Source organism: Pseudomonas gingeri (genome assembly GCF_013385425.1).
Taxonomy (GTDB): domain Bacteria; phylum Pseudomonadota; class Gammaproteobacteria; order Pseudomonadales; family Pseudomonadaceae; genus Aquipseudomonas; species Aquipseudomonas gingeri_D.
The window spans coordinates 115,214-230,556 of the sequence record NZ_JACAQA010000005.1 but is presented as its reverse complement, the minus strand read 5'-3'; the positions used below and the strand labels follow the sequence as shown (position 1 = coordinate 230,556).

At 62.0% G+C, this 115,343-nt stretch carries 106 protein-coding genes (2 of these 106 running past the window's edge); 37 read left to right on the top strand and 69 right to left on the bottom strand.

Annotation, left to right across the window (positions count from 1 at the left end; genetic code table 11):
- A protein-coding gene (locus tag HX830_RS08750) for a PLP-dependent cysteine synthase family protein (RefSeq protein WP_177100213.1) crosses the window boundary here: on the bottom strand, positions 1-547 show its 5' end (the start). The gene continues 551 nt to the left of window position 1, outside the view; the window shows 547 of its 1,098 coding nt (coding positions 1-547); the start codon lies at positions 545-547; its stop codon lies beyond the left edge, outside the window.
- Between the two features lie 316 nt (positions 548-863).
- On the opposite strand from HX830_RS08750, the gene nhaA reads away from it, so the two are divergent.
- Positions 864-2,048 carry a Na+/H+ antiporter NhaA gene (gene nhaA, locus HX830_RS08745; RefSeq protein ID WP_103496414.1) on the top strand — a complete coding sequence of 395 codons (1,185 nt, stop codon included), beginning with the start codon at positions 864-866 and terminating at the stop codon, positions 2,046-2,048.
- A 153-nt stretch (positions 2,049-2,201) separates the two neighbouring features.
- Here the strand turns inward: nhaA and HX830_RS08740 are convergent, their stop codons facing one another.
- The 6 genes from HX830_RS08740 to dinG form a co-directional block, all read right to left on the bottom strand.
- Positions 2,202-2,666 carry a glycine zipper 2TM domain-containing protein gene (locus HX830_RS08740; RefSeq protein ID WP_103496413.1) on the bottom strand — a complete coding sequence of 155 codons (465 nt, stop codon included), beginning with the start codon at positions 2,664-2,666 and terminating at the stop codon, positions 2,202-2,204.
- A gap of 292 nt (positions 2,667-2,958) precedes the next feature.
- Positions 2,959-3,606 carry a pyridoxamine 5'-phosphate oxidase gene (gene pdxH / locus HX830_RS08735; RefSeq protein WP_152740241.1) on the bottom strand — a complete coding sequence of 216 codons (648 nt, stop codon included), beginning with the start codon at positions 3,604-3,606 and terminating at the stop codon, positions 2,959-2,961.
- 25 nt (positions 3,607-3,631) lie between these two features.
- Complete coding sequence (locus tag HX830_RS08730) at positions 3,632-4,864, bottom strand: OmpA family protein (protein WP_152740240.1); 1,233 nt, start codon at positions 4,862-4,864, stop codon at positions 3,632-3,634.
- Between the two features lie 111 nt (positions 4,865-4,975).
- Entirely contained in the window at positions 4,976-6,121 is a 1,146-nt protein-coding gene (locus HX830_RS08725; RefSeq protein ID WP_177100211.1) for a serine hydrolase domain-containing protein, read from the bottom strand.
- A 138-nt stretch (positions 6,122-6,259) separates the two neighbouring features.
- Complete coding sequence (locus tag HX830_RS08720; protein WP_177099798.1) at positions 6,260-8,623, bottom strand: beta-galactosidase; 2,364 nt, start codon at positions 8,621-8,623, stop codon at positions 6,260-6,262.
- A gap of 97 nt (positions 8,624-8,720) precedes the next feature.
- Positions 8,721-10,865, bottom strand: a complete 2,145-nt coding sequence (dinG, locus tag HX830_RS08715; RefSeq protein ID WP_103496409.1) for an ATP-dependent DNA helicase DinG — start codon at positions 10,863-10,865, stop codon at positions 8,721-8,723.
- 99 nt (positions 10,866-10,964) lie between these two features.
- On the opposite strand from dinG, the gene HX830_RS08710 reads away from it, so the two are divergent.
- Entirely contained in the window at positions 10,965-11,429 is a 465-nt protein-coding gene (locus tag HX830_RS08710) for a CopD family protein (RefSeq protein ID WP_103496408.1), read from the top strand.
- Positions 11,430-11,579: 150 nt separating this feature from the next.
- Here HX830_RS08710 and HX830_RS08705 read toward each other — a convergent pair whose 3' ends face one another.
- Both HX830_RS08705 and HX830_RS08700 read right to left on the bottom strand, forming a co-directional pair.
- Complete coding sequence (locus tag HX830_RS08705) at positions 11,580-12,338, bottom strand: collagen-like protein (protein WP_152740237.1); 759 nt, start codon at positions 12,336-12,338, stop codon at positions 11,580-11,582.
- Positions 12,331-12,609, bottom strand: a complete 279-nt coding sequence (locus HX830_RS08700; protein WP_177099796.1) for a DUF1145 domain-containing protein — start codon at positions 12,607-12,609, stop codon at positions 12,331-12,333. Before HX830_RS08700 ends, HX830_RS08705 begins: the two co-directional genes overlap by 8 nt.
- A 109-nt stretch (positions 12,610-12,718) precedes the next feature.
- Between HX830_RS08700 and HX830_RS08695 the strand changes: the two genes are divergently transcribed.
- A complete protein-coding gene (locus HX830_RS08695; RefSeq protein ID WP_103496405.1) occupies positions 12,719-13,216 on the top strand; it encodes a DUF6231 family protein in 498 nt (165 codons plus the stop codon).
- Positions 13,217-13,221: 5 nt separating this feature from the next.
- Positions 13,222-13,698, top strand: coding sequence for a YchJ family protein (locus HX830_RS08690; RefSeq protein WP_103496426.1), 477 nt, complete (start codon positions 13,222-13,224; stop codon positions 13,696-13,698).
- Here HX830_RS08690 and HX830_RS08685 read toward each other — a convergent pair.
- On the bottom strand, positions 13,691-14,194 hold the full coding sequence (locus HX830_RS08685) for a hypothetical protein (RefSeq protein ID WP_103496404.1): 504 nt from the start codon (positions 14,192-14,194) through the stop codon (positions 13,691-13,693). The genes HX830_RS08690 and HX830_RS08685 overlap by 8 nt on opposite strands.
- A 133-nt stretch (positions 14,195-14,327) precedes the next feature.
- On the opposite strand from HX830_RS08685, the gene HX830_RS08680 reads away from it, so the two are divergent.
- Both HX830_RS08680 and HX830_RS08675 read left to right on the top strand, forming a co-directional pair.
- A complete protein-coding gene (locus tag HX830_RS08680) occupies positions 14,328-14,810 on the top strand; it encodes an LEA type 2 family protein (RefSeq protein WP_177099794.1) in 483 nt (160 codons plus the stop codon).
- A gap of 7 nt (positions 14,811-14,817) precedes the next feature.
- The gene (locus tag HX830_RS08675) at positions 14,818-15,024 is read left to right on the top strand and encodes an SEC-C metal-binding domain-containing protein (RefSeq protein ID WP_103496402.1); all 207 of its coding nucleotides are present in this window, start codon (positions 14,818-14,820) and stop codon (positions 15,022-15,024) included.
- Positions 15,025-15,129: 105 nt separating this feature from the next.
- On the opposite strand, the gene rpoS is transcribed toward HX830_RS08675, so the two are convergent.
- The 8 genes from rpoS to HX830_RS08635 form a co-directional block, all read right to left on the bottom strand.
- Entirely contained in the window at positions 15,130-16,053 is a 924-nt protein-coding gene (gene rpoS / locus HX830_RS08670; RefSeq protein ID WP_370868291.1) for an RNA polymerase sigma factor RpoS, read from the bottom strand.
- A gap of 189 nt (positions 16,054-16,242) precedes the next feature.
- Positions 16,243-17,121: a peptidoglycan DD-metalloendopeptidase family protein gene (locus HX830_RS08665; protein ID WP_103496400.1), complete on the bottom strand. Its 879-nt coding sequence runs from the start codon at positions 17,119-17,121 to the stop codon at positions 16,243-16,245.
- Between the two features lie 196 nt (positions 17,122-17,317).
- Positions 17,318-17,953, bottom strand: a complete 636-nt coding sequence (locus tag HX830_RS08660; RefSeq protein ID WP_177100209.1) for a protein-L-isoaspartate(D-aspartate) O-methyltransferase — start codon at positions 17,951-17,953, stop codon at positions 17,318-17,320.
- Between the two features lie 41 nt (positions 17,954-17,994).
- Positions 17,995-18,744, bottom strand: a complete 750-nt coding sequence (surE, locus tag HX830_RS08655; RefSeq protein ID WP_177099792.1) for a 5'/3'-nucleotidase SurE — start codon at positions 18,742-18,744, stop codon at positions 17,995-17,997.
- A complete protein-coding gene (truD, locus tag HX830_RS08650) occupies positions 18,732-19,790 on the bottom strand; it encodes a tRNA pseudouridine(13) synthase TruD (protein WP_152740230.1) in 1,059 nt (352 codons plus the stop codon). Before truD ends, surE begins: the two co-directional genes overlap by 13 nt.
- A complete protein-coding gene (gene ispF, locus HX830_RS08645; RefSeq protein ID WP_103496396.1) occupies positions 19,787-20,260 on the bottom strand; it encodes a 2-C-methyl-D-erythritol 2,4-cyclodiphosphate synthase in 474 nt (157 codons plus the stop codon). The genes truD and ispF overlap by 4 nt, the downstream gene beginning before the upstream one ends.
- A gap of 53 nt (positions 20,261-20,313) precedes the next feature.
- Positions 20,314-21,159 carry an S-formylglutathione hydrolase gene (gene fghA, locus HX830_RS08640; RefSeq protein ID WP_103496395.1) on the bottom strand — a complete coding sequence of 282 codons (846 nt, stop codon included), beginning with the start codon at positions 21,157-21,159 and terminating at the stop codon, positions 20,314-20,316.
- An 8-nt stretch (positions 21,160-21,167) separates the two neighbouring features.
- Complete coding sequence (locus HX830_RS08635; RefSeq protein WP_103496394.1) at positions 21,168-22,280, bottom strand: S-(hydroxymethyl)glutathione dehydrogenase/class III alcohol dehydrogenase; 1,113 nt, start codon at positions 22,278-22,280, stop codon at positions 21,168-21,170.
- Positions 22,281-22,387: 107 nt separating this feature from the next.
- Between HX830_RS08635 and HX830_RS08630 the strand changes: the two genes are divergently transcribed.
- Positions 22,388-23,284 (top strand): LysR substrate-binding domain-containing protein, encoded by an 897-nt coding sequence (locus HX830_RS08630; RefSeq protein WP_103496393.1) that lies wholly within the window; start codon positions 22,388-22,390, stop codon positions 23,282-23,284.
- Between the two features lie 9 nt (positions 23,285-23,293).
- Here the strand turns inward: HX830_RS08630 and ispD are convergent, their stop codons facing one another.
- The 23 genes from ispD to rpsB all read right to left on the bottom strand — a co-directional run bounded on the left by ispD (position 23,294) and on the right by rpsB (position 49,361).
- Positions 23,294-24,004 (bottom strand): 2-C-methyl-D-erythritol 4-phosphate cytidylyltransferase, encoded by a 711-nt coding sequence (ispD, locus tag HX830_RS08625; RefSeq protein WP_177099790.1) that lies wholly within the window; start codon positions 24,002-24,004, stop codon positions 23,294-23,296.
- The gene (ftsB, locus tag HX830_RS08620) at positions 24,001-24,279 is read right to left on the bottom strand and encodes a cell division protein FtsB (RefSeq protein WP_017906255.1); all 279 of its coding nucleotides are present in this window, start codon (positions 24,277-24,279) and stop codon (positions 24,001-24,003) included. Before ftsB ends, ispD begins: the two co-directional genes overlap by 4 nt.
- A gap of 171 nt (positions 24,280-24,450) precedes the next feature.
- A complete protein-coding gene (gene eno / locus HX830_RS08615; protein WP_103496391.1) occupies positions 24,451-25,740 on the bottom strand; it encodes a phosphopyruvate hydratase in 1,290 nt (429 codons plus the stop codon).
- A 157-nt stretch (positions 25,741-25,897) separates the two neighbouring features.
- Entirely contained in the window at positions 25,898-26,743 is an 846-nt protein-coding gene (gene kdsA, locus HX830_RS08610) for a 3-deoxy-8-phosphooctulonate synthase (protein WP_100938597.1), read from the bottom strand.
- Between the two features lie 18 nt (positions 26,744-26,761).
- Positions 26,762-28,393 carry a CTP synthase gene (locus HX830_RS08605; protein ID WP_103496390.1) on the bottom strand — a complete coding sequence of 544 codons (1,632 nt, stop codon included), beginning with the start codon at positions 28,391-28,393 and terminating at the stop codon, positions 26,762-26,764.
- A 274-nt stretch (positions 28,394-28,667) separates the two neighbouring features.
- Entirely contained in the window at positions 28,668-29,996 is a 1,329-nt protein-coding gene (tilS, locus tag HX830_RS08600; RefSeq protein ID WP_177099789.1) for a tRNA lysidine(34) synthetase TilS, read from the bottom strand.
- Positions 29,997-30,038: 42 nt separating this feature from the next.
- Positions 30,039-30,986 carry an acetyl-CoA carboxylase carboxyltransferase subunit alpha gene (locus tag HX830_RS08595; protein WP_103496388.1) on the bottom strand — a complete coding sequence of 316 codons (948 nt, stop codon included), beginning with the start codon at positions 30,984-30,986 and terminating at the stop codon, positions 30,039-30,041.
- Positions 30,987-31,135: 149 nt separating this feature from the next.
- Complete coding sequence (gene dnaE / locus HX830_RS08590; RefSeq protein ID WP_152740227.1) at positions 31,136-34,657, bottom strand: DNA polymerase III subunit alpha; 3,522 nt, start codon at positions 34,655-34,657, stop codon at positions 31,136-31,138.
- Between the two features lie 72 nt (positions 34,658-34,729).
- Positions 34,730-35,356 (bottom strand): ribonuclease HII, encoded by a 627-nt coding sequence (rnhB, locus tag HX830_RS08585; RefSeq protein WP_256350450.1) that lies wholly within the window; start codon positions 35,354-35,356, stop codon positions 34,730-34,732.
- Positions 35,357-35,367: 11 nt separating this feature from the next.
- Entirely contained in the window at positions 35,368-36,498 is a 1,131-nt protein-coding gene (lpxB, locus tag HX830_RS08580; RefSeq protein WP_103496385.1) for a lipid-A-disaccharide synthase, read from the bottom strand.
- Between the two features lie 2 nt (positions 36,499-36,500).
- Complete coding sequence (gene lpxA / locus HX830_RS08575) at positions 36,501-37,277, bottom strand: acyl-ACP--UDP-N-acetylglucosamine O-acyltransferase (RefSeq protein WP_103496384.1); 777 nt, start codon at positions 37,275-37,277, stop codon at positions 36,501-36,503.
- Positions 37,274-37,714 (bottom strand): 3-hydroxyacyl-ACP dehydratase FabZ, encoded by a 441-nt coding sequence (fabZ, locus tag HX830_RS08570; protein WP_040064770.1) that lies wholly within the window; start codon positions 37,712-37,714, stop codon positions 37,274-37,276. Before fabZ ends, lpxA begins: the two co-directional genes overlap by 4 nt.
- A gap of 114 nt (positions 37,715-37,828) precedes the next feature.
- Entirely contained in the window at positions 37,829-38,884 is a 1,056-nt protein-coding gene (gene lpxD, locus HX830_RS08565) for a UDP-3-O-(3-hydroxymyristoyl)glucosamine N-acyltransferase (protein ID WP_103496383.1), read from the bottom strand.
- Positions 38,885-38,887: 3 nt separating this feature from the next.
- A complete protein-coding gene (locus tag HX830_RS08560) occupies positions 38,888-39,391 on the bottom strand; it encodes an OmpH family outer membrane protein (protein WP_103496382.1) in 504 nt (167 codons plus the stop codon).
- 45 nt (positions 39,392-39,436) lie between these two features.
- Positions 39,437-41,824, bottom strand: coding sequence for an outer membrane protein assembly factor BamA (bamA, locus tag HX830_RS08555; protein WP_177099785.1), 2,388 nt, complete (start codon positions 41,822-41,824; stop codon positions 39,437-39,439).
- 75 nt (positions 41,825-41,899) lie between these two features.
- Positions 41,900-43,252 carry a sigma E protease regulator RseP gene (gene rseP / locus HX830_RS08550; RefSeq protein ID WP_103496380.1) on the bottom strand — a complete coding sequence of 451 codons (1,353 nt, stop codon included), beginning with the start codon at positions 43,250-43,252 and terminating at the stop codon, positions 41,900-41,902.
- A gap of 51 nt (positions 43,253-43,303) precedes the next feature.
- A complete protein-coding gene (ispC, locus tag HX830_RS08545) occupies positions 43,304-44,494 on the bottom strand; it encodes a 1-deoxy-D-xylulose-5-phosphate reductoisomerase (protein ID WP_103496379.1) in 1,191 nt (396 codons plus the stop codon).
- The gene (locus tag HX830_RS08540; RefSeq protein WP_103496378.1) at positions 44,491-45,297 is read right to left on the bottom strand and encodes a phosphatidate cytidylyltransferase; all 807 of its coding nucleotides are present in this window, start codon (positions 45,295-45,297) and stop codon (positions 44,491-44,493) included. Before HX830_RS08540 ends, ispC begins: the two co-directional genes overlap by 4 nt.
- Positions 45,297-46,052, bottom strand: coding sequence for a polyprenyl diphosphate synthase (gene uppS / locus HX830_RS08535; RefSeq protein ID WP_177099783.1), 756 nt, complete (start codon positions 46,050-46,052; stop codon positions 45,297-45,299). Before uppS ends, HX830_RS08540 begins: the two co-directional genes overlap by 1 nt.
- Positions 46,053-46,068: 16 nt before the next feature.
- A complete protein-coding gene (gene frr, locus HX830_RS08530; protein ID WP_100938582.1) occupies positions 46,069-46,626 on the bottom strand; it encodes a ribosome recycling factor in 558 nt (185 codons plus the stop codon).
- Entirely contained in the window at positions 46,623-47,366 is a 744-nt protein-coding gene (gene pyrH / locus HX830_RS08525; protein ID WP_003172271.1) for a UMP kinase, read from the bottom strand. Before pyrH ends, frr begins: the two co-directional genes overlap by 4 nt.
- Before the next feature lie 204 nt (positions 47,367-47,570).
- The gene (tsf, locus tag HX830_RS08520; RefSeq protein WP_177099781.1) at positions 47,571-48,431 is read right to left on the bottom strand and encodes a translation elongation factor Ts; all 861 of its coding nucleotides are present in this window, start codon (positions 48,429-48,431) and stop codon (positions 47,571-47,573) included.
- 189 nt (positions 48,432-48,620) lie between these two features.
- Complete coding sequence (gene rpsB / locus HX830_RS08515) at positions 48,621-49,361, bottom strand: 30S ribosomal protein S2 (RefSeq protein WP_100938580.1); 741 nt, start codon at positions 49,359-49,361, stop codon at positions 48,621-48,623.
- A 395-nt stretch (positions 49,362-49,756) separates the two neighbouring features.
- On the opposite strand from rpsB, the gene map reads away from it, so the two are divergent.
- From map to dapC, 3 genes are read left to right on the top strand one after another with little or no spacing between them, the layout of a single operon-like run.
- Positions 49,757-50,539, top strand: a complete 783-nt coding sequence (gene map / locus HX830_RS08510; RefSeq protein WP_103496376.1) for a type I methionyl aminopeptidase — start codon at positions 49,757-49,759, stop codon at positions 50,537-50,539.
- Positions 50,540-50,597: 58 nt separating this feature from the next.
- Positions 50,598-53,300 carry a [protein-PII] uridylyltransferase gene (locus HX830_RS08505; RefSeq protein WP_177099779.1) on the top strand — a complete coding sequence of 901 codons (2,703 nt, stop codon included), beginning with the start codon at positions 50,598-50,600 and terminating at the stop codon, positions 53,298-53,300.
- Between the two features lie 36 nt (positions 53,301-53,336).
- Positions 53,337-54,536 carry a succinyldiaminopimelate transaminase gene (dapC, locus tag HX830_RS08500; RefSeq protein ID WP_177099777.1) on the top strand — a complete coding sequence of 400 codons (1,200 nt, stop codon included), beginning with the start codon at positions 53,337-53,339 and terminating at the stop codon, positions 54,534-54,536.
- Positions 54,537-54,542: 6 nt separating this feature from the next.
- Here the strand turns inward: dapC and HX830_RS08495 are convergent, their stop codons facing one another.
- On the bottom strand, positions 54,543-56,192 hold the full coding sequence (locus tag HX830_RS08495) for a Na+/H+ antiporter (protein WP_177100207.1): 1,650 nt from the start codon (positions 56,190-56,192) through the stop codon (positions 54,543-54,545).
- Between the two features lie 268 nt (positions 56,193-56,460).
- Between HX830_RS08495 and HX830_RS08490 the strand changes: the two genes are divergently transcribed.
- The 4 genes from HX830_RS08490 (at position 56,461) to HX830_RS08475 (ending at position 59,688) form a co-directional block, all read left to right on the top strand.
- Positions 56,461-56,769, top strand: coding sequence for an arsenate reductase (locus HX830_RS08490; protein WP_247263339.1), 309 nt, complete (start codon positions 56,461-56,463; stop codon positions 56,767-56,769).
- Positions 56,770-56,814: 45 nt separating this feature from the next.
- Complete coding sequence (gene dapD / locus HX830_RS08485; RefSeq protein ID WP_177099775.1) at positions 56,815-57,849, top strand: 2,3,4,5-tetrahydropyridine-2,6-dicarboxylate N-succinyltransferase; 1,035 nt, start codon at positions 56,815-56,817, stop codon at positions 57,847-57,849.
- Between the two features lie 232 nt (positions 57,850-58,081).
- The gene (locus HX830_RS08480; RefSeq protein WP_177099773.1) at positions 58,082-59,287 is read left to right on the top strand and encodes an aminotransferase class V-fold PLP-dependent enzyme; all 1,206 of its coding nucleotides are present in this window, start codon (positions 58,082-58,084) and stop codon (positions 59,285-59,287) included.
- Positions 59,284-59,688: a SufE family protein gene (locus HX830_RS08475; RefSeq protein ID WP_177099771.1), complete on the top strand. Its 405-nt coding sequence runs from the start codon at positions 59,284-59,286 to the stop codon at positions 59,686-59,688. Before HX830_RS08480 ends, HX830_RS08475 begins: the two co-directional genes overlap by 4 nt.
- 3 nt (positions 59,689-59,691) lie before the next feature.
- Here the strand turns inward: HX830_RS08475 and tcdA are convergent, their stop codons facing one another.
- Positions 59,692-60,504, bottom strand: a complete 813-nt coding sequence (gene tcdA, locus HX830_RS08470; protein WP_371317484.1) for a tRNA cyclic N6-threonylcarbamoyladenosine(37) synthase TcdA — start codon at positions 60,502-60,504, stop codon at positions 59,692-59,694.
- Between the two features lie 264 nt (positions 60,505-60,768).
- Here tcdA and HX830_RS08465 point away from each other — a divergent pair, with 264 nt between their 5' ends.
- From HX830_RS08465 to HX830_RS08450, 4 genes are all read left to right on the top strand, one after another.
- Entirely contained in the window at positions 60,769-63,360 is a 2,592-nt protein-coding gene (locus HX830_RS08465) for a glycosyltransferase (protein ID WP_177099769.1), read from the top strand.
- A 203-nt stretch (positions 63,361-63,563) separates the two neighbouring features.
- On the top strand, positions 63,564-64,715 hold the full coding sequence (gene dapE / locus HX830_RS08460) for a succinyl-diaminopimelate desuccinylase (RefSeq protein WP_103497400.1): 1,152 nt from the start codon (positions 63,564-63,566) through the stop codon (positions 64,713-64,715).
- Complete coding sequence (locus tag HX830_RS08455) at positions 64,715-65,524, top strand: putative RNA methyltransferase (RefSeq protein ID WP_177099767.1); 810 nt, start codon at positions 64,715-64,717, stop codon at positions 65,522-65,524. Before dapE ends, HX830_RS08455 begins: the two co-directional genes overlap by 1 nt.
- An 85-nt stretch (positions 65,525-65,609) precedes the next feature.
- Positions 65,610-65,987 carry a hypothetical protein gene (locus tag HX830_RS08450; protein WP_100942407.1) on the top strand — a complete coding sequence of 126 codons (378 nt, stop codon included), beginning with the start codon at positions 65,610-65,612 and terminating at the stop codon, positions 65,985-65,987.
- A gap of 48 nt (positions 65,988-66,035) precedes the next feature.
- Here the strand turns inward: HX830_RS08450 and HX830_RS08445 are convergent, their stop codons facing one another.
- On the bottom strand, positions 66,036-66,245 hold the full coding sequence (locus tag HX830_RS08445; RefSeq protein ID WP_100942406.1) for a cold shock domain-containing protein: 210 nt from the start codon (positions 66,243-66,245) through the stop codon (positions 66,036-66,038).
- A 246-nt stretch (positions 66,246-66,491) separates the two neighbouring features.
- Between HX830_RS08445 and plsB the strand changes: the two genes are divergently transcribed.
- The 3 genes from plsB (at position 66,492) to HX830_RS08430 (ending at position 70,558) form a co-directional block, all read left to right on the top strand.
- Positions 66,492-68,999 carry a glycerol-3-phosphate 1-O-acyltransferase PlsB gene (gene plsB, locus HX830_RS08440; RefSeq protein WP_103497402.1) on the top strand — a complete coding sequence of 836 codons (2,508 nt, stop codon included), beginning with the start codon at positions 66,492-66,494 and terminating at the stop codon, positions 68,997-68,999.
- Positions 69,000-69,125: 126 nt separating this feature from the next.
- Positions 69,126-69,746, top strand: coding sequence for a hypothetical protein (locus HX830_RS08435; RefSeq protein ID WP_177099765.1), 621 nt, complete (start codon positions 69,126-69,128; stop codon positions 69,744-69,746).
- Positions 69,747-69,868: 122 nt separating this feature from the next.
- Positions 69,869-70,558: a DUF4197 domain-containing protein gene (locus tag HX830_RS08430; protein WP_103497404.1), complete on the top strand. Its 690-nt coding sequence runs from the start codon at positions 69,869-69,871 to the stop codon at positions 70,556-70,558.
- Positions 70,559-70,764: 206 nt separating this feature from the next.
- Here HX830_RS08430 and HX830_RS08425 read toward each other — a convergent pair whose 3' ends face one another.
- Together HX830_RS08425 and HX830_RS08420 are read right to left on the bottom strand one after the other, a co-directional pair.
- Positions 70,765-73,830: an efflux RND transporter permease subunit gene (locus HX830_RS08425; protein ID WP_177099763.1), complete on the bottom strand. Its 3,066-nt coding sequence runs from the start codon at positions 73,828-73,830 to the stop codon at positions 70,765-70,767.
- Between the two features lie 6 nt (positions 73,831-73,836).
- A complete protein-coding gene (locus HX830_RS08420) occupies positions 73,837-74,937 on the bottom strand; it encodes an efflux RND transporter periplasmic adaptor subunit (RefSeq protein WP_177099761.1) in 1,101 nt (366 codons plus the stop codon).
- Positions 74,938-75,030: 93 nt separating this feature from the next.
- Here HX830_RS08420 and HX830_RS08415 point away from each other — a divergent pair, with 93 nt between their 5' ends.
- Positions 75,031-75,666 carry a TetR/AcrR family transcriptional regulator gene (locus HX830_RS08415; protein ID WP_152740213.1) on the top strand — a complete coding sequence of 212 codons (636 nt, stop codon included), beginning with the start codon at positions 75,031-75,033 and terminating at the stop codon, positions 75,664-75,666.
- 156 nt (positions 75,667-75,822) lie between these two features.
- Here the strand turns inward: HX830_RS08415 and HX830_RS08410 are convergent, their stop codons facing one another.
- Positions 75,823-76,605, bottom strand: a complete 783-nt coding sequence (locus HX830_RS08410) for a class I SAM-dependent methyltransferase (RefSeq protein ID WP_103497420.1) — start codon at positions 76,603-76,605, stop codon at positions 75,823-75,825.
- Between the two features lie 92 nt (positions 76,606-76,697).
- Here HX830_RS08410 and HX830_RS08405 point away from each other — a divergent pair, with 92 nt between their 5' ends.
- Positions 76,698-77,312, top strand: coding sequence for an energy transducer TonB (locus tag HX830_RS08405; protein WP_103497409.1), 615 nt, complete (start codon positions 76,698-76,700; stop codon positions 77,310-77,312).
- An 8-nt stretch (positions 77,313-77,320) separates the two neighbouring features.
- Here HX830_RS08405 and HX830_RS08400 read toward each other — a convergent pair whose 3' ends face one another.
- The 6 genes from HX830_RS08400 to ppc form a co-directional block, all read right to left on the bottom strand.
- Positions 77,321-78,148, bottom strand: coding sequence for an isocitrate lyase/PEP mutase family protein (locus HX830_RS08400; RefSeq protein ID WP_103497410.1), 828 nt, complete (start codon positions 78,146-78,148; stop codon positions 77,321-77,323).
- Between the two features lie 33 nt (positions 78,149-78,181).
- Positions 78,182-79,054, bottom strand: coding sequence for a DUF72 domain-containing protein (locus HX830_RS08395; protein WP_177099759.1), 873 nt, complete (start codon positions 79,052-79,054; stop codon positions 78,182-78,184).
- Positions 79,055-79,067: 13 nt separating this feature from the next.
- Positions 79,068-79,367 carry a hypothetical protein gene (locus HX830_RS08390; protein WP_103497412.1) on the bottom strand — a complete coding sequence of 100 codons (300 nt, stop codon included), beginning with the start codon at positions 79,365-79,367 and terminating at the stop codon, positions 79,068-79,070.
- Between the two features lie 222 nt (positions 79,368-79,589).
- Positions 79,590-80,264 carry a tRNA (adenosine(37)-N6)-threonylcarbamoyltransferase complex dimerization subunit type 1 TsaB gene (tsaB, locus tag HX830_RS08385; protein ID WP_177099756.1) on the bottom strand — a complete coding sequence of 225 codons (675 nt, stop codon included), beginning with the start codon at positions 80,262-80,264 and terminating at the stop codon, positions 79,590-79,592.
- Between the two features lie 93 nt (positions 80,265-80,357).
- On the bottom strand, positions 80,358-81,005 hold the full coding sequence (adk, locus tag HX830_RS08380) for an adenylate kinase (RefSeq protein WP_100942394.1): 648 nt from the start codon (positions 81,003-81,005) through the stop codon (positions 80,358-80,360).
- A gap of 284 nt (positions 81,006-81,289) precedes the next feature.
- Positions 81,290-83,920 (bottom strand): phosphoenolpyruvate carboxylase, encoded by a 2,631-nt coding sequence (gene ppc / locus HX830_RS08375; RefSeq protein WP_103497415.1) that lies wholly within the window; start codon positions 83,918-83,920, stop codon positions 81,290-81,292.
- Between the two features lie 204 nt (positions 83,921-84,124).
- On the opposite strand from ppc, the gene HX830_RS08370 reads away from it, so the two are divergent.
- The 3 genes from HX830_RS08370 to HX830_RS08360 all read left to right on the top strand — a co-directional run bounded on the left by HX830_RS08370 (position 84,125) and on the right by HX830_RS08360 (position 86,165).
- Positions 84,125-84,466 (top strand): pilin assembly protein, encoded by a 342-nt coding sequence (locus tag HX830_RS08370; protein ID WP_177099754.1) that lies wholly within the window; start codon positions 84,125-84,127, stop codon positions 84,464-84,466.
- A 422-nt stretch (positions 84,467-84,888) separates the two neighbouring features.
- Positions 84,889-85,311, top strand: a complete 423-nt coding sequence (locus tag HX830_RS08365; RefSeq protein ID WP_103497416.1) for a DUF4398 domain-containing protein — start codon at positions 84,889-84,891, stop codon at positions 85,309-85,311.
- A gap of 62 nt (positions 85,312-85,373) precedes the next feature.
- Complete coding sequence (locus HX830_RS08360; RefSeq protein WP_103497417.1) at positions 85,374-86,165, top strand: OmpA family protein; 792 nt, start codon at positions 85,374-85,376, stop codon at positions 86,163-86,165.
- Positions 86,166-86,230: 65 nt separating this feature from the next.
- Here the strand turns inward: HX830_RS08360 and HX830_RS08355 are convergent, their stop codons facing one another.
- The 8 genes from HX830_RS08355 to HX830_RS08320 form a co-directional block, all read right to left on the bottom strand.
- Entirely contained in the window at positions 86,231-86,557 is a 327-nt protein-coding gene (locus HX830_RS08355) for a hypothetical protein (protein WP_100942390.1), read from the bottom strand.
- Complete coding sequence (locus HX830_RS08350; RefSeq protein ID WP_103497419.1) at positions 86,554-87,468, bottom strand: alpha/beta hydrolase; 915 nt, start codon at positions 87,466-87,468, stop codon at positions 86,554-86,556. Before HX830_RS08350 ends, HX830_RS08355 begins: the two co-directional genes overlap by 4 nt.
- Positions 87,469-87,625: 157 nt before the next feature.
- Positions 87,626-88,939: a flavohemoglobin expression-modulating QEGLA motif protein gene (locus HX830_RS08345; protein ID WP_177099752.1), complete on the bottom strand. Its 1,314-nt coding sequence runs from the start codon at positions 88,937-88,939 to the stop codon at positions 87,626-87,628.
- A gap of 9 nt (positions 88,940-88,948) precedes the next feature.
- Positions 88,949-89,653, bottom strand: coding sequence for a TetR/AcrR family transcriptional regulator (locus tag HX830_RS08340; RefSeq protein WP_103498376.1), 705 nt, complete (start codon positions 89,651-89,653; stop codon positions 88,949-88,951).
- A 105-nt stretch (positions 89,654-89,758) separates the two neighbouring features.
- Positions 89,759-91,261, bottom strand: coding sequence for a lysine--tRNA ligase (gene lysS / locus HX830_RS08335; protein WP_103498377.1), 1,503 nt, complete (start codon positions 91,259-91,261; stop codon positions 89,759-89,761).
- Between the two features lie 96 nt (positions 91,262-91,357).
- Positions 91,358-92,453, bottom strand: a protein-coding gene (prfB, locus tag HX830_RS08330; RefSeq protein WP_177099750.1) for a peptide chain release factor 2 whose coding sequence is annotated in 2 segments (ribosomal slippage) — positions 91,358-92,380 and positions 92,382-92,453 — 1,095 coding nt in all. Because the reading frame shifts where the segments join, the coding sequence is not laid out codon by codon here.
- 88 nt (positions 92,454-92,541) lie between these two features.
- Positions 92,542-92,979 (bottom strand): type II toxin-antitoxin system YafO family toxin, encoded by a 438-nt coding sequence (locus HX830_RS08325; RefSeq protein WP_177099748.1) that lies wholly within the window; start codon positions 92,977-92,979, stop codon positions 92,542-92,544.
- The gene (locus HX830_RS08320; protein WP_103498380.1) at positions 92,979-93,527 is read right to left on the bottom strand and encodes a hypothetical protein; all 549 of its coding nucleotides are present in this window, start codon (positions 93,525-93,527) and stop codon (positions 92,979-92,981) included. Before HX830_RS08320 ends, HX830_RS08325 begins: the two co-directional genes overlap by 1 nt.
- A 273-nt stretch (positions 93,528-93,800) precedes the next feature.
- Between HX830_RS08320 and HX830_RS08315 the strand changes: the two genes are divergently transcribed.
- Genes HX830_RS08315 through HX830_RS08300 form a run of 4 tightly spaced genes read left to right on the top strand, consistent with a single transcriptional unit; the run spans position 93,801 to position 98,108 of the window.
- Positions 93,801-96,008 (top strand): type VI secretion system Vgr family protein, encoded by a 2,208-nt coding sequence (locus HX830_RS08315; protein WP_177099747.1) that lies wholly within the window; start codon positions 93,801-93,803, stop codon positions 96,006-96,008.
- Positions 96,005-97,006, top strand: a complete 1,002-nt coding sequence (locus tag HX830_RS08310) for a DUF2515 family protein (RefSeq protein ID WP_256350435.1) — start codon at positions 96,005-96,007, stop codon at positions 97,004-97,006. Before HX830_RS08315 ends, HX830_RS08310 begins: the two co-directional genes overlap by 4 nt.
- Positions 97,003-97,893, top strand: coding sequence for a hypothetical protein (locus HX830_RS08305; RefSeq protein WP_177099745.1), 891 nt, complete (start codon positions 97,003-97,005; stop codon positions 97,891-97,893). The genes HX830_RS08310 and HX830_RS08305 overlap by 4 nt, the downstream gene beginning before the upstream one ends.
- Complete coding sequence (locus tag HX830_RS08300; protein ID WP_177099743.1) at positions 97,890-98,108, top strand: hypothetical protein; 219 nt, start codon at positions 97,890-97,892, stop codon at positions 98,106-98,108. Before HX830_RS08305 ends, HX830_RS08300 begins: the two co-directional genes overlap by 4 nt.
- A gap of 258 nt (positions 98,109-98,366) precedes the next feature.
- Here the strand turns inward: HX830_RS08300 and HX830_RS08295 are convergent, their stop codons facing one another.
- The 8 genes from HX830_RS08295 to HX830_RS08260 all read right to left on the bottom strand — a co-directional run bounded on the left by HX830_RS08295 (position 98,367) and on the right by HX830_RS08260 (position 107,452).
- Positions 98,367-98,651: a hypothetical protein gene (locus HX830_RS08295; protein ID WP_103495189.1), complete on the bottom strand. Its 285-nt coding sequence runs from the start codon at positions 98,649-98,651 to the stop codon at positions 98,367-98,369.
- 346 nt (positions 98,652-98,997) lie between these two features.
- On the bottom strand, positions 98,998-100,002 hold the full coding sequence (locus HX830_RS08290) for a response regulator (RefSeq protein ID WP_177099741.1): 1,005 nt from the start codon (positions 100,000-100,002) through the stop codon (positions 98,998-99,000).
- 51 nt (positions 100,003-100,053) lie between these two features.
- Complete coding sequence (locus HX830_RS08285) at positions 100,054-101,064, bottom strand: chemotaxis response regulator protein-glutamate methylesterase (protein WP_177099739.1); 1,011 nt, start codon at positions 101,062-101,064, stop codon at positions 100,054-100,056.
- Positions 101,061-103,361, bottom strand: coding sequence for a hybrid sensor histidine kinase/response regulator (locus tag HX830_RS08280; protein ID WP_177099737.1), 2,301 nt, complete (start codon positions 103,359-103,361; stop codon positions 101,061-101,063). Before HX830_RS08280 ends, HX830_RS08285 begins: the two co-directional genes overlap by 4 nt.
- A complete protein-coding gene (locus HX830_RS08275) occupies positions 103,358-104,044 on the bottom strand; it encodes a chemotaxis protein CheW (RefSeq protein WP_177099735.1) in 687 nt (228 codons plus the stop codon). The genes HX830_RS08280 and HX830_RS08275 overlap by 4 nt, the downstream gene beginning before the upstream one ends.
- Positions 104,041-105,315 (bottom strand): CheR family methyltransferase, encoded by a 1,275-nt coding sequence (locus HX830_RS08270; protein ID WP_177099733.1) that lies wholly within the window; start codon positions 105,313-105,315, stop codon positions 104,041-104,043. The genes HX830_RS08275 and HX830_RS08270 overlap by 4 nt, the downstream gene beginning before the upstream one ends.
- Complete coding sequence (locus HX830_RS08265) at positions 105,312-105,830, bottom strand: chemotaxis protein CheW (RefSeq protein ID WP_177099731.1); 519 nt, start codon at positions 105,828-105,830, stop codon at positions 105,312-105,314. Before HX830_RS08265 ends, HX830_RS08270 begins: the two co-directional genes overlap by 4 nt.
- Positions 105,830-107,452, bottom strand: coding sequence for a methyl-accepting chemotaxis protein (locus tag HX830_RS08260; protein WP_177099729.1), 1,623 nt, complete (start codon positions 107,450-107,452; stop codon positions 105,830-105,832). The genes HX830_RS08265 and HX830_RS08260 overlap by 1 nt, the downstream gene beginning before the upstream one ends.
- A gap of 86 nt (positions 107,453-107,538) precedes the next feature.
- Between HX830_RS08260 and HX830_RS08255 the strand changes: the two genes are divergently transcribed.
- The 7 genes from HX830_RS08255 to HX830_RS08225 form a co-directional block, all read left to right on the top strand.
- Positions 107,539-109,206, top strand: coding sequence for a diguanylate cyclase domain-containing protein (locus tag HX830_RS08255; protein ID WP_152740192.1), 1,668 nt, complete (start codon positions 107,539-107,541; stop codon positions 109,204-109,206).
- Between the two features lie 97 nt (positions 109,207-109,303).
- Positions 109,304-110,218 (top strand): LysR family transcriptional regulator, encoded by a 915-nt coding sequence (locus tag HX830_RS08250; protein ID WP_100942371.1) that lies wholly within the window; start codon positions 109,304-109,306, stop codon positions 110,216-110,218.
- Positions 110,219-110,324: 106 nt separating this feature from the next.
- Entirely contained in the window at positions 110,325-111,815 is a 1,491-nt protein-coding gene (locus HX830_RS08245; RefSeq protein ID WP_177099727.1) for a gamma-aminobutyraldehyde dehydrogenase, read from the top strand.
- Between the two features lie 87 nt (positions 111,816-111,902).
- A complete protein-coding gene (gene ydcS, locus HX830_RS08240; protein ID WP_103495179.1) occupies positions 111,903-113,054 on the top strand; it encodes a putative ABC transporter substrate-binding protein YdcS in 1,152 nt (383 codons plus the stop codon).
- A gap of 301 nt (positions 113,055-113,355) precedes the next feature.
- Positions 113,356-114,381: an ABC transporter ATP-binding protein gene (locus tag HX830_RS08235; protein ID WP_152740190.1), complete on the top strand. Its 1,026-nt coding sequence runs from the start codon at positions 113,356-113,358 to the stop codon at positions 114,379-114,381.
- Between the two features lies 1 nt (position 114,382).
- The gene (locus HX830_RS08230; protein ID WP_152740189.1) at positions 114,383-115,330 is read left to right on the top strand and encodes an ABC transporter permease; all 948 of its coding nucleotides are present in this window, start codon (positions 114,383-114,385) and stop codon (positions 115,328-115,330) included.
- Positions 115,320-115,343: the beginning of an ABC transporter permease gene (locus tag HX830_RS08225; RefSeq protein WP_152740188.1), read on the top strand. It continues 801 nt past the right edge of the window; the window shows 24 of its 825 coding nt (coding positions 1-24); its start codon is at positions 115,320-115,322; the stop codon falls past the right edge of the window. The genes HX830_RS08230 and HX830_RS08225 overlap by 11 nt, the downstream gene beginning before the upstream one ends.

Sequence of the window (115,343 nt, the reverse complement as noted above, 5' to 3'; positions counted from 1 at the left end):
GCTCCGGATGCCGCTCGAAACGCAGCTGCTGGAAAATCGACTCGGCGATATTGTTGTTCGCCCGCCAGTCAGTGGCCCGTTCGGCGTAGGTGAACTGATCCATGAAATGGCCGCCGCTCTCCCGGGCCAGGCGCTCGGACTCGGCATAGATCTGCGTCGGGTCCTGCACCAGGTGGCTCTTGCCACCGTAGAAGGCAATCTGCGCGATCTTTTCCTGGGACGTGGTGGCCGGCATTACCGCGATAAACGGCAGGCCCAGCAGGCGCGCGAAATAGGCTTCGGAGATTGCCGTCGAACCGCTGGACGCCTCGATCACCGGCGCGCCCGGACGCAGCCAGCCATTACACAGCGCATAGAGGAACAGCGAACGCGCCAGGCGATGCTTCAGGCTGCCGGTCGGATGGCTGGACTCGTCCTTGAAGTACAGCTCGATGCCCGGCAGGCCCGGCAGCGGCAAAGGGATCAGGTGGGTGTCGGCACTGCGCTGGAAGTCGGCTTCAATGATCCGGATCGCTTCCCGGGCCCACTGTCGGTTGTCGCTCATGATGGGTACTCGTCTTGGAACGGAGGTGCTCGAAAGCACTGACGGCTGGCTGCGCCACTGGCCCAGGGCCAAACCGCTGAAGGATAAACAGAGATCGGAGCCCTGACAGGCTCCACGGCAATAATCCGTTAACTATAGGAAGTTTCCTACCGACCGCACAGATACAGTGAAGACGCAATTAGACACACAACTGCTAGGCTTTTGCGGTCAGCCCCTCAATCACCCGCTTATAACAAAAAAGAATATAACTTTTGTTTTAACAACTAACAGTACGGGTTAGGGTGTCCTACCTTTTTGAATTCATCGATGGAGAGCGACCTTGCCTCTGCGTAGCACTTTCACCCGTTTCTTTCAGCTGGAAGCTGCCAGCGGCCTGCTATTGATTGCCGCCGCAGCCCTGGCCCTGATCATCAACAACTCGCCGTTGTCGCACCTCTACGCCGGTCTGCTGGACGTGCCGGTGGTGGCCCAGGTCGGCGCCCTGCAAATCGCCAAACCCCTGCTGCTGTGGATCAACGACGGCCTGATGGCATTGTTCTTCCTGCTGATCGGCCTGGAGGTCAAGCGCGAACTCCTCGAGGGCCATCTGTCCAAGCCGTCGCAGGTGGTGCTGCCTGGTGCGGCAGCGATCGGCGGCATGGTGGTGCCGGCGCTGATCTACTGGTTCCTCAACCGTGACAATCCGGCGGCGCTCGACGGCTGGGCGATCCCCATGGCCACCGACATCGCCTTCGCCCTCGGGGTGCTGGCCTTGCTCGGCAAGCGGGTGCCGGTGTCGCTGAAGCTGTTCCTGATGACCCTGGCGATCATCGACGACCTGGGCGCGATCATCGTCATTGCAATCTTCTATTCCCATGAACTGTCGACATTGTCGCTGGCGCTGGCCGGGGCCTGCCTGGTGGCGCTGATCGCGATGAATCGCCTGGGGGTGGTCAAGCTCGGGCCCTATATGGTGATCGGCCTGATCCTCTGGGTCTGCGTGCTCAAGAGCGGCGTGCATGCGACGCTGGCCGGCGTGACCCTGGCGTTCTGCATTCCGCTGCGCACCCACAACGCCGAAGCCTCGCCATTGCTGAGCCTGGAGCATGCGCTGCATCCCTGGGTGGCGTTCGGCATCCTGCCGCTGTTCGCCTTTGCCAACGCCGGCGTGTCCCTGGCAGGCGTGAACCTGGAAAGCTTCACCCACCCTGTGCCGATGGGCATCGCCGCCGGCCTGCTGATCGGCAAGACGGTGGGCGTCTTCGGCCTGACCTGGCTGGCGGTCCGCGCGGGCCTCGCGGCGCTGCCCCACGGCGCCAACTGGGGGCAGGTGTTCGGCGTGGCGATCCTCTGCGGCATCGGTTTCACCATGAGCCTGTTTGTCGGCTCCCTGGCCTTTATACCGGGCAGCAGCGACTACGCCGGCATGGACCGCATGGGGATTCTCACCGGTTCGATCCTGGCGGCGGTGATCGGCTATGCCGTGATGGCGGGGGCCAGTCGCAAGCCCAAGGCGTCCGTGTAGCGTTCCGACAAAAGTTTTGGCGGTCTCACGGACCTCTTCGCGAGCAAGCTCTGCTCTACAGGTTCGTGGTGATCGCCTAATCAGCGAACACCAGAAAAAGAAAACCCCGACCAGTTACCTGGCCGGGGTTTCTTTTTAAGGCTGATTGCGAAATCAGTGGGAAACGCGGCTGGTGCCACCCACGGTGGAAATACGCACGCGCTCACCAACCCGGAAGATTTCGTTCGGCTGAACTTCCTGCACATAGGCACGCATGCTGCCGTCGTCTTCACGTACGGTGATTTCAACACCCTGGGCGCTGGTCAGGCCTTTTTCAGCCATGTTGCCCAGCACGCCACCAGCGACCGCACCAATCACCGCCGTCACGATACTGCCACGACCACCGCCGATGGCACTGCCGCCGACGCCACCGACAATAGCACCGGCACCGGCACCGATAGGCGAGTTGCTGCCTTCGATTTTCACTGGACGCAGCGACTCGATGGTGCCCATGCGAATGGTCTGCACGCGACGCGCTTCGTCACGGGAATAGGAATCGCCGGTCAGGCTGTTGGTGCAACCACCCAGCAACATCGCCATCGTGGAGAAGGAAGCAATCAACAAAACAGACTTACGCATAGGATCAACTCCAAAAGATATGACTTTAATTAAACTCCGCAGCTTGATCCCTGTCACGGCACCGCACGGATAAAATGATGTTCATTCAGCGCCAGTACAGCCTCGGCGCCCGGGAATTCGGAGCACATCAGACACTCGATGGAACGTGATCTGGCGCTACGGCTACCGGGAGACAGTGCAATACACAAAAAGTTCATATCTGAACTTCTGCGCAAATTCTGGGGGAAGCTTATCAAGCATCTGGCTTGGCGGCAGTGGTTTGAAACCACTGCCCCGGGAAATCCAGGTCAGATCAAGGTGCCAGGCGCCGACGTGTCCAGTCCGCGCCAAGCAGGCGGTAGTCGAGCCGGTCATGCAGGCGACTGGCGCGACCTTGCCAGAATTCGATGCGCTCCGGTAGCAAACGATAACCGCCCCAATGCTCAGGGCAGTCGGGCCGGGTATCGCTGAAACGCGCTTCGGTGTTCTGGAGCAAGCCCTCGAGTTCCCCGCGATCGGCAATCACTCGGCTTTGCGGTGAAGCCCAGGCCCCCAACCGACTGCCCAACGGGCGCACCTGGAAGTAGGCATCCGACTCCTGCGCCGAGACCTTGACCACCCGCCCCTCGATCCGCACCTGGCGTTCCAGGGTCGGCCAGAAGAAGGTCATCGCGGCAAAGGGACGGGCCGCCAGTTGCCGGCCCTTGTCGCTCTCATAGTTGGTGAAGAAGGTAAAACCCGCCTCGTCCAGGCCCTTGAGCAACAGGATGCGGCAATGCGGGCGCCCTTCCTCGTCCACCGTTGCCAGGGTCATGGCATTGGCCTCGACAGGCGCCTGCTCGGTTTTCACCGCCTCGGCGAACCACTGGTGGAACAGCGCAAACGGCTCGGCCGGGGCCAGGGCCTCGGTGAGACCGTCACGGGTGTAGTCTCGGCGCATATCCGCCAGGGCTTGAGTCATGGCGCGTTCCCTCTCGATCGTCAGGTCAGTTCTTGGTCGAGCTGTCGGTGCTGGCGTCTTTCTTCGCCGGCGCTGCAGCCTTGTCCGCCGCGGGCTTGGCCGCCGCTTTCTTGACCGGGGCCTTCTTGTGCACCGGGGCTTTCTTGGCCACGGCCTTGCCCTTGGCAGCCGCTTTCTTCGCCACAGGCGCAGCCACTGCCGGCTTGACGTCAGCAGCCGCCACCTGGGTGACCGGAAGCGGAGCCGGCATCGGAATGCTGTATTTGCTCAACAGCGCAACCATGGTGTTCTGCGGCGTCAGGATGATTTCCACACGACGGTTCAGGGCACGGCCTTCGCTGCTGTCGTTGGCGGCACGCGGCATGTCCGCGCCCATGCCACGCAGCATCAGGCGATCACGATGCAGGCCGCTGAGACCGAAGATCGCGGCAACGGACTGAGCCCGTTGCTGGCTCAAGGCCTGGGTCGACTCGGCGCTGGTGCTGTTGTCACCATGGCCGAGGATCAGCACGGCGGTCTTGGGATCGCCCTCGACGGTCTTGGCGATTCGGCTGAAAGGACCGAGGGTGACCGGCAGCAACATTTCCGGGCGTTTGGGGTTGTAGAAACCGTCCACGGGGGCAATGACCACCAGCACGTTTTCACGCCGCTCCAGCTTCAGGGAGCTGTCCTGGATGGCGACACGCAGGCGCGGCTCATAGTCGTCGAGCCAGGCCTGGGTGATTTTCGGATCGGGCATCGGCACGGCCTTGACCGGCGGCGGGGCGGTTTCCTTGGCCTTGTCCGAGCTGCCGAACGGCCACCACCAGTGGGTAGCAGGATCGGTCTGCGGTGCTGGCGTCGTTGCGGCGGCAACCGCCGTGGCCAGTGGCACGGGCTTGTCCTGTGGCTTGGCGGCCGGCGCAGCAGCCTGGGCCGGGTCTTTCACGGCAGCCTTGTCGGACGAACCGAACGGCCACCACCAGCTGCTGCCGGTATCCGCGCTGGCTGTCGGCGCGACTGCAACGCTTGGAGCTGCGGGTGCCACGACAGGCGCTACCGGAGCACCGGCCTTGGCGGCGGGCGCGGGTGCAGCAGGTTTGGCCGGGAGCTTGGCAGCATCCTTGGACGTGGCTACGGCTGCCGCAGGAGCGGCGGGTGTACCCGCGTTAGCTGTCGCCGGGGCTTGAGCAATGTCCTTGTCCGCACTTTGTGGAAGTTGCGCACAACCGGTCACGGTCAGGCAGAGGGCCAGGGCGAGAGACTTGTTCGATGACATTGGATATCCACAAAATGAGATAGAGAAACGAGGGCCTTCAGGCCCCATGAAACAGTGTATTAGAAAGCAAAAAAGTCACAGGGTTCCGGCCTACGACTTTATCCGAGCATTCTACAGACAGCCGGCAAGAATCCGTACTAGCTTCTGTGCCCGTGGGTCCATCAAGACATAAGGGCCGAGGGTATTGGTAACGAAGCCAAACGCGACATCGTATTCGGGGTCGGCAAAGCCGACGGAACCGCCGGCACCCGGGTGGCCGAAGGCCTTGGCCCCGAGGCCGAACGTGGCGTTGGGAACCTCCGGCTGATCGAGCATGCAGCCCAGGCCGAAACGGGTCTGGGTCAGCAGGGTCTTGTCCATGCCCAGGCTGTGCTGGCGGGTCAGTTCCTCGAGCATGTCGGCTTCCAGCAGACGGCCATCCAGCAGGCCGCTGTAGAAGCCAGCCAGGCTGCGGGCGTTGCCATGCCCGTTGGCGGCCGGCTGCTGCATGCGCCGCCATTCCGGCTTGTTGGTGCTGGTCATGATCGACGGAGGGTTGGTGAACGCCCGGGTACTCATCGCCTCGGGTTCACGCATGGTCACGTGCAGCAGTCGCTGGGCCGCCGCATCACCGACATTGCCCTTGCCCCGGGCGATATGGGCGACGCGATGGAATTCCTCGTCCGCCAGGCCGACATGAAAGTCCAGGCCCAGCGGCCGGGCAATCCGCGCCACGATGGACTCGCCCGGCCCACGGCCATCGGCGCGTCGCAACAACTCGCCGACCAGCCAGCCATAGGTGATCGCGGCGTAGCCATGGCCCTCGCCGGGCGTCCACCAGGGGGCTTCGGCCGCCAGGGCGTCGACCATGGTCTGCCAGTTGTAGAGCGCCTCGGGAGGCAGCAACTGGCGCAAGGCCGGCAAGCCGGCCTGATGGCAGAGCAGCTGGCGCAGGGTGATACCGGACTTGCCGGCGGCGGCGAACTCGGGCCAATACTGGGCAACCGGAACATCCAGTTGCAGCTTACCCTCGGCCACCAGTTGCAGCGCGGTGACAGCGGTAAAGGTCTTGGTGCAGGAAAACAGGTTGGCGATGGTGTCGCTGTGCCAGGCCTCGGCGCCATCCTTGTCGGAGGAGCCGGCCCAGAGATCGACCACGGTTTCACCGCCGATCTGGATACAGAGCGCGGCGCCGCGCTCCTGGGGATCGTCGAAAAGGGCCGCGAAGGCTTCGCGCACCGCCTCGAATTGAAGTTCGAAATGACCCTGAATCTGCACCCGTGACTCTCCCGCCGCAACACCTTCCAAAGTGGCCTGCATTGTTCCAGCGATTGGCAGGTTTGGGAACAGACCTGAATCAGACAATTCGTAACACCTTGCAAGAATTGTCAGACGTTGCGCGAAACACTGTAGGAATCAGTGGCCATTGCCGGAGTGACCGCCGGAATGTCCGGCACCCTCCCCGCCAGCGCTACCCGAACGACCGTTGCCACCATTGTCATCCTGGCCGATGCCCTTCGCGGCCTTCTGCTGCGCCTCCACCTTGGCTTTCTCGGCTTCCTTGTTGAGCAAAGCCAGGGCCTGCTGGTTGCTCTTGCGCACGCTCTCGACAAAGCCCTGGAATGGCACATCGGTAATGCCCACCAGGCCGAAATGGCCGTTTTCACCGTCCAGCAGACGACCGCTGACCGGCTGGTCGAGGTACTGGAACCAGTGCACGCCGACGATCGACGGCTGGGCCACCGCCTGCTTGAGGAACGCGGCATAGGCCGGGCCCCGATCTTCTTCCCGGGCCAGTTCCGTCACGCCGCCCCAGAATGGGCCACGGTCCTTCGAGCCGAAGTTGAACTCGGTGATCAGCACCGGTTTGTTCAATGCCTCCAGTTGATCGAAGTCGTATCCGTCCTGGGGCTTGAGGGTGTAGAAGTTGAAGCTCAACACATCGCAGTACTGGGCACAGGACGCCACGGCCTCGGGCGTGCTGACGGCAAAACGACCGCCCAGCAGCAGGTGATTCGGCGCATGCCATTTCAGCGAGTCGGAAATGGTCTTGAAGTAGGTATCGGCAAACACCTTCTGGAAATACTTCAGGTCCGCTTCGATCTGCGGGTGGGCGGGATTGGGCAGCGGCGCCTCGAAACCCGGGTCTTCCATCTGCTCCCAGGTCGGAATCTCCACGCCCCAGGCCTTGGAAAGGCCCTGCTGGTTGCGGTACTTGTCGCGCAACTGCTTGAGGAAGGCGCGCTTGGCCGGTACGTCGGTGGTCATGCGCAACGTGCCGTAGGCCAGGGCGTAACGGGATTTCGGATCGTCGCCGGGACCGGCCCAGGCCAGTTCGTTGTCGGCGAAGTAACCCACCAGCCAAGGATCGTCGCGATGATCACGTGTGGCAATCGCCACCGCGCGCTCGGTGGCCATGGCAAAACGCGGGTCGAACGGGTCGGGCATGCCGCCCCACCAGTCGCTGCCAGTGCTGATGCTCGCATAATCGCCGACGATGGACAGTGGCAAGGTGTAAGGCACACGGTCATTCAGGCCCAGGGCCGGATCGCTCCAGTTGCCGATGGTGTTGAAGCCCCAGGCCTGCAAGCGGTCCAGGGTGTGTTTCTGCCAGCGTTGCTCGTCCAGACCCGGGGCGCAGGGCACCTTGGGTTCAGCCGGCGCGGCGGTCGCGCACGGCGAACCGTAGGTGCGTTCCAGGTTGGCGCCATAGAAATCGAACCAGCGCCCGGACTTGAACGCCCGGCCCTGGGAAGCCCCGGTGATGATGCTGTTGTCGGCCTTGCCATAGTAGGCGGCCAGGGGCTCACCGTCCTTGGGCAAGTCGCTGAACATGCCTTCACGACCTTCGACATAGGTCTGCTGGTCGTGAGCGCTGACGGTATTCACACCCAGTGAGTAGAACGGATGCCCCTGCGGCGTCACCAGGTACCAGCGGCCGTCGTGTTTTTCGGTGCGGAAGAAACCCGTGGCGTCGAAGAGCGGGCCCTTGAGCGAACCGCCGAACTTGTCCCGGGCACTGCGCTCGCGCTCGGTCAGCCAGGTCTTCAGTTGCTGGCTTTCCTTGCTCGCGGCGGCCTTGAGCTGATCGTCGCTGCTGATTTTTTCCGGCCACTTGGCACGGGTCGACTGGCCGTAGCCATCCACCAGCGAGCTATAGACGGCCTTGACCACATCGTCACCGGCCTGCACGCCGAAACGTTCCAGAAGGATGTTCTGAGCCACTTTGGGGGCGTCCATCGACAGGGTCACCGACACCACCTGCTGGCGATTCAATTCACCCTGGCTGCTGGCCAGCAACACCCGCTGGCCATCCACCGTGGTCGGCATCGGCGGACCGGCACGCATGCCCTGGCTCAACGGCGAACTGGCCTGCAGTGGCACCAGCAAGGTCTGCGCGGGACCGGCCGGCAGGTCGACGCGACTGGTGAGGGTCTTGCCGTCGCTGCTCTGGATCGTCACGTTGAGGGTCAGCGCCCAATCCATCGCACTCTGGATCCGCAGGCTCATGGCCCCCGCTTGCGACCAGTCCCAGGCACCGGTCTGCGGCGTGAGACGCAGGCTCGGCTGCGCTGCAGGGTTGAAGGTGACCCGCCGCAGCACTTCGCCTTCGGCCGTCTGCTCCGCGTTGTATTGCGGCAGGCTCGCATCCACGGTGACCACCTGCACCACATCGGCGGGACGAACGAAGTTGAACAGCGTCTGTTGCCCCGCAGGCGCGGCCCAGAGCGGCGCGGCGAACAACAAGGCGAAAACGGCGGGCAGCGTACGGCCAATCATATGAATCAAACTCTCCCTTACGGCCAGTCAGAGGCCAGTGTGGCGCCAAGCGGCGCCATCCGTAGACAACGAAGTTGGTAATTCAACCTACATCACATCAAGAAATTTCCCGCCGGAACGGCGGCAAGGCATTGAGGATAGCTTTACCGTAGCGCTGGGTGACCAGACGCCGGTCGAGCAAGGTGATGATGCCGCGGTCTTCCTCGGTGCGCAGCAGCCGCCCGCAGGCCTGGACCAGCTTGAGGGAAGCGTCCGGCACGGAGATTTCCATGAACGGGTTGCCGCCACGGGCTTCGATCCATTCGGCCAGTGCCGCCTCGACCGGATCGTCCGGGACCGAGAAGGGAATCTTGGCGATCACCACGTGCTCGCAATAGGCGCCTGGCAAGTCCACCCCTTCGGCAAAGCTCGCCAGGCCGAACAACACGCTGGAATCACCGCCATCGACCCGGGCCTTGTGTTTGTTGAGGGTTTCCTGCTTCGACAGGTTGCCCTGGATGAATACCTGCTTGCGCCAGTCGCGGTCCAGGCCGTCGAACACGTCCTGCATCTGCTTGCGCGAGGAAAACAGCACCAGGGTGCCCTTGGAGCCTTCCACCAGTTCCGGCAGGTCGCGAATGATCGCGGCGGTATGCGCCACTGCATCGCGAGGGTCGGCGTTGAGATTCGGCACCCGCAGCACACCGGCATCGGCGTGATGGAAGGGGCTCGGCACCACTGCGGTCACGGCTTTTTTCGGCAGGCCGGCACGCATGCGGAAACGGTCGAAGGTCCCCAGCGCGGTGAGGGTTGCCGAGGTCACCAGGGCGCCGTAGGCCACGTTCCACAGATTGCGCCGGAGCATTTCAGCGGCGAGGATCGGACTGGCGTTGACCTCGATGTCAAACAACACACCGCTCTCGGCCAGGCTCAACCAGCGGGCCATGGGCGGATTATCTTCCGGGTCTTCGGCGGTAAAAGCGGTCCACAGCTCCCAGTTGCCCTGGGCGCGGGAAAGCAGGCTACCGAACAGCGGATACCACTCCTCGGCCTGGTGGCTGGCGATGCCGATATTGACCTCGCCATCCATGCCTTCCTTGAGCAACTCGGTCAGGCGGGTGAAGAGGTCGTTGAGGCGGGCGAAGCCTTTCTTCAGCTCGATGCCCATCTCGCGGATATGCTCGGGGATCACCCCGCCGACAAAACGATGGCGCGGCCGCTCGCGGCCCTCGGTGTCTTCACCGGTCTTGAAGTCGGCCAGTTGCTCGCAGGCGCTGAACATGAACTGCTGGTGGGTCTTGATCTCCCGAGCCAGCTCCGGCACCTGCTCGATCAGCTTGCCCAGGTCACCGGGCAGCGGATGCTGGGCCAGCAGCTTGGTCAGGTTCTTGGCGGTCTGCTCCAGCCAATCGGCGGTGGAGCGCAGCCGCGTGTAGTGTGCGAAGTGACCGATGGCCTTGTCCGGCAGGTGGTGGCCTTCGTCGAACACATAGAGGGTGTCACGTGGGTCGGGGAGCACCGCGCCCCCCCCCAGGGCCAGGTCGGCGAGCACCATGTCATGGTTGGTGACGATCACGTCGACCTTGCCCATGCCCTCGCGAGCCTTGTAGAAGGCGCACTGGCCGAAGTTCGGGCAATGGCGGTTGGTGCACTGGCTGTGATCGGTGGTCAGGCGCGCCCAATCGGCGTCTTCCAGGGCGTTGGGCCAGCTGTCGCGGTCGCCGTCCCATTTGTTCCCGGCGAGCTTCTCGATCATGCTGGTGAACAGCTTCTGGCTGGCCTCGTCGACCTCGATGCGGAAACCTTCCTCTTCGAACAACTGCGCGGTGGCGGTCTGCGCATGGCCCTCCTGCAACAGCATGTCGAGCTTGGACAGGCACATATAGCGCCCGCGGCCCTTGGCCAGGGCGAAGCTGAAGTTCAAACCGCTGTTGCGCATCAGGTCGGGCAGGTCCTTGTAGACGATCTGCTCCTGCAGCGCGACGGTGGCGGTGGCGATCACCAGACGCTTGCCGGCGGCCTTGGCGGTGGGAATCGCCGCCAGGCTGTAGGCCACGGTCTTGCCGGTACCGGTACCCGCCTCCACGGCGACCACGGCCGGATCGCCACTGCGCCGGCCTTCGTCATCGGTGTCGATATCGCCGAGGACCTTGGCCACTTCGGCGATCATCAGGCGCTGGCCGTAACGCGGCTTGAGGCTCTTGGCTTCGAGAAAACGCGAGTAGGCGCCCTGGATCGTGGTTTTGAGTTCGGTGCTGATCATGAGTCTTCAGGCGCAAGAAACGCTGGATAAATTTTCAGTGGTTCGAATGGACGGCTATCATACCCCGCTAAACCCTCGCGCGCCGCACGGAGTACCCGAATGACCGTTTTTGCCCTTGTCTACACCCTCCACGTCCTGGCCGCGCTGGTCTGGGTCGGCGGTATGTTCTTCGCCTGGATGATCCTCCGTCCGGCGGCCATGGCCGCGTTGGAAGGCCCGGCCCGGCTGAAGCTGTGGCTTCAGGTGTTCCAGCGCTTCTTCGTCTGGGTCTGGGTCGCGGTGGTGCTCCTGCCGATCAGCGGCGTGGGGCTGATCCAGTTGCGCTTCAGCGGATTCGAGACCGCACCGCGTTATGTACAGGTCATGATGGGCCTGTACATCGTCATGGTTGCAGTCTTTATTCGTATCCAGTCGTTGCAATTGCCGGATCTGCGCCAGGCGGTAGAGGCCCAGGACTGGCCTGCGGGTGCGGCGACGCTGGGACGGATTCGGCGGCTGGTGGGGATCAATCTGCTGATCGGACTGGTGCTGGTGGCCGTTGCGGCGGCACGTCCGATGTTTTGAATGCGGAGGCTGGCTGGACGCAGGAGCCGGGCCTGCCACGGACCGTGTAGGAGCCGGCTTGCCGGCGATGAGGTCAGCAAGCCTGGCATGATCGGTCGCTATCGCCGGCAAGCCAGCTCCTACAGGGTTTGTAGCGTTTTCACGATATTGTTACAGCCGCTGAACCGTCACGCTGCCCGCGGGACCAACCGGCCCCGGCTTGCCCGCCAGACCCGGACGACCGGACTTGCCACCGTCTGTGTCGTAGACAAAACAACCCTTGGACTTGCCGCCCGCGCCCGGACGCCCCGCCGCGCCGGCAATACCGCCGTTACCGCCATCGACCAGCACCTGGATCTGCGCCGCAGGATAATCCCGTGGCAACTGCAACCGAACCTGTGCCCCCGCCGCGCCCGGATGGCCATCGCCGCCATTGTCGCCGTCCGCGCCTTGACCGGCCGCGCCCCAGGTACAACCCGGCTCATCGCCATTGGCCCCATCAAGCCCGACAAACCCCGGCACACCCGCGCCACCCCGGGCATCGATCGACAGCAATGGACCGCTGAGCGCATCGATGCGCAGATCCAGGTTCCGTCCCGGCGAAGGGGCTCGCTGATAGGTGCCCGGTGCTCCAACCGCACTGATCTGGCTACCGCTACCCAGCTCGGCACGCGTGGCCTTGAGTGCGAACCCCTGCTCGCTCGGTACAATGGCGATACGCGCCGACTTGCCCAGGTGCAGTTCACCGATATTCAGTTGCGTGACGCTGGCAGGCACCAGCAAGGTACCAAAGTCGGCCACATCCAGACGTTCCAGTTGCAGCACCGAAGTGCTGGCGGGCAGGCGCAGCATGGAATTGGTTTCGACGGTCACGACCTGGGCAAACGCCAGGGGGCTGCACAGGGCAGCCAGCAGACACAGGCTACGCATGCTGGTGTTCCTCACGGGTGGGCAAAGGCAGGATTTGCAGATGGAACATGCCGAACAGCAGGATCTGCGCCCGGTCGCGCCAGGGATGGGCGCGGCCCCGCAGGCTGCCATTGAACAGCATGATCTCCAACAAATGTGTCAACAGCAGCATGCTCCCGGCCAGATCCACCAGGACCCGGAACGGACTGATCAGCGGATGCACCAGATTGACCAGCACCACCAGCCAGAACATCAGCGTCAACACCTTCCCCAGCCCCCAAAGCACCTTCATACGCCCCCCTGATGAGTTATTCTTTGGCGCACAGTAAGGCGAGTCAGGGCAGTTTGCCAGAGGCCGTTGAAAATTCGCCCGTGTTTGCCGCTCCGACCGAGGAATCCCGATGCCTGAAAGCCTTTCCGCCCGCACGCCCCAGCAAGCACTGGCGGCCCTGCTGGACCGTTACGCCCCGCAAAACCTGCTGCTCGTCGGGGCCGGCAGCTTTCCGGCACTGGAGGCGTTCCAGGCCGCCCATCCCGAAACCCAGGTGGCCTTCGCCGAACCTGGCCCGCTGTCGGCCGCACTGGCCGCCCGGCGTTTCGACCTGGCGCTGGTGGTCGACTGTCTGGAGCACCTGCCCAAGCGTGACGGCCGGCAGCTGCTCGGTGGCATTCGCAACCTCAACGCCAGCCGCATCGCGGTGCTGGTGGACATGGCCGCCAGCGGCTGGCAGGACAGCGACTTCTTCGCCCTGGCCCTGCAAAACAGCGAACGCTTTGCCCGCGACGAGCAGGTACTGACGTTGTTCACCTATGATCTGAAGGAATACAAACAGGTGCCGGACTGGCTGAACGCCAAGTTCTGGGCCAATCCGGAAAATTTCGGCAAGTACTGGTGGTGATTCCCGTGAGCACATCCATCTGTCCCTGTGGTAGCGGCAACCTGCTGGAGGCCTGCTGCGGCCATTATCACGCGGGCCATCCGGCCCCCTGCGCCGAAGCCCTGATGCGCTCGCGCTACTGCGCCTATGTATTGGGGCTGGTCGACTACCTGGTGAACACCACGCTGCCCATTCAACAACCGGGGCTGGACCGCCAGGCCATCGGCGAATGGAGCGCGCAAAGCACCTGGCTGGGCTTGGAGGTGGAAAGCTCGGAAGTCTTTGGCGGCCAGCCCGAGCATGCCTTCGTGACCTTTACCGCGCGTTGGCACGACAGCAACGGCGAACACAGCCACCGGGAAAAGTCGTCCTTCGTACAAACCGATGGGCGCTGGTATTTCATCGACCCCACCGTGCCCCTCAAGGCCGGGCGCAATGACGCCTGTCCTTGCGGCAGCGGGCAGAAATACAAGAAGTGCTGTTCCGGCTACCTGCTCAGCTGAGGCGCAGGTGTGAGATATCCGGCACCGTGACGACGGTTGCCACCGACAGTTGGCCCATGTCGGCACCGACCGGCGCCACGCTGAAGGCCGACAGATCCAGGGCCAACGCGACGGGCTCGGGCTTGGCATCCTGCATATCGCTGCCGACCTCGGCGATGCCGAAGTCCGGCGCATCGACCTCGCTGAACGCGGCCATATAGGCATCCCGCGGCGCCACCTGGGCACGGCCCGGCGCTGGGACCGGGGCCGTCATCTCGATCTCTTCGACGGCCATCTCGACCACCGCGACCAGCGCCCCGGCACGCTCGAGGGTGACCCGATACTTTTCCGCCGCCGCGGCATCGAGATTGCTCTTGAGCACCAGGCGCCGTCCGGAGAACAGCAGTTCGATGCGCTGGGCATCGGCCTGGAACAGCCGGGCCAGGTTGCTTTTGACCTGATCGGGCGCAGCACCGGGTAGCGATTCGCCACTAAAGACAATCTCGTAAAGCGTCATGATCACACTCCTGTGCGCCGACCTGATCCGTTGCGCGAATGCTCGGCAGTATCACCCAGTGGATTTACCGCCACAACCATGAGCTTTTTCTGTCGCAGGCTTGCTATGCTGGGGCCTCGGCGGGAGGAACCCCATGCACTCACGGACACTTGGCACGCTCGGCCTGCTTATGCTGTTGACGCTTTCCGGCTGTGCGTCCTGGTTCGATGGCGGTACCCGCGAGCCCGAGGTTCGCCTGGTGCGGGTCGAACTGATCAAGGCGCGCCTGGTACAACAGAAATTTCGCCTGCACTTTCGTGTCGACAACCCCAACGACGACAGCCTGACCGTACGCAGCCTGCATTATCGTCTCTACCTCGACGGCTGGCTACTGAGCGAAGGCGAGTCCGACACCGGCTGGTTCACCGTGGAAGCCAACAGCCACGCCTCCCTGGTCATTCCAGTCAGGACCAACCTCTGGGAACACCTGCGCGACCTGACCAAGCGCCTGAAACACCCCCATGATCCGATCCCCTACCGACTGGAGGGCGAACTGGAAACCGGACTATTCCTCAGCCATGACGTGCACCTGGAGCGTAAAGGCGAGATAATTCCCGCCGAAATTATTCCGGAGTGACACCAGCATGACCCAGCAACCCCATGTCCACGGCCCTGATTGCAACCACGATCACGAGCATGAGCAGCACGATCACGACCATGGCCATGTCCACGGCCCGAACTGCGGTCACGCTCACCAGGAGCCGGTACGCAACGCGCTGAAGGACGTGGGTCGCAACGATCCGTGCCCGTGCGGCAGCAGCAAGAAATTCAAGAAGTGCCACGGGGCCTGAGGCTTTCTGCCAGTAACGCCTCCGCAGGAACGCATTGAACCCATTTCAATGCAAAAAAATCCCCGACCAGATCGGGGATTTTTTATGGGCAGGTGCAGGAGCGCGCTACTGGAACAGCGCCTCGCTGGACAGGCCATTCTTCTCGAGGATCTCGCGCAGGCGCTTGAGTCCCTCGACCTGGATCTGCCGAACGCGCTCGCGGGTCAGGCCGATCTCCAGGCCGACATCCTCCAGGGTACTGCTCTCATGCCCGCGCAGGCCAAATCGCCGTACAACCACCTCACGCTGCTTGTCGGTCAATTCCGACAACCACTGGTCGATACTCTGGGACAGGTCGTCGTCCTGAAGCAACTCGCAGGGATCGGTAGGTCGATCATCGGTGAGGGTATCGAGCAACGTCTTGTCGGAATCCGGCCCCAGGGACACGTCCACCGAAGACACCCGCTCATTCAGGCCGAGCATGCGCTTGACCTCACCCACCGGTTTTTCCAGCAGGTTGGCGATTTCTTCCGGGGAAGGCTCATGATCGAGTTTCTGGGTCAGCTCCCGTGCCGCCCGCAGATAGACGTTCAGTTCCTTGACCACGTGAATAGGCAGGCGAATGGTCCGGGTCTGATTCATGATCGCCCGTTCAATCGTCTGGCGGATCCACCAGGTGGCATAGGTTGAGAAGCGAAAGCCACGTTCCGGATCGAATTTCTCCACCGCCCGGATCAAGCCGAGGTTGCCCTCTTCGATCAGGTCCAGCAGGGAAAGACCGCGGTTGACATAACGTCGGGCGATTTTCACCACCAGGCGCAGGTTGCTTTCGATCATGCGCTTGCGGCCCGCGGGATCGCCACTTTGCGACAGGCGCGCAAAATGAACTTCTTCTTCCGGGGACAACAAGGGGGAAAAACCGATTTCATTGAGATACAACTGGGTCGCATCCAGCGCCCGCGTGTAGTCAATGTACTTGTGCTGCTTGAGCGCAGCAGCATTCTTGGTCTTGGCACGAACTGGGGGTGGAGAACTGTCGTCCTCCGGCATCATATCCATGACGATGTCGGAGTCCATAAGGAGCACCTCATCATCGATGTCAAACCCCGGCGCTTCTTTACTGAGAGCCATTGTTATAGTCCTTTGGTGAGTTCGACCTCAAGCTCGAGCGGCGCCTTTATCCTTGGCAACGCTGGAACCTGTTCCCACTACAGTCAGGAGAACAGGCTGGAAAACGGATCAACGACGTGGCAGGAATTGCAGTGGGTCTACGGGTTTCCCCTGGCGGCGAATCTCAAAATGCAGTTTCACCCGGTCCGTACCAGTTGATCCCATCTCGGCAATTGTCTGTCCGACCTTGACCTGCTGACCCTCCCGAACCAACAGCCTACGGTTGTGACCGTAAGCACTGACGTAGGTATCACTGTGTTTGATGATGACCAGCTCGCCGTAGCCCCGCAACCCACTCCCGGCGTAAACCACTGACCCATCAGATGCAGCTAAAACAGGCTGTCCCAAATCTCCGGCGATATCAATACCTTTATTCAAACTACCGTTTGAAGAGAATTTTCCAATCAGAATACCGTTTGAAGGCCACGCCCAACCCTTCGGCGCGGGACCGGCCGGCGGCATCGGCGCCGCTGCCGCAGGTGCCTGGGCCGCGGGTTGCGAGGTGGTTGCAGTGCCAGATGCGCCGTTGGCCGGACGCCGGGTGATAGTGAACTTGCTCGAAGGCGAAGCGCTCGACGACGTCGAGGCGACAGCCGTCGGCGTTGAATTTGAACGGCTGTCGAAGCGAATCGCCTGACCCACGTGGATGGTGTAAGGCTCGGGAATATTGTTACGCGCGGCCAGGGCTTTCCAGTCCCAACCGTAGCGGAAGGCGATCGAAAACAGGGTATCGCCACGGGTGACCACATGCTGGCCGGTGGTGGTCATCGGTTTCTGTGGCGTCGCGCTGGCGGCTGTCGTTGTAGCGTTGCCGTTACGATCAACGACGCGCACGCCGTTCTTTGGAGCACTGGAGCAACCAGCCAGTAAAGCACTGAGGGCAAGGCCGATCATCAGGCGCTGAACGCTTGCTTTACCCATACGCTGCCGAATGACTGTGAGACTCACCCGCCGCTCCCTTTGTGGTGGCTGAAATAAGAGTGCCTGTACAGGCGGTAATGTGACGTAAGTATAACTGGCTGTTGGAATTTCACTGACAACAAAGCCAAGTCGAAAACCCGACACATTTTAAACATGGGTGCCGTACCAGTCCCGCTCTAAGACCTACGACCTTAAACAGAATTCATTGCCGTTCAACAAATGTTCAGGCCAACGGTCCGTTAAGCAGCGGAACGAAACGTACCGCGCCTAATACATGACGGGAAAAACCCTGCTCTTCGCGCACGATCAGCATCAACTGCTGGACTTCACCGGCACCCACCGGAATCACCAGGCGACCGCCCGGGGCCAATTGATCGAGCAAGGCCTGGGGCACATCCGTGGCGACGGCGGTGACAATAATGCCGTTGTACGGCGCCAGTGCCGGCCAGCCCTCCCAGCCATCGCCCCAGCGGAACACCACGTTGCGCAGGTTGAGCTCGACCAGACGCTCCTTGGCGCGATCCTGCAGGACCTTGATCCGCTCCACCGAAAACACCCGCTCCACCAGCTGCGACAGCACCGCCGTCTGGTAACCGGAGCCGGTACCGATCTCCATCACCTTGTCCAGCGGCCCGGCCTCCAGCAGCAGCTCGCTCATGCGCGCCACCATATAAGGCTGGGAAATGGTCTGGTTGTGGCCGATCGGCAGCGCCGTATCTTCGTAGGCACGATGGGCCAGTGCCTCGTCGACAAACAGATGACGCGGCGTGCGACGGATCACTTCCAACACCTGGGCGTTGGTCACACCTTCTTCATAGAGTCGCTGAATCAAGCGTTCGCGGGTTCGCTGGGAGGTCATGCCGATACCGCGACGCATCAGTTCGTCTTGCTCACGGGTCATCAAGCAAGCCCCTCCAGCCAACCGCCCAGCGACTGGAAGGCATCATTGAAGGTGCGATCCAGTTGCAGCGGCGTCACCGAGACAAACCCTTGCATCACGGCATGGAAGTCCGTCCCCGGGCCACCGTCTTCGGCGTCTCCGGCGGCGGCGATCCAGTAACCGGCCTTGCCCCGTGGGTCGACCACCCGCGTCGGCGCCGCGGCCCGGGCCCGATGGCCCAGGCGCGTGAGCTGGATACCGCGAATGCGCTCCAGGGGCAGATTGGGAATATTCACATTGAGCACCGTGCGCGCGGGCAGCGCCAGGCCTTCATGGGCCTGCACCAGCAGGCGGGCGAAATGCGCGGCGGTGGCCAGGTTGTCGACCTGGCGCGAGGCCAGCGAAAAAGCGAACGAAGTACGCCCGAGGAAGCGCCCCTCCAGGGCGGCCGCCACCGTACCGGAATACAGCACGTCATCCCCCAGGTTGGCCCCCAGGTTGATACCGGACACCACCATGTCCTGCTCCTGCGCCAACAGGGCATTGAGCCCCAGGTGCACGCAGTCGGTGGGTGTGCCGTTCAGGCTGATAAAGCCGTTGGGCAATGTATGTGGGTGTAGCGGGCGATCCAGGGTCAGCGAGCTGCTGGCGCCACTTTTGTCCTGGTCCGGGGCAATCACCGTGCACTCGGCATAGTCCACCAGCGCAGCATGAAGCGCGGCGAGACCGGGTGCGAAAACCCCATCGTCGTTCGAAATCAGAATACGCATGAGCTGTCCGTCTGTCCTACCGGCACCAGATCGACGAGTTCGCGCACCAAAGCAGTGGCGAAGCATCCGGCCGGCAGGATGAATTCCAGTTGCAGAATATCAGACTCCGGATAATGCCACGACAACCGGCCAATGGGCAGCCGCAGGATGCGTCGTTCGTGTTCCATTGTCGCCTTGACCAGCCATTGGCAGAGCTCGGCCTCGCGCTCGGCAACCGCTTGCTCCAGGGCAAAAGTCGCACCCGCCGCCGGTGACGGACCTTCGCCCCACTGCGGACCGGTGGGGTGCAGATCGAGAATGGCCAGGCGCGGATCGCTGCATTCGGCCTCACCGGCCGGGAAGAAACTGCGGCTGTCGGTGAAGGCCAGCAGGTCGCCGACCTGGGCCCGGTTCCAGCTGCCGTCGGCGACACGCGCCGCCAGCACCTGGTTGAACAGGTAGCTGCGGGCCGTGGACAGCAACCGCGAACGCACATTGCGCTGCTCGGGCAAGGCCTGGCGCGCCGCATAGGAACGGGCCTCGCCGAGGTTGCCACCGAGGTGACCGAAACGCTGGGCGCCGAAATAATTCGGAATACCTTGCGCGGCGATCTGTTCGAGGCGTTGCTGCAGGCCGTCCTTGTCCGCGTTCAATTGGGTCAGGCGCAGGGTGAAGCCGTTGGCGGCATGGGCGCCGCGTTGCAGCTTGCGCTTGTGCCGCGCACTCTTGAGGATCAGCAGGCTGTCGTTCTGGGCCGCCGACAGGTCCGGATCGGCCTTGCCCGGCAGTTGTACGCTGAACCACTGGCGCGTCAGGGCCTGGCGGTCCTTGAGACCGGCATAGCTGACGGTACGCAACGGCACGCCGGCGGCCTTGGCGATACGCCGGGCAGCCTCTTCCGTATTCAGGCCGCGCTTCTCCACCCACAACCACAGGTGCTCGCCCTCGCCGCTCAGCGGGATATCGAGGACTTCATCGACCTGGAAGTCTTCGGCCGTGGCCTTGAGCACCGCGCTCCCGAGGACATCGCCGTAGGCACGCGGGCCCAGCAGTTCCAGTTCAGTCATGCGCGTAGCAACAAGGCGACGCTGTGCACAGCGATGCCTTCTTCACGGCCGGTGAAACCGAGCTTTTCAGTGGTGGTGGCTTTGACGTTCACTTGATCCAACTCAACTTCAAGATCCGCGGCAATCAGCGCGCGCATCGATTCGATATGCGGCGCCATTTTCGGCGCCTGGGCAACGATAGTGTTATCGACGTTGCCGACTTTCCAGCCCAGGGCCTTGATCAACGACACCACATGACGCAGCAGCACCCGGCTGTCGGCGCCCTTGTAGGTCGGGTCGGTGTCCGGGAAGTGCTTGCCGATATCGCCCAGGGCCGCCGCTCCCAGCAGCGCATCGCTCAAGGCATGCAGCAGCACGTCGCCGTCGGAATGGGCGAGCAGCCCGTGGTGGTGTGCAATCCGCACGCCGCCCAGGGTGATGAAGTCGCCTTCGGCGAAACGGTGCACATCATAGCCGTGGCCAATACGCATAAAAAAACGCCCCGATGTAAGTCAGGGCGTGATTCTACCTATTTTGCGAGAGATTAACCGCTAAGAGCTGCGTGGTGGTGACGCAGGTGGTCATCAATGAAACTGGCGATGAAAAAATAGCTGTGGTCGTAGCCCGGTTGCAGCCGCAACGTCAGCGGATGTTGCGCCAGCTTCGCCGCCTGTTGCAGCGCCTCGGGCTTGAGCTGGTTGGCCAGGAAATCGTCGCGATCGCCCTGATCCACCAGGATCGGCAGCTTTTCAGTGGCCTCGGCGATCAGCACGCAAGCATCCCACTCACGCCAGCGCGAGCGTTCTTCCCCTAGATAACGGGAAAAAGCCTTTTGCCCCCAGGGACAATCCATCGGATTGCTGATCGGCGCGAATGCCGACAACGACTGATAGCGCCCGGGGTTGCGCAAGGCGCAGACCAGCGCGCCATGCCCGCCCATGGAATGACCGCTGATACCGCGCTTGTCCGAGGCCGGGAAGTGCGCCTCGACCAGCGCCGGCAGCTCATGCACCACGTAATCGTGCATCCGGTAGTGCTGGGCCCAGGGTTGCTGGGTCGCATTGAGATAGAAACCGGCACCCAGGCCGAAGTCCCAGGCCTTGTCGGGGTCACCGGGCACGTCGGCGCCGCGCGGACTGGTGTCCGGCGCGACGATGATCAGCCCCAGCTCGGCAGCCAGGCGCTGGGCACCGGCCTTGTGCATGAAGTTCTCGTCGGTGCAGGTCAGGCCGGACAGCCAGTACAGCACCGGCAGCTTGCCGCCCTGCTCGGCCTGTGGCGGCAGATAGACAGCGAACACCATGTCGCAGCCGAGGACTTCGGAATGGTGCTTGTAGCGTTTGTGCCAGCCGCCGAAGCTTTTCTGGCAGGACAGGTTTTCCAGGCTCATGACCGACCTCAGAAATGAATGACGGTGCGAATGCTCTTGCCTTCATGCATCAGGTCGAACGCCTTGTTGATATCTTCCAGGCCCATGGTGTGGGTGATGAAGGTATCCAGCGGGATCTCGCCCTTCTGCGCCATTTCCACGTAGCTCGGCAGCTCGCTGCGCCCGCGCACGCCACCAAAGGCCGAACCACGCCAGACGCGACCGGTCACCAATTGGAACGGACGGGTGGAAATTTCCTGGCCGGCACCGGCGACGCCGATGATCACCGACTCACCCCAGCCCTTGTGGCAGCACTCCAGGGCCGCACGCATCAATTGCACATTGCCGATGCACTCGAAGGAAAAGTCCACGCCGCCATCGGTCATATCGACAATCACTTCCTGGATCGGACGATCGAAATCTTTCGGGTTGACGCAATCGGTGGCGCCCAGTTGCCGGGCGATTTCGAACTTGGCCGGGTTGATGTCGATGGCAATGATCCGCGCCGCCTTGGCCTTGACCGCACCGATCACCGCCGACAGGCCGATACCGCCGAGGCCGAAGATCGCCACGGTGTCACCCGGCTTGACCTTGGCGGTGTTGAGCACCGCGCCGATCCCGGTGGTGACGCCGCAACCGAGCAGGCAGACCTTCTCCAGCGGTGCGTCTTTCGAGATCTTGGCCACGGAGATTTCCGGCAGCACGGTGTACTCGGAGAAGGTCGAGGTGCCCATGTAGTGGAAAATCGTCTCGCCCTTGTAGGAGAAACGCGAAGTGCCGTCCGGCATCAGGCCCTTGCCCTGGGTGGCGCGAATGGCCTGGCAGAGGTTGGTCTTGCCCGACAGGCAGAATTTGCACTTGCCGCATTCCGGGGTGTAGAGCGGGATGACGTGGTCGCCCACCGCCACCGAGGTCACACCCTCGCCGATCGCCTCGACAATCGCGCCGCCTTCGTGGCCGAGGATCGACGGAAAGATACCTTCCGGGTCCGCGCCGGACAGGGTGTAGGCGTCGGTGTGGCAAACGCCGGAGGCCACGACACGCAACAGCACTTCGCCGGCCTTGGGCATGGCGACATCGACTTCGACGATCTCGAGGGGTTTCTTGGCCTCGAAGGCAACGGCAGCACGTGACTTGATCATCCAGCAACTCCTGAAAAGTGAACAACGAAAACCTGAGTGTAAATCAGCCTTGATTGATTAATAATCCAGTCAAAAGCAAAACATTATTGCTGTACAGGGACAATCCAATGAATGACAACCGCTGGGAAGGCATCGACGAGTTCGTCGCGGTGGCCGAATGCAGCCAGTTCACGGCGGCGGCGGAGCGCCTCGGGGTGTCCTCGTCCCATATCAGCCGGCAAATCGCCCGGTTGGAAGAGCGCCTGCAAACCCGTCTGCTCTATCGCAGCACCCGGCGGGTGACCCTGACCGAAGCCGGGCAGACGTTCCTGCAGCATTGCCAGCGTCTGCAGGACGGCCGCGAGGAAGCCCTGCGCGCGGTGGGCGACCTGACCAGCGAACCCAAGGGCATGTTGCGCATGACCTGCGCCGTGGCTTACGGCGAACGTTTTATCGTGCCGCTGGTGACCAGTTTCATGGGGCTGCATCCGCAGTTGCGGGTGGATATCGAGTTGAGCAACCGCACCCTGGACCTGGTACATGAGGGCTTGGACCTGGCGATTCGGTTGGGCCGTTTGCAGGATTCGCGGCTGGTGGCGACCCGGCTGGCGCCACGGCGGATGTACCTGTGCGCGTCACCGTCCTACCTGGAACGTTATGGTCGCCCCCATAGCCTGTCGGAATTGAGCCGGCATAACTGCCTGATCGGCAGTTCGGATATCTGGCAACTGGAGCAGGACGGGCGGGAGTTTTCTCAGCGGGTACAGGGTAATTGGCGCTGCAACAGTGGGCAGGCGGTGCTGGATGCGGCGCTGCAGGGGGTTGGGTTGTGTCAGTTGCCGGACTATTACGTGCTGGAGCATTTGCACAATGGCACGCTGATCTCCTTGCTCGAAGCCCATCAGCCACCGAATACGGCGGTATGGGCGCTGTATCCGCAACAGCGGCACCTGTCGCCAAAAGTGCGCAAGCTGGTGGATCATCTCAAGGAAGGATTGGCCAAACGGCCCGAGTACAGCGTTTGACCGGTGCCCTCAGCGACGATTAGCCCAGCGCAAACGCAACCACTCCAGGTCTTCAGGCCGGGTGACCTTGATATTGTCCGAACGCCCTTCGATCAGGCGCGGCGCCTGGCCCGCCCATTCCATCGCCGAGGCTTCATCGGTGATGGTTGCATCGGCCACCAGGCTGTCCGCCAGGGCCCGGTGCAAGGCACCCAGGCGGAACATCTGCGGCGTATAGGCCTGCCAGATCAAACTGCGGTCGATGGTTTCCAGTACCCGCCCGTGCTTGTCGACGCGTTTGAGCGTGTCCCGCGCCGGCACGGCCAGTAGCCCACCGACCGGGTCATCGGCCAACTCACCGAGCAAGGTATCGAGATCGCCACGGGACAAATTGGGCCGCGCCGCATCATGGACCAACACCCAATCGTCCTCCACCGCCCCCAGGGTATGCAGGTGCAGCAAGGCATTGAGTACCGAATCGGCCCGTTCGTCGCCACCATCGACCCGCTGGATACGCGAATCCGTGGCACAAGCCAGGCCCGGCCAGTAGGGATCGTGGGCGGCAAGGGCAATCACCAGGCCCTTCAAGCCCGGATGATCGAGGAAACAGCCAAGGCTATGTTCGAGAATCGTGCGTCCGCCCAGGGACAGATACTGCTTGGGACGGTCCGCGGCCATACGGGCACCGACGCCCGCGGCAGGAATCACGGCCCAGAAGGCCGGGAGAGAGAATTCAGTCATTGCGCCAGCTGATAAAGGGTTTCACCGTCCTTGACCATGCCCAGTTCATGGCGAGCGCGCTCTTCAACGGTCTCCATGCCTTTCTTCAGTTCAAGAACTTCCGCGTCAAGCACGCGATTACGCTCCAGCAGACGCTCGTTTTCGGCATGCTGTTCGGCAATTTGCTGTGTCAGGTCGGCTACCTGCGCCAGGCTCCCATTGCCCACCCAAAGGCGGTACTGCAGGCCAGCCAGCAGCAAGAGCAGAACGAGGAACAACCAATTGGGACTGCGCATCGAATTTCAGTTATCCAGTGGAAAAGACAGCCATGCCAACCATTTCGAACCGACTGATAGCACGAAGCCTGGAAGAACCAGGCTTGTGCTCTCAAAGCATCAGATTAGTGCTAAAAAACTCGCGATAGCGACTTTTCCGACACAATCTGGTGTCTTTTTACCATCTACTGCTTAACCGCGAAACTCGGAGCGACCGTTGTACTTGGCCTTGGCGCCCAGTTGTTCTTCGATACGCAGCAGTTGGTTGTACTTGGAGACGCGGTCGGAGCGGCACAGCGAACCGGTCTTGATCTGGCCTGCAGCGGTACCCACGGCCAGGTCGGCAATGGTCGAATCCTCGGTTTCACCGGAACGGTGCGAGATCACCGCAGTATAGCCGGCGGCCTTGGCCATCTGGATGGCTTCCAGGGTTTCGGTCAGGGTGCCGATCTGGTTGAACTTGATCAGGATGGAGTTGGCGATCTTCTTGTCGATGCCTTCCTTCAGGATCTTGGTGTTGGTCACGAACAGGTCGTCGCCCACCAGCTGGGTCTTCTCGCCGATCTTGTCGGTGAGAATCTTCCAGCCAGCCCAATCGGACTCGTCCAGGCCATCTTCGATGGAGATGATCGGGTAACGCTCGGTCAGGCCTTTCAGGTAGTCGGCGAAACCTTCGGCGGTGAACACCTGGCCTTCGCCGGACAGGTTGTATTTACCGTCTTCGTAGAATTCGCTGGCCGCGCAGTCCAGGGCCAGGGTCACGTCGGTGCCCAGCTTGTAACCGGCATTGGCCACGGCTTCGGAGATCACTTTCAAAGCGTCTTCGTTGGACGCCAGGTTCGGCGCGAAACCACCTTCGTCACCGACAGCGGTGCTCAGGCCACGAGCCTTCAGCACGGCTTTGAGGTGATGGAAAATCTCGGTGCCCATGCGCAGGCCTTCGGAGAAGGTCTTGGCGCCAACCGGCTGAACCATGAATTCCTGGATGTCGACGTTGTTGTCGGCATGCTCGCCGCCGTTGATGATGTTCATCATTGGCACCGGCATGGAGTAGACACCCGGCGTGCCGTTGAGGTTGGCGATGTGTGCGTACAGCGGCAGGTCCTGGTCCTGGGCAGCAGCCTTGGCGGCGGCCAGGGACACGGCGAGGATGGCGTTGGCGCCCAGGGTCGCCTTGTTCTCGGTACCGTCCAGGGCGATCATCGCATGGTCTAGGGCCTTCTGGTCGGAAGGGTCCTTGCCCAGCAGCAGCTCACGGATCGGGCCGTTGATGTTGCCGACGGCCTTCAGCACGCCCTTGCCCAGGTAACGACTCTTGTCGCCATCACGCAGTTCCAGCGCTTCACGCGAACCGGTGGAAGCACCGGACGGCGCGCAAGCGCTGCCGATGATGCCGTTGTCCAGAAGCACGTCCGCTTCCACGGTGGGGTTGCCACGGGAGTCGAGAACTTCACGACCTTTGATGTCGACGATTTTTGCCATTGTTGTAAACACTCCAAAGTTGACGAAAACGACGCAGCTGAAGGAAATCTTTGATCGTCGGCAAGCGAATGAAAAATGGGCAGCCTTGCAGACGAAAAGGCTCTGAACCCGAGTCCAGAGCCTTGAATCGTGCGGTACTTTACCGGAGATTTAAGGATTACGCGGTTTCTACCGTCGGAAAACTCTTCACCAGTGTGTCCAAAGCCTTGAGTTGGGCCAGGAACGGTTCCAGCTTGTCCAGGCGCAGGGCACAAGGCCCGTCGCACTTGGCGTTGTCCGGGTCCGGATGCGCTTCCAGGAACAGCCCGGCCAGACCCTGGCTCATGCCGGCCTTGGCCAGGTCGGTGACCTGGGCCCGACGGCCACCGGCGGAATCCGAGCGACCGCCCGGCATCTGCAGGGCGTGGGTCACGTCGAAGAACACCGGGTATTCGAACTGCTTCATGATGCCGAAGCCGAGCATGTCCACCACCAGGTTGTTGTAGCCGAAGCTCGAACCGCGCTCGCAGAGGATCAACTGGTCGTTGCCCGCTTCCACGCACTTGCTCAGGATGTGTTTCATTTCCTGGGGCGCGAGGAACTGGGCCTTCTTGATGTTGATCACCGCGCCGGTCTTGGCCATGGCCACCACCAGGTCGGTCTGGCGCGACAGGAAGGCCGGCAACTGGATAATGTCGCAGACCTCGGCGACCACGGCGGCCTGGGCCGGCTCGTGGACGTCGGTAATGATCGGCACGCCAAACGCCTGCTTGATGTCCTGGAAAATCCGCATCCCTTCTTCCAGGCCGGGGCCACGGTAAGAGGTGACGGACGAACGGTTGGCCTTGTCGAAGCTGGCCTTGAATACGTAAGGAATACCGAGTTTCTCGGTCACTTTCACGTACTCTTCACAGACCTGCATCGCCATGTCCCGGCTTTCCAGTACGTTCATGCCGCCGAACAGCACCATCGGCTTGTCGTTGGCAATCTCGATGTCGCCTACGCGGATGATCTTTTGGGCCATGCTCTTATCTCTCCGAGATCACGCGTTCTTCTGGTGTTGAGCCAAGGCCGCCTTGACGAAACCGCTGAACAGCGGATGGCCGTCGCGCGGGGTCGAGGTGAACTCGGGGTGGAACTGGCAAGCGACGAACCATGGATGATCCGGGGCCTCGACCACTTCCACCAACGAGCCATCACCGGAGCGACCGGAAATCTTCAGGCCGGCTTCGATGATCTGCGGCAGCAGCTTGTTGTTCACTTCGTAACGGTGACGGTGACGCTCGACGATCACGTCCTTGGCATAGCAATCGTGCACCAGGGATCCGGCTTCGAGCAGGCAATCCTGGGCACCGAGGCGCATGGTGCCGCCCAGGTCGGAGCTTTCGCTACGGGTCTCGACCACGCCGGTGGCATCTTCCCACTCGGTGATCAGGCCGACCACCGGGTGACCGCTGGTGCGATCGAACTCGGTGGAGTTGGCGTCTTTCCAGCCCATCACGTTACGGGCGAACTCGATGACCGCCACTTGCATGCCCAGGCAGATACCCAGGTACGGCACCTTGTTCTCGCGAGCGTACTGGACGGCGGTGATCTTGCCTTCCACGCCACGCAGGCCGAAACCACCAGGAACCAGGATGGCGTCAACGCCTTCGAGCAGCGCGGTGCCCTGGTTTTCGATGTCTTCGGAGTCGATATAACGCAGGTTGACCTTGGTACGGTTGGTGATGCCGGCGTGACTCATCGCTTCGATCAGCGATTTGTAGGCATCCAGCAGCTCCATGTACTTGCCGACCATGGCGATGGTGACTTCGTGTTCCGGGTTCAGCTTGGCGTCGACCACCGCTTCCCACTCGGACAGGTCGGCACCGCCACATTGCAGGCCGAAACGCTCGACGACGAAATCATCCAGGCCCTGGGAGTGCAGGATGCCGGGGATCTTGTAGATGGTATCGGCGTCTTCCAGCGCAATCACCGCACGTTCTTCAACGTTGGTGAACTGGGCGATCTTGCGACGCGACGAGATATCGATCGGGTGGTCGGAACGGCAGACCAGCACGTCCGGCTGCAGGCCGATGGAGCGCAGCTCCTTGACCGAGTGCTGGGTCGGCTTGGTCTTGGTTTCGCCGGCGGTGGCGATGTACGGCACCAGGGTCAGGTGCATCAGCATCGCGCGCTTGGCGCCGACTTCGAAACGCAACTGGCGGATGGCCTCGAGGAACGGTTGCGACTCGATGTCGCCGACCGTGCCGCCGATTTCCACCAGGGCCACGTCGGCATCGCCGGCGCCCTTGATGATGCGGCGCTTGATCTCGTCGGTGATGTGCGGGATCACCTGGATGGTGGCGCCCAGGTAATCACCACGACGCTCCTTGCGCAGCACGTGCTCGTAGACACGGCCCGTGGTGAAGTTGTTGTTCTGGGTCATGGTCGTGCGGATGAACCGCTCGTAGTGACCCAGGTCCAGGTCGGTCTCGGCACCGTCGTGGGTGACGAAGACTTCACCGTGCTGGAACGGGCTCATGGTGCCCGGATCGACGTTGATGTACGGATCCAGCTTGAGCATGGTGACTTTCAGTCCCCGCGCCTCCAGGATGGCCGCCAATGAAGCCGAGGCAATGCCTTTCCCCAATGAAGAAACAACACCGCCCGTGACGAATATGTAGCGCGTCATGAAAAACCCTAGAAGTCTGCGTTAAAGCGGTCCGAGCCGCCGGGGAAAGCGAAGGAAGGCCGAAGCCCCCGATTACCTGCGATCATCACAGTGCACCTTTCGAAAAACTGCTGCGTTGAGACGGTCCGCAGGGTTGAACCCGCGGTACGGTGCGCGCTACACATTTTTTGGAATCGCCCGGCAAAGACAGCCTGGTAATCGGCAACTCCTGCAATTGCTGGCAATCCACAGAAGTTGTATCAAGAAGGGAGCGTAGTCTACCGGAAAGCGCCTTTCAGCTCAAACCTTGATCGCTCGAAGGTGGCTGCCAATGCAAATGCCAGTCACCCAACGCCCCGCCGTCCAGGCCCGGCAGGTTCGCCACGGCCAGCAATTCGTCGCCTCGATAGAGCAGCGGCAATCGGCCGCGGACAAACCAGGGCACCCCACTTTCGTTAAGCAGGCGCTTCAGATCGCGGTGTCCGCGGTCCGGCAGGTGCAAAACCTCACCACCCTGACGATAGCGAACCTGCAAGGGACCGGCCGGTGCCTCGCCGACCACCAGCAGTTCGCCATTGTCCGGCAGCTCCAGCGGTCGATTCGGGCAGTTCCAGGCGATATCCGCCGACGGCTGGCGCAACCAGGACCCGCTCAACCACCATAAATGCTCGTCGGCACGGTGCAGCTCGCCCTCGGCCAGGCGCCATTTCGGCCGGGCATCATGGGCGGCATCGCGCAGATCGTCCCAACCAGCCCAATGGTCGCTGTCCGGCAGCCGGGTCAGCGGTGCCAGCCAATGCCGCAGGGCGTTGCGCTGCCGGGCCGGAGACAGGTCGATCAAGGCGTCGAGGGCCAGCGACGGTATGCCCAGCCAGACGTGCCGGGAATGCGCCAGGGCATCGTCGAGGTCGACTTCAGCCAATTCGTCGAGCAGTTCCTGGGCCTCGCGCAGGTGCGCGGCGCTGCGCACCATGCTGCTCACCGCTTGCGGCCAGCGCTCGGTCAGTCCGGGAAAAACCCGGTGACGGAGGAAGTTGCGCGAGAACTGCTGGTCACTGTTGGACGGGTCTTCGATCCAGCGCAGCTTGTGCTGACGGGCATAACCCTCGAGCTCGGCCCGGGAAACGTCCAGCAGAGGCCGCACCAGATAGCCGCCGCCGACCTCGCGCTGCGCCGGCATGGCCGCCAGGCCACGCACCCCGGCGCCGCGCAGCAGTCGAAAGAGCAGGGTTTCGGCCTGGTCTTCGCGATGCTGGGCGGTGAGCAGTACGTCGTGCAACTGGGTGACCCCGGCAAAGGCCAGGTAACGCGCATCGCGGGCGGCGCGCTCAAGACTGGCGCCCAATTGCACGCTGACACGGATCACCTGCAAAGGTATCCCGAGTTCATCACAGACGGCCTGGCAATGTGCCGGCCAGCCGTCGGCCGCCGCCTGCAGCCCGTGATGGACATGCAAGGCGGCAATCCTGGGCAGGGGCCGGGTTTTCGCCAGGCTGGCGAGCAGGTGCAGCAGCACGGTGGAGTCCAGGCCGCCGGAGAAGCCGATCCGCCAGGTCTGGGCATTACGCCAGGGCGAAAGGGCTTCGAGCAGCCTGGAAGGCAGATCGATATCAGGCTGACGCATGGGTTGCCCCCCGCGCTGGCTCACGAACGATAACGCGCGCTATCAGAGACCGTAGCTCATCAGACGCTCGTAACGACGAGCCAGCAGCGCATCGTTGTCGAACTTCTTCAGCATAGCCAACTGCGTGCTGAGTTCGGCACGAATCGAGGCCGCCGCCGTGGCCGGATCGCGATGGGCGCCGCCCAGGGGCTCGGAAATCACCTTGTCGACGATCCCCAGGCCCTTGAGGCGCTCGGCCGTGATGCCCATGGCTTCGGCGGCGTCCGGGGCTTTATCGGCGGTTTTCCACAGAATGGAAGCACAGCCTTCCGGGGAAATCACCGCGTAAGTCGAGTACTGCAGCATGTTCAACTGGTCGCACACGCCGATGGCCAAGGCACCGCCGGAACCACCCTCACCGATCACGGTGGCGATGATCGGCGTTTTCAGCCGCGCCATCACCCGCAGGTTCCAGGCAATCGCTTCGCTCTGGTTGCGCTCTTCGGCGTCGATGCCCGGGTAGGCACCCGGGGTGTCGATAAAGGTCAGGATCGGCATCTTGAAGCGCTCGGCCATTTCCATCAGGCGGCAAGCCTTGCGGTAGCCTTCCGGACGCGGCATACCGAAGTTGCGACGGACCTTCTCGCGCACTTCACGGCCCTTCTGGTGGCCGATAATCATCACCGGCTGGTCGTCCAGGCGGGCAATACCGCCGACAATCGCCGCGTCGTCGGAGAAATGCCGATCGCCGTGCAGTTCGTCGAACTCGGTGAAGATGTGGTTGATGTAGTCCAGGGTATACGGACGACGCGGGTGACGCGCCAGACGCGCGATCTGCCAGCTGGTCAGCTTGCCAAAGATATCTTCGGTCAGCGTGTTGCTCTTGTCCTGCAGGCGGGAGATCTCATCGCCGATATTCAGCGAATTGTCGTTACCGACCAAGCGCAGCTCTTCGATCTTGGCTTGCAGGTCAGCGATCGGCTGTTCGAAATCAAGAAAATTCGGGTTCATAAGCATCCGTCTTGGGTCGAGCACAGTAGTTTTTACACAGCCTGGCCGGCCGATTGATCTGTATCGCGCCCTACCTTACGGGATATGGCGCGCTCAGGTCGAGATTAAAAATAGGGTCAAGGTCGGCGCGCACCAAGTGCGCCACCGTCCTAACGGTATTGGAGGAAGACGTTGTCTCGCCCGAACTGGTCACGCAATGCCTGAATCAGACTGTCCGCCGGGTCGATCCGCCAGCTCTCGCCGAACTGCAACAAGGCCTTGGCGTCGCTGCCGGTGTACTCCAGGGTGATCGGGCAGGCCCCCCGGTGCTTGCCGAGCAATTCCCCCAGCCAGCGCAGTTGATCGCCCTTGAGCGCGGCACTTTGCAGCTTCAGGCGCAGGCTTTCGGCCAGGTTGGTGCGCGCATCTTCCATGCTCATCACCCGCTTGACCCGCAGGCGCAGGCCGCCGGAGAAGTCGTCGTTGCTGACCTCGCCTTCGACCACCACCATGGCATCGGTCTGCAACAGCGACTGGGCCGACATGAAGGCATCGGCGAACAACGAGGCCTCGATCCGTGCCGAGCGGTCGTCGAGGGTGATGAAGCCCATCTTGTCGCCTTTTTTGTTTTTCATCACCCGCAGGTTGATGATCATCCCGGCGACTGTCTGGGTATCCCGGGCCGGCTTCAGGTCGATGATGCGCTGACGGGCAAAGCGGCGGATCTCGCCTTCGTACTCGTCGATCGGGTGACCGGTGAGGTAGAGGCCGAGGGTATCTTTCTCGCCCTTCAGCCGCTCCTTGAGGGTCAGTTCCTTGGCCTTGCGGTGATTGGCGTAGACATCGGCATCTTCTTCGACGAACAGCCCGCCAAACAGGTCGGCATGGCCGCTGTCGTGGGTCCGCGCGGTCTGCTCGGCGGCCTTGATCGCCTCTTCCATCGCCGCCAGCAACACCGCGCGGTTACGGTCGATATTGGCCTGGTAGGCCTTGGTCTCGTCATGGAAATACGGGCCAAGGCGATCCAGCGCCCCGCTACGGATCAAGCCGTCGAGGGTGCGCTTGTTGATGCGCTTGAGGTCGACCCGGGCACAGAAATCGAACAGGTCCTTGAACGGACCCTCCTGGCGTGCTTCGGTGATCGCCTCCACCGGCCCTTCGCCGACGCCTTTGATCGCGCCGAGGCCATAGATGATCCGGCCTTCGTCGTTCACCGTGAACTTGAACTCCGAGGCGTTCACGTCCGGCGCGTCGAGGCGCAGCTTCATGGTGCGCACTTCCTCGATCAAGGTCACGACCTTGTCGGTGTTGTGCATATCCGCCGACAGTACCGCGGCCATGAACGGCGCCGGGTAGTGGGCCTTCAGCCAGGCGGTCTGGTAGGAAACCAGGCCGTAGGCGGCGGAGTGGGACTTGTTGAAACCGTAACCGGCGAATTTCTCCACCAGGTCGAAGATGTTACCCGCCAGATCCGCATCAATATTGTTGGTGGCGCAACCCTCGATGAAACCGCCACGCTGCTTGGCCATTTCCTCGGGTTTTTTCTTACCCATGGCCCGGCGCAGCATATCCGCGCCACCGAGGGTGTAGCCGGCCATGACCTGGGCGATCTGCATCACCTGTTCCTGATACAGGATGATGCCGTAGGTCGGCGCCAGCACCGGCTTGAGGCCTTCGTACTGGTAATCGGAGTGCGGGTACGCCAGTTCGGCGCGGCCGTGCTTGCGGTTGATGAAGTCGTCCACCATGCCGGACTGCAGCGGCCCCGGACGGAACAGGGCCACCAGTGCGATCAGGTCTTCCAGGCAGTCGGGCTTGAGCTTCTTGATCAGCTCCTTCATGCCACGGGATTCCAGCTGGAACACCGCCGTGGTCTCGGCCTTCTGCAACAGGCTGTAGGTCGGCTTGTCGTCCAGCGGGATAAAGGCGATATCCAGCGGTGGCTCGTTGACCTTGGCGCGATCACGGTTGATGGTCTTCAGCGCCCAGTCGATGATCGTCAGGGTCCGCAGGCCGAGGAAGTCGAACTTCACCAGGCCGGCCGCCTCCACGTCGTCCTTGTCGAACTGGGTCACCAGGCCGTCGCCTTCCTCGTCGCAGTAGATCGGCGAGAAGTCGGTCAGCTTGGTCGGCGCGATCACCACGCCACCGGCGTGTTTACCGACGTTACGCACCACGCCTTCGAGCTTGCGCGCCATCTCCCAGATTTCCGCCGCTTCTTCATCGACCTTGATGAAGTCGCGCAGGATCTCTTCCTGCTCGTAGGCTTTTTCCAGGGTCATGCCGACTTCGAAGGGGATCATCTTCGACAGGCGATCCGCCAGGCCGTAGGACTTGCCCTGGACCCGCGCCACGTCGCGCACCACCGCCTTGGCGGCCATGGAACCGAAGGTGATGATCTGGCTCACGGCGTTGCGGCCGTACTTCTCGGCCACGTAGTCGATCACCCGGTCGCGCCCATCCATGCAGAAGTCGACGTCGAAGTCGGGCATGGAAACCCGTTCCGGGTTGAGGAAACGTTCGAACAGCAGGTCATATTCCAGCGGGTCGAGGTCGGTGATCTTCTGGACATAGGCCACCAGGGAACCGGCACCCGACCCCCGGCCAGGACCCACGGGCACGCCATTGCTCTTGGCCCACTGGATAAAGTCCATCACGATCAGGAAGTAACCGGGGAAACCCATCTGGATAATGATATCCAGCTCGAAATTCAGCCGGTCGACATAGACCTGGCGCTTGGCTTCATAGTCTTCGGTGGTGTCCCTGGGCAGCAGGACCGACAGGCGTTCTTCGAGGCCGTCGAAGGACACCTTGCGGAAATATTCGTCGATGGTCATGCCATCGGGGATCGGGAAGTTGGGCAGGAAGTGCTTGCCCAGCTTCACTTCGATATTGCAGCGCTTGGCGATCTCGACACTGTTTTCCAGGGCGTCGGGCAGGTCGCTGAACAGCTCGGCCATTTCCTCGGCGCTTTTGAGGTATTGCTGGTCGCTGTAGTTCTTCGAACGGCGCGGATCGTCGAGGGCCCGGCCCTCACCGATGCAGACGCGGGTTTCGTGGGCCTCGAAGTCTTCCTGCTTGATAAAGCGTACATCGTTGGTCGCCACCAGCGGCGCACCCAGCTTGTCGGCCAGGGCCACGGCGCCATGCAACTGTTCTTCGTCATTGGGACGGTTGGTGCGCTGGACTTCCAGGTAGAAGCGGTCCGGGAACACCGCCATCCATTCGCGGGCCAGGGCTTCGGCTTCAGCGGCGTTGTCGCCGAGCAGGGCCATGCCGATCTCACCCTCCTTGGCCGCCGAAAGCATGATCACGCCTTCGCTGGCCTCGGCCACCCACTCGCGCTCGATGATGACCATGCCGTTGCGCTGGCCATCGATATAGCCACGGGAAATCAGCTCGGTGATGTTGCGGTAGCCGACGCCGTTCATCGCCAGCAGGCTGATGCGGCTCAGCGGGGCATCGGGATCCTTGTTCGACAGCCAAAGGTCGGCGCCGCAGATCGGCTTGATCCCGGCGCCCATGGCGGCCTTGTAGAACTTGACCAGGGAACACATGTTGTTCTGGTCGGTCACCGCCACGGCGGGCATGTTCAGGCCGTTCAGGGCCTTGACCAGCGGCTTGATCCGAACCAGGCCGTCGACCAGGGAGTACTCAGTGTGCAGGCGTAGATGAACGAATGAAGCCGGCATAGTGATCCTGTCTAATCTGTAGAAACAACAAGGCCCGGATTGTACCGGGCCTTGGCTAAAACATCAGCAGCGTTAAAGTTCGCCGGACCGCCCATGAGCCTCATAGGCCAGCCGTACCGGTGCGAACGAACGCCGGTGAATCGGTGTCGGCCCCAGCCGCTGCAAGGCTTCCAGGTGCACCGGTGTCGGATAGCCCTTATGCCCGCCGATGCCATAACCCGGGTAGATCAATTCGACAGCTGCCATTTCACGATCACGGCTGACCTTGGCCAGGATTGACGCCGCCGCGATCGCCGGCACCTTGCTATCGCCCTTGACCACCGCTTCGGCTGGCATCGGCAACTTCGGGCAACGGTTGCCGTCGATCATCGCCAGCTTGGGCTGGATATGCAGGCCTTCGACCGCCCGCTGCATTGCCAGCATGGTGGCATGCAGAATGTTCAGTTCATCGATTTCCTCGACTTCGGCGCGGGCGATACACCAGCTCAGGGCCTTTTCGCGGATTTCGTCGTAGAGCTTTTCGCGCCGGGCCTCGGTGAGTTTCTTCGAGTCGTTGAGGCCGAGGATCGGGCGCTTGGGATCGAGGATCACCGCCGCAGTCACAACCGCGCCGCAAAGCGGGCCACGACCGACTTCGTCGACACCGGCCACCAGGTCTTCGGCATCGGCCACCAGGGTGAAGTCCAATCCCATCTGCATTTTCACGCTACTCATACGGTTTTGCCGATCAGCTTCAACACTGCGTCGGCGGCCTGGTTCGAGGCATCCAGGCGCAAGGTGCGATGGATTTCGTCGAAGCCCCGGGTCTGCTCTTCGCCGCCCTCGATCAGCGGCGACAGGGTCTGCGCCAGGGCCTCGGGGGTTGCGTCATCCTGCAACAGCTCGGGCACCAGCAAACGCTGGGCCAGCAGGTTGGGCAAGGAGATGTAGGGGCTTTTTACCAGCCGCTTGAGAATCCAGAAGGTCAGTGGCGCCAGACGATAGGCGACCACCATCGGACGCTTGTACAGCAGGGCCTCCAGCGTCGCCGTACCCGAGGCGATCAACACCGCGTCGCAGGCGGCCAGGGCCTTGTGGGACTGGCCGTCGAGCAGGGTCAGCGGCAGATCGCGCCCCACCAGCAAGGCCTCGATCTGGGTACGCCGTTGCGGGCTGGCGCAGGGCATGACAAAACGGATAGCGGGGTGCATCTCCCGCAGGCGTTGCGCGGTATCGAGGAACAAGCCGCCCAGGCGCCCGACTTCGCCGCCACGACTGCCCGGCATCAGCGCCACCAACGGACCGTCCGGCAAGCCGAGTTCGGCCCGCGCCTGCCCACGGTCGGCCTGCAAGGGGATGGCGTCGGCCAGGGAATGCCCGACAAACCGCACCGGCACGCCCTTCTCTTCATAGAAGCGCGCTTCGAAAGGGAACAGCGTCAGCATCAGGTCACAGCCTTCGCGGATCTTCAGCACCCGCTTCTGCCGCCAGGCCCAGACCGACGGACTGACGTAATGCACGGTCTTGATCCCGGCACGGCGCAGCTTGAGTTCGATATTCAGGGTGAAATCCGGCGCATCGATGCCAATAAACACATCGGGCTTTTCGGCAATCAGCGTCTGGATCAGCAATTTGCGGCGCTTGAGCAGCTCAGGCAGACGGCCGAGCACTTCCACCAGGCCCATCACCGACAGCCGCTCCATGGGGAAATAGGAAACCAGGCCTTCGGCCTGCATCAGCGGGCCACCGACCCCGATAAACTCGACTTCAGGATGCTTGGCCTTGAGCGCCCGCATCAGACCAGAGCCGAGAATGTCGCCGGAGGCTTCCCCGGCGACCAGCGCAATTCGCAAAGTCGCCATGATCAGCGGGTGATGCCGCGGGTCGAGGACTGGATCGAATCGAGAAACACCGCCACTTCCGGGTACTGCGCGGCAGGTTCGGCCAGCTCGGCGATGGCTTGTTCCACCGTCAGCCCCTGGCGGTACACCACCTTGTAGGCCCGGCGCAGGGCGTGGAGCACTTCCTCGCTGAAACCACGCCGACGCAAGCCTTCGAAGTTCATGCTACGGGCTTCGGCGGGGTTGCCGAAGACCGTGACATAGGCAGGAACATCCTTGCCGATGGCGGTGCCCATGCCGGAAAAGCTGTGGGCGCCGATATGGCAGAACTGATGGACCAGGGTGAACCCCGAGAGGATCGCCCAATCCCCCATGTGCACATGCCCGGCCAATGCCGTGTTGTTGACCAGGATGCAGTGGTTGCCGATCACGCTGTCGTGACCGATATGGGCGTAGGCCATGATCAGGTTGTGGTCGCCCAGGGTGGTTTCCGAGCGATCCTGTACCGTGCCCCGGTGGATGGTCACACCTTCGCGGATAACGTTGTGGTCACCAATGACCAGGCGCGTCTCTTCGCCTTTGTACTTGAGATCGGGCGTGTCTTCGCCTACCGAGGAAAACTGGTAGATGCGGTTGTGTTTGCCGATCCGGGTCGGGCCCTTGAGAATCACATGCGGCCCGATCACTGTCCCCTCGCCGATTTCCACACCTGCGCCGACGATCGACCAGGGGCCGACCTCAACGCCCTCGGCCAGTACGGCCGTGGGATCGATGATTGCGCGAGGGTCAATCAAACTCATACTTTCTGTTCCGCACAGATGATCTCGGCCGAGCAGACCGGCTTGCCGTCAACCGAAGCCTGGCACTCGAACTTCCAGATCTTGCGCTTGCAGCTGATGAACTTGGCTTCGAGGATCAACTGGTCGCCCGGCAGTACCGGCTGGCGGAAACGCAGCTTGTCGGAGCCGACGAAGTAGTACAGGGTACCGTCGGAAGGCTTCACGTCGAGCATCTTGAAACCGAGGATGCCGGCAGCCTGGGCCATGGCTTCGATAATCAGCACGCCCGGCATGATCGGGTGCGCCGGGAAGTGGCCGTTGAAGAAAGGCTCGTTGATGCTGACATTCTTGTAGGCACGAATGCGCTGGGCCTCGACATCCAGTTCCACCACCCGGTCCACCAGCAGGAACGGGTAACGGTGAGGCAGGTATTCGCGAATCTCTTTGATGTCCATCATTTCGTGGGGAAGCCTGTAGTAAAGAGTGGGAGCGCGCCACGCGCGGCTCCTCTAGCAAATCAAGAAGGCAGCTTGCGTACAAACCCAGGCGGCTACTTGATATGGAAAATGGTATCAGCCATCTGATGAAGCATTACCGTCCGGGGTCACGTCGCCTACCCGCTTTTCCAGCTGCCGCAGGCGCCGGGCCATGTCGTCGAGCTGGCGAATACGCGCCGCGCTCTTGCGCCACTCGGCGGCCGGCTGCATCGCCGTACCGGAAGAATAGGCACCCGGCTCGGTAATCGAGTGGGTGACCATGGTCATCCCGGTCAGGAAGACGTTGTCGCAAATCTCGATATGCCCCACCAGGCCGACGCCACCGGCGAGCATGCAGTGCTTGCCGATCTTGGTGCTGCCGGAAATCCCGCAGCAGGCGGCCATGGCCGTGTGATCGCCGACCTGAACGTTGTGGGCGATCTGAATCTGGTTGTCGAGCTTGACCCCGTTGCCAATGATCGTGTCGGCCAGGGCACCGCGGTCGATGGCGGTATTGACGCCGATCTCCACATCATCACCGACGGTCACGCCACCGATCTGGGCAATTTTCTGCCAAATACCCTTTTCATTGGCGAAGCCGAAGCCTTCACCGCCGAGCACGGCACCAGACTGGATCACCACCCGCTTGCCGATGCGCACGTCGTGGTAAAGCGTGACCCGTGGCGCCAGCCAGCCGCCTTCGCCGATTTCACAGCGAGCACCGACAAAACACTGGGCGCCGATGGTCACGCCAGCACCAATCCGCGCAGCGCTCTCGATCACCGCAAAGGCACCGATACTGGCGGTCGGATCGACCTGGGCATCGGCAGCCACCACCGCGCTCGGGTGAATCCCGGCAGGCGCTTTGGGCTTGGGATCGAACAGGTGCGAAATACGCGCATAGGCCAGGTAAGGATCAGCCACCACCAGCGCATCGCCGGCATAACCTTCGGCGTCGGCGGCCTTGAGCAACACGGCGCCGGCCTGGCTGTCAGTGAGGTATTTGCGGTACTGGGGATTTGCCAGAAAGCTCAACTGAGCTGGGCCAGCCTCCTGCAAGGTGGCTAGCCCAGTGATTTGTTTCTCCTCGTTGCCACGTAGGGTGGCACCGAGGATCTCGGCCAATTGGCCGAGCTTGATGGTCGCTGTCATGGATTACTTCAGCTGGTTCATGCGCTCGATCACCTGGCGGGTGATGTCGTACTGCGGTTTGACATCGATCACGGCGCCACGCTCGAACACCAGGTCAAAGGCACCTTTCTTGATGACTTCTTCCACGGCGCTATCCAGCTTGGGCTTGAGCTGCTTGAGCATCTCGCGGTCAGCAACGGCTTTTTGCTCGTTCAGTTCCTTGGACTGGAACTGGAAATCACGGGCCTTTTGCTTGAATTCCAGCTCCAGACGCTCGCGTTCGCCCTGCTGCATCTTGTCGCCACCGGCCACCAGACGATCCTGGATACCCTTGGCACTGCTTTCCAGGGCCTGGAGCTTGGTCAGTTGCGGACCGAACTTCTTCTCGGCATCGACGGCGTACTTCTTGGCTGCGTCGGATTCCAGCAGGGCCATCTGATAGTTCAGGACCGCGATTTTCATTTCGGCAAAGGCCGGGGTCGCTACCAGAACAGTGGCCAGCAGAACCAGTTGAGTCAACTTACGCACAATAAACTCCTACAAAATCCGTTGTCGTTATCTAGGGTCAGGCCGTTAGAAGGTCTGACCGAGGGAGAATTGGAACACCTGGGTTTCAGCGTTATTAGGCTCTTTGACCGGCACGGCCAGGGCAAAACTCAATGGCCCCAGGGCGGTTACCCAGGTCACGCCAACACCCACGGAACTGGCCATATTGCTGAAACTGATGTCGTTGCACTGCGTCTGCGACAGCGTGCCATTGGTGTTACGGACCTGTTCGCACTTGGAGTCGAATACGTTACCCACGTCCCAGAACAGCGAGGTGCGCAGCGAACGCTGGTCTTTCACGAATGGCAGCGGGAACAACAGCTCCGCACCACCTTGAATCAGTACGTTACCACCGAACGGCAATGGATTCGTGCTGGTATCGGCAATCGTACCGGCGTTACCGGTCACATCCACACCGCGACTTGGCGTACCACGTGGGCCCAGGGTACTGTCCTTGAAACCACGTACCGAGTTGAAACCACCAGCGTAGTAGTTCTCATAGAACGGCAGGCCGTTGGTCGAACCATAGCCGTCGCCGTAACCCAATTCGGTATGGAAACGCATGGTGTAGGTGTCGCTCAACGGCTGGAATACCTGACCACGGTAGTCGAGTTTGAAGAACAACAGGTCACTGCCTGGGATGGTACTTTCCAGGGTCAGGCTCTGGGAGTGACCACGGGTCGCCAGGACGCCTTTGTTCAGGGTCGAATCCGACCAGCCGAGGGAGGCCTTGTAGTTCAGGAACTCGTCGCCCTGGGTGTTAACGAAGTTGAAGATTTCGTCGACGGTGTACTGGCCGGTCTGGATCTTGTCCTGCTGGGCCGTCAGGCCGAAGGTCAGGCGCGATGTCTCGTTGATCGGGTAACCGACGCTGACGCCAGCACCCAGGCTGTCCACGGCATAGCTGGCAACGCTGACATCGAGTTCGCTGTAGTCAGTGGTGCGGTAGAACACGTTGTAGCCCAGGCTGACACCGTCCGGCGTCCAGTAGGGGTCGACATAACCGAAGTTATAGCGGCTCTGGTACTGGCTGCGGGTCAGGCCGATGCTGACCTTGTTACCGGTACCGAGGAAGTTGTTCTGGGTGATCGAACCGCCCAGGATCAGACCGGCGCTCTGGGCAAAACCGACGCTGGCGGTAATCGAACCCGAGGCTTGCTCTTCCACGGTGTAGTTCACGTCAACCTGGTCATCGACACCCGGAACAGCCGGGGTTTCGACGTTGACTTCCTTGAAGAAGCCCAGGCGTTCAAGACGGGTCTTGGACTGGTCGATCAGGTAGGTGGAAGCCCAACCGCCTTCCATCTGACGCATTTCACGACGCAGCACTTCGTCCGCGGACTTGGTGTTGCCACGGTAGTTGATACGGTTGACGTAGGCACGCTTGCCCGGGTCGACCACGAAGGTGATATCGACGGTGTGATCGTCATCGTGCGGCGTCGGTACGCCGTTGACGTTGGCGAAAGTGTAGCCGTCGTTACCCAGGCGGCGGGTGATCAGTTCCGAGGTGGTGGTCATCAGCTTGCGCGAGAACACCTGGCCCTTCTCCACCAGCAGCAGGGACTTGACCTGGTCTTCCGGCACCTTCAGGTCACCACTGAGCTTCACGTCGCGGACCTTGTACTTCTGGCCTTCGGTGACGTTGACCGTGATATAGACGCTTTTCTTGTCCGGGGTGATGGACACCTGGGTCGAGGCGATATCCATGTTGATATAGCCGCGGTCCAGGTAGTAGGAACGCAGGCGCTCCAGGTCACCGGAGAGCTTTTCGCGGGCATACTTGTCATCGTTCTTGAAGAACGACAGCCAGTTGGTGGTCTTGAGTTCGAACAGATCGATCAGGTCTTCGTCCTTGAATACCGAGTTACCCACCACGTTGATGTGCTGGATCGCGGCGACGGTGCCTTCGTTGATCTTGATCTTCAAGCCCACGCGGTTACGCGGCTCGGGAACGACTTCGGTCTCGACCTCGGCCGAGTAGCGGCCTTGGGCCACATACTGACGCTGAAGTTCGTTACGCACACCTTCAAGGGTCGCACGCTGGAAGATTTCACCCTCGGCCAGGCCGGACTGCTTCAGCCCCTTCATCAAGTCGTCAGTCGAGATCGCCTTGTTGCCTTCGATATCGATGCTGGCCACCGAAGGTCGTTCAACGACCGTGATGACCAGGACGTTACCTTCGCGCCCCAGCTGGATATCCTGGAAGAAACCGGTTTTGAACAGCGCGCGAGTGGATTCCACCAGGCGACGGTCATCCGCTTGCTCCCCGACATTCAACGGTAACGCGCCAAACACGCTACCAGCGGATACCCGCTGGAGGCCATTGACACGAATATCGGAGATAGTGAAGGACTCGGCGTGAACTTCGGCGATCATCAATACGGTGAGAACCGCAGTTAGCAGCAGACGTTTCATGAAGTCCTTTCTTATTCCAACTGGCAATAAACAAACTGCCGCACAATGCGGCAGATTCGCAATTTTCGCGAAGCGTTACAGTCGACCCAGATCGTTGACCAGGGCAAGCAACATCACCCCAACCACCAAACTGATACCGATCTGAATCCCCCAACCTTGCACCCGATCCGACAAGGGACGACCACGCGCCCACTCGATCAGATAAAACAGCAAATGCCCCCCATCCAGTACCGGGATGGGCAACAAATTCAGAACCCCGAGGCTGATACTCAGATAAGCCAGGAAATTCAGGAAATCAGCGACGCCCGACTGGGCCGAAGCGCCCGCCACTTTAGCAATGGTTATCGGTCCACTCAAGTTTTTTACCGAGAGCTCGCCGAACAACATTTTCTTCAGCGAGTCCAGGGTCAGGACGCTCATGGTCCAAGTGCGTCGAGCACCTTCGCCAATCGCCGCCAGAGGCCCGTAGCTGACCTCTCGAACCATCTCCGGCGGCCAGTCCACCGCCTTGACGCCGGCCCCCAGGTAACCGCTCGCCGCCTTGCCTTCGCCGCGGCTGGCCAGGGTCAGCGGGACGTCGATTTGAGCACCATCACGCTCGACGTGCAGCACAATTTTGGTATCAGGACGTACACGGACCCAATCCACCACCTGCTGCCAATCGTTCAGGGGCTGGTCATTCACCGCCAACAGGCGGTCGCCGGTCTTGAGGCCGGCGGCCTGGGCCGGGCCCTTCGGATCGAGTTCGGCCAGCACCGGCGCCAGCGCCGGACGCCATGGGCGAATCCCCAGAGACTTGATTGGATCGGGCTCGTCGGCGCCTTGCAGCCAATGGTCCAGTGCCAGTTCGCGGGGCGAGTCGGCCGTCGAGCCAGGCTCACGGACCCGCAACTGCAGGGTGCCGCTTTCCCCCAGGCGACGCACCAACTGAAGATTGACCGCGCCCCAACCGGTGGTCGGCTCGCCATCGACGGCGACGATTTCCTGACCGCTGCTCAACCCGGCCTTCTCGGCCAGGCTACCGCTTTCCACGGTACCGATGACCGGACGCACCTGCTGGCTGCCCAGCATCGCCAGGCCCCAGAAAAACACGATGGCCAGGAGAAAGTTGGCAATCGGGCCGGCGGCGACGATTGCGATACGCTGGCGCACCGACTTGCGATTGAAGGCCTGGTCGAGCAGCTCCGGCGGGACTTCAGCCTCGCGCTCGTCGAGCATTTTCACGTAGCCGCCCAACGGAATCGCGGCGACCACGAACTCGGTGCCCTGGCGATCGTGCCAACGCAGCAGCGGCATGCCGAAGCCCACGGAAAAACGCAGGACCTTGACGCCGCAACGACGGGCCACCCAGAAATGGCCGAATTCGTGGAAGGTCACCAGCACACCCAGGGCCACCAGGGTGCCGACTATCATATAGAGCGCGCTCATTTACTTTCTCCGCAATCCCAGGTGCCGACAGCCCCGAAGGCTACGCCAGATTCATCGCCCGTGGCGACTCAGCCATTGCTCGGCCAGAGTCCTGGCCTTGGCGTCTGCCGCGAATACCGCGTCGAGCTCATTGACCGCAACCACCGGCTCCAGGTTTAAAACGTCCTCGATGATACTCGCGATCTCAAGGTAGCGGATGCGCCGTTCGAGAAATGCCGCTACCGCCACCTCATTCGCCGCATTCAACATCGCCGGCGCACTGCCTCCGGCCTCGGCAGATTCACGGGCCAGGCGCAGACAAGGGAAACGCTGCTCATCCGGGGCCTGGAAGTCCAGGCGCGCCACGGCAAACAGGTCCAGCGGCGCCGCGCCGGAGTCGATCCGCTCAGGCCAGGCCAGGGCATTGGCGATCGGCGTGCGCATGTCCGGGTTCCCCAATTGGGCCAGAACCGAACCATCCACGTAGTCGACCAGGGAGTGAATCACACTCTGCGGGTGGATCACCACTTCGACCTGGGACGGTTTGGCATCGAACAGCCAGCAAGCCTCGATCAGTTCCAGCCCCTTGTTCATCATACTCGCCGAGTCGACCGAGATCTTGCGCCCCATCGACCAGGTGGGATGGGCGCACGCCTGCTCGGGGGTGACATCGGCCAGCTCACCCAGCGGCGTCTGCCGGAACGGACCACCCGAGGCGGTCAGCAGGATTCGCCGCACGCCGACCGCCGCCAGGCCACGGGCGTGATCCTGGGGCAGGCACTGGAAAATCGCATTGTGTTCACTGTCGATCGGCAACAGCACCGAACCGCTCTTGCGCACCGCCTGCATAAAGAGTGCACCAGTCATCACCAGCGCCTCCTTGTTGGCCAGCAAGATCTTCTTGCCGGCTTCGACCGCCGCCAGCGTAGGACGCAAACCGGCCGCGCCGACGATCGCCGCCATCACCGCATCAACTTCGGGATCAGCGGCGATCTGGCACAGGCCCGCCTCCCCCACCAGCACTTCGGTCGCCAGGCCCGCGTCACGCAGTTGTTGCTGCAAACCACGCGCCGCGGACGCCTCGGGCACCACCGCATAGCGCGGGCGATGCCGCATGCACAGGGCAAAGAGTTCCGCCAGGCGGCTGAAACCGCTCAAGGCAAAGGCCTGGTAACGCTGCGGGTGACGCGCGATGACATCCAGGGTGCTCAGGCCGATGGAGCCGGTGGCACCGAGTACGGTAATTTGCTGTGGGCGGCTCACGATGCAGCGATCCACAGGAGTACGGCAAAGGTCGGAATCGCCGCCGTCAGGCTATCGATCCGATCAAGAATGCCGCCATGCCCGGGCAGCAGGTTGCTGCTGTCCTTGATCCCCGACTGACGCTTGAACATGCTTTCGGTCAAGTCACCGACCACCGAAATCACCACGATCAGCGCCGCCCCAAGCAGACTGGCAATCATCTGCCCGACGCCCCAACCGCGCACGACCCCGACCACCGCGGTGATCACCAGGCTCAAGGCCAGGCCGCCGTAGGCGCCTTCCCAACTCTTGCCCGGGCTGACCGACGGCGCCAGCTTGCGCTTGCCGAAGGCCTTGCCAGAAAAGTAGGCACCGATATCGGCGCCCCAGACCAGGACCATCACCGCCATGATCAACCAGTTGCCCAACGGTTCCTGCTTGATCAGGATCAGGCCTTGCCAGGCCGGCAGCAGGATCAGGAAACCGATCACCAGCTTGCTGGCGGTGGTCGACCAGTGCGCGCTGGTGCGCGGGTAGGTCAGCACCAGGAACGCCGCCAACCCCCACCACAATACCGCCGCCCCCAGCACCCAGGGTGCGAGGTTGGGCAGGATGTACATGAAGAACAACAGCACCGCGACCAGCGCCGCATAGGCCACGCGGGCCGGCTGCGCTTCAAACCCCGCCAGGCGCGCCCATTCCCAGGCGCCCAGGGTGACGACCAGGCCGATGAACAGCGCAAAGCCTGCGCCCTCGAGCAGGAAGAACCCGCACAAGGCAATGGGCAGGAGAATGAGTGCCGTGATGATGCGTTGCTTGAGCATTAAACCCGGGCTCCTGCTTCGACCTGTTCGCTCGTTTTACCGAAACGACGCTGGCGGGAAGCAAAATCGGCCAGCGCGTTGCGCATGGCTTCGTGTTTGAAGTCCGGCCAGAACAGGTCGGAGAAATACAGCTCGGCATAGGCCAACTGCCACAACAGGAAATTGCTGATGCGATGTTCGCCACCGGTACGGATGCACAGGTCCGGCAACGGCAGGTCGCCGGTGGCCAGACAGGTCTGCAGCAGCTCGGGGGTAATATCGTCCGGACGCAGATGCCCGGCCTGTACTTCACGGGCCAGACGCTGAGCCGCCTGGGCGATATCCCACTGCCCGCCATAGTTGGCGGCAATCTGCAGAATGAAGCGATTGCTGCCGGCCGTCGCCGCTTCCGCATCGCGCATTGCCGCTTGCAGCTCGGGGTGAAAGCGCGAGCGGTCGCCAATGATCCGCAGGCTTATATTGTTCTCGTTGAGACGCTTGGCCTCGCGGCGCAGCGCCTTGAAGAACAGGTCCATCAAGGCGCTGACTTCGTCGGCGGGACGCTGCCAGTTCTCGCTGGAGAACGCGAACAGGGTCAGTACCTCGACCCCGGCCTCGGCACACACTTCAATGACGGCGCGCACCGCGTCGACGCCAGCCTTGTGCCCGGCAACACCGGGCAAAAAGCGTTTCTTGGCCCAGCGGTTATTGCCGTCCATGATGATTGCAACATGGCGCGGTACCGAGGACGGCACAGCCTGCTTGGTCTTTTCCATGGAAGCGTCCTGACCCTTAAACGGCCATCAGGTCCGCTTCTTTTTGCTTCACGGCAACTTCGATTTCCGCCACGAACTTGTCGGTCAGCTTCTGGATATCGTCAGCCGCACGACGTTCTTCGTCTTCACTGATCTCTTTTTCCTTGACCAGATCCTTCAGGTCACCCAGCACATCGCGACGAATGTTACGCACGGCAATGCGAGCGTTTTCCGCTTCTTCGCGCGCTTGCTTGGTGAAACCACGACGGGTTTCTTCGGTCAGCGCCGGCATCGAGATCAGCAGCAGCTCGCCCAGATTGGTCGGGTTGAGGTTCAGGCCGGCGCTGCCGATCGCCTTGTCCACGGCACCGAGCATGTTGCGCTCGAACGCCACGACCTGCAGGGTGCGCGCGTCCTTGACGGTGATGTTGGCGACCTGCTTGATCGGGGTGTCAGTGCCGTAATAAGGCACCATGACGCCTTCCAGGATGCTTGGGTGAGCCTGCCCGGTACGAATCCGGCCAAATGCATGGGCCAGGGATTCCAGGGACTTCTTCATGCGCTCTTGAGCGTCTTTCTTGATTTCGTTGATCATTGTTGACCTTCCTCGATCAGGGTTCCTTCAGCGCCGCCATGCACGATGTTCAGCAGGGCGCCGGGCTTGTTCATGTTAAATACGCGCAGCGGCATCTTGTGATCGCGGCACAGGCAGATAGCGGTGAGGTCCATGACACCCAGCTTGCGATCCAGCACTTCATCGTAGGTCAGATGATCGAACTTCTCGGCATGCGGGTCTTTGAATGGGTCCGCGGTGTAAACGCCATCGACCTTGGTCGCCTTGAGCACCACATCGGCGTCGATTTCGATCGCACGCAGGCAGGCTGCCGAATCCGTGGTGAAAAACGGATTGCCGGTACCAGCCGCGAAGATCACCACTTCCTTGGCGTTGAGGTGACGCATGGCCTTGCGGCGATCATAGTGATCGGTCACGCCGACCATGGAAATAGCCGACATCACGATGGCCGAGATATTCGCACGTTCCAGCGCGTCGCGCATCGCCAGTGCATTCATCACGGTGGCCAGCATGCCCATGTGGTCGCCGGTGACACGGTCCATCCCGGCGGCACTCAAGGCGGCGCCGCGGAACAGGTTGCCACCGCCAATCACCAGACCGACCTGGACACCGATGCCGACCAGTTGGCCGACTTCCAGCGCCATGCGATCCAGAACCTTCGGGTCGATCCCGAACTCTTCCGAGCCCATCAGGGCCTCGCCGCTAAGTTTGAGTAGAATGCGTTTATAGCGAGCTTGATAGCCACTGCCCTGCTGAGCCATTGCGAATCTCTCCTGCGGCGTTTAAAAAAACTTGCGAGCTGTTTGCAGCCTGCGCTTACTCTAGCTTGGCGCTGCTACAGCGCCATCAGAACACAACCTTGTAAGTCGGTTCCGAATGGAAAAAGAGAAACCTCTCCTCCCATTTGAAAAGAGGCTGCGCGCGTGAGCGGGCAGCCTCTTGGGTCGACAGTTGAAAACCGTCTTTTACTTGTTGGCAGCCAGCTGAGCAGCAACTTCTTCAGCGAAGTTGTCCACTGGCTTCTCGATGCCATCACCTACTTTGAAGTAAGTGAAGGAAACGATTTCAGCGCCGGCTTTCTTGACCAGGGCACCGACGGTGACTTCCGGGTTCTTGACGAAAGCTTGCTCAACCAGGCTGGCTTCGGCCAGGAACTTGCTGATACGGCCGCTGACCATTTTTTCAACGATTTCAGCTGGCTTGCCTTTGATCTTGTCTTCGTTGAGGCTCAGGAAAACGCCTTTTTCGCGCTCAATGGCTTCAGCGGAGACCTGCGATGGCAGCAGGAACTCAGGGTTGGTTGCCGCAACGTGCATGGCAACGTCTTTGGCCAGGTCTTCGTTGCCGCCTTTGAGGGCCACAACCACACCGATCTTGTTGCCGTGCAGGTAAGCGCCGACCACATCACCTTCGATCCGCGCCAGGCGACGGATGTTGACGTTTTCGCCCACTTTGGCAACCAGTGCTTCACGTGCCGATTCCTGGGCGGCGATCAGCGGAGCTGCGTCGGTCAGCTTGTCAGCGAAGGCTTTTTCAACGCTGGCAGCAACGAAAGCCTTGAAGTCATCTTGCAGAGCCAGGAAGTCGGTCTGCGAGTTCACTTCCAGGATCACGGCAGCAGTGCCGTCGCCCTTGATTGCGATGGCGCCTTCAGCGGCAATGTTGCCGGCTTTCTTGGCAGCCTTGATGGCGCCCGAAGCGCGCATGTCATCAATGGCTTTTTCGATGTCGCCGCCAGCCTTGGTCAAGGCTTTCTTGCAGTCCATCATGCCTTCGCCGGTACGCTCGCGCAGTTCTTTGACCAACGCTGCAGTAATCTCTGCCATTTCAAAATTCCTCTTGGATAGGTTATCAACCATTCCACCCGATCGAACGGGCGTTCAATTCTTCCCGATCCCGTTGTAGCGGCTACACATTACAAAGGCTGTAGCGGTACCAGCAACCAACGGTTTTCGAGGTGGCAAAAAGGGGGCCAAGCCCCCTTTTTGCTTACTGAGTCAACGCCAGGGCGTCAATTACTCAGCTGCGGCGACCGGAGCTTCTTCAGTAGCGAACTCGACGGTACCGCCACCGTTGTTGTTGCGGCCACGGATCACAGCATCAGCCATCGAACCCATGTACAACTGGATGGCGCGGATGGCGTCATCGTTGCCTGGGATGATGTAGTCAACGCCTTCCGGGCTGCTGTTGGTATCGACTACGCCGATAACCGGGATGCCCAGCTTGTTGGCTTCGGTGATCGCGATGCGCTCGTGGTCAACGTCGATCACGAACAGTGCATCAGGCAGACCGCCCATGTCCTTGATACCACCCAGGGAACGATCGAGCTTTTCCAGGTCGCGAGTGCGCATCAGCGCCTCTTTCTTGGTCAGCTTGGCGAAAGTACCGTCTTCGGCCTGGATTTCCAGGTCACGCAGACGCTTGATCGAAGCACGGATGGTTTTGAAGTTGGTCAGCATGCCGCCCAACCAGCGGTGATCGACGTACGGCGAACCGCAACGTGCTGCTTCTTCAGCAACGATCTTGCCGGCGGAACGCTTGGTGCCGACGAACAGAATCTTGTTTTTGCCCTGGGCCAGGCGTTCTACGAAAGTCAGAGCTTCGTTGAACATCGGCAGGGTTTTTTCAAGGTTGATGATGTGGATCTTGTTACGCGCGCCGAAAATGTACTTGCCCATTTTCGGGTTCCAGTAACGGGTCTGGTGACCGAAGTGCACACCGGCCTTCAGCATATCGCGCATGTTGACTTGGGACATGATAGTTCCTTGATAAGTCGGGTTTGGCCTCCACGTATCCCAATGACCAACCAGCAGCATCAGCTGAAGGCACCCAGGTCATCGTGTCGACACGTGTGTGGATTTAAGCTTCGCGGGGCTATCCCCGGAAAGCGGCGCATTTTATACCACAACAACGGCCAAAACGAAACCTGCATTCGCATTTCCCCTCCCGGGCTTTTGCGCGCGCCCTGGATTCGGGCCAGAATGGCCCCAGCTTATAGAGAGAAGCGATAGCCGGATGCTCATGGTTTACCCCTTGCGTCTGGTAGAATCACGCTTTTAAGGGTACTGAAACCCCGGGCCAGCCATCGCGGCCCCGCCGTTTTCGCCCCATTCCGTGTTTATTCGCGCCCGGCGCGTAAAAGAGAGCCTGTATGACCGTCACCCTCAAAACCCCCGAGGACATCGCAAAAATGCGTGTCGCTGGCCGCCTGGCTGCCGATGTACTGGAAATGATCGGTGAACACGTCAAGCCCGGTGTCACCACCGAGGAGCTGGACCGTATCTGCCACGACTATATCGTCAACGTGCAGCAGGCCATCCCCGCCCCGCTCAACTACAAGGGTTTCCCGAAGTCGATCTGCACCTCGGTCAACCACGTGGTCTGCCACGGCATCCCGGGCGACAAGCCGCTCAAGGATGGTGACACGGTGAACATCGACGTCACCGTCATCAAGGATGGCTACCACGGCGACACCAGCAAGATGTTCCACGTCGGCACCGTGCCGGTCTGGGCCGAGCGCCTGTCGCAGATCACCCAGGAATGCATGTACAAGGCCATCGAGATCGTCAAACCCGGCTGCCGCCTGGGCGACATCGGTGAAATCATCCAGAAGCACGCGGAAAAGAACGGCTTCTCGGTGGTGCGTGAGTTCTGTGGCCACGGTATCGGCAAGGTGTTCCACGAAGAACCGCAGATCCTGCACTACGGCCGCGCCGGTACCGGCATGGAACTCAAGGCCGGCATGACCTTCACCATCGAACCGATGATCAACCAGGGCAAGGCCGACACCAAGGTGCTGGGCGACGGCTGGACCGCGATCACCAAGGACCGCAAGCTGTCGGCCCAGTGGGAGCACACCCTGCTGGTCACCGACACCGGCTACGAGATCTTCACCCTGCGCAGCGATGAGACCATCCCTCGCGTCTCGGCCTGATCGCTTGCACCTGCCGCTCTGTACAGAACGCCTATCAGAACCCAAGGAAAGCCAATCGATGCCGCAGGTGGACCCCGAACTCTTCGACCGCGGCCAGTTCCAGGCGGAACTGGCACTGAAGGCCAGCCCCATCGCCGCCTTCAAGAAGGCCATTCGCCACGCCCGCGAGGTGCTCGACGAGCGCTTTCGCGCCGGGCGTGATATCCGCCGGCTGATCGAAGACCGCGCCTGGTTCATCGATAACATCCTGCAACAGGCCTGGGACCAGTTCAGTTGGAGCGAAGACGCCGATATCGCCCTGGTGGCGGTCGGCGGCTACGGTCGCGGCGAATTGCACCCCTACTCGGACATCGACCTGCTGATCCTGCTCGACAGCGCCGACCACGAGATTTTTCGCGACTCCATAGAACGTTTCCTCACCCTGCTCTGGGACATCGGCCTGGAAGTCGGCCAGAGTGTGCGTTCGGTCGACGAGTGCGCCGAGGAAGCCCGGGCCGACCTGACAATCATCACCAACCTGATGGAAAGTCGCACCGTCGCCGGTCCCGAGCGCCTGCGCCAACGCATGCTCAATGTCACCAGCACGGCGCACATGTGGCCGAGCAAGGACTTCTTCCTGGCCAAGCGCGCCGAACAGAAGGCCCGCCACCACAAGTACAACGACACCGAATACAACCTGGAACCCAACGTCAAGGGCTCGCCCGGCGGCCTGCGGGATATCCAGACGATCCTCTGGGTCGCCCGCCGCCAGTACGGCACCCTGAACCTGCGGGCCCTGGCCGGCGAAGGCTTTCTGGTGGAGAGCGAAAACGCCCTGCTGGCCTCATCCCAGGAGTTCCTCTGGAAAGTCCGCTACGCCCTGCACATGCTCGCCGGCCGCGCCGAAGACCGCCTGCTGTTCGACCACCAGCGCAGCATCGCCGGACTGCTGGGTTTCAAGGGCGACGATGCGAAACAGGCCATCGAAAACTTCATGCAGCAGTACTACCGGGTGGTCATGAGCATTGCCCAGCTCAGCGACCTGATCATCCAGCACTTCGAGGAAATCATCCTCGCCCCGGAAGACGAAGCGCCGCCGCAGCCGTTGAACTCGCGCTTCCAGTTGCACGACGGCTATATCGAGGCGAGTAACCCGAATGTCTTCCGGCGTACGCCGTTCGCCATGCTGGAAATCTTCGTGCTGATGGCCCAGCAGCCGGAAATCAAGGGTGTGCGCGCCGACACCATCCGCCTGCTGCGGGAACACCGTCATCTGATCGACGACGACTTCCGCAACGATATCCGCAACACCAGCCTGTTCATCGAGCTGTTCAAGTGCAAGATCGGCATCCACCGCAACCTGCGCCGGATGAACCGCTACGGCATCCTCGGACGCTACCTGCCGGAGTTCGGCGATATCGTCGGGCAGATGCAGCACGACCTGTTCCATATCTATACGGTCGATGCCCACACCCTGAACCTGATCAAGCACCTGCGCAAACTGCAGTACACCCAGGTCTCGGAGAAATTCCCGCTGGCCGCCAAGCTGATGGCCAAGCTGCCCAAGCCCGAACTGATCTACATGGCCGGGCTCTATCACGACATCGGCAAGGGCCGCCACGGCGACCATTCGGAACTCGGCGCAGTGGATGCCGAGGCCTTCTGCGCCCGTCACCAGTTGCCGCCGTGGGACAGCCGCCTGATCGTCTGGCTGGTGCAGAACCACCTGGTGATGTCCACCACCGCCCAGCGCAAGGACCTGTCCGACCCGCAGGTCATCCACGACTTCGCCCAGACCGTCGGCGACCAGGTGCACCTGGACTACCTCTATGTGCTGACCGTCGCCGACATCAACGCGACCAACCCGAGCCTGTGGAACTCCTGGCGCGCCAGCCTGTTGCGCCAGCTCTACACCGAGACCAAGCGCGCCCTGCGCCGTGGCCTGGAAAACCCGGTGGACCGCGAGGAGCAGATTCGCCAGACCCAGAGCGCCGCCCTGGATATCCTGGTGCGCGCCGGTACCGACCCGGACGATGTCGAGCAGCTCTGGTCGCAACTGGGCGATGACTACTTCCTGCGCCACACCGCCGGCGACGTCGCCTGGCACAGCGACGCGATCCTCCAGCAGCCGGCCGATGGCGGCCCGCTGGTGCTGATCAAGGAAACCACCCAGCGTGAATTCGAAGGCGGCACGCAGATCTTCATCTACGCCCCGGACCAGCACGACTTCTTCGCCGTGACCGTGGCCGCGATGGACCAGCTCAACCTGAACATCCACGACGCCCGGGTCATCACCTCCAGCAGCCAGTTCACCCTCGACACCTACATCGTGCTGGACAACGACGGCGGCTCCATCGGCGACAATCCGAAGCGCATCAAGCAGATCCGCGACGGCCTGAACGAAGCCCTGCGCAACCCGGACGACTATCCGACCATCATCCAGCGCCGGGTCCCGCGCCAGCTCAAGCACTTCGCCTTCGCGCCCCAGGTCACCATCCACAACGACGCCCAGCGTCCGGTGACGGTGTTGGAGCTGAGCGCGCCGGACCGTCCCGGGCTGCTGGCGCGGATTGGAAAGATCTTCCTGGAGTTCGACCTGTCGCTGCAGAACGCCAAGATCGCCACCCTCGGCGAGCGGGTGGAAGACGTGTTCTTCATTACCGACGCCGACAACCAACCGCTGTCCGACCCGCAGCTGTGCAGCCGATTGCAGGACGCCATCGTCGAACAGTTGAGCGTCAACGCCGAACCGCCCCTTGAAACGATGCGCCTGAGTATCTGACGCGCCGACACCTGAATGAAGCGAGCTCCGTTACCGATGAACAACGCCCTGAACCAGTTGCAGCCCTATCCGTTCGAGAAACTCCGCGCCCTGCTCGGCAGCGTGACGCCGAATGCGGACAAGCGGCCGATCGCCCTGTCCATCGGCGAACCGAAGCACCGCTCGCCGGCGTTTGTCGCCGAAGCCCTGACCGCCAACCTGGAACAGATGGCCGTGTATCCGACCACCCTCGGCGTACCGGCCCTGCGTGAAGCCATTGCCGGCTGGTGCGAGCGACGTTTCGGCGTGCCGAGCGGCTGGATCGACCCGGCGCGCAATATCCTGCCGGTCAATGGCACCCGCGAGGCGCTGTTCGCCTTTACCCAGACCGTGGTCAACCGTGGCGACGACGCCCTGGTGGTCAGCCCCAACCCGTTCTATCAGATCTACGAAGGCGCGGCCTTCCTCGCCGGGGCCAAGCCGCACTACCTGCCGTGCCTGGACGAGAACGGCTTCAACCCGGACTTCGACGCCGTGCCGACGGAGATCTGGCAGCGTTGCCAGATCCTGTTCCTGTGCTCGCCGGGCAACCCGACCGGGGCGCTGATCCCGCTGGAGACCTTGAAAAAGCTGATCGCCCTGGCCGACGAGCATGACTTCGTGATCGCCGCCGACGAGTGCTACAGCGAGCTGTACTTCGATGAGCAGACTCCACCGCCGGGCCTGCTCAGTGCCTGTGTGGCGCTGGGCCGCAAGGACTTCAAGCGTTGCGTGGTGTTCCATAGCCTGTCCAAGCGCTCCAACCTGCCGGGGCTGCGCTCGGGCTTCGTGGCCGGTGACGCGGATATTCTCAAGGCCTTCCTGCTGTATCGCACCTACCACGGCTGCGCGATGCCGGTGCAAACCCAGCTGGCCAGCGTCGCGGCTTGGAACGACGAGATCCATGTGCGCGCCAACCGTGCGTTGTATCGCGAGAAGTTCGATGCGGTGCTGGAGATTCTGGCGCCGGTGCTGGATGTGCAACGCCCGGATGGCAGCTTCTACCTGTGGCCGAATGTGCAGGGCGATGATGCGGCGTTCTGCCGCGATCTGTTTGCCGAGGAACATGTGACCGTGGTGCCGGGCTCCTATCTGTCCCGCGAAGTGGACGGCGTCAATCCCGGGGCCGGGCGCGTGCGCATGGCCCTGGTTGCGCCGTTGGCAGAGTGTGTCGAGGCCGCCGAGCGGATTCGCGCGTTCATCCAGCGCCGCCAGTAACCCCGGCTACTTCACCGAGCCGAGGTTCGCCTCGCTCAGATCCAGCTCCGCCAGCACCTCGCGCAACACATCGTCGCCGATCTGGTGCTGGCGACTGAGCCGGTACAACTCCAGGCGCTGCGCCCGCAGTGCCTTCAAGCGCAAGCGGCGGTCCAACTGGTCCATCTGGAACGCCAGCGCCTGGGCTTCGGTGGAGTCGTTGAACACCTCCAGTTGATGCCGGTATTCGGCCATCAACTGCGCTTTCAACTCGGTGGCCAACGCGGCCTGGCTCGCATCCTGGGCCGCGTCCTGCTGTACGCCCAACTCCTCGGCCTCCAGCACATGGATCGCCGCTTCGGCGGTCTTCTTCCAGGCTTCGCGCACTTCGCCGCGGTGCCTGTCATCCTGGCTTTTCGGCAAGTCGCGCAACAGCAGCGGCAGGACAACACTGGCCGTCACCAACGACAGCAGGATCACCCCGGCGGCGATGAAAATCAGCAAGTCACGCTCGGGAAAATCCACCCCGGGTGCGATCAGCAGCGGCACCGACATCACACCCGCCAACGTCACCGCCCCACGTACACCACCTACCGTCAGCAACCAGCAGGAACGCCCCTTGGCCATCCCTGACAACGGATCTTTGCCACGCCAGTGCCGCAGCAGCTCCGACAAGCGCCAGATGCTGTGCACCCAGACAAAACGCAACACCACCAGGGCCAGAAAGATCGCCAGCACTTCGAGGCAGCGATAGAGCAAGGTCGGCCACAACGAAGTCTCGTGGCTGGCAACCGCCTTGACGATATCCGGCAACTGCAAGCCCAGCAGCAGGAAGATCAGCCCGTTGAAGGCGAACTCCAACAGCGACCAGACACTGCGGTTGAGCAGCCGGGTGCTGGTCTGGCGCGGCAACAGGTCGAGCCAGCTCTGCATCATCCCCGCCGCCACCGCCGAGAGGATTCCCGACACCCCGAGGCGCTCGGCCAGCACATAGGCGGCGAACGGCAATAGCAACATGAACACCACGTGGGTCGCCGGATCGTCCCAGCCACGGGCGATCATCCAGACCCGAAAGCGCCCCACCAGCCAGCTCAGCGCCACGCCGACGGCCAGGCCACCGACCGCCACCAGGACAAAGGTCAGGCTCGCATTGGCCAGGGAGAAGGCACCGGTCACGGCCGCCGCCAGGGCGAACTTGAAGGTCACCAGGCCCGACGCATCATTCATCAGCGCCTCGCCCTGGAGCATATGCATCAGCGGCGTCGGCAGACGGTTCTGGGCAATGGCGGAAACCGCCACGGCGTCGGTCGGTGACAACACGGCGGCCAGGGCGAAGGCCACCGGCAAGGGAATGGCCGGCAATAGCCAGTGAATGAAATAGCCGGCACCGACCACGGTGAACAGCACCAGCCCCACGGCCAGGGTCAGGATCGGCCCGCGCAGGCGCCACAGATCTCGCTTGGGCATGCGCCAACCATCGGAAAACAGCAACGGCGGCAGAAACAGGAACAGAAACAATTCCGGGTCCAGGGCCACATGCAGGCCCAGGGTCGGCCAGGCCAGCAGCGCCCCCGCCGCAATCTGCACCAGGGGCAGCGGCAGCGGGATCACCCGCCAGAGCAAACGCGAGACACCGACCAGCATCAGCAGAATCAGAACGGTGTAGGCCGTCTGCATAAAAGGCATTCCCAATCGTTTAAAGCATATCTCTGGCAACGGTTTGCCGTCGAAGTGCCATATTAGCCGCTTATGCTGCCGCCCGGACGCTGCACCAAAGTCGCAGTCGGCAGGGGAAGATGTAACCGCACACGACTAAGGCGCCTAAGCGGCCCGGTCATGGCATAATCTTCAACCTTTCATCCCTCGCATCTCCAAAGGGGAGGCAATTGCTGTGACCGCTTCGAGCAAAACGTTGCACCTTTTCGGAATCAAGGCGTGCGACACCATGAAAAAGGCCCGCACCTGGCTCGACGAACAGGCCGTGCCCTACGCGTTCCATGACTACAAGACCGCCGGCATCGACCGCGAACACCTGACCCAGTGGTGCAACGAGCACGGCTGGCAAGTGGTGCTGAACCGCGCCGGAACCACCTTTCGCAAACTCGACGACGAACGTAAAGCCGATCTCGACCAGGCGAAAGCGATTGAACTGATGCTGGCACAACCCTCGATGATCAAGCGCCCGGTGCTTGATCTCGGTGACCGAACCCTGATTGGCTTCAAGCCAGATATTTATGCGGCGGCCCTCAACTGAGCCAGAGCGCTCAAGGCCCCCACTCATTTTGCAAGAGGTAACTGCATGTCCACTACTCTGTTCAGCCTGGGCTTCGGCGTTGGCACCCAGAATCGTCAAGGTGCCTGGCTGGAAGTTTTCTACGCCCAACCCCTGATTCAGCCGTCGGCCGAGCTGGTCGCCGCCATCGCGCCGATCCTCGGTTACACCGGCGGCAACCAGGCGATCACCTTCAGCACCGCCCAGGCCTCGCAACTGGCCGACGCCCTGAAAGCCATCGACGCCGCCCAGGCCGCCCTGCTGACCCGCCTGGCCGAAAGCCACAAGCCGTTGGTCGCCACCGTATTGGCGGAAGACGTCCAGCTGACGTCTACCCCTGAGGCTTACCTCAAGCTGCACCTGCTTTCCCATCGTCTGGTCAAGCCCCATGGCCTGAGCCTGGCGGGCGTGTTCCCGCTGCTGCCGAACGTGGCCTGGACCAGCCAGGGCGCCATCGACCTGTCGGAGCTGGCCGCCCACCAACTGGAAGCGCGCCTGCGTGGCGAGCTGCTGGAAGTGTTCTCGGTGGACAAGTTCCCAAAAATGACCGACTACGTGGTGCCGAGCGGCGTGCGTATCGCTGACAGCGCGCGGATTCGCCTGGGTGCCTACATCGGCGAAGGCACCACCGTGATGCACGAAGGTTTCGTCAACTTCAACGCCGGCACCGAAGGCCCGGGCATGATCGAAGGCCGCGTTTCGGCGGGTGTCTTCGTCGGCAAGGGTTCGGACCTGGGCGGCGGTTGCTCGACCATGGGTACCCTGTCCGGCGGCGGCAACATCGTCATCAAGGTCGGCGAAGGCTGCCTGATCGGCGCCAACGCCGGTATCGGCATTCCGTTGGGCGACCGCAACACCGTGGAATCGGGCCTGTACGTGACCGCCGGGACAAAAGTGGCGCTGCTCGACGAAAACAACCAGCTGGTCAAGGTACTCAAGGCCCGCGACCTGGCCGGCCTGCCGGACCTGCTGTTCCGTCGCAACTCGGAAACCGGTGCGGTGGAATGCAAGAGCCATAAGTCGGCCATTGCGCTGAACGAAGCCCTGCACGCGCATAACTGAGCACGATTATTGTAGGGGCCGGTTTGCTGGCGGGGGTGCCTGTGAGGCCGCCTTCGCGGGCAAGCCCTGCTCCTACAGGTTTATGTCGTACGCAAAACCTGTGCCCGGCGCCCTACTGTAGGAGCAGGGCTTGCCCGCGAAGAGGCCTTCAAGGTCGGCAAAAACTTCACGAGCCAGACCAATGCCTACAGGTTTCGCGCCCCCTCGCCCACGCTCACCAGGGCCGAACACCATGCTGATACCTTCTCCCTGGCGCGCCGATTTCCCGGCCATCGCCGCCCTGCAACGGCAAGACCAGGTCTACCTGGACAGCGCCGCCACCACCCAGAAGCCCCAGGCGCTGATCGATGCCCTGGCGCACTATTACAGCAACGGTGCGGCCAATGTGCACCGGGCCCAACACCTGCCCGGCGCCCATGCCACCCAGGCCTTCGAGGACAGTCGAAGCAAGACTGCCCAGTGGCTCAATGTCGGCAATAGCGGACAGATCGTCTTCACCCACGGCGCCACCTCGGCGCTGAACCTCCTGGCCTATGGCCTGGAAGCGCTTTTCCAGCCCGGCGACGAGATCGTCATCAGCGCCCTGGAGCATCACGCCAACCTGCTGCCCTGGCAGCAACTGGCGCAACGCCGGGGACTGCGCCTGGTGGTGCTGCCGATCACCGACAGCGGCCTGATCGACCTGGAAGCCGCCCGCCCGTTGATCGGCCCACGGACCCGCCTGCTGGCGGTCAGCCAACTGTCCAACGTGCTCGGGGCCTGGCAACCGTTACCGCAATTGCTGGCCCTGGCCCGCTCGTTCAACGCACTGACCGTGGTCGACGGCGCCCAGGGCGTGGTCCACGGTCGCCACGATGTCCAGGCGCTGGGCTGCGATTTCTATGTATTTTCCAGCCACAAGCTCTACGGCCCCGATGGCGTCGGCGTGCTCTATGGCCGCCACGAAGCCCTGAGCCAACTGCGCCACTGGCAATTCGGCGGCGAGATGGTGCTGGACGCGGACTATCAGCAGGCCAGCTTCCGCCCGGCCCCCTTGGGCTTCGAAGCCGGAACACCACCGATTGCCAGCGTCATCGGCCTCGGCGCGACCCTCGACTACCTGGCCGGCCTCGACCAGGCCGCGGTCTCGGCCCACGAAGCGGCGCTGCATGCCCACCTGTTGCAAGGCCTGAATGTCCGCAAGGGCATCCGCCTGTTGGGCGAGCCGCAACTGGCACTGGCCAGCTTTATCGTCGATGGCGTGCACAACGCCGATCTGGCGCACCTGCTGACCGAGCAAGGGATTGCCGTACGCGCCGGGCATCACTGCGCAATGCCACTGATGAAACAGCTCGGGCTGGCCGGAGCGATCCGCGTATCGCTGGGTGTGTACAACGACTCCGAAGACCTCGAACGGTTTTTCGAGGCACTGGATCAGGCCCTGGAGCTGTTGCGATGAGCCTGCCCGCTGAAGCGCTGCTGGTCCTGGAAAATTTCCGGCATCTGGCGGGCTGGGAACAACGGGCGCGCCTGCTGATGCAATGGGGCGAGCGCTTGCCGTCCTTGAACGACGCCGACAAGACCGAGGCCAATCGCGTCCATGGCTGCGAAAGCCAGGTGTGGTTGACCGGTCGGCTGCATGACGGTCAGTGGCAGTTTGCCGCGAGCAGCGATGCACGAATGATTCGTGGGCTGGTGGCGTTGTTGCTGGTGCGGGTCAATGGCTTGAGCGCCGACGAATTGCAGCAGGTCGACCTGCCCGACTGGTTCAACCAGCTGGGCCTGTCCCGACAATTGTCGCCGTCCCGCAGCAACGGCCTGAATGCCGTGCTGCAGCGGATGCGTGAATTGACCCAATAAGCCTCAGGCCTGCGGTTTGATCCGATCCGCCGGCCGGCGCATGCCCGCGACGATCTTGTCCACCGCCTTGGTCGCCGCCACCATGCCGAAGGTCGCCGTGACCATCATCACCGCGCCAAAACCACCGGCACAGTCCAGCTTCACCCCATCACCGACAAAACTCTTCTGCAGGCAGATGCTGCCATCGGGCTTCGGATAACGCAGCTGCTCGGTGGAAAACACACAGGGCACGCTGTAATGGCGGGTCACCGTGCGGGAAAACCCGTAGTCACGGCGCAAGGTCGAACGCACCTTCGAGGCCAGGGGATCGTTGAAGGTACGGTTCAGGTCGCAGACCTGGATCAAGGTCGGATCGATCTGCCCACCCGCCCCCCCCGTGGTGATGATCTGGATCTTGCGCCGCTTGCACCAGGCGATCAGCGCGGCCTTGGCATTGACGCTGTCGATGCAGTCGATCACGCAGTCGATGTCCGGGGTGATGTACTCGGCCATGGTTTCCCGGGTCACAAAATCGGTCACCGCGTGGACCTGGCAGTCCGGATTGATGCCCTTCAGGCGCTCGGCCATCACCTCGACCTTGGCCCGACCCACGGTGCTGTCCAGGGCATGCAACTGACGGTTGCTGTTGCTGACGCAGACATCGTCCAGGTCGAACAGCGAGATCTCGCCGACACCGCAACGGGCAATGGCTTCCGCCGCCCAGGAGCCGACACCGCCGACGCCGACGATCGCCACATGGGCGGCCTTCAGCCGCGCCAGCCCTTCAATGCCATACAACCGGGCGACGCCGGCAAACCGCGGATCTTCTGCACTCATGACCATTACCCCAAAAACCGGCGCGCATTATAGGGCCGGGCGCCGGCCGAGGGCAGCTTTAGCCTATGAATGGCTGTCCATGAGCGTTAAATCACAACACTTTGACGAGAATAGAGCTACAAAGAATCAGGAAAGAACTTAAGCCCTGTCTCATTGCCCAATGCCTGCGCATATTCCACGGTACTGTACGGTCGACGGATAGCAAGTGTAGGATGCGCGCCGCTCTGTTCCCTGTTCTAGCCCTTTTCGGAACCCGAAATACCTATGTCATCGCGTAAATTTGGACTCAACCTGGTCGTAGTGTTGGCAATTGCCGCGCTATTCACCGGTTTCTGGGCGCTGATCAACCGCCCGGTTTCGGCGCCTGACTGGCCCGAGCAGATCGCCGGCTTCTCCTACTCGCCTTTCCAGCAGGGACAATTCCCACAGAAAGACCAGTACCCGACCGACGATGAAATGCGTCGCGACCTGGAGATCATGAGCAAGCTGACGGACAACATCCGTATCTACTCGGTCGACGGCACCCTTCAGGACATTCCCAAGCTCGCCGAAGAGTTCGGCCTGCGGGTGACCCTGGGGATCTGGATCAGCCCGGACCAGGAGCGCAACGAGCGGGAAATCGCCCGCGCCATCGAACTGGCCAACACCAGCCGCAGTGTCGTGCGGGTGGTGGTCGGTAACGAGGCGATCTTCCGCAAGGAAATCACCGCCAAGGACCTGGCCGTGCTGATCGACCGCGTACGGGCGGCCGTCAAGGTGCCGGTGACCACCTCGGAACAGTGGCATATCTGGGAACACAACCCGGAACTGGTCAAGCACGTCGACCTGATCGCCGCGCACATCCTGCCCTACTGGGAATTCATCCCCATGGACAAGGCCGGCCAGTACGTACTGGACCGCGCCCGCGAACTCAAGCGCATGTTCCCGAAAAAGCCCCTGCTGCTCTCGGAAGTGGGCTGGCCGAGCAACGGCCGCATGCGTGGCGGTGCCGATGCGACCCAGGCCGACCAGGCCATTTACCTGCGCACCCTGGTCAACAAGCTTAACCGCCAGGGCTTCAACTACTTCGTGATCGAAGCCTTCGACCAGCCGTGGAAGGCCAGTGACGAAGGTTCGGTGGGCGCCTATTGGGGCGTGTTCAACGCCGCGCGCGAGCAGAAGTTCAACTTCGAAGGGCCGGTGGTGGCGATCCCGCAATGGCGCGTACTGGCCATCGGTTCGGTGGTGCTCGCACTGCTCTCGCTGACCCTGCTGATGATCGACGGCTCGGCCCTGCGCCAGCGCGGCCGGACCTTCCTGACCTTTACCGCGTTCCTCTGCGGTTCGGTGCTGGTGTGGATCGGCTACGACTACAGCCAGCAATACAGCACCTGGTTCAGCCTGACGGTGGGTTTCCTGCTGGCCATCGGTGCCCTGGGCGTGTTTATCGTCCTGCTCACCGAGGCCCACGAACTGGCCGAGGCGGTCTGGACCCACAAGCGCCGGCGTGAATTCCTGCCGGTTGAAGGCGACTCGCACTACCGGCCGAAAGTCTCGATCCACGTGCCGTGCTACAACGAGCCGCCGGAGATGGTCAAACAGACCCTCGACGCCCTCGCGGCCCTCGATTATCCGGACTACGAAGTCCTGATCATCGACAACAACACCAAGGACCCGGCGGTCTGGGAACCGGTGCAGGCCTACTGCGAAACCCTCGGCCCGCGTTTCCGCTTCTTCCACGTCGCGCCGCTGGCCGGTTTCAAGGGCGGGGCGCTGAACTACCTGATCCCGCACACCGCCAAGGACGCCGAAGTCATCGCCGTGATCGACTCGGACTACTGCGTCGACCGCAACTGGCTCAAGCACATGGTGCCGCACTTCGCCGATCCGAAGATCGCCATCGTGCAATCGCCCCAGGACTACCGCGACCAGAACGAAAGCACCTTCAAGAAGCTCTGCTACTCGGAATACAAGGGCTTCTTCCATATCGGCATGGTCACCCGCAACGACCGCGACGCGATCATCCAGCACGGCACCATGACCATGACCCGCCGCTCGGTCCTGGAAGAACTGGGCTGGGCCGACTGGTGCATCTGCGAAGACGCCGAGCTGGGCCTGCGGGTCTTCGAAAAAGGCCTGTCGGCGGCTTATCACCATGACAGCTACGGCAAGGGCCTGATGCCCGATACCTTTATCGACTTCAAGAAACAGCGTTTCCGCTGGGCCTACGGGGCGATTCAGATCATCAAGCGGCACACCGCCAGCCTGCTGCGCGGCAAGGACACCGAACTGACCCGTGGCCAGCGCTACCACTTCCTCGCGGGCTGGTTGCCGTGGGTGGCCGACGGCATGAATATCTTCTTCACCGTCGGCGCCCTGCTCTGGTCGGCGGCGATGATCATCGTGCCGCAACGGGTCGATCCGCCGCTGCTGATCTTCGCGATCCCGCCACTGGCGCTGTTCGTGTTCAAGGTCGGCAAGATCCTGTTCCTCTACCGCCGCGCGGTCGGGGTCAACATGAAGGATGCCTTCGCCGCCGCACTGGCTGGCCTGGCCTTGTCCCATACCATTGCCAAAGCGGTGCTGTACGGTTTCTTCACCAGCAGTATTCCGTTCTTCCGCACGCCGAAAAACGCTGATAACCACGGTTTCTGGGTAGCGATTTCGGAAGCCCGCGAAGAGATGTTCATCATGCTGCTGTTGTGGGCCGCGGCGCTGGGGATCTTTCTGGTGCAGGGCTTGCCGAGCAACGACATGCGCTTCTGGGTAGTGATGTTGCTGGTGCAGTCGCTGCCGTACCTGGCGGCACTGATCATGGCGTTCGTCTCCTCGCTGCCGAAACCGGTCAGCGCGGCGGAGCCGGCATCCGTCGCATAAACGCGATGCACGACACGAAACGGCGGCCTGCGGGCCGCCGTTTTGCTTTAAGATATCCACCCTTTGCGCGCCCCTATCTTCCTGTAGGAGCGAGCTTGCTCGCGATGGTCGTCAACGATAATGCTGGGCACCTGATACCCCGCGGAGCCTGAACCACCCTCGCGAGCAAGCTCGCTCCTACATACCCGTTTCGGAGCTTTCCCATGACGGCCCACGCCGACCTTTCGCCGACCCTGCAACTCGCTTGCGACCTGATTCGCCGCCCTTCCGTGACCCCGGTCGATGCCGACTGCCAGAAGCTGATGATGCAGCGCCTGGGCGATGCCGGTTTCAAGCTCGAGCCGATGCGTATCGAGGACGTCGACAACTTCTGGGCCACCCACGGCAAGCATGAAGGCCCGGTGCTGTGTTTCGCCGGTCACACCGACGTGGTACCGACAGGTCCGCTGCAGGCCTGGCAGAACGATCCGTTCGATGCCTTGATCGACGAGCACGGCATGCTCTGCGGTCGCGGCGCGGCCGACATGAAAGGCAGCCTGGCCGCGATGCTGGTGGCCGCCGAGCGTTTTGTCGCGGACTATCCGGACCACCGCGGTTCGGTCGCCTTCCTGATCACCAGCGACGAAGAAGGCCCGGCCCACCACGGTACCAAGGCCGTGGTCGAGCGCCTGGCCGCCCGTAGCGAGCGCCTGGACTGGTGCATCGTCGGCGAACCGTCGAGCACCACCCTGGTCGGTGACGTGGTGAAGAACGGCCGCCGTGGCTCCCTCGGCGCCCGCCTCACCGTGCGCGGCGTACAGGGCCATGTGGCCTACCCGCACCTGGCGAAAAACCCGATCCACCTGGCCGCTCCGGCCCTGGCCGAACTGGCCGCCGAGCATTGGGACAATGGCAACGCCTTCTTCCCACCGACCAGTTTCCAGATTTCCAACCTCAACTCGGGGACCGGTGCGACCAACGTGATCGCCGGCGAACTGGTGGCATTGTTCAACTTCCGCTTCTCCACCGAGTCCACGGTTGAAGGCCTGCAACAGCGGGTCGCGGCGATCCTCGACAAACACGGCCTGGACTGGCACGTGGAATGGGCGCTGTCCGGCCTGCCGTTCCTCACCGAGCCGGGCGCGCTGCTCGATGCGGTGTCGGCGAGCATCAAGACCATCACCGGGCGTGACACCAAGGCTTCCACCAGCGGCGGCACCTCCGACGGGCGCTTTATCGCGACCCTCGGCACCCAGGTGGTCGAGTTGGGCCCGGTCAACGCGACCATTCATCAGGTCAACGAGCGGGTCCTGGCCAGCGACCTCGATGTGCTGACCGAAATCTACTACCAGACCCTGATCAAGTTGCTTGCCTGATGCTCACCTGCCCCCTCTGCAGCGCACCCCTGAGCGCGGTCGACAACGGCGTGGCCTGTCCGCTCGGGCATCGTTTCGATCGGGCACGCCAGGGTTACCTGAATCTGTTGCCGGTCCAGCACAAGAACAGCCGTGATCCGGGCGACAACCTGGCCATGGTCGAAGCCCGACGGGACTTCCTCAACGCCGGCCACTACGCGCCGGTGGCCCGCCGCCTGGCGGAGCTGGCGGCCGAACGGGCGCCGGGACGCTGGGTCGATATCGGCTGCGGCGAGGGCTACTACACCGCGCAACTGGCCGAGGCCCTGCCCGCGGCTGACGGCTATGCGCTGGATATTTCCCGCGAGGCAGTCAAGCGTGCCTGCCGGCGCAACCCGCAACTGACCTGGTTGATCGCCAGCATGGCGCGGGTGCCATTGGCCGACGCCTGCTGCCAGTTTATCGCCAGCGTGTTCAGCCCATTGGACTGGCAGGAGGCCAAACGCCTGCTGAGCCCCGGTGGCGGCCTGATGAAAGTCGGACCGACCAGCGGCCACCTGATGGAACTGCGCGAGCGTCTGTACGATGAAGTGCGCGAATACACTGACGACAAGCACCTGGCCCTGGTACCGGAGGGCATGGCGTTGCAACACAGCGAAGTACTGGAGTTCAAGCTGAGCCTGGCCAGCGCCCAGGACCGGGCGAACCTGCTGGCCATGACGCCCCACGGCTGGCGAGCCAGTGCCGAGCGCCGGGCGCAGGTCATCGAACAGCCGGAGCCGTTCGAGGTCAGCGTGTCGATGCGCTACGATTACTTCGTTTTGCAATAACCCCACTCTTCATGGCCTTGGACACGGGTTCAAGGCCGGCAAAATCCGCGAATGGATTTTTCGAACAACCGCAGCGAGGATTTCCATGCGCCAGCCCGATATCGAGATTTACCTCAAGGACGACGACGTCGATCACAAGGCCGTTGCCGCCTGGCTCGGCGCCGCCCTGGGGCCTTGCAGCGACTGGGTCCAGAAAGGCCAGACCTGGAAGTGCCAGGCCGGCAGCGTGCCGGTGACCTGGTTGCCCAAGGCCGTGGGCAAGTGGAACAGCCTGTACCTGGAAAGCGACCAGACCCCGTGGGACGACGACATCGCCTGCGCCCGCGCGGCCTTTGCCGCGCTGAACGTGGAAGTGCGTTGTGCCCCGGGCAGCTGGGTCGAGGAAGAGGGCGAGGAGACGGCCGATCGCTGGATCCGCATCAGCGCCGATGGCGAAGAAGAGATCACCTGGCGTACGGCCTGACGCTCACTGACTCCGGGCAGGGGGCTTGCCACAGCAAGCCCCTCTCACTCACAGCCCGACCACATCCTCGGCCTGCAGGCCTTTCTGGCCTTCCACCACCGCGTACTCCACCTGCTGCCCTTCGGCCAGGGAGCGGTGGCCTTCGCCACGAATCGCGCGGTAGTGCACAAACACATCCGCCCCGTCTTCGCGCAGAATAAAGCCGTAGCCCTTGGCATCGTTGAACCACTTCACATTGCCCGTCTCGCGAGTTGCCATGAATCCGTACTCCGTCTTGTTATTGTTGGGGTGGGCCCGGCTCGACGGGCCCCGCCTGCAGCATCGCCAGAACATCGTGCTGTGCGGATGAATCCTACCGTTCATGGCGAACGAGCGAGTATAAGACAGGTCAAAAAACTCTCAATCAATATTAGTTCGCCGCGTTTTTGCCGATTTTTGACGAATACGGCACACTAGCCGCCCCGAGCAAACGCTCGGTTCAATCCATTTGCCTGCAGAAGCCGTATGACCCGTTCCCCGTTCCGCCGTCTCGTGTTTGGTACCTTGCGCCGCCTCCTGTACCTGTGGGTGCGCTCGGAGACGATCAACCAATCGTCGCTGACTCTCGACCTCGACCGCAGTCGGCCGGTGTTCTACGTCCTGCAATCGCCCTCGCTGACCGACCTGGCCGTGGTCGACCGCGAATGCACCAAGGCCGGCCTGCCGCGCCCGGTGCTACCGGTGTCGGTCGGTTCGCTCATGGAGCCTGCGGCGTTCTTCTACCTGACCCCCGAACCCGACTGGCTCGGTCGCCAGGACAAGCGCGGCGCGCCACCGACCTTGACCCGCCTGGTCAGCGCCTTGAGCGAGAACCCCGCCGAAGACGCGCTGATCATCCCGGTCAGCGTGTTCTGGGGCCAGTCGCCGGACAGTGAATCGAGCCCCTGGAAACTGCTGTTCGCCGACAGCTGGGCGGTCACCGGTCGCCTGCGCCGCCTGATGAGCATCCTGATTCTCGGGCGCAAGACCCGCGTGCAGTTTTCCGCGCCGATCCACCTGCGCGGCCTGATCGAACACAACAAGGGCCATGAGCGCACCGTGCGCATGGCCCAGCGGATCCTGCGGGTACACCTGCGCAACCTCAAGGCCGCGGTGATCGGCCCGGACATCTCCCACCGGCGCAACCTGGTCAAGGGCCTGGTCAACGAGCCGATGGTGCGCCAGGCAATCCTCGAGGAGGCCCAGCGCGAGAACATCTCCGTGGAAAAAGCCCAGGCCCAGGCCCTGCGCTACGGCAACGAGATCGCCTCGGACTACACCTACACCGCCATCCGCTTCCTCGAAGTGGTGCTGAGCTGGTTCTGGAACAAGATCTACGACGGCATCAAGGTCAACCATATCGAAGGCGTGCAGGCCGTGGCCCAGGGCCATGAAGTCATCTACGTGCCTTGCCATCGCAGCCATATCGACTATCTGCTGCTGTCGTACCTGCTGTTTCGCAATGGCCTGACCCCGCCGCACATCGCCGCCGGGATCAACCTCAACATGCCGGTGATCGGCAGCCTGCTGCGCCGCGGCGGGGCGTTTTTCATGCGCCGTACCTTCAAGGGCAACCCGCTCTACACCTCGGTGTTCAACGAGTACCTGCACACCCTGTTCACCAAGGGTTTCCCGGTGGAGTACTTCGTCGAAGGCGGTCGCTCGCGTACCGGGCGCATGCTGCGGCCGAAGACCGGCATGCTGGCCATCACCCTGCGCAGCTTCCTGCGCTCCTCGCGCATGCCGATCGTCTTCATCCCGGTGTATATCGGCTATGAGCGGGTGCTCGAAGGTCGCACCTACCTGGGTGAACTGCGTGGCGCGAGCAAGAAGAAAGAATCGATCTTCGACATCTTCAAGGTCATCGGCGCACTCAAGCAGCGCTTCGGCCAGGTCGCGGTCAACTTCGGCGAGCCGATCAAGCTGGCCGAGTTCCTCGATCAGGAACAGCCGGACTGGCGCGCCCAGGAACTGGGTCCGCAATTCCGCCCGGCCTGGCTCAATGAAACCACCAACCGCCTTGGAGAGCGCGTCGCCCGCCACCTCAACGAAGCCGCGGCGATCAACCCGGTGAACCTGGTGGCCCTGGCGCTGCTCTCGACCACCCGCCTGGCCCTCGACGACCGCGCCATGGCCCGGGTCCTTGACCTCTACCTGGCGCTGTTGCGCCGCGTGCCCTACTCGCCGCACACCACCCTGCCGGAAGGCGACGGTCGCGCGCTGATCCAGCACGTCAAGGACATGGACCTGCTGGCCGAGCAAAGCGATGCCTTGGGCAAGATCCTCTATCTGGACGAGCAGAACGCCGTCCTGATGACCTATTACCGCAACAACGTGCTGCATATCTTCGCCCTGCCGTCGTTGCTGGCGAGCTTCTTCCAGAGCGCCTCGCGCATGAGCCGCGAACAGATCCTGCGCTACAGCCGCGCGCTCTATCCGTACCTGCAGGCGGAACTGTTTATCCGCTGGTCACTGGACGAGCTGGACGCGGTGATCGACCAATGGCTGGAGGCGTTCGTCGAACAGGGCCTGTTGCGCCTGGAGAATGACGTCTACCTGCGCCCGGCACCGAGCTCGCGGCACTTCGTGCTGCTGACCCTGCTGTCGCGGAGCATCGCCCAGACCCTGCAACGGTTCTACATGGCCATCTCGCTGCTGCTCAACAGCGGCCAGCACAGCATCAGTGCCGAGGAACTGGAAGACCTCTGTACGGTCATGGCCCAGCGCCTGTCGATTCTCCATGGCCTGAACGCCCCGGAATTCTTCGACAAGAGCCTGTTCCGCCACTTTATCCAGACCCTGCTCGACCTCGATGTACTGCGCCGCGACGCGGCCGGCAAACTGGGTTATCACGAACTGCTCGGCGAGCTGGCCGAGGGCGCGGCGAAACGGGTACTGCCAGCGGAAATCCGCCTGTCGATTCGCCAGGTGGCCCTGCATCGCAGCGAAGATGCCGCCGAACAGAACCCCGAGTCGGGTTCTGACGTAGGATAAGACGAACCCCCCACATCAGACCATTCGGTAAAGCAGCAAGGATGCTTCTCCGCCGGTTTTCAAGCGCAAAGGCCCGTGTAGACTCAATCTTGCGTTGCCTTTGACGCGTTCGATAAGGACATCGAGATGACCGCAAAAAACGTCGTGACCGCTGTTTTCCACTTTCCACCGGACTACAGGATCCCGGCCAAGGCCGAAACCCGTATCACCCTGCGCAACCGCTGCAGCGACACCCTGCTGGGAACCTGGACCAGTGCGCAACTACCCGACCAGTCGCCGTGGCGCTTTACCTTCGAACTGCCGGCGGACCTCAAGCGTAACTGCAAGGTCGAGATCGACATCGACCTGAGTGTCGCCGGCACCTCGCTGCTGCCGGACATCAAATACAGCTTCCGCTGGCGCCGGGACAACCAGGAAGAAACCTTTCACCTGAGCCCACCGGGGTACCTGTACCTCAGCGCGGCGCTGGTGCCGATGATCGGCACGCAGGACAACACCCTGGCTACCCTGAGGCTGGTGGCCCAGACCGAACCGGGTATTCCGGTGCATGTCCTCAGCGAGGAAATCACCTTCTTCAAGGGCTCGATCCCGCGCTACCTGCGCTACGACGTGAACAAGGTCAAGCCGGGCCAGATCTACGAGACCCAGGGCACCTTTGGCAGCCGCCGTAAATTCACCATGAAGCCCATTCCGCGCAGCGTCGTACTGCTGAAAGAAAAACCCCAGAGCCTGATCCTCAGCGCCTGAGTGGCAGGCAACACCTGTAGAAAACTGGTGTTTGCCGATAAATCCGTTAGATTCTTACTGGCTGGCGCCAGGTTTCTCCTGGCGCCACGGATTTCCCCACTGATCCCAACAAGGAAGCTTCCATGCTCCGTCCCTCCCTTCGTCTGGTCGGCCTCTGCGCAGGCCTGCTGATTTCCGTCAACGCCCTGGCCTTGTCCCTGGGCAGCCTCTCCCAGGGTGAAGCCTCCGGCGGCCTCAAGGACGCGCTGGCCCAGGGTGCCGTCGCCGCCGTGACCAACCTCGGCAAGCCGGGTGGTTTCAGCAACAACCCTGCGGTGAAGATCGAACTGCCGGGCAGCCTCGGCAAGGTCGCCAGCAAGATGAAGCAGTTCGGCATGGGCGCCCAGGTCGATCAACTGGAAGCCAGCATGAACAAGGCGGCGGAAGCCGCCATGCCACAGGCCCAGGCGTTGCTGGTGGACGCCGTGAAGAAAATGACCGTGACCGATGCCAAGGGCATCCTCACCGGTGGCAAGGATTCGGCGACTCAGTACCTGGACAAGACCAGCCGTGAGCAGATTCGCGCCAAGTTCCTGCCGATCGTCAAGGAGGCTACCGACAAGGTGGGCCTGGCCAAGCAATACAACTCGTTCGCCGGGCAGGCGGCGACCCTCGGCGTACTCGATGCCAAGAGTGCCAACGTTGAAGGCTACGTAACGGAAAAAGCCCTGGACGGCCTGTTCAAGATGATCGCCCAGAAGGAAGAAGACATCCGCGCCAACCCGGCGGCGGCGGCCACCAGCCTGGCGAAGAAGGTGTTTGGCGCGCTCTGACACCTCCCCCCTTGAACTGTCTTGCCAGCGATAAGGTCTGCAAGATCGCCAAAAGCTTCGCTGGCAAGCCAGGCTCCTACATGACCGAGTCGATCACCTATATTGCATACGACAAAAACCTGTAGGAGCAGGGCTTGCCCGCGAAGAGGCCCTCAAGATCGCCAAAAGCTTCGCTGGCAAGCCAGGCTCTACAAAACGGCCGCGCTTTAGGGGGCCGTCTTCTTCACCCTGAACCACCCCGCATACAGTGCCGGCAGGAACAGCAGGGTCAAGGCCGTCGCCACGATCAAACCGCCCATGATCGCCACGGCCATCGGTCCGTAGAACACGCTGCGCGACAGCGGAATCATCGCCAGCACCGCCGCCAGGGCGGTCAGCACGATGGGGCGGAAACGCCGCACCGTCGCTTCGATAATTGCCTGCCATTGCGACATGCCCGCGCGGATATCCTGTTCGATCTGGTCCACCAGGATCACCGAGTTGCGCATGATCATCCCCGACAGGGCAATGGTCCCGAGCATCGCGACAAAACCGAACGGTTGGCGGAACACCAGCAGGAACAGGGTCACCCCGATCAGCCCCAGCGGCGCGGTGAGGAACACCAGCGCCACCCGCGAGAAGCTGCGCAGTTGCAGCATCAACAAGGTCAGTACCACCACTATGAACAGTGGCACGCCGGCATTCACCGAGGCCTGGCCGCGCTCCGAATCCTCCACGGTACCACCGACCTCCAGCAGGTAGCCGTCCGGCAACTCGGCGCGAACCGGATCCAGGGTCGGCATGATCTGCTTGACCAGGCTCAGGGGCTGCTCCTGGCCGTAGATGTCGGCGCGGATCGTCACGGTCGGCAAGCGGTTGCGGTGCCAGATAATGCCTTCCTCGAAACCGTACTCCAGGGTCGCGATCTGCGACAGCGCCACGCTGGTGCCGTTGTCCGTCGGTACCGCCAGGCTCGGCAATGCCGACAACTGGTTGCGCTCCTGGACAGTGCCGCGCATAAGGATTTCGATCAACTCGTTGTCCTCGCGATACTGGCTGACGGTCGAACCGGTCAGCGACAGTTGCAGGAAGCGCGACAGGTTCGAAGTACTCACCCCCAGCGCCCGGGCCCGGTCCTGATCGACGTTCAGGTAGACCACCTTGCTCGGCTCTTCCCAGTCCAGGTGCACATTGGTCACGTGCGGATTCTCACGGACCTTGGCCGCCACCTTGCGCGCCAGGGCACGGACCACTTCGATATGCTCGCCGGTCACCCGGAACTGCACCGGATAACCCACGGGCGGTCCGTTCTCCAGGCGTGTCACGCGTCCGCGCACATCGGCGAACTGCTCGTCGAGGACCTTGATCAGCCAGGTGCGCAGCACTTCCCGATCCTCGATGCTCTTGGCCAGCACGACGAACTGGGCAAAGCTGGTGGCCGGCAATTGCTGGTCCAGCGGCAGGTAGAAACGCGGCGAACCGGTACCGATATAGGCGACATAGTTGTCGATACCGGGATGATCCTTGAGCAGGGCTTCCAGACGCGCAACCTGTTCGGTGGTGTTGTTCAGGGACGCGCCTTCGGCCAGCTTCAGGTCGACCATCAGCTCCAGCCGCCCCGAGGCCGGGAAGAACTGTTGCGGCACAAAGCGGAACAGCAGCAACGAGCCGATAAACAGCGCGACAGTCAGCACGATCACGGTTTTACGACGGCGTACGCACCACTCCACCATACGCCTGACACGCTGGTAAAACGGTGTGCCATAAGGGTCCGGTTGTTCGCTGCCATGCTTGGCGGCGTGGATCTTCGCCAGGTCCGGCAGCAGCTTTTCCCCCAGGTAAGGCACGAACACCACCGCCGCGATCCACGACGCCAGCAGGGCCAGGGTCACCACCTGGAAAATCGAGCGGGTGTATTCGCCAGTGCCCGACTGCGCGGTGGCAATCGGCAGGAAACCGGCGGCGGTGATCAGGGTGCCGGTGAGCATCGGGAACGCCGTGCTGGTCCAGGCAAAACTCGCCGCCTTGAGGCGGTCGAAGCCCTGCTCCATCTTGATCGCCATCATCTCCACGGCAATGATTGCGTCATCCACCAGCAAGCCGAGGGCCAGTACCAGCGCGCCGAGAGAGATCTTGTGCAGGCCGATGCCCAGGTAGTACATGGCGGCAAAGGTCATCGCCAGCACCAGCGGAATCGCCAGCGCCACTACCATCCCGGTGCGCACACCCAGGGAGAAGAAACTTACCAGCAACACAATGACCAGGGCTTCCACCAGTACCTGGACGAACTCACCGACGCCGGTCTTCACTGCCGCCGGCTGGTCGGAGACCTTGCTCAGTTTCATCCCCGCCGGCAGGTTTTTCTGGATACGCGCGAACTCGACCTCCAGTGCCTTGCCCAGCACCAGGATATCGCCGCCCTCGTTCATTGCCACCGCCAGGCCGATCGCGTCTTCGCCCATGAAGCGCATGCGCGGTGCCGGTGGATCGTTGAAGCCACGGTGCACCTCGGCGACATCGCTGATACGGAAGGTGCGGTCACCGACGCGGATCGGGAAGTTCTTGATCTCGTCGACGGTCTTGAAGTTACCGCTGACCCGCAGTTGCACACGCTCGGTCGGGGTCTCGAAGAAGCCGGCGGTGGACACCGCATTCTGCTCCTGCAGGGCCTGCTGCACCGCACTCAGCGGCAGACCAAGGGTCGCCAGCTTGACGTTGGAGAGTTCGATCCAGACCTTTTCGTCCTGCAGACCGAGCAGATCGACCTTGCCCACGTCCTTGACCCGCTGCAACTGGATCTGGATACGGTCGGCGTAGTCCTTGAGCACGGCGTAGTCGAAACCCTCGCCGGTCAGGGCGTAGATATTGCCGAAGGTGGTGCCGAACTCATCGTTGAAAAACGGCCCCTGGATATCCGGCGGCAAGGTCTGGCGGATATCGCCGATCTTCTTGCGGACCTGGTACCAGAGGTCGGGAACCTCCGAGGAATGCATCGAGTCCCGGGCCATGAAGGTCACCTGGGATTCCCCTGGCCGGGAGAAGGAGATGATTTTCTCGTACTCGCCGGTCTCCATCAGCTTCTTTTCAATGCGTTCGGTGACTTGCCGCGAGACTTCCTGGGCCGTGGCCCCCGGCCAGTTGGTCTTGATGACCATGGCCTTGAAGGTGAACGGCGGGTCTTCGCTCTGCCCCAGCTTGGTGTAGGACAAGGCCCCGACCAGCGCGAGCAGAATCATCAGGAACAGTACGATCTGGCGATTACGCAACGCCCATTCGGAAAGATTGAAACCCATCGGGGACTACTCCTTGGCCGCCAGATTGACCACGCGGTTGGAGCGATCCACCGGGCGAACCAGGTCGCCGTCATGGAGCACATGCACCCCGGCCGCCACCACCCAATCGCTGGCCGAAAGGCCTTCGAACACCGGCACGGTCTTTTCGCCAAAGGCACCGACCCGCACCGGGGTCCGTTTGAGGGTGTTGTCCGCCTGGACCCGCCAGACATAGGTCGCACCGTTTTCCGCGGTCACCGCCGACAGCGGCACCGACAACGGCACCACACCGGCGGCCTGGATAAACACCCGGGCGCTCTGTCCCAACTCAGCCGGCACCTTGCCGGCGCTGAAGGCGATACGGGCGGCGAAGGTCCGCGACTTGGGGTCGGCGGCCGGCGACAACTCGCGGATCCGCCCGTTGAAACGCTGGTCCGGCTGCGACCAGAGTTCCACGGCCACATCCTGGCCGATCTTGAACCGTCCGAAAGCCTGCTCCGGGAAGCTGATCAGCACTTCACGCTCGCCGTCGGCGGCCAGGGTAAAGACCGTCTGGCCGGCGGCGACCACCTGGCCGACTTCCACCAGGCGCTTGGCGACTACACCGTCCTGGGGCGCACGCAACACGGCATAACCGGCCTGGTTGCTGGACACGTCGAACTCGGCCTTGATCTGCTTGAGGCGGGCTTCACCGGAGCGGTAGAGGTTTTCCGCGTTGTCGTACTGCGAGCGGCTGACCATCTGTCGGTCGAGCAAGGTCTTGTAGCGATCACGCTCGGAGCGCACCAGGTTCAGGTTGGCCTCGGCGGCCGCAACCTGGGCACGAGTCGCTTCCAGTTGCAGGCGCACGTCCTGCGGGTCGAGCTCCGCCAGGGGCTGGTTGGCCTTGACCCGCTCGCCCTCCTCCACCAGTCGTCGACTGACCTTGCCACCGATACGAAAGGCCAGGTCGGGCTCGAAACGCGCCCGCACTTCGCCAGGATAACTGTCCATGGCCTGGGCCGAAGGCTGTGGCTGCACCACCATCGCGGGACGAACGCTGACCTGGGCCGGCTCTTCATGACCACAACCGGCCAGGAAAAGGGCTAAACTGACGGGCAACGCAAGGGGCATGACATAGCGGAGCATGGTGTAGGACCTTTCGCTAATGGTGCTCAGAATATTTATACTGGCCAGTATGGTATTAATACCAAACTCACCAGTCCAGTATTAACTAAGAAAATGTCCGACAATCTTTCAGTGCCCAGCGGCCCCGGCCGCCCCAAGGACCTGGCAAAACGCCAGGCCGTCCTGCAAGCGGCGAAAGATCTGTTCCTGAGTAATGGATACGCCAGCACCAGCATGGACGCAGTCGCTGCAGCAGCAGGTGTTTCAAAGCTGACGGTGTACAGCCATTTCAACGACAAGGAGACACTGTTCTCCGCTGCCGTGGTGGCCAAATGCGCAGAACAGCTGCCCGAGCTGTTTTTCGCCCTGCCCGAAGGCGTGCCGGTGGAAAGCATTCTGCTGAACATCGCCCGGGGTTTTCATCACCTGATCAACAGTGACGAGTCGGTGAACCTGCATCGGCTGATCATGGCCCTGGGCAGCCAGGACCCGAAGCTCTCGCAGATCTTCTTCGAGGCCGGGCCCCAACGCATGCTCACGGAGATGGAGCGGCTGCTGAGTCGGATCAACCAGGGCGGTGCCCTGGTGATCGACAAGCCGCACTACGCCGCCGAGCACTTCTTCTGCCTGCTCAAGGGCGCGGCGAACTTCCGCCTGCTCTACGGCTGCGGCGAGCCGCCGAGCGAGGCCGAGGGCGAAGCCCATGTGCGCGAGGTGGTGGGGTTGTTCATGCGCGCCTACCGGCCTTGAGCACTCGGGCGCCTGTCAGACCGCTATCGCGAGCAAGCTTGCTCCTACAAGTTTTGCGTACTGCATAGACGGTGCTCACGACACAAATCCTGTAGGAGCAAGCTTGCTCGCGATGAGGCCCTCAAGATCGCCCAAACCGTCACGCCAAGCCTGCTTTCAAGGCTTCAGGGCTTTCTTCGGGTAGATGTCATAGCGACTCGACTTGCCGTCCAGGCCATGGCTCGGTTTCGGCCCGTCGATACACGGCGCCTTGCGCGGGCGCTTGACCACCACCCGATGGGTCGCCAGGGCCAGTGCCGCCTCCAGCAATGCCGGCGCATCCGGGTCATCGCCCACCAACGGGCGGAACAGGCGCATTTCCTTCTTCACCAGGGCGGTTTTCTCACGGTGAGGAAACATCGGGTCCAGGTAGATCACCTGGGGCGCCTCGCCTTCCCAATTGCGCATCACCTCGATCGAATTGCCCTTGAGCAAGTGCATGCGCGAAACAATCGGCGCCACGTCGAAATCTTCCAACCCACGGGCCAGGCCATCCTCGAGCAAGGCGCCAATCAGCGGCTGGCGCTCGATCAGGCTCATCTCGCAGCCCAGGCTCGCCAGCACGAACGCATCCTTGCCCAAGCCAGCAGTGGCGTCCAGCACCCGCGGCCGTACGCCCGGTTGAATGCCCACGGCCTTGGCGATCATCTGCCCGCTGCCGCCGCCATACAGACGCCGGTGCGCCGCGCCGCCTTCGACAAAGTCCACCCGGACCGGTCCAGGCGCCTCAGGTCCCAGTTGCTGCAACTGCAACCCCTGCTCCGACACCTGCAAAGCGAACTCCGCTTCGGCTTCCTGCAACGGCAAACCGAGGCGTTCGGCCCAGGCTTCGGCCCGGGATTGCAACCCTTCGGCCAGGGCCTCGACTCTGATACGGACCGGTGCTTGCTGCTCACTCATGAAAAACACGCTCAAAAATTTAATGATCGGCAAAAGCTGCCGATAAAAACATTATCCAGCATTTTGCCAGACCTGAGCGTCACTCGAGAGCCATGTCAGACATTCGCACTACATCCATAGGTTATCTGTCGCCCGTCGACAATTATGGCCTGCGCAATTCCCAGGCACTGAGCGGTGTCAGTCACCTGTGGCAAGATTTCTTTGCCCGGGCGCTGGCCGAACAGGTCGGGGACGCGGCGGATGCAAAGAATGTCCAGGCACAACTGCCGGTCGACGGCCCGGTGGAGCCCACCGCCGGTGCCGAGCTGCTGGCGCAGATCGTCGACCAGCGCCAGTGTGACGTAAAGGACACCCCGGTCCGTCCGCCGGAGCCGCTGTTCCTGCCGATTGCCGAATTCGATCTGGACCTGCTGAAGCGGCCCGTGCCTTACCCGCCGGAAGAAGTTGTCGCGCAACAGAAACAGCAGGATTTCGAAAGCGGCTGGGTTCGCCCTATCGTCCTCAACGCCGGCCAGCCGCTGCCAGCACCGGGCCCCGCGCCGCAAGCGCGTCCGCTGCACCTGCCGATTGCCGAGTTCGAGCTGGATCTGCTGGAGCCGCATGTGCCGTTCGACGAAGAAACCCTGGTCAAGCAGCAGAAAGCCATGGACTACGACCTGAACTGGGCCCGTCCGCTGGTGGCACAGAACCTGCGCCTCGCGGCCTGAGTGTTTACCTAGTTCTTGAACATCTGATTGATCCGCGCAAAGGGCATGGCCTGATCCAGCGCGCTGAACGTCCCCTGCCCACGCATCTCCTCGGCCGCCCGATAGAAGGCGCCGTACGCCGCCCGGGCCAACGCCGAACCGACACTGATGCGCTTGACTCCCAGTTCGCCCAACTCGGTCACCGACAGGTTGACCCCGCCCGACATCAATACATTTACCGGCTTGGGCGCCACGGCCTTGACCACCGCCTGGATCTCCTCACGCGTGCGCAGGCCTGGCGCATACAGCACGTCGGCACCGGCCTCGGCGAACGCCTGCAAACGGCGAATCGTATCCGGCAGATCCTGGCGCCCGTGCAGCAGGTTCTCCGCCCGCGCCGTGAGCATGAAGGGGAACGACAGGCTGCGGGCCGCGGCAACCGCGGCCTCGACCCGTTCTACCGCGTGGTTGAATTCATAGATGGGGTCCTCGGCATGACCACTGGCGTCTTCGATCGAGCCCCCCACCAAGCCGGCTTCGGCCGCCCGCAAAATCGCCTCGGCACACCCGGCGGGGCTGTGGGCAAAACCATTTTCCAGATCGGCCGCCACCGGCAGCGTCGTGGCCAGGACAATGCTCCGCGCGTTTTCCAGCGTATCGTTCAGCGAGTTGGCCCCTTCCGCATCCGGACGTCCAAGGGAAAACGCCAGGCCCGCGCTGGTGGTGGCCAACGCCTCGAAGCCCAGTGCGGCGAGCATCTTTGCCGAACCGGCATCCCAGGGATTGGGAATCACAAAGGCTCCGTCACGTTCGTGCAGGGCCTTGAAGGCTTGGGCTCGAAGGGTTTGCGCATCCATGGGTCGACTCCTGGCAAAGAGAGTGTGATGCCCTCAGAGCAAGCCGAGTTGCTCCGTGGCGGGCCCTCTGTATAGCTCAGGCAGCGCCGGCAAGCCAGGCAGACGCGCCATCAGCCGAGCATGGAAACGTTGCGCCAGCGCCGGTGCGAGGCGGTTGTCGGAGGTATGCAGAAACACGTAGGGCGTGCGCCCCTCCTCGATCCAGCCGGCGACCTTTTCGACCCAGGGCGTCAGGAAAGGCTCATTGGCCTCCAGTTCCGGGTGCCCGATAAAACGCACCTGCGGAAACAGCGTGAACGCTGCCGGCCGGGGTGGCACCTTGGGCTTTTTCGACTGGGCGTGCAGCACCGAGGCATCGGTGGAAGTGCAACTGAACAGCGCCCGTGGATCGAGGCAGATCCGTTCGACACCCCGGTCCAGCAGCAGGCGGTTGAGCATCCGCTCGGCGTCGCCCTTGGCGAAGAAATCACGATGACGGACTTCAATCGCCAACGGGCGCTCCAGCGCGTCGATAAACCCGACCAGCTCGGCCAGGCGCTGCGGCGCAAAACTGGCCGGCAATTGCAGCCACAGCGGCGCCACCCGCGGTCCCAGCGGCTTGAGCAGTTGCAGGAAGTCTTCAGCCGCCTGGACCTGCTCACGCAGATCACCGCCATGGCTGATATCCCGAGGAAACTTGGCGGTGAAGCGAAAGTGTGCGGGCATGGTCTGCGCCCAGCGTTCTACCGTGGCGGACGCGGGCCGTGCGTAGAAGGTGGTGTTGCCTTCGACGGCGTTGAACACCTGGGCGTACAGGTCGAGAAAATCGCTCGTGCGCGCGGTGGGCGGGTACAGGTACTCGCGCCAGGCGTTTTCGCTCCAGGAGGGGCAACCGAGGAAATAAGGCAGCAGGACAGGATCAGTCATCGACCCGATTAAATCAGATATGCAGGTCGAGCCCCAACACTTCCATGTCCCACTCGACGAAACCGGCGGTGGTCAGGTAGCTGGCCAGGGCGTTGGCGACGCTTTTGCTCATGGCGCGATGGAAGATCATGTCCTGCGGACGGGCCGGCAGGTTGGCCAGGCGGCTACCGGCCGCTTCGGCGCGGGCGGCCACCTCGGAGAGATCCTCGCTATCGCCCTCCGAAACATCGGCCTCGTCGTCGACCACGACGCTGCCTTTGCGCGGTTTGCGCTTGATGGGGTAGGACTGTGAGGAAACGCCGTCTATACGCATTGGGGCATGCTCGGTGTCGATGATGGCAATTTAGCAGCACGCACCGCACTTAGCTATTGCCCGAGTGATAACTGGACCACAGAACCTGAAAAAGGTTTTCACACCCTGGCGCCTGGGTGGGGAAAACATGACGAACGGCACATTTTTGACTATCTGGGCGTTTTTTCGGGTGATCGGTTTAACGTTCAGTTTAGCCTGAATTTTATCAGTTGCCGCCCGGCGTCAGCGGGCCTTGGGCGTCGCCACCTTGTCGCGCAGGTAAACCGGCTGGGCCTCGTCGGCCGGAATGGCTTCGCCGCGCGCCCAGGCAAAACGCGCCAGACTCAACAGATCCTCGGCGTGGGGCAGCAGGCTGGCATCCTGGCCGCTCAACGCGACCTGGATCCGCTCGCCATAACCCCAACCCGTGCCCGCGCCGAACCACTCGCCAGCGGCATCGTCCGGCAAGGCCGCCAGTTGCGGAGCCAGCACCGCCTCGACCCCGGCCAGACGCATTTCCCCGGCTTCTTCGCGATAGCAGCCCCAATACACCTCGTCCATCCGCGCATCGATGGCCGCGGCCACCTGGCGCACACCGCGCTCGCGAAAGGCCCGCTGCGCCAGCACCGCCAGGTTCGACACCGGCAACACCGGACGCTCCAGGGCAAACGCCAGCCCCTGAACCACACCGATGGCAATCCGCACCCCGGTAAAGGCCCCGGGACCACGGCCAAAAGCAATCGCATCCACCGCCGACAGGCTGATACCCGCGTCGGCCAGCAACTGCTGGATCATCGGCAGGAGCTTTTGCGCATGCAGGCGCGGAATCACCTCGTAGTGGCTCGTCACCTTGCCGTCATGCAGCAAGGCGACGGAGCAGGCTTCAGTCGCGGTGTCCAGGGCCAGCAAGGTGCTCATCGATGTATCCGTCAGGTCGAAATGAAAAAAGTGCAACAGTATAAACAACAACAGCCCGCAAGCGGGCTGTTGTACACATAGCAGCTACAGCGATCAGCTCAGGGCTTCAAGCACCTTGCTGGTGATCGATTCCACGGAGCCGACACCGGCGATATGGCTGTACTTCGGTTTGCCCTGGGCGGCCGAGAGCTTCTGGTAGAAATCCACCAGCGGCTTGGTCTGGGAGTGGTAGACCGACAGGCGATGACGCACGGTTTCTTCGGTGTCGTCCTTGCGCTGGACCAGGTCGTCCCCGGTCAGGTCGTCCTTGCCTTCGACTTTCGGCGGGTTGTAGACGGTGTGGTAGACGCGCCCGGAAGCCTCGTGAACACGACGGCCGGCGATGCGCTGGACGATCTCTTCGTCATCGACGGCGATCTCGACCACGTAGTCCAGCTCGACACCGGCATCCACCAGGGCTTCCGCCTGGGGAATGGTGCGCGGGAAACCGTCGAACAGGAAACCCTTGGCGCAGTCGGCCTGGGCGATACGGTCCTTGACCAACGCGATGATCAGGTCGTCGGAGACCAGCCCGCCGGCGTCCATGATGCCCTTGGCCTTGAGGCCCAGCTCGGTGCCGGCCTTGACCGCGGCGCGCAGCATGTCGCCAGTGGAGATTTGCGGGATGCCGAATTTCTCGGTGATGAACTTAGCCTGAGTACCTTTACCGGCCCCGGGAGCTCCCAGCAGAATGACGCGCATCGATGTGCTCCTCAATTTTTTATTTAGAAACGCTCGGATTCGCCTCGTGGGGCCAATCTCAAAAATAGGGTCATGGCCGCAAAACGGCCAAAGGCTGATCAAGATACACAGCCGACCGGAGCCACACAAGCCGCCGAAAGTCGCAGTCACTCATGCCTGCACAAGCGGTGAAACCTGCTATGCCGGGTCGCCCCCGCCAATAAAGCGCCGCCACACAAAAACGACCGCCCCTGACTGGACGGTCGCTTTTGTCCCATTACATAGGGCAACTCTTCCCACACACCTTAGCCAGTATTGCGCAGCCCGGCGGCAATCCCCGCCACAGACACCAGCAAAGCCTGTTCCAGAGGGCTGTCCTGGGCCGTTTCCTTGCGCCGCGAACGAGCCAGCAGCTCGGCCTGCAACCGGTGCAGCGGGTCCAGGTAGGTGTTGCGCAGACGAATGAACTCCAGGGTCTCAGGGCTATGGGCCAGCAGTTGCGACTGGCCGGTCAAACCCAGTACCACCGCGCACGCCTGCGACAATAGGTCGCGTAAGTGCACACCCAATGGCAGTAGTTCGGCATCCACCAGACGTTCGTCATAGGAGCGGGCGATATCGCTGTCGGCCTTGGCCAGGACCATTTCCAGCATGTCGATACGGGTGCGGAAAAACGGCCATTGCTCACGCATCTGCGCCAACAGCTCGCCTTCACCCCGTGCCAGTGCCTTGCGCAGCGCCGCTTCCCAGCCGAGCCAGGCGGGCAACATCAGGCGCGTCTGGGTCCAACCGAAAATCCACGGAATCGCCCGCAAGCTTTCGATTCCGCCGGCGCGGCGCTTGGCCGGACGGCTGCCCAACGGCAGGCGCCCAAGCTCCTGTTCCGGGGTGGATTGGCGGAAATACTCGACGAACTGCGGATTGTCGCGCACCTCGGCGCGGTAGGCACTGACACCGTCCGCGGCCAATTCATCCATCAATTTACGCCAGGCCGGTTGCGGCGGCGGCGGCGGCAGCAAGGTGGCTTCGAGCACGGCGGCCAGGTAGAGGTTGAGATTCTGTTCGGCGATGTCCGGCAGGCCGAACTTGAAACGAATCATTTCGCCCTGCTCGGTGGTGCGAAAACGCCCCGCCACCGAACCCGGCGGCTGCGACAGGATGGCCTCGTGGGCCGGACCGCCGCCACGGCCGACGGTGCCGCCACGACCATGGAACAACAGCAGTTCGACCTGCTGCTCGCGACAGATCTCCACCAGCCGTTCCTGGGCCCGATACTGCGCCCAGGCCGCCGCCGTGGTGCCGGCGTCCTTGGCCGAATCGGAGTAGCCGATCATCACTTCCTGCGGACCTTGCAGGCGCGCGCGATAGCCCGGCAGCAGCAACAGCCGCTCCATCACGGGACCGGCGTTATCCAGGTCGGCCAGGGTTTCGAACAACGGCACCACGCGCATCGGCCGCAGCACGCCGGACTCCTTGAGGAGCAACTGCACCGCCAGCACATCGGAGGCGGCACCGGCCATGGAGATGACGTAGGATCCGAGGGAGGCGGCCGGCGCCGCAGCGACTTCCCGGCAGGTCGCCAGCACTTCGGCGGTGTCCGCGGAAGGTTTGAAATAGGCCGGCAATAGCGGGCGGCGATTGGCCAGCTCGCGCATCAGGAAGGTCAGGCGATCTTCTTCATTCCAGTCTTCGTAACGGCCCAGCCCCAGATAGTCGGTGATCTCGGTCATGGCGGCGGCGTGACGGGAAGAGTCCTGGCGCACGTCCAGGCGCACCAGGAACAGGCCGAAGGTCACCGCCCGGCGCAGGCAATCGAGCAACGGGCCGTCGGCAATCACGCCCATGCCGCACTCGTGCAAGGACTGGTAGCAGAGTTGCAACGGTTCGAGCAGTTCGCGGTTGTTCTGCAGGACTTCGTCCGGTGCCGGTTGCGTCGTAGCGAGGGAGGCCTGGGCCCAATTGCGGGTAGCCCGCAGCCGCTCACGTAATTGTTTGAGCACGGCGCGGTAAGGTTCGGCGCTCTCACCGGCGCGGGCAAGCAGGGCCTCGCTGGCCTGCTGCATCGACAACTCGGCGGCCAACTGGTCGACATCACGCAGATAGAGGTCCGCCGCCATCCAGCGGGCCAGCAGCAGAACCTCACGGGTGACCTTGGCCGTCACATTGGGGTTACCGTCACGGTCGCCGCCCATCCAGGAAGCAAATCGAATCGGCGCGGCTTCCAGGGGCAGGTGCAGGCCGGTGGCCGCGAACAGCGCCCGGTCGGCTTTGCGCAGGTAGTGCGGAATGGCCTGCCAGAGGGAATGCTCGATCACCGCGAAGCCCCATTTGGCCTCGTCCACCGGGGTCGGCCGGGTCCGGCGGATTTCCTCGGTGTGCCAGGCTTCGGCGATCAGTCGCTGCAAGCGCTGGCGGATCTGCTCGCGTTCGGCAGCGGTGAGGTCGCGGTGGTCCTGCTCGGCCAATTGCGCGGCAATCGCATCGTATTTCTGGATCAGGGTACGCCGCGCCACCTCGGTGGGGTGCGCGGTGAGCACCAGTTCGATCTCCAGGCGGCCCAGTTGCCGTGCCAGGGATTCGGCGCCATGGCCTTCGGCTAGCAGCCGCGCCAGCAACTCCGGCAGCACCCGCGACTCGAAAGGCGCTGGCTGCGACTCGTCGCGGCGGTGAATCAACTGATATTGCTCGGCGATATTGGCCAGGTTGAGAAACTGGTTGAAGGCCCGGGCCACCGGCAGCAGCTCGTCGTCGCCGAGGCTGTCGAGGCTGGCACTGAGCTCGGCATTCGCCGAACCGCTGCGGTCGGCCTTGGCGCCCTTGCGGATACGCTCGATCTTGTCGAGGAATTCGTCACCGTGCTGGTCACGGATGGTATTGCCCAACAGTTCACCTAACAGGTGGACGTCTTCACGCAAACGTACATCAATATCGGACATCGACAGACTCTCCGGGGGACGCTGAGATGGCTCACAGGCTCAAGAGTGCACCAGCGCGGCGAACGCTTACAAGCCTGGCAAAAATCCCCACTGAACCTCGTCACATAGAACTAGTCTGATAATAAGCCTCACGAAGGCTTTATCGCCGGTACAGGCCGGTCACTCATCAATACCCGCTATCAACGGGTGCGAATTGAGGTCGATATGAAAATCCGCGAGCTTGCCCAGCACTGGGAAGAAAACGCCAAGGGTCGGTTGACCGACACCGGCTATGTCATTCATCTGGATGTGGAAGCTGCGGCGCGACTGGCGGCGGTGATCGACATGTACCCCAAACGGCGCCCGGAAGAACTGCTCGGCGAGCTGATCGGCGCGGCGCTGGAGGAACTGGAAGCCAGTTTCCCCTATATCCAGGGCTCACTGGTGGTGGCCACCGACGAAGAAGGTGACCCCCTTTATGAGGACGTCGGGCCGACACCGCGTTTTCTCTCGCTGTCGCGACGACATCTGCATGACCTGGCGTCCCAGGACAAACCGAAACATTAAAGCCTGACGCGATTCCCCTTGCGGATAGCACCCTGTTCCTTGAGGCGTCACTACGGCCAACACGGACCTGTAGGAGCAGGGCTTGCCCGCGAAGCTTTTAGCGGCCTCAAGGGCCTCTTCGCGAGCAAGCCCTGCTCCTACAGGTTCAGCGGTGTGTGCAAAAATCGTTCGTCCCCCTCCACTCCCTCCATCCGACACCCCCAAACACCGCGAAAGTTCAGACTTTTCGTACTGACTACTCGGTCAGATTTTTTTCGAGCAATGGGCCATCTTTTCCTGAACTATTCAAAAAAGCCTTGGGTCACACCCAGTAGCCATCACCGGAGCAGTTGCAGTTAAAACGCTCCCGGAACCCCTACCGGACACGGCGCGACAAGCTCCCGGAACCGTGATGGACGATGACGTCATTCAGGAGCTATCCAATGGAGTTGAAGATCATGAAGACCCACACTGTCCAATCGTCGTTTACCCCCCTGCGCGGACTGAAACTGGCCGCGCTGGTACTCGGCAGCAGCCTGCTTCTGGCCGGTTGCGCCGGTAACCCGCCGACCGAGCAGTACGCCGTGACCCAATCGGCGGTCAATAGCGCCGTCAGTGCCGGCGGCACCGAATACGCAGCGGTGGAAATGAAGTCGGCCCAGGACAAGCTCAAACAAGCTGAAATGGCCATGCACGATAAAAAGTATGACGAAGCCCGTCGCCTGTCCGAACAGGCTGAATGGGATGCCCGCGTCGCCGAACGCAAGGCCCAGGCCGCCAAGGCCGAGCTGGCCGTGAAGGACTCACAGAAAGGTGTTCAGGAACTGCGCCAGGAAAGCCAGCGCTCCGTGCAACCGGTGCAGTAAGCATCGGCCCCGCTTGACGCCTGCTTTCCCTGAAGCTTGAACCCTAAAAAGGATGAACCATTATGCGTAAACAATTGATGATCCCCGCCCTCCTGGCCCTCAGTGTCGGCCTGGCCGCCTGCTCGTCGCAGCCCAATGCCAACCTGGAGCAGGCCCGTACCAACTTCTCCGGCCTGCAAGCAAACCCGCAAGCAAGCAAGGTCGCCGCCCTGGAAACCAAGGACGCCAGCGACTACCTGGACAAGACCAACAAGGCCTACCAGGACCATGAAAAGGTCGAAACCGTCGACCAGCTGGCTTACCTGACCAACCAGCGGGTTGAAGTGGCGAAGCAGACCATCGCCCTGCGCACCGCCGAAGCCAACCTGAAAAACGCGGCCGCCCAGCGGGCCCAGGCTCGCCTGGACGCCCGTGACCAGCAGATCAAACAGTTGCAGGAAAGCCTCAACGCCAAGCAGACCGAGCGGGGCACCCTGGTGACCTTCGGTGACGTGCTGTTCGCCACCAACAAGGCCGACCTGAAATCCTCCGGCCTGGTCAACATCAACAAACTGGCGCAGTTCCTCCAGGAAAACCCTGATCGCAAAGTGATCATCGAAGGCTACACCGACAGCACCGGCGGTTCGGGTTACAACCAGAGCCTGTCCGAGCGCCGCGCCACCTCGGTGCAAGTGGCACTGATCAAGATGGGCGTCGACCCGTCGCGTATCGTGACCCAGGGTTATGGCCAGGAATACCCGGTAGCGGATAACGGCAGCGTTTCCGGCCGCGCCATGAACCGTCGCGTGGAAGTGACCATTTCCAACGACAACCAACCCGTGGCCCCGCGTTCGTCCATCAGCAGCGCCAACTGACAGGTTAAAAAAAAACCGCCTGATTGAATCAGGCGGTTTTTTCACGTCTGGCCCGTGGGGAAAGGTTACTGCTCCAACTTCGGTGTTTCCTGCCCCATGCAGCGTACCGCCTGCTTCTGGCTGTTCACCAGCACGCCGGTCAAGCCCTTCTGTTCGGTGTCGAACAGCACCAGCACCCCGTCAATGCACTGCGCGGTTTGTGCCGCCGGTTCCAGCGAGATCTTGTAATCCTCCCCGGGCACCGTCTTGAGCATGGTGAACTCGTTCAGCAGCAGCGCATCCTCCGGTTTGGCGAAATGCAGGTAACCGTAGTACCACAGGCACGCGACCGTACCGATGATGCTGCAGATACCGGTGAGGATCAGGGGAATGGCGTTACGTTCTTCAGTCATTGCGGACTCTCTGGTTCAACATTCGAATTCGGGACAGGCGGATAATTCGGGATCTCGCCCAGGCGGCGCAGGCCGTTGAAGTGCTGCGGGTCGTCGAGGTAACGCAGCATCACCAGGCGCCAGGTCGGGTCGCCGAAGGTCTGCACATGGCCGCCACGGGTCAATTGCAGCACCCGCGGCGGTGGCGCCGCCTGATACAGCTGGATGCCATTGACCAGCGGCACGACCGGGTCGTCGAGGCTGTGGAAAATCAGTTTCGGCACCCCGGTCAGGCGCGGCATGGCCTTGATCGCGCTGTCGCCATCGGGCACCAGCCAGGACAAGGGGATTTGCAGGGGCCAGGTCAGCCAGGACGACGCAAGGGCATCACGCCCCACCGAACGGTAGCTGGCCGGCGCGCCATCAAGTACCAGGGCCTTGAGCCGCGACTGGTATTCGGGATGGCGCTCCACCAGGTAATGCACCACCAGCGACCCGCCCAGGCTCTGCCCCAGGACCACCAGGGGTTTGCCCTGGACTTGCGGGGCCTTTTGCAGCCAGTCGAACGCCGCATCGATATCCTGGTAGACCGCCGGCAGGCTGGGTTCGCCTTCGGACACGCCATAGCCGCGATAATCGAGCATCAATACCTGGTAACCCTGCTCCGGCAACCACCAGCTGCCGCCCAGATGCCCGGACAGATTGCCGCCGTTGCCATGCAAATGCAGCACCGTGCCCTTGACCGCCACGCCGGCCTTGACCGGCAGCCACCAGGCGCGCAAGCGCACGCCGTCGGCGGTGGTCAGGGTGACATCGCGGTATTCGAGGTGCGCTTTAGCGGGAGTGAACGGCAGGCCGCGATCGGGGTAGAACAGCAGGGAGCTACAACCGCCCAGGGTCAGCAGCAGGCAGAGCATGCCGAGGATTCTCATCCGTTTGAAGCCTCGCTAGATAAGGAGAAATGTCGCCAACCCTCACCTGTAGGAGCGAGCTTGCTCGCGATGGAGGCACAGGCACCTCGGGGCACCAGATGCCCCGCGTTATCGTTGACGACCATCGCGAGCAAGCTCGCTCCTACAGGGTCGGCGGTCAGAGGATATTAGAGTAATCCGCCTCGATCCGATCCAGGCTCAAGTGGTTCAGGAAGTTGCTGAAACACATCCAGGCCGACAGCGCATTCATGTCGCGGAACTGTTCCGGCAGGTACTTGGGCGGCACCACCAACCCCTCATCCACCAGTTGGCGCAACGTGCGCATATCCTCCAACGTGGTCTTGCCGCAAAACAGCAGCGGCACCTGCTCGAGCTTGCCCTTACGCACGGCCAACTGAATATAGTTGTAAACCATGATAAAGCCTTTGAGGTAGGACAAGTCTTTGGTAAATGGCAGCCCCGTCGGTGTCGAGCCACGGAAGATCCGACTGGCATTGCCATAGCTTTCCGCCATTTCGAAACCCTGCTCGCGGAAGAACTCGAACACCTGGAGGAAATCCGCGCCCTGCTCCACCATGTCGATGGCCCGGGTACGGTTGGTCAGCTTGCGCAGGCGGGTCGGATAGGAGGCGAAGGCAATCACCTCCATCAGAATCGCCAGGCCTTCCTGGGTCACTGTCGACGACGGTGGGCCCTTGGACAGGAAGGTGCAGATCGGCTGGTTCAAGCCGTTCAGGGTGGTGCCGACATGCACCAGGCCTTCATGCACCTCCAGCGCCCGCACATCCCGCGAATTGAACATCGCATCGGCTCGGATCTTGATGTAGTCGGCGCCCGCCGCCGCATCGGCGACGATGCCATCGGACTCGAACACCCGGATGGTTTCCTCCGCCTCGCCGAACACCTTGTTCAGGCGACTTTGCAGCATGCTGACCGCGTCCTTGGCGGTCAGGGTCTTGGGCTCGTCCTTGAGATCACCCCGGCCGTCGATATTGTTCAGGTAATCGGAGAGCATCAACCCCAGGTCCGCCAGGGTCGGATCACCGGCGTGGAACGCATCCGACGCGGCGCCGTACAACTCCTGGGAGATCAGGCCGAAATCCGCGGTGCCACGGGCTTCGAGCATCCGCACCACCTGCCGGTACTCGCGGCACATGCGGCGCATGATCTGCCCGACCGGGTTGAACTGGCCGAGCCGCCGGGTGATATCGCGCTCGATATTCTGGAACTCCAGCTTCACCGCGCTGGAATCGAACGACAGCGGTCGCGAGGCATAATAGTCGCGATCCACCGCTGGCATTTCCTTGCCCTTGCCCTTGAGAAACCCCTTGCGGATGTTCTCGTCCCACTTCACCGCGTCGAGCACGCGAATCGGCGTCTGCGCCAGCACAATGCGATCAGAGAGGCTGCGTATCGTCTGCTGGTAATCGTCCAAGGGTGACTCCTGAAGGTGATACCGGTGAATAGCCATGCACAGAGCCTAGACCGAGGCCAGCACCAGGTGCATGTAGCGCGAGAGGATCCCCAGCATGTCCTGTTCGGACTGGACCTCGGCGTCGTTGAGCAGGCCCTGATATTCCATCCGTCCGATAATCGCCGTCAACACTTTGGCATCCTGCTGAGGCTCTTTGGTACCCAGTACCTGGACAAACTGGTAGGCGCCCTGCAGGAGAATCTGTTGGTGCGAACGCACCAACACCGCCAGGCGTGGATTGAGCAGCGCTTCCTGACGAAACGCCTGCTCAGCCATCAGGTGCTCGCGACGGTTGTGCAGTTGCCGCTGGATGTAGTCGACAATCATATGGGCGATGTCGTCGGCCACTTGCGCCCGCGAGGCCGCACTGCCGTCACCGTAGGCGACCATTTCCCGCAATATGCCTTCGGTGTTTCCCCACAGCTTGGCCATGAAGGCTGCGCTGCGCTCGACATACTGGGCGAAGGTATCGGTGAGCAGGTCATCGATATCCTTGAAGTAATAGGTAGTGGCCGACAGCGGCACATCGGCCTCGGCGGCCACCGCGCGGTGCCGCACCCCACGCACACCGTCGCGCACGACAATGCGCATGGCGGCGTCAAGAATCGCCTGTCGTCGTTGCTCGCTTCCCTGTCGACTGGCCTTGCGCCCTTGATACTGAACGCTCTCAGCCACCGCCGTAGCGACGCCAGCTGCTCCCTTTTGCGCCATTGCACGCTCCACTACCGGTCTTCCTCTCTTGTAATAATCTGAAACATCAGTACCAATAGACAATAAAAAAGCCGCCTTGTGAGGGCGGCTTTTTCAACAGCAATTTTATGCTTGCGGCCGCATGTGCGGGAACAGGATCACATCGCGAATCGACGGTGCGTTGGTGAGCAACATCACCAGGCGGTCGATACCGATGCCCTCGCCCGCCGTCGGCGGCATGCCGTACTCCAGCGCCCGTACGAAGTCGGCGTCGTAGTGCATGGCTTCGTCGTCGCCGGCGTCCTTCTCGGCCACCTGGGCCTGGAAGCGCTCGGCCTGGTCTTCCGCGTCGTTCAACTCGGAATAGGCGTTGGCGATTTCACGACCGCCGATAAACAGCTCGAAACGGTCGGTGACGTTCGGGTTCTCGTCATTGCGACGGGCCAGCGGCGAGACTTCGAACGGGTACTCGGTAATGAAGTGCGGCTGTTCCAGCTTGTGCTCGACCAGCTCTTCGAAAATCATCACCTGCAACTTGCCCAGGCCTTCGAAGCCGAGCACCTTGGCACCGGCCTTCTTGGCGATCGCGCGGGCCTTGTCGACGTCCTGCAGGTCGGCGGCGGTCAGCTCAGGGTTGTACTTGAGGATCGAGTCGAACACCGACAGGCGCACGAACGGTTCGCCGAAGTGGAAGACCTTGTCGCCGTACGGCACGTCGGTGCTGCCCAGAACGGCCTGGGCCAGTTCACGGAACAGCTCTTCGGTCAGGTCCATGTTGTCTTCGTAGTCGGCGTACGCCTGGTAGAACTCCAACATGGTGAACTCAGGGTTGTGCCGGGTCGACACGCCTTCGTTACGGAAGTTGCGGTTGATCTCGAACACCCGCTCGAAGCCACCGACCACCAGGCGCTTGAGGTACAGCTCCGGCGCGATGCGCAGGTACATGCCCATGTCCAGCGCGTTGTGGTGGGTTTCGAACGGCTTGGCCGCGGCACCACCGGGGATGGTCTGCAGCATCGGCGTTTCCACTTCCATGAAATCGCGCTGCATCATGAAGTTGCGGATATGGGCGATGACCTGAGAACGCACGCGGAAGGTCTGGCGCACTTCTTCGTTGACGATCAGGTCGACGTAGCGCTGGCGATAGCGGGTTTCGGTATCGGTCAGGCCGTGGTGCTTGTCCGGCAGCGGGCGCAGCGACTTGGTCAGCAGGCGCACGTCGGTCATTTCAACGTACAGGTCGCCCTTGCCGGAGCGGGCCAGGGTACCAACGGCGGCAATGATGTCGCCCAGGTCCCAGGTTTTCACCGCGGCCAGGGTCTCTTCCGACAGGGTCTTGCGGTTGACGTAGACCTGGATGCGCCCGGACATGTCCTGGATCACCATGAACGAGCCACGGTTGAGCATGATGCGACCGGCAACCTTGACCGGGATCGCCGCCTCAGCCAGCTCTTCCTTGGTCTTGTCGGCGTACTGTTTCTGCAAGTCTTCGCAGTAGGCGTCGCGACGGAAGTCGTTGGGGAAGGCCTGACCCTTGGCGCGCTCGGCAGCCAGCTTTTCCTTGCGCAGGGCGATCAGGGTGTTTTCTTCCTGTTGCAGGGCTTGCGGGTCGAGTTGTAGGTCGCTCATGTCTTTAGATTTTCCATCACAGGTTCGTTGCCCCCGGCCTTCGGCAGGGGTTCACGACAGGCGGCGCGCCTTGGTGCGCGCCGTCGCCGCAGTGCCTTAAAGCCCTTGCTTGAGGCTGGCTTCCAGGTATTCGTCGATATCGCCGTCCAGCACTTTGTCGCAGTCGCTGCGTTCGATGTTGGTGCGCAGATCCTTGATCCGCGAGGCGTCGAGTACGTAGGAGCGGATCTGGTGACCCCAGCCGATATCCGACTTGGTGTCTTCCAGGGCCTGGGAAGCGGCATTGCGCTTCTGGACTTCCTGTTCGTACAAGCGCGCCCGCAACATTTTCATCGCGGTGTCTTTGTTCGCGTGCTGGGAACGTTCGTTCTGGCAGCTGACCACGGTGTTGGACGGTACGTGGGTGATCCGTACGGCCGAGTCGGTGGTGTTGACGTGCTGACCACCGGCACCGGAGGAACGATAGGTATCGATCCGCAGGTCTGCCGGGTTGATTTCGATTTCGATGTTGTCGTCGATTTCCGGGGAGACGAACACCGCCGAGAACGAGGTGTGACGACGGTTGCCGGAGTCGAACGGGCTCTTGCGCACCAGGCGGTGCACGCCGATCTCGGTGCGCAGCCAACCGAAGGCGTACTCGCCCTTGATATGCACGGTGGCGCCCTTGATCCCGGCGACTTCGCCGGCGGACAGTTCCATGATGGTGGCGTCGAAACCGCGTTTGTCGGCCCAGCGCAGGTACATGCGCAGCAGGATATTGGCCCAGTCCTGGGCTTCGGTGCCGCCGGAACCGGCCTGGATATCCAGGTAGGCGTTGTTCGGGTCCATTTCGCCGCTGAACATCCGGCGGAATTCGAGGTTCTCGAGGGCGGCGCGCAGGCGTTCGACTTCAGCGGCGACGTCGTCGACGGCCCCCTGGTCTTCTTCGGCGGCGGCCATTTCCAGCAGGTCGCGGGCATCGCTCAGGCCGCTGGACATGTCGTCCAGGGTCTCGACGATCAGCGCCAGCGCGGAACGCTCGCGGCCAAGGTTCTGGGCGTATTCGGGGTTGTTCCAGACAGCCGGATCTTCAAGCTCGCGATTGACCTCGGTCAGGCGCTCATGCTTTTGATCGTAGTCAAAGATACCCCCGAATGGTTTCGGAGCGCTCGGACAGGTCCTTGATACTGTTAAGGATCGGGTTGATTTCCATGGCGGGCAGCACTCGTCGGTGAACTTTTGAAAGCCGACGAGTATAACCGAGTTGCACGCGTCCCGGCAGCCCGCTTGGCGGGGTGATTTCAGTTTTCGCCGCGAAACTTCTGCGCCAATCTGGCCAGGTATCGCATCAGCTTCTCTTCCCGCGCCCTGGCATGCCCATCGGGATACAGGACCGCAAGAAGACAGTAACGATGTTCTTCCAGCTCTCCGCGCACATAAACAAGAGCGGCGTCCTTTTCCGGAGCGCCTCTACGACAGACTCGATCGATCTGAGGAAGGTTCTTGGGAAACTTTTCCGGCGGAAGCTTCAAGTGGATATGCATGAGGTTTGCATTAAACGCAGCTGCCGGCCAGACGTAGGGAGCGTCGCGCCCAAATCGATCTGAAGGAATGCCTGTCTGCTTATAGGTAACGAAATCATTCAGTAGAGCGGTGTCCAGTCCTGGATAATCCTTTAGAACATCCAGAAAAAGCTCGCGGTAGGACTCCGGATGAAAGATGGCTGACGCCCTGGACATCAGGCGTTAGCCAACTCAATCAGCCTCTGGGTGGAATGCTCGGCCAATGCGCGCAGCCCTTCTCCATCAGCAGTACTTTCAAAGGATTCCGGCACTGTCAGCATTTGAGAGAGCAGGCTGTGGGTAATCGCCATTTTCTCCCTTGCACGAGCCATGGATCGACGAAGATCCATATGGACCTCGGCCAACCCCTCCGGGACAATCGCACTGCGTAGCGTCAGTTCCATGCCGCGAAAGCTGTCCAGATTCCGCCCCAGATCTTCAAGTTTTGCTTGAGCATCCAGTCCTTCAGGAGTACGGGCCGGATCTCTGGCAAGCATGTCTTTGATGATGCTTGCGAACCCGTTTTCTACCTGCTTCGCCTTTTTTATCAGCCCGTGAATCTCGATAGCGAGCTGACTGGACTTCTGGCTGGCCTCATTTCTGAAGCCGCTATCGTGGTCCGCAGCAGCCTGAACCGATACCGCAGCACCATACCCACCGATCAACGCGAGCGCAGCCAATAGCAGCGATGCGGTGGGGATGCTGGGTGGTGATTCAGGCTTCATGTTGAAATACCCGTTCAAGGAGCGGTCTGCTCAAAAGTATTTTGGTGTGCAATTATTGTACAGCATCACACCGTATCGTGATATTTCAGCAACCCTCCACCTGCTTAAGCCCCCCAGCAGTAGCACTTTCACTTCTTCTGGCAAAAAATTCCGCTACCGCGTCAGTCTTTTTAACCTTGAAATGTAAGGCATTTCTGTTTTTTCACAGACCTATTCAACGCGCCGCCGAGGACAAGCAGACTCCCCCCTTACCGCTTGAGTAAGGGACTACGAATGTTCATTTCAGCGCCGTTAAACCGCTTTACCCTGACCCTCCCGGGCCTTGCCCCTGAACTCCAGGTGCTGGCCTTCAAAGGCAGTGAAGCCATCAGCCAGCCCTATCGTTTCGAGCTGGAACTGGTCAGCCGCCGCCCGGACCTGAACCTCGACGAGCTGTTGCACCAGCAGGGCTTTCTCGCCTTCAACGATAGCGGCGCGGGTATTCACGGCCAGGTCTACAGCATCGGCCAGGGTGATACCGGCCAGCGCTGGACCCACTATCACCTCACCCTCGTACCGCAACTGACCTACCTGGGTCATCGCTTCAACCAGCGCATCTTCCAGAACCAGACCGTACCGCAGATCATCGCCCGGGTGCTCAAGGACCACGGCATCCTCGGCAACGCCTTCAGCTTCAATCTCGCCACACCCCTGCCCGCCCGCGAGTACTGCGTGCAGTACAACGAATCCGATCTGGATTTCATCCAGCGTCTGTGTGAGGAAGACGGCCTGCACTACCACTTCCAGCACAGCCCGGCCGACCATCACCTGGCCTTCGGCGATGACCAGACCTTCTTTCGCCGGCTGTCCACTGCCGTGCCCTATGTGCCGGACAGCGGCACCGTGGCTACGACCGCGAGCATCAAGTCCTTTGACCTGCGCCTGGAGACCCGCAGCAGTCATGCGGCCTTGCGTGATTACGACTTCGAGAAGCCGCATACCTTGCTGGAGCGGACGTCCCACTGCTCGGATTCACTACCGAAACCCGTGTTGGAGGACTATCGCTATCCTGGCCGCTTCAAGCATGACGACGCTGGTAAACGACTCAATCGCCGCCAGTTGGAGCGCCATCGCGCCGACTATCGACAGGCTTCGGGCAAGAGCAATGCGCCACAACTGGCCAGCGGTCATCTCCTGACCCTGAGCGACCATCCACAGCCGGACTGGAATGATCTCTGGCTGCTGACCCACCTGACCCATGAAGGCAAACAGCCGCAGGTGCTGGAGGAGTCGGCACCGATCCCGAGCGTTGCCGACAGCGATTTCCGCCAGGGCTACCGCAACAGCTTTCTCGCCACGCCGTGGGATGTGTTCTTTCGGCCGCCGCTACAGGTGCGCGAATCCCGTCGTCTGAATGCCCAGACCGCTTTCGTCACCGGCCCGCCCGGCGAAGAAATCCACTGCGACGAATATGGCCGGGTGAAGGTGAAGTTTCACTGGGACCGTTCCGACGAAACCGGCGCCCACAGCAGTTGCTGGTTGCGGGTGGCATCCGGCTGGGCCGGGCCGAGTCATGGCGCCATCACCCTGCCCCGTGTCGGCATGGAGGTGCTGGTGACCTTTCTGGAAGGCGACCCGGACCAGCCACTGATCGTCGGTTGCCTGAACAACGCGCTGCAGCAAGCGCCCTACCCTCTGCCTGCGCACAAGACCCGCAGCGTGTTCAAAAGCCAGAGCAGCCCCGGGGGTGGCGGCAGTAATGAGATCCGCATCGAAGACCTCAAGGGCCAGGAACAGATCTATGTGCATGCCCAACGGGATTTCGAGCAGCACATCGAACATGACCAGCATGTACAGATCGGTCATGAGCGGCATGAAAGCGTCGGTGCCAACAGCTACGCCGAGTTCAAGGCCGAAGAACATCATACGGTTCACCAGGATCGACGTTGCGAGGTGAAGGGTGATGACCATCTGACGGTGGGTCGAAGCCAGCAGGTGAAGGCGGGGGTGGGTTACCTCGTTGAGGCTGGTCAGGAGATCCATTTCTATGCAGGCAAAAAAATCGTTATCGAGGCCGGTGCCGAATTGACGATCAAGGTAGGCGGTCACTTCATCAAACTCGATGGCAACGGCATCAGTCGTGTAGGCCCCGACGCCGCTGGGATCGCAGGTACGGCAGCGAGAGTTGCCGTGTTGACAGCCCTCAAACCCGCAGCCGAGGGACAGGCCGGAACTACACATCACATGCACGGCAGCTCGTCCCAAGAAGCCCACGACGAGCAGATGCAACTGCTCAGCCGCTCCGGTACGCCGCTGAAAGGGATCAAGGTCACCGTTGCAGTGCCTGGCGAAACCGCCCCTCAGGTTGTCACCAGCGATGCCGACGGGCTTCTCCCTCGCATCAAGACCCAAACCGCCCAGGACCTAAAGGCATTTCTGAGCTGGGACAAATTCCATGTCCCGGAAGGCGCTGACAGTTACGAAAGGAGTCGCAAGCAATGAGCGCAGATCCGATCCTCACATGCACCACCAATACCCGACCCGGCTCAGTCTCTCAGCAGACTTTTGACTGCGCAATACTCTGGGCCTGGGGTCAGCAGGAAGCGATACGTCGGCTGACAGTAGAGAGGCGCGATCCCTATTCGCAACACGTACGCAGCGAATTGGTCGCCAGTTTCAGTGCCCGTGCCGCGCGTATCGCGGCAACCTATGCGCGGTTCTATCTGGAGTTGGAAGACGGTGGAAAGCCCGAACTGAAGGGACGTTTCTACTGGATGGGTCTGGCGGCCTTTGCCAGCAAACAAGTCAAGTGCGGATTGGACTTCATACCGGACGCTCTGGCTGTCTCAGTAGGGGATTATCTGCCCAATCCAATGGCTATCGGTAAGGACGGGCTGGGTAAGGGTAACTTTTGGTTGTTCCAAGACATTTTTGTCTGGCACTGGTTTTACAGCCAATTTCCCGAACAATTCGAAGAATGTGCGTTGGAGCGTAATGCGCTGAACTGCCCTGAGTTGGCACTGGCGGGACTAAAAAGCTTGCCGTGGGCGGAGGAGGCGTTGGCAACTTTGAATAACTTCAAAGTAAATTCTTATATTCTTGAAGCTTTTGAAATCATCAAGAAGTGCGAGCAAGCCACCACGGAAAACAAGCCAGACCTGCAGTTCGACTCCCTTTTAGCCATAGCCAACCATGAACAGCTAGAAATCCTGCAGCCACTTATCTACGAGAATCAAATTTTCCAAAAAGTTTTGGACCTCCAAGCATTGACAGAAGGATTTCCCGGCTTCCCCTTAAGGGTTGCAGCTTTCAGTACAACATGTGATGTAGAAGAAGAAAAGCTTCGAGAGCAAATGACGGAAGGGGATCTGTACAACGAAACGCACAGAATGAATTTCATTACAAAAATTGCAAACACATATCATTTACTAATGCAATACAATACCGAATACATGGAAGAGTGCATTACCTCTATATCCAACTGGTCTAATGCCGCATGAAAAAAATCTTGGTGGCGACACTAATACTTGGACTCACTGCTTGCGACACCTCGAGTAATCCAGAGAAGCAAAAAATGAAAGACAGCCCCCCTATCATCAAAATCAACCTTCACGAAGATATAAATGATGTCATAGCGCGCAGCCCAATACCATTCAAATCTGACTGCTTAGCGGCAGCGGGTGTATGCTGGCATGAAATATCTCGTTCACCCAATAGCAAAGAGCTCCCTATCGCCAGTATAAAGACGGGGGCTCACACACTACTATTAAAGAATGTTTCAAGAATAAGCACTGCCATCTTTGACAGATTCGGCAGCCAAATCGAAAACATAGAAATCGTTTTGAGAGGCCTTCCCGACAACAGCCTACACACGGACCATCAAAATGCCATATACCACCTAATCGACGGTATCCAACGTGCTGGTTGGACTCACTACTACCGTAGGAGCGATCCTAGAGTTTCGGGCAAAGAGATGGACAAAATCGACACACCGCGGGAAGTCCTTGGAAAATTCACATCCAGCCATCCTTGGCTAGACCCAAACTATAGAGTCGACATAGATCGCTGGCTTAAAGTAGGTTCATTTTATAATTGGTTTTTTTACAACAACGGCTCATATCTGCACCTTAGAGCGTGGCGTCGACTTTCAAAAAAACACCCGAATGAAAGAGGAACCTATCTAATAAGCCTGGAGTTCTCGACAGAGACAGAATTTTGGCGAACTCCCTTCCAAGACAAAGACAAGCTTCGTTGGAAAGAGTTACTACCAGATGTGCTAGCGACCGCTAAAAAACAACGCAAAGAGCAGGAAACCAAAGCCCGAGCCGCGGGTATAGAAATTGATGAATCGTATCAAGACCCGTTGATCAACGCACTGAACTTGTGACCGTTGGAAATCCCGATCTTTCTCCGAGTGATGCGATTCTTTTAGCAGGGCATGCGCTTTTCCACCCCGCAAGCCTTATGGAAGATCTTGTTTACAAGATTGCCAAACGCCGAGCCCGTAACCGCTGGCCGGAAATTGTATTAGAGCGCCTGCGCCCCGATGGCCCAACCACCCGATTGATTGATTTGGAACCTGAGCGCGGGCTGGACGTTTAACTCACACAACCTTTCAGGCCAACGTCGGCTCGTGTCGGAGCCGGCTTTATTGGTGATAAGACTCTCAAGATTTGCATCGCCAGAACTGACGCCTTCGCGGGCAAGCTCCGCTCCCACAGTATTTGAGTCGACTCCGGATATTGTGTACGACACAAAACCTGTGGGAGCGGAGCTTGCCCGCGAAGAGGCCCTTGAGCCTTGCACTGCCCTTGCGGACGTCATCGCCAGCAAGCCAGCTCCCACACGAGTGATGTTTAGTCAGGAAACCGGGGCGCTGCGGGCTCGGTCGGTGAAGCGGCCCTGCATCGCGTCCAGCGCGTCGCAGCCATCCTGCAACAGCAGGTAAGAGGCACTGGCGAAGTGCTGAAGATCACGGTCGCAGGTGTTGCCGATGCTCATGCAAGTCAGGCTGTGGCTCAGGTCACGGGCGGCCTTGATGCGCTGGATGGCGCACTCATACAGGTCACGCACCGGGGCATCGAGATTGAGGTAGAGAACCGGGACTTCGGTGAGGTTGCTTTGTAGCGGACGGAAATTACTCATGGTGTTTCTCCCAAGAATGCAAAGGAGCTACCACCGACTACTGCGGCTAAACACTAGGGTGGCGGCTGTACGCGGGTTAGCCGACCGGGGCATTCTTGGAAAACCCGGCACATCCGAAGATGTCCCGCGCACAGCCGCCATTGCACAAAATGCCAAGCAGCAAAAAGCGCCGACATCATGATACGAGGGCGCTTGTGCGTCCATAAATGCCTTTCGACCGGCTAAGATCGATCACCGATACATCGGCGACGACCGAACTATAGTCCAGCCACTCACCCAATAGTCGCCGCTTTTACACCTTGAAATACGAGCCACTGCGGATGCCAGTAATGGCGATTTATCCGCCTCAACCAATCCCCACCTGATTACGCCCACTGTTCTTCGCCGAATACAGCCCCTTGTCCGCCGCCGAAATCAGATCGCGACAGTTGCTGCCCTGCTGCGGTATCACCGTGGACACCCCAATGCTGACCGTCAGCACCGCCCCCTCGCTCGGCATATTGTGCGGGATCTTCAACCCCGCCACGGTCTGGCGCAGTTTTTCCGCCACCAGTCGCGCCCCGCCTTGGGAGGTGTTCGGCAGCACCAACGCAAACTCTTCGCCACCATAACGCGCCGGCAGGTCCGACGGCCGGCTGCTGGACTCACGGATCGTCTCCGCCACCTTGCGCAAGGCTTCATCGCCGTCCAGGTGGCCAAAGCTGTCATTGAAGGCTTTGAAATAGTCCACGTCGATCATCAGCAACGACATCTGCGTCTGCTCGCGCTGCGCCCTTCTCCACTCCAACTCCAGGTACTCGTCGAAGTGCCGACGGTTGGACAACCCGGTCAAACCGTCAGAGTTCATCAAACGCTGCAGCACCAGGTTGGTGTCGAGCAATTGCTGCTGGCTGACCCGCAACGCCCGATACGCCGCATCACGCTGCAACAAGGTCATGTAGGAGCGCGAGTGATAACGAATGCGCGCCACCAGTTCGATATTGTCCGGTAACTTGACCAGGTAATCGTTGGCCCCGGCGGCAAAGGCCGCGCTCTTGATCAACGGGTCTTCCTTGGTGGAAAGCACGATGATCGGAATGTCCTTGGTTGCCGGATGATTGCGGTATTCGCGCACCAAGCTCAGGCCATCGAGGCCGGGCATCACCAGATCCTGCAGGATCACCGTCGGTTTGATGCGGATCGCCTGGGCAATCGCCTGGTGCGGATCAGCACAAAAGTGGAAATCGATATTGGTCTCGGTGGCCAATCCGCGCCGCACCGCCTCACCGATCATGGCCTGGTCGTCAACCAGCAACACCATCGCGGCGTTTTCGTCGGTGGTCTTGAAATCATACATCTGTAAATCATTCATACGCGGTCACCTGAAGTACTGCTTTCAAGCCAGGGCTGCTGACTATAGAACTCATGTCGGAAATATCTCCAGCAAACGTGGAGCGATCTTGTTCAGTGGACGAATTTCAACAGCCGCATCGATAGCCGCCGCTGCCTTGGGCATGCCGTACACCGCACTGCTCAATTGGTCCTGGGCGATGGTCAGGTAGCCGCGCTCGCGCATCAGCTTCAATCCCTGGGCACCGTCGCGCCCCATGCCCGTCAACAGCACGCCCACCGCATCGCCATTCCAGTAACTGGCGACACTCTCGAAAAACACATCGATGGAAGGCCGGTAGATCTCGTTCACGGGCTCGGCGGTATAGGCCAGGGTGCCGTTTTTCAACAAGCGGATATGGTGGTTCGTCCCGGCCAGCAGTACGGTGCCGCGTTGCGGCGCCTCGCCGTCGCGGGCCAGGCGCACTGGCAGGCCGCAGGCGCTGCTCAACCATTCGGCCATGCCGGCGGCAAATACCTGGTCGACATGCTGGACCAGAACGATCGCGGCGGAAAAATTAGCAGGCAAACCTTTCAGCAAGGTTTCCAAGGCCGCCGGCCCCCCGGCCGAAGAGCCGATGGCCACCAGCTTCTGTCGCGGACTGTCGTCCCGGGCCGGGCCGGGCACGCTGCGCACCTGGCTGCCGCGCTGGCCGATCAGCCAGCCGATATTGAGGATCTTGCGCAACAGCGGCGCCGCGGCTTCCTTCGGGTTGCCACCACCAATGGCCGGGGTATCGACCACATCCAGGGCACCGTGGCCCATGGCCTCGAACACCCGGTGAACGTTCTGTTGCCGGTCGACGGTGACAATGACAATGGCACAGGGCGACTCGGCCATGATCCGCCGGGTGGCTTCGACGCCATCCATCACCGGCATGATCAGGTCCATCAGGATCAGGTCCGGGGTCTCCTCGGCGCACTGTTTCACCGCTTCGGCGCCATTGCCGGCGACCCAGATCACTTGGTGTGCCGGCTCGAACGCCAGGGCTCGACGCAACGCTTCTACCGCCATGGGCATATCGTTGACGATGGCGATCCTCATCCCTGGGCTCCCCCGATCAGCTCGACCACGGCATCCAGCAAGGCGTCGTCATGAAAACTGGCCTTGGCCAGATAATAGTCAGCTCCGGCGTCCAGTCCACGTCGACGGTCTTCTTCACGGTCCTTGTAGGACACCACCATGACCGGCAGCGACTGCAAGCGCGTGTCTTTACGCAAGAGTGTGACCAATTCAATCCCGTCCATTCGTGGCATATCGATATCGGTGATCAACAGGTCAAAGTCTTCGGCGCGCAGGGCGTTCCAACCGTCCATGCCATCCACCGCGACCGCCACCTCGTAACCCCGGTTGAGCAGCAGTTTGCGTTGCAGTTCGCGCACGGTCAGGGAGTCGTCGACCACCAGCACGCGCTTGCGCACGGCCTCGCTGACCTGGCGATTGCGCCGGTCGATACGTTCCAGGCGACCGGTGTTGAGCAGCTTGTCCACCGAGCGCAGCATGTCCTCGACGTCGACGATCAGCACCGCCGAACCGTCGTCGAGCAAAGCCCCGGCGGAAATATCCTGGACCTTGCCCAGGCGTGGGTCCAGCGGCAACACCACCAGGGTGCGCTCGCCGATAAAGCGTTCCACCTCGACCCCATAGACCGCATCACGCTCGCGGATCACCACGACCTTGAGGTTGCCATCATGGTGTTCGCTGGCCGGGCGCTGCAACAGCTGGCTGGCCGCCACCAGCCCGACATGCCGGCCTTCGTGCCAGAAGTGCTGGCGTCCCTCGAGTTGCACAATGTCCTCGGGGGCCAGGTCGCACATGCGTTCGATATGGGCCAGGGGAAAGGCATAGGCCTCGCCACCGACTTCCACCACCAGGCTGCGCACAACCGACAAGGTCAGCGGTACTTCGAGGTGGAAACGGCTGCCCTGCCCCGCCACCTGCTCCAGCACCACGGCACCGTGCAACTGGCGGACCATATGCTGCACGGCGTCAAGGCCGACCCCACGCCCGGAGACTTCGGTGACCTTGTCCCGCAGGCTGAAACCCGGCAGGAAGAGGAAACTCAGCAGCTCTTCTTCGCTCAGTTGGGCGGCGGTCTCGGCCGGGGACAACTGGCGCTCGATCACGCTGCGGCGGACCCGCTCCAGGTCCACGCCGGCGCCGTCGTCGCTCAATTGCAGCACCAGCAACCCGGCCTGGTGCGAGGCCCGCAGACGAATCAGGCCTTCGGCCGGCTTGCCGGCCAACACCCGCAGCTCAGGGCTTTCGATGCCATGGTCCACGGCATTGCGCAGCAGATGGGTCAGCGGCGCTTCGAGCTTTTCCAGCACGTCGCGGTCGACCTGGGTTTTCTCCCCTTCGATTTCCAGACGCACCTGTTTGCCCAGGCTGCGGCCCAGGTCACGGACCATCCGCACCTGACCGCTCAGCACATCGGCAAAGGGCCGCATACGACAAGCCAGGGCGGTGTCATACAGGACCTGGGCGCGCTGGCTGGCCTGCCAGCCGAATTCGTCCAGTTCCAGGGTTTGCGCCGTCAGCATCTGCTGGGACTCGGCCAGCAAACGCCGGGCATCGCCCAGGGCCTCCTCGGCTTCCAGGCTCAGGCCGACGCTCTTCAAGTGATCGCTGAGCTGGTCCAGGGCGCGCAGGCCTTTGTCCTGCATGCGCCGCATCCGTTGCATCGTCGCCAGATAAGGCTTGATGCGCTGGGTTTCCACCAGGGACTTGCTCGACAGGTCGAGCAGGCTGTTCAAACGTTCGGCGGTGACCCGCAACACCCGTTCACCACCTTCGGCGACCCGACGGCCCGGGAGCGTCAGTTCCGGCGACGGGGGTTCCGCCAACGCGCTATCAAGAGGCAGAGCTTCAAGATCGGCGGCCACAGACGACGGCACGAACGCGACTTGCGCCGGCTCGGGCGCCACCGGCCCCCCCCGCGCAGTGGCCGCCGCCGGATCGAGCAACGCCTGCAACCGCAGGACATAGGCTTCGATCTCCAGTGGCCCGACATTGGCGCTGGGCGTGGCGATGCGCATCAGCAAGTCGGTGCCGTGCAGCAAGGCGTCGATATGCTCCGCTTGCAGATACAACCGACCTTCCTGGGCGCTGACCAGGCAATCCTCCATCACATGGGCGACGCTGACCCCGGCATCCACGCCGACAATCCGCGCCGCGCCCTTGAGGGAATGGGCAGCACGCATGCAGGCTTCGAGCTGGTCGGCCTGGGTCGGATTGCGCTCCAGGGCCAGGAGGCCGGCGCTGAGCACCTGGGTCTGGGCCTCGGCCTCCAGACTGAACAGTTCCAGCAGCGACGAGTCGCGCATTTGATCGGGGGTCATGTGAAGCTCCGGGTCACGGCCGACAGCAATTGCTCTTCATCCAGCCAACGCAGGCTACACCCCCTGAACGGCAGTACACCACGGGTAAACCGCGCGCTGGCCTGGGGCCCGGCGGCGCTGGCATTGTCGAGCAGGCGCTGGTCGATGGCATGGATACCGTCCACTTCATCCACCGGCAGCACCACCGGACCGCCCTGGGCGCCGACAATCAGCATGCGCGGCATGATCCGACCGCCTGGCGTGACCGTGATCGAGGCGTCCAGCCCGAGCAACTCCACCAGCGACAGACAGGCCACCAAGGCACCGCGCACATTGGCCACACCGAGCAAGGCCCGCGAGCGCTGGTGCGGCAGCGAATGAATCGTCTGCAGCGGCGCGACTTCCACCAGGCAGCGGGTGGCCAGGCCCAGCCATTCCTCGCCGAGGCGGAACATCAGCAGCGAACGGGTGACCACATCACTGGCGGCCTCGACCACCGCGCCCTGCTCGGGACGCTCCTGTTGCAACGAGTAACGGTCCAGCAGGCGCGTGGCCGCGGCGGAATACACCGCACAGTTGCGGCAGTGGATATGTTCGATCAGCAGCGGGCAGGACTTGTCGCCGTGGATGCCGATGCGGTTCCAGCAATCGTCGATTTTCTCGGCGTCGTGGTGGGTCAGGTTCAGGTCTGTCAAACCGCTCATCGTTTACGCTCACTGTCAGCGGTGCGCTCGCTACGGGCGGCGCGTTCCTGCAATCGCCGGGCGCCTGCCACATCCCCCTGGGAAGCCAGCAGGGCCGCCAGGTGGACGAGGGCCTCGGGATGTTGCGGTTCCAGGTATAAAGCCTTGCGATAAAACCCCTGGGCCTCCAGCGCACTGCCGGCCACGTCGCTCAGCAGGCCCAGCCAGTAGAAGACCTGGGCCACCGGCTCGTGTTGGCGCAGGTAGGTTTCGCAGGCCTGGCGCGCCTGGGCGCCGTTGCCTTCGTTGGCCAGGGTGGCAATCCGCGCCAGCAGGCCGGCCGCGTCGTTCGAGACCAGCGACACTGGCGCGGCGGGCGTGAACACCGCGCTGGGGGCAAACGGTCGGCGCAGAGGCAACACCGGCGCGCTGACGGGTTGCGACACACGCACCGGCAAAGGCGGCGGGACGATCACCGGCAGGGGTTGGGGCTCGACTTCCGTCGCGCGGCGAAAGGCAAAGGACTGCGCCGCGCCGATGGAGCGCATGCCCATCCGCCCCAGCAGGTTGCCCTCGGCCGGGCCGATAAACAGCACACCATCAACATGGGTAAGGCGCTTGAGAATGTCGAAGACCTGGCGTTGCGTCGCCAGGTCGAAATAGATCAGCAGGTTGCGACAGAACACGAAGTCATAGACCTCGCCGACCCGCAACTCGGGGTCAAGCAGGTTGCCGCTCTGCAAACGCACCTGTTCGCGAACTCGCTCGCTGAGCCGGTAACCGTCCGCCAGGGCAGTGAAATGCCGCTCGCGAAACTCGAGACCCTGGCCGCGGAAGGAGTTCTTGCCGTACACCGCGCGCTTGGCCCGTTCCACAGACAACGGGCTGACATCGATGCCGTCGACCTTGAACTGGTGCGGCGCCAAGCCTGCATCGAGCAGGGCCATGGCAATCGAATAGGGCTCTTCGCCGGTGGAACAGGGCAGGCTGAGGATCTTCAAGGCACGCATGCCCTTGATCTGTGCCAGCCGCTCGCTGGCCAGGCGCGCCAGGGTCGAAAAGGATTCCGGATAACGGAAGAACCAGGTTTCCGGGACAATCACCGCCTCGATCAACGCTTGCTGTTCCTCGCCGTTGGTCTGCAAGCGGGTCCAGTAGTGGTCCGTCGAGGGCATCTGCAACTGAGTACAACGCTGGCGCACGGCACGCTCGATAATCGCCGGGCCGACCGAAGCCACGTCGAGGCCGATGCGGTGCTTGAGGAAATCGAAAAAGCGCTGGTCGTCACTCATGGGCGCATCTCATCCACCGTTGGAAACAGCAGCGCGCGCACCTCGGCATTGAGCAGGTCATTGACCCGAATACGTTGCAGCAGGCCCTGGGCATCTTCGCGCACCGGCCCCAGGTAGGGCGCCGCGCGGTTGTCCAGGCCATAGGGCTGGAAGTCCGCCGGGTTGCAACGCAGGGTATCGGTGGCCTGTTCGAGAATCAGCCCGAGCAACTGCCCGGGCACCTCGTCGGCGGGACGGTAATGCACCAGCACCAACCGTGTACTGGTACGCGCCGCCGCCGGTTCGCCGAAGGTCATGGCGCTGACGTCGATCACCGGGACCATCGCGCCACGATGGGCCAGCACTCCCGCAACCCAGGCCGGGGCCTGGGCAATCGGCTTGAGTTGCAGGCGCGGCAGCACCTCGACCACTTCCACGGCCTCCAGGGCATAGCGTTCGCCCTGGATACGAAAGACCAGGAACAGGCTGTTCCTGCGCTGCGCGCTGGCGACGCGTTTCGCCCCCCACTCGCTCATCAGACTTTGAAACGCGAGACGCCGCTGCGCAGGCCCACCGCGACCTGGCTCAGCTCGTCGATGGCGAAACTGGCCTGGCGCAGGGATTCGACGGTCTGGCTGCTGGCATCGCCCAGTTGTACCAGGGCGAGGTTGATCTGTTCGGCACCGGTGGCCTGGGCCTGCATGCCTTCGTTGACCATCAGCACCCGCGGCGCCAGGGCCTGGACCTGATGGATGATCTGCGACAGTTGCTCGCCGACCTGCTGCACTTCGAACATGCCGCGGCGCACTTCCTCGGAGAACTTGTCCATGCCCATCACCCCGGCGGACACCGCCGACTGGATCTCGCGGACCATCTGTTCGATGTCGTAGGTGGCGACGGCGGTCTGGTCCGCCAGGCGCCGCACTTCGGTGGCGACCACGGCAAAACCGCGACCGTACTCACCGGCCTTTTCCGCCTCGATGGCGGCGTTGAGGGACAACAGGTTGGTCTGGTCGGCGACCTTGACGATGGTCACCACCACCTGATTGATGTTGCCGGCCTTCTCGTTGAGGATCGCCAGCTTGGCGTTCACCAGGTCGGCGGCGCCCATCACCGAGTGCATGGTTTCTTCCATGCGCGCCAGCCCTTGCTGGCCGGAACCGGCGAGCACAGAGGCCTGGTCGGCGGCGGTGGAGACTTCGGTCATGGTCCGCACCAGGTCGCGGGAAGTCGCGGCGATTTCCCGCGAGGTCGCGCCGATCTCGGTGGTGGTCGCGGCGGTTTCGGTGGCCGTGGCCTGCTGTTGCCTGGAGGTGGCGGCGATTTCCGTCACCGAGGTGGTGACCTGCACCGAAGAGCGCTGGGCCTGGGAAACCAGGGCCGTGAGCTCGGTCATCATGTCGTTGAAGCCGGTCTCCACCGCCCCGAACTCGTCCTTGCGCGCCAGGTTCAGGCGGCTGCTCAGGTCACCGGTACGCATGATTTCAAGAATTTCGACAATCCGCTGCATCGGCGCCATGATCGCTCGCATCAGCAGCAGGCCACAGAGGCCGGCAGCGATCACCGCGATCAGCAGGGAAACACCCATGCTGAGTTTCGCCGCTGACACGGCGGCGGAAATCGAGTCCGTGTCCTGGTCGGCGACGTCCTTGTTCTGGTTGATGATGTCATTGAGTTGCTTGCGACCTTCGGCCCAGGCAGGCGCCAATTGCTCGTTGAACATCCGGATAGCCTGGTCGTTCTGCTTGTGCTGATAGAGATCGAGCACGCTGGCCAGCAACTTGTCGTAAGCCACCCGCTCACGCTTGAATACGTCGAAGGCCGCTTGGTCTTCCTGGCTGAAAATGGTCTTCTGATAGTTCTCGATCTGCACGTTCAGACGGTTTTCGAAGTCCTTGAACTGCGCCTGGTCAGCGGCACTGATATCGCCGTCGGCGGTGAACCCCAGCAATTGCTGGGTCAGCACATAGCTGTCGACCCAGGCACTGCGGATCATGGTGCTGTAGTAGACCCCGGGAATGGCGTCGGTACGCACACTCTCCTCACTGGATTCGATCGACAGCAACCGGGAGTACGAAGCAACGACCATCAGCAGCATGATCGCAATGATGACGGCAAAGCTTGCCAATATTCGTTGGCGCAACGTCCAGTTCTTCACTCGCAGTCCTCTAGAGCCATTCAAATGAGGGGCAGTATAGCCGAGCGTATGTCATCCTTGAGCAATCCGTTCGAGGAACCCAAGCCATGCCCGTCCTGCCCAGCTTACGCAGTCGTTTTGCGTTGATGATCGCCGTGCTGGTCAGCCTGCTGAGCTGGTTGCTGGGTTCGTTCATCAGCCACGACTCCAATTCGCGGATGATCAACGAAATCGGCCAGGATCTCGGCGAAAACGCCTACCAGATGGCGGATCGGCTGGACCGCGACATGGCCAGCCGGATTCACCTGCTGAGCGTCATCAGCCGGCTACAGGTGATGCAACAAGCCTCGGATACCCCACAGATCCGTCACCTGCTCGATCATTTGCAGGAAGAATTCCCGAGTTTCGCCTGGGTCGGTTTCGTCGCGCCCGACGGCGTGGTCAAGGCCGCGACCCATGGCGTTCTCGAACAGTCCGATATCAGCGAACGTCCCGTGTTCAAACAGGGCCGGGAACGCTTGTTCGTCGGGGACGTGCATGATGCCAAGCTACTGTCCAGACTGTTGCCCAACCCCACTGGCGAGGCCATGAAGTTCGTTGACATCAGCCTGCCGGTGTTCAGCGACGAGTCCGTCAACCTATCGTCACAAAATAAAGTAGGGGTACTCGCGGCGCACCTCTCCTGGGGCTGGGCCGAAGAGCTGCGCCAATCCTTGTTCGAACCCCAGCAGGCCCGGCGCAAGGTGGAGTTTTTCGTACTCGCGGCCAACCATCAGATCATCCTCGGTCCCCGCGAGTCGATCGGCCAGGCATTGCCCCTGCCCTTGTTCGACAACCTCGACCCACAACAGACCCGCTGGGGCGTCCAGCGCTGGCCGGACGGCAACGACTATCTCACGGGGATTGCCATGAGCCACGGTTATGGCAGCTATGCAGGGCTGGGCTGGACCGTGGTCACGCGCCAGACGCTCGATGAAGCCTACGCCCCGGCCAAGGAATTGCAACGTGACATCCTGGCCTGGGGCATTGCCCTGGCGGTGGTGATCGCCTTTGTCGGCTGGTTGCTGGCCACCTGGTTTACCCGACCGCTGCACGCTATCGCCCGGGCCGCCGACCGCTTGAGCCTCGGTGAATCCATGGAAATTCCCGAGGTCAGGGGCACCCGGGAAATCGCCCAGTTGAGCCAGTCGATCCGCCATCTGGTGGACAGCCTGAGCAATCAGCAGACCGCCCTGGGGATGATGGAAAGCCTGGCCCACCATGACGCCCTGACCGGCCTGCCGAACCGTGCCGCTCTGGAGAAATACCTGCCGCGCGCCCAGCAGCGCAGCCAGGCACAGAACCAATACCTGGCGTTGCTGTACCTGGACCTCGACGGTTTCAAGCCGATCAACGACCAGTTCGGCCATGCCGGCGGCGATGAGCTGCTCAGGGAAGTGGCAAGTCGCTTGCGCGTCTGCCTGCGCGAAGGCGATCTGGTGGCACGCCTGGGCGGCGACGAGTTCCTGATGGTGCTGCAAGTGCCCCGCCACGATGCCATTGACCAGGCACGCGGCATTGCCGAACGCGTGCTCGCCAGCCTGGGGCAATCCTTCCGGGTGCACGATGTCCCGGCCTGGATCGGTTGCAGCATCGGCGGCGCGTTGTGGCCCCTGGATGCCGCGGACCTGAGCGACGTGCTCGGCCTGGCGGACCAGGCCTTGTACCGCGCCAAGCATGCGGGCAAGGGCCAGGCGCACTTTCATGAAGCAGCAGAGGCTGGCGGGTCGCACTGAGGCGCCCACCACCTGCAAGGCCATCGATTAAAAAGATATACACTGGGTCGCATCCATAAAAACAACCCGCCGGCTAACCGGCATCGGTGCGCACCCCATGATGACCCTGCGTCAGATCCGTCACTTTATCGCCGTGGCCGAGACCGGCTCGATCTCGGCCGCCGCCCAGGCGGTGTTCATTTCCCAGTCGACCCTGACCCTGGCGATCCAGCAACTGGAACAGGAGATCGGCGTCAGCCTGTTCAACCGCCATGCCAAGGGCATGACCCTGACCCACCAGGGCCACCAGTTCCTGCGCCAGGCGCACCTGATCCTGGCCACCGTCGACAACGCCAAGCGCAGCCTGCAACAGAGCACCGACCAGGTGGCCGGGCAACTGACCATCGGCGTGACCAGCCTGGTGGCCGGCTACTACCTCGCCGACCTGCTGACCCGTTTCCAGCGCGCCTACCCCAATGTGGAAATCCGCGTGATGGAAGACGAGCGGCCCTATATCGAGCACTTGCTGGTCAGCGGCGAGATCGATGTCGGGGTGCTGATCCTCTCCAACCTCGAAGACCGCCACGCCCTGCAGACCGAGGTCCTGACCCACTCTCCCCATCGCCTGTGGCTGCCGGCCCAGCATCCGCTGCTGGAACACGACAGCATCAACCTGGCCGACGTCGCCCGCGAGCCGCTGATCCAGCTCAATGTCGATGAAATGGACCGCAATGCCCAGCGCATGTGGCGCGGCGCCGGCCTGCAACCGCGGATCACCTTGCGTACCGCGTCCACCGAAGCAGTGCGGAGCCTGGTGGCGGCCGGGCTGGGAGTGTCGATCCAACCGGACATGACCTACCGGCCCTGGTCGCTGGAGGGCGACATCATCGAAGCCCGGCCCCTGGCCGACCTGAGCCAGACCCTCGACGTCGGCCTGGCCTGGCGCCGGGGCACCGCCCGACCGCCGCTGGTGGACCCGTTCCTGACCGTGGCTCGCGAACAACCCCACGGCGGCCGCAAGCCATCTATTTAATCGAACGCTGCATTCAGTATTTAGTATTTGTCGACCTCCCGTCCGCCCACTAGTCTCTTGCCATCCATCTAGAGAAAGGCCGGACTCCAGCGATAGGGGAAGCTCCATGGCCACACAAGAAAAGAGAACTCGTAAAATGGCTGGCGCGCACCCGACCCCACTGTTCACCGCCTTGCTGATCGACGGTGAACTCGTTGCCGGCCAGGGTTTTGTCGAGCCGATCCTCAACCCGGCCACGGGCGAGGTGCTCACCCATATCGCCGAAGCCAGCAGTGAACAGGTCGAAAGCGCCATCCTCGCCGCCCACCGGGCCTTTGCCGGCTGGTCGCGGACCACTCCGCAGCAACGGGCCAATATCCTCCTGGCCATTGCCGATGCGGTGGAAAAAAACGCCGACCTGCTGGCCCGCCTGGAATCGCTGAACTGCGGCAAGCCCCTGCACCTGGCCCGCCAGGACGATCTCAGCGCCACCGTCGACGTATTCCGCTTCTTCGCCGGCGCCGTGCGCTGCCAGACCGGCCAGCTATCCGGCGAATACCTGCCGGGCTACACCAGCATGGTCCGCCGCGACCCGATTGGCGTGGTGGCCTCCATTGCACCGTGGAACTACCCGATCATGATGGCCGCGTGGAAAATCGCCCCGGCCCTGGCCGCCGGCAACACCTTGGTGTTCAAGCCCTCGGAACACACACCGCTGTCGATCCTGGCCCTGGCGCCGGTCCTCGCCGAGCTACTGCCGCCGGGGGTGATCAATATCGTCTGCGGCGGTGGCGAAGGGGTCGGCAGCCATCTGGTCAGCCACCCGAAAGTGCGCATGGTGTCGCTGACCGGCGATATCGTCACCGGCCAGAAAATCCTCCAGGCCGCCGCCAAAAGCGTGAAGCGCACCCACCTGGAACTGGGCGGCAAGGCCCCGGTGATCGTCTGCAACGACGCCGACCTGCAGGCCGTGGTCGAAGGCGTGCGCAGCTACGGCTACTACAACGCCGGGCAGGATTGCACCGCCGCCTGCCGGATCTACGCCCAGGCCGGGATTCACGACAAATTGGTGGCCGAACTCGGCGCGGCGGTCAGCAGCCTGCGGTTTGCCGGCAAGCGCGACGCCGACAATGAAATCGGTCCGCTGATCAGCACCCGCCAGCGCGACCGCGTCGCCAGCTTTGTCGAACGCGCCCTCGGGCAACCGCATATCGAACGGGTCACCGGCGCGGCCGTACATTCCGGGGCCGGCTTCTATTACCAGCCGACCCTGCTCGCCGGTTGCAGGCAGAGCGACGAAATCGTCCAGCGCGAAGTGTTCGGCCCGGTGGTCACCGTGACCCGCTTCGATGAACTGAGCCAGGCGGTGGACTGGGCCAACGACTCGGAATACGGCCTGGCCTCGTCGGTCTGGACCCAGAACCTGGACAAGGCCATGCAGGTGGCATCACGCCTGCAATACGGCTGCACCTGGATCAACAGCCATTTCATGCTGGTCAGCGAAATGCCCCACGGCGGCCTGAAGCGCTCCGGTTACGGCAAGGATCTGTCCAGCGATTCGCTTCAGGACTACAGCGTGGTGCGACACATCATGGCGCGCCACGGCCAGCATTTGTAAGACGCTCTACTCTAATAACCAGCCCGCAAACGGCACGCTGCATCACGTTCAACTGCCCCGACCATAATTAAAGAAGAGGGAATCCCCATGTTCGTGCACAAGACCGCACTGCTCAGTGCAATGACCACCGCGCTGCTGGCCAGCGTCTCGATCCAGGCCGCCGAGCCGCTGAAAGCCGTCGGGGCGGGCGAAGGCCAACTGGATATCGTCGCCTGGCCCGGCTACATCGAACGCGGCGAAAGCGACAAGGCCTACGACTGGGTGACGGGCTTCGAGAAGGAAACCGGTTGCAAGGTCAGCGTGAAAACCGCGGCCACCTCCGATGAAATGGTCAGTCTGATGGCCAAGGGCGGTTATGACCTGGTCACCGCCTCCGGAGACGCCTCCCTGCGGCTGATCGTCGGCAAGCGTGTGCAACCGATCAACACCGCGTTGATCCCGAACTGGAAGAACCTCGACCCGCGTCTCAAGGATGCGCCGTGGTATGTGGTCAACAAGCAGACCTACGGCACGCCTTATCAGTGGGGCCCGAACGTGCTGATGTACAACACCAACGTGTTCAAGCAGGCACCGACCAGTTGGGGCGTGATCTTCGATCCGCAGAGCCTGCCGGACGGCAAGCCGAACAAGGGCCGCGTGCAGGCCTATGACGGCCCGATCTATATCGCCGACGCGGCGCTGTACCTGAAATCGGCCAAGCCGGAACTGGGCATCCAGAACCCCTATGAACTGACCGAAACCCAGTACAAGGCCGTGCTCGACCTGCTGCGCGCGCAACAGCCGTTGATCCATCGCTACTGGCATGACGCGACCGTGCAGATGAGCGACTTCAAGAACGAGGGCGTCGCCGCCTCCAGTTCCTGGGGTTATATGGTCAACGGCTTGCAGGCGGACAAGCAGCCGGTGGCGTCGACCATTCCGAAGGAAGGCGTCACCGGCTGGGCCGACACCACCATGCTGCACGCCGATGCCAAGCACCCGAACTGCGCCTACAAGTGGATGGACTGGTCGTTGCAGCCCAAGGTCCAGGGTGATGTCGCGGCCTGGTTCGGCTCGTTGCCGGCGGTCCCGGCGGCGTGCAAGGAAAGCGAGTTGCTGGGGGCTGAAGGTTGCAAGACCAATGGCTTCGACCACTTCGACAAGATCGCCTTCTGGACCACTCCGCAGGCAGCGGGCGGCAAGTTCGTGCCGTACAGCCGCTGGACCCAGGATTACATCGCGATCATGGGAGGTCGTTGAGTCCCACGCGGTCCTGAACACAACCCGAAACCTGTAGGAGCAGAGCTTGCTCGCGAAGAGGCCCGTGAGGCCGCTAAAAGCGTCGCGGCGATGCGGCGTCCCGACAAGCCCTGCTCCTACAAGGGATCTGTGTCGCACACCGAGGTTGCGCACGACACAAATCCTGTAGGAGCCGGCTTGCCGGCGATGGCGTCCGAACAGGCGGCGCGCTGTGAGTCAGACCGCTCTCCACCGTTTCAGCTTTTTCAGAAGTCCAGGCCGGGCCGCTGCGGCGACCCACGCCTTCTCGGAGCACCGCATCATGACACTTGCAGTCCAGTTCACCCACGTTTCCCGTCAGTTCGGCGAAGTGAAAGCCGTTGACCGGGTTTCCATCGATATCCAGGACGGCGAGTTCTTTTCCATGCTCGGCCCTTCCGGCTCAGGCAAGACCACCTGCCTGCGCCTGATCGCCGGCTTCGAACAACCCAGCGCCGGCTCGATCCGCATCCATGGCGAAGAAGCCGCCGGCCTGCCGCCCTATCAGCGCGATGTGAACACGGTGTTCCAGGATTACGCGCTGTTCCCCCATATGAACGTGCGCGACAACGTCGCCTACGGTTTGAAAGTCAAAGGCGTCGGCAAAACCGAACGCCTGAACCGTGCCGAAGAAGCCCTGGGCATGGTCGCCCTGGCCGGCTACGGCGAGCGCAAGCCGGTGCAGCTCTCCGGCGGCCAGCGCCAGCGGGTGGCCCTGGCCCGCGCCCTGGTCAATCGCCCCCGCGTGCTGCTGCTCGACGAGCCCCTCGGCGCCCTCGACCTCAAGTTGCGCGAACAGATGCAGGGCGAGCTGAAAAAGCTCCAGCGCCAACTGGGCATCACCTTCATCTTCGTCACCCACGACCAGACCGAAGCCCTGTCCATGTCCGACCGCGTCGCCGTATTCAACAAGGGCCGCATCGAACAGGTCGACAGCCCGCGCAACCTCTATATGAAACCGGCCACCGTGTTTGTCGCCGAGTTCGTCGGCACCTCCAACGTGATTCGCGGCGAGCTGGCGAAACAGCTCTGTGGCAGCGACCTGCCGCTGTCGATCCGTCCGGAACACGTGCGCTTCGCCGACGGTCCGGTGCAAGGTCATGAGGTCGAGATCAGCGGCCTGCTCCACGATATCCAGTACCAGGGCAGCGCCACCCGCTACGAACTGAAACTGGACAACGGCCAGACCCTGAACATCAGCCAGCCCAACAGCCAATGGCAGGCCATCCATACCGGACACCAGGCCGGCCAGCGCATCACCGCGCGCTGGGCGCGGGAAGCCATGACCGTGCTGGCGAGCGAGGCCTGAGATGAACACCCTCGCCCTCCCCCAAGCGACCGCGGCCGGCTCACCGATGCGGCGCTTCGCCAACCTGTTGTACCGCCGCCCCAACGTCTACCTGGCGCTGCTGCTGGTGCCGCCACTGATCTGGTTCGGCGCGATCTACCTCGGCTCGCTGCTGACCCTGCTCTGGCAGGGGTTCTACACCTTCGACGACTTCACCATGGCGGTCACCCCGGACCTGACCCTGGCCAACTTCGCCGCGCTGTTCGCGCCGTCGAACTTCGACATCATCCTGCGTACCCTGGGCATGGCGGTGGTGGTGTCCATCGTCGCCGGCTTTATCGCCTTTCCCATCGCCTACTACATGGCGCGCTACACCACCGGCAAGACCAAGGCGTTCTTCTATATCGCGGTGATGATGCCGATGTGGGCCAGCTATATCGTCAAGGCCTACGCCTGGACGCTGCTGCTGGCCAAGGGCGGCGTCGCCCAGTGGTTCGTCCAGCACCTCGGGCTGGAGCCGCTGCTGCAGTTCATCCTGGGGATTCCCGGGATTGGCGGTAGCACCTTGTCGACCTCGCACCTGGGACGCTGCCTGGTGTTCGTCTATATCTGGCTGCCGTTCATGATCCTGCCGATCCAGGCCTCCCTGGAGCGCCTGCCGCCGTCGCTGTTGCAAGCGTCCGCGGACCTCGGCGCCAAGCCGCGCCAGACCTTTATGCAGGTGGTCCTGCCGCTGTCGATTCCGGGCATCGCGGCGGGATCGATCTTCACCTTCTCGCTGACCCTGGGCGACTTTATCGTGCCGCAACTGATCGGCCCGCCCGGCTACTTCGTCGGCAGCATGGTCTACGCCCAACAGGGCGCCATCGGCAATATGCCGATGGCCGCGGCCTTCACCCTGGTGCCGATCGTGCTGATCGCCGTGTACCTGTCCATCGTCAAACGCCTGGGGGCCTTCGATGCGCTCTAATTCACAACATGGG

Coding starts and splice junctions, on each gene's coding strand:
- HX830_RS08740 (WP_103496413.1), bottom strand. CDS start 2,666: ATGCGTAAGTCTGTTTTGTTGATTGCTTCCTTCTCCACGATGGCGATG.
- pdxH (WP_152740241.1), bottom strand. CDS start 3,606: ATGACTCAAGCCCTGGCGGATATGCGCCGAGACTACACCCGTGACGGT.
- HX830_RS08730 (WP_152740240.1), bottom strand. CDS start 4,864: ATGTCATCGAACAAGTCTCTCGCCCTGGCCCTCTGCCTGACCGTGACC.
- HX830_RS08720 (WP_177099798.1), bottom strand. CDS start 8,623: ATGATTGGCCGTACGCTGCCCGCCGTTTTCGCCTTGTTGTTCGCCGCG.
- dinG (WP_103496409.1), bottom strand. CDS start 10,865: ATGATCAGCACCGAACTCAAAACCACGATCCAGGGCGCCTACTCGCGT.
- HX830_RS08710 (WP_103496408.1), top strand. CDS start 10,965: ATGACCGTTTTTGCCCTTGTCTACACCCTCCACGTCCTGGCCGCGCTG.
- HX830_RS08705 (WP_152740237.1), bottom strand. CDS start 12,338: ATGCGTAGCCTGTGTCTGCTGGCTGCCCTGTGCAGCCCCCTGGCGTTT.
- HX830_RS08700 (WP_177099796.1), bottom strand. CDS start 12,609: ATGAAGGTGCTTTGGGGGCTGGGGAAGGTGTTGACGCTGATGTTCTGG.
- HX830_RS08695 (WP_103496405.1), top strand. CDS start 12,719: ATGCCTGAAAGCCTTTCCGCCCGCACGCCCCAGCAAGCACTGGCGGCC.
- HX830_RS08685 (WP_103496404.1), bottom strand. CDS start 14,194: ATGACGCTTTACGAGATTGTCTTTAGTGGCGAATCGCTACCCGGTGCT.
- HX830_RS08680 (WP_177099794.1), top strand. CDS start 14,328: ATGCACTCACGGACACTTGGCACGCTCGGCCTGCTTATGCTGTTGACG.
- HX830_RS08675 (WP_103496402.1), top strand. CDS start 14,818: ATGACCCAGCAACCCCATGTCCACGGCCCTGATTGCAACCACGATCAC.
- rpoS (WP_370868291.1), bottom strand. CDS start 16,053: ATGCCGGAGGACGACAGTTCTCCACCCCCAGTTCGTGCCAAGACCAAG.
- HX830_RS08660 (WP_177100209.1), bottom strand. CDS start 17,953: ATGACCTCCCAGCGAACCCGCGAACGCTTGATTCAGCGACTCTATGAA.
- surE (WP_177099792.1), bottom strand. CDS start 18,744: ATGCGTATTCTGATTTCGAACGACGATGGGGTTTTCGCACCCGGTCTC.
- truD (WP_152740230.1), bottom strand. CDS start 19,790: ATGACTGAACTGGAACTGCTGGGCCCGCGTGCCTACGGCGATGTCCTC.
- ispF (WP_103496396.1), bottom strand. CDS start 20,260: ATGCGTATTGGCCACGGCTATGATGTGCACCGTTTCGCCGAAGGCGAC.
- fghA (WP_103496395.1), bottom strand. CDS start 21,159: ATGAGCCTGGAAAACCTGTCCTGCCAGAAAAGCTTCGGCGGCTGGCAC.
- HX830_RS08635 (WP_103496394.1), bottom strand. CDS start 22,280: ATGATCAAGTCACGTGCTGCCGTTGCCTTCGAGGCCAAGAAACCCCTC.
- HX830_RS08630 (WP_103496393.1), top strand. CDS start 22,388: ATGAATGACAACCGCTGGGAAGGCATCGACGAGTTCGTCGCGGTGGCC.
- ispD (WP_177099790.1), bottom strand. CDS start 24,004: ATGACTGAATTCTCTCTCCCGGCCTTCTGGGCCGTGATTCCTGCCGCG.
- ftsB (WP_017906255.1), bottom strand. CDS start 24,279: ATGCGCAGTCCCAATTGGTTGTTCCTCGTTCTGCTCTTGCTGCTGGCT.
- eno (WP_103496391.1), bottom strand. CDS start 25,740: ATGGCAAAAATCGTCGACATCAAAGGTCGTGAAGTTCTCGACTCCCGT.
- kdsA (WP_100938597.1), bottom strand. CDS start 26,743: ATGGCCCAAAAGATCATCCGCGTAGGCGACATCGAGATTGCCAACGAC.
- HX830_RS08605 (WP_103496390.1), bottom strand. CDS start 28,393: ATGACGCGCTACATATTCGTCACGGGCGGTGTTGTTTCTTCATTGGGG.
- tilS (WP_177099789.1), bottom strand. CDS start 29,996: ATGCGTCAGCCTGATATCGATCTGCCTTCCAGGCTGCTCGAAGCCCTT.
- HX830_RS08595 (WP_103496388.1), bottom strand. CDS start 30,986: ATGAACCCGAATTTTCTTGATTTCGAACAGCCGATCGCTGACCTGCAA.
- dnaE (WP_152740227.1), bottom strand. CDS start 34,657: ATGCCGGCTTCATTCGTTCATCTACGCCTGCACACTGAGTACTCCCTG.
- rnhB (WP_256350450.1), bottom strand. CDS start 35,356: ATGCAGATGGGATTGGACTTCACCCTGGTGGCCGATGCCGAAGACCTG.
- lpxB (WP_103496385.1), bottom strand. CDS start 36,498: ATGGCGACTTTGCGAATTGCGCTGGTCGCCGGGGAAGCCTCCGGCGAC.
- lpxA (WP_103496384.1), bottom strand. CDS start 37,277: ATGAGTTTGATTGACCCTCGCGCAATCATCGATCCCACGGCCGTACTG.
- fabZ (WP_040064770.1), bottom strand. CDS start 37,714: ATGATGGACATCAAAGAGATTCGCGAATACCTGCCTCACCGTTACCCG.
- lpxD (WP_103496383.1), bottom strand. CDS start 38,884: ATGACAGCGACCATCAAGCTCGGCCAATTGGCCGAGATCCTCGGTGCC.
- bamA (WP_177099785.1), bottom strand. CDS start 41,824: ATGAAACGTCTGCTGCTAACTGCGGTTCTCACCGTATTGATGATCGCC.
- rseP (WP_103496380.1), bottom strand. CDS start 43,252: ATGAGCGCGCTCTATATGATAGTCGGCACCCTGGTGGCCCTGGGTGTG.
- HX830_RS08540 (WP_103496378.1), bottom strand. CDS start 45,297: ATGCTCAAGCAACGCATCATCACGGCACTCATTCTCCTGCCCATTGCC.
- uppS (WP_177099783.1), bottom strand. CDS start 46,052: ATGGAAAAGACCAAGCAGGCTGTGCCGTCCTCGGTACCGCGCCATGTT.
- frr (WP_100938582.1), bottom strand. CDS start 46,626: ATGATCAACGAAATCAAGAAAGACGCTCAAGAGCGCATGAAGAAGTCC.
- pyrH (WP_003172271.1), bottom strand. CDS start 47,366: ATGGCTCAGCAGGGCAGTGGCTATCAAGCTCGCTATAAACGCATTCTA.
- tsf (WP_177099781.1), bottom strand. CDS start 48,431: ATGGCAGAGATTACTGCAGCGTTGGTCAAAGAACTGCGCGAGCGTACC.
- rpsB (WP_100938580.1), bottom strand. CDS start 49,361: ATGTCCCAAGTCAACATGCGCGATATGCTGAAGGCCGGTGTGCACTTC.
- map (WP_103496376.1), top strand. CDS start 49,757: ATGACCGTCACCCTCAAAACCCCCGAGGACATCGCAAAAATGCGTGTC.
- HX830_RS08505 (WP_177099779.1), top strand. CDS start 50,598: ATGCCGCAGGTGGACCCCGAACTCTTCGACCGCGGCCAGTTCCAGGCG.
- dapC (WP_177099777.1), top strand. CDS start 53,337: ATGAACAACGCCCTGAACCAGTTGCAGCCCTATCCGTTCGAGAAACTC.
- HX830_RS08495 (WP_177100207.1), bottom strand. CDS start 56,192: ATGCAGACGGCCTACACCGTTCTGATTCTGCTGATGCTGGTCGGTGTC.
- HX830_RS08490 (WP_247263339.1), top strand. CDS start 56,461: ATGAAAAAGGCCCGCACCTGGCTCGACGAACAGGCCGTGCCCTACGCG.
- dapD (WP_177099775.1), top strand. CDS start 56,815: ATGTCCACTACTCTGTTCAGCCTGGGCTTCGGCGTTGGCACCCAGAAT.
- HX830_RS08480 (WP_177099773.1), top strand. CDS start 58,082: ATGCTGATACCTTCTCCCTGGCGCGCCGATTTCCCGGCCATCGCCGCC.
- HX830_RS08475 (WP_177099771.1), top strand. CDS start 59,284: ATGAGCCTGCCCGCTGAAGCGCTGCTGGTCCTGGAAAATTTCCGGCAT.
- tcdA (WP_371317484.1), bottom strand. CDS start 60,504: ATGAGTGCAGAAGATCCGCGGTTTGCCGGCGTCGCCCGGTTGTATGGC.
- HX830_RS08465 (WP_177099769.1), top strand. CDS start 60,769: ATGTCATCGCGTAAATTTGGACTCAACCTGGTCGTAGTGTTGGCAATT.
- dapE (WP_103497400.1), top strand. CDS start 63,564: ATGACGGCCCACGCCGACCTTTCGCCGACCCTGCAACTCGCTTGCGAC.
- HX830_RS08455 (WP_177099767.1), top strand. CDS start 64,715: ATGCTCACCTGCCCCCTCTGCAGCGCACCCCTGAGCGCGGTCGACAAC.
- HX830_RS08450 (WP_100942407.1), top strand. CDS start 65,610: ATGCGCCAGCCCGATATCGAGATTTACCTCAAGGACGACGACGTCGAT.
- HX830_RS08445 (WP_100942406.1), bottom strand. CDS start 66,245: ATGGCAACTCGCGAGACGGGCAATGTGAAGTGGTTCAACGATGCCAAG.
- plsB (WP_103497402.1), top strand. CDS start 66,492: ATGACCCGTTCCCCGTTCCGCCGTCTCGTGTTTGGTACCTTGCGCCGC.
- HX830_RS08435 (WP_177099765.1), top strand. CDS start 69,126: ATGACCGCAAAAAACGTCGTGACCGCTGTTTTCCACTTTCCACCGGAC.
- HX830_RS08430 (WP_103497404.1), top strand. CDS start 69,869: ATGCTCCGTCCCTCCCTTCGTCTGGTCGGCCTCTGCGCAGGCCTGCTG.
- HX830_RS08425 (WP_177099763.1), bottom strand. CDS start 73,830: ATGGGTTTCAATCTTTCCGAATGGGCGTTGCGTAATCGCCAGATCGTA.
- HX830_RS08420 (WP_177099761.1), bottom strand. CDS start 74,937: ATGCTCCGCTATGTCATGCCCCTTGCGTTGCCCGTCAGTTTAGCCCTT.
- HX830_RS08415 (WP_152740213.1), top strand. CDS start 75,031: ATGTCCGACAATCTTTCAGTGCCCAGCGGCCCCGGCCGCCCCAAGGAC.
- HX830_RS08410 (WP_103497420.1), bottom strand. CDS start 76,605: ATGAGTGAGCAGCAAGCACCGGTCCGTATCAGAGTCGAGGCCCTGGCC.
- HX830_RS08405 (WP_103497409.1), top strand. CDS start 76,698: ATGTCAGACATTCGCACTACATCCATAGGTTATCTGTCGCCCGTCGAC.
- HX830_RS08400 (WP_103497410.1), bottom strand. CDS start 78,148: ATGGATGCGCAAACCCTTCGAGCCCAAGCCTTCAAGGCCCTGCACGAA.
- HX830_RS08395 (WP_177099759.1), bottom strand. CDS start 79,054: ATGACTGATCCTGTCCTGCTGCCTTATTTCCTCGGTTGCCCCTCCTGG.
- HX830_RS08390 (WP_103497412.1), bottom strand. CDS start 79,367: ATGCGTATAGACGGCGTTTCCTCACAGTCCTACCCCATCAAGCGCAAA.
- tsaB (WP_177099756.1), bottom strand. CDS start 80,264: ATGAGCACCTTGCTGGCCCTGGACACCGCGACTGAAGCCTGCTCCGTC.
- adk (WP_100942394.1), bottom strand. CDS start 81,005: ATGCGCGTCATTCTGCTGGGAGCTCCCGGGGCCGGTAAAGGTACTCAG.
- ppc (WP_103497415.1), bottom strand. CDS start 83,920: ATGTCCGATATTGATGTACGTTTGCGTGAAGACGTCCACCTGTTAGGT.
- HX830_RS08370 (WP_177099754.1), top strand. CDS start 84,125: ATGAAAATCCGCGAGCTTGCCCAGCACTGGGAAGAAAACGCCAAGGGT.
- HX830_RS08365 (WP_103497416.1), top strand. CDS start 84,889: ATGGAGTTGAAGATCATGAAGACCCACACTGTCCAATCGTCGTTTACC.
- HX830_RS08360 (WP_103497417.1), top strand. CDS start 85,374: ATGCGTAAACAATTGATGATCCCCGCCCTCCTGGCCCTCAGTGTCGGC.
- HX830_RS08355 (WP_100942390.1), bottom strand. CDS start 86,557: ATGACTGAAGAACGTAACGCCATTCCCCTGATCCTCACCGGTATCTGC.
- HX830_RS08350 (WP_103497419.1), bottom strand. CDS start 87,468: ATGAGAATCCTCGGCATGCTCTGCCTGCTGCTGACCCTGGGCGGTTGT.
- HX830_RS08345 (WP_177099752.1), bottom strand. CDS start 88,939: ATGGCTATTCACCGGTATCACCTTCAGGAGTCACCCTTGGACGATTAC.
- HX830_RS08340 (WP_103498376.1), bottom strand. CDS start 89,653: ATGGCGCAAAAGGGAGCAGCTGGCGTCGCTACGGCGGTGGCTGAGAGC.
- lysS (WP_103498377.1), bottom strand. CDS start 91,261: ATGAGCGACCTACAACTCGACCCGCAAGCCCTGCAACAGGAAGAAAAC.
- HX830_RS08325 (WP_177099748.1), bottom strand. CDS start 92,979: ATGTCCAGGGCGTCAGCCATCTTTCATCCGGAGTCCTACCGCGAGCTT.
- HX830_RS08320 (WP_103498380.1), bottom strand. CDS start 93,527: ATGAAGCCTGAATCACCACCCAGCATCCCCACCGCATCGCTGCTATTG.
- HX830_RS08315 (WP_177099747.1), top strand. CDS start 93,801: ATGTTCATTTCAGCGCCGTTAAACCGCTTTACCCTGACCCTCCCGGGC.
- HX830_RS08310 (WP_256350435.1), top strand. CDS start 96,005: ATGAGCGCAGATCCGATCCTCACATGCACCACCAATACCCGACCCGGC.
- HX830_RS08305 (WP_177099745.1), top strand. CDS start 97,003: ATGAAAAAAATCTTGGTGGCGACACTAATACTTGGACTCACTGCTTGC.
- HX830_RS08295 (WP_103495189.1), bottom strand. CDS start 98,651: ATGAGTAATTTCCGTCCGCTACAAAGCAACCTCACCGAAGTCCCGGTT.
- HX830_RS08290 (WP_177099741.1), bottom strand. CDS start 100,002: ATGAATGATTTACAGATGTATGATTTCAAGACCACCGACGAAAACGCC.
- HX830_RS08285 (WP_177099739.1), bottom strand. CDS start 101,064: ATGAGGATCGCCATCGTCAACGATATGCCCATGGCGGTAGAAGCGTTG.
- HX830_RS08280 (WP_177099737.1), bottom strand. CDS start 103,361: ATGACCCCCGATCAAATGCGCGACTCGTCGCTGCTGGAACTGTTCAGT.
- HX830_RS08275 (WP_177099735.1), bottom strand. CDS start 104,044: ATGAGCGGTTTGACAGACCTGAACCTGACCCACCACGACGCCGAGAAA.
- HX830_RS08270 (WP_177099733.1), bottom strand. CDS start 105,315: ATGAGTGACGACCAGCGCTTTTTCGATTTCCTCAAGCACCGCATCGGC.
- HX830_RS08265 (WP_177099731.1), bottom strand. CDS start 105,830: ATGAGCGAGTGGGGGGCGAAACGCGTCGCCAGCGCGCAGCGCAGGAAC.
- HX830_RS08255 (WP_152740192.1), top strand. CDS start 107,539: ATGCCCGTCCTGCCCAGCTTACGCAGTCGTTTTGCGTTGATGATCGCC.
- HX830_RS08250 (WP_100942371.1), top strand. CDS start 109,304: ATGATGACCCTGCGTCAGATCCGTCACTTTATCGCCGTGGCCGAGACC.
- HX830_RS08245 (WP_177099727.1), top strand. CDS start 110,325: ATGGCCACACAAGAAAAGAGAACTCGTAAAATGGCTGGCGCGCACCCG.
- ydcS (WP_103495179.1), top strand. CDS start 111,903: ATGTTCGTGCACAAGACCGCACTGCTCAGTGCAATGACCACCGCGCTG.
- HX830_RS08235 (WP_152740190.1), top strand. CDS start 113,356: ATGACACTTGCAGTCCAGTTCACCCACGTTTCCCGTCAGTTCGGCGAA.
- HX830_RS08230 (WP_152740189.1), top strand. CDS start 114,383: ATGAACACCCTCGCCCTCCCCCAAGCGACCGCGGCCGGCTCACCGATG.